Below are 111,006 nucleotides of genomic sequence, written 5' to 3' on the forward strand. Positions count from 1 at the left end.
GTAGCCCGGGATCAGCGTCGGCAAGCCGATGCCGAGGTTGACGTATTCGCCGTCGACCATCTCGGCCGCCACACGCTCGGCCATCCGGTCTCGGGTCCATCCTGCGGTCATGCTCGAACTCCTGAACTGACGGTGCGCTTTTCGATGCGCTTGTCCTGTGGACCGGTATGTACGACACGTTGGACGAACACTCCGGGAAGATGCACCTGGGCCGGGTCGATTTCGCCCGGCTCGACGAGCTTCTCCACCTGAGCGATGGTGATCCTGCCGGCCATCGCTGCCAGCGGATTGAAGTTCATCGCTGTCTTGTCGAACACGAGATTGCCTGCGGTGTCGCCGATCTTGGCGTGCACGAGAGCGAAGTCGGCGTTGATCGCCTCCTCGAGCACGTAGCGTTTGTTGCCGAACACCCGTGTTTCCTTGGGCGGTGACTCGATCGAGACGGAACCGTCGGCGTTGTAGCGCCACGGCATTCCGCCGTCGGCGATGGGGCTGCCGACCCCGGCGGGGGTGAAGAAAGCGGGAATGCCGGTGCCGCCGGCGCGGAGACGTTCGGCGAGCGTGCCCTGCGGTGTCAGTTCCACTTCGAGTTCGCCGGCGAGGTACTGCCGGGCGAACTCTTTGTTCTCGCCGACGTACGACGCAGTGACGCGGCGAATACGTCCGGCTGCCAACAGAATTCCCAATCCGTAGCCGTCGACGCCGCAGTTGTTGGAGAACACCTCCAATTCGTCCGCGTCGGTGTCGGCGATGGCCTCGATGAGGGCATCGGGGATGCCGCACAGGCCGAAGCCGCCGACCGCGATGGTCGCTCCTCTACCGATGTCCGCCACCGCGTCGGCTGCGGAGTCGTAGGTCTTTCCTGTCACGTGAACTCCTGATGTGTTCGTTGAGCAAACGATGGGTCCAGTGAACTCGACCAGCGCGCATCGTGGCTGTTTTAGGAAATTCTGCTCGAATGTCGAACATGAAGTGCGTCGGCGTTCACTCAGTGGACGTACAGTGGTGCGGTGACTGTGCTCGATGCCAACGCAGGCGTCATCGCCAAAGTGTGTGCTCTGCTGCGTGCCGCCAGTGCGGCGGAGGCGACCGGTACCTCGACCACCGAGTTGGCGAGGTCCGCTGGAGTTGCGCGCCCGACGGCGCATCGGCTGTTGACGGAACTGGCCGACGAGGGCTTCGTCGACCGCGATACGGGGACCGGACGGTGGGCACTGGGACCGGAAATCTATCTCCTCGGTTCCATGGCCGCATTGCGCTACGACGTCACCGATCAGGCCCGAGATATCGTGCAGGACTTGGCAATGCGGAGCGGCGAGAGCGCGTTCCTGTCCGCGTGTCGAGGTGGCGAGACGGTGTGTCTGCTTCGGGTGGAGGGCAGCTTCCCGCTACGGTCGCATGTGCTGTACGAGGGCATCCGATTACCGCTGGGTGTGGCCTCCGCAGGCTTGGCCGTTCTCGCTCATCTCCCGGACCGCGAGGTCGACGACTACCTCGACGGAGTCGATCTGGTGCCCGAGTGGGGAGCCGATCATTCGGAGTCGGCGATTCGCCACCGAATCGAGCTGACGCGGTCCTCGGGCTACGCCGTCAACCCGGCGTTGCTCGTGGAAGGCAGCTGGGGACTGGGCGCAGCGGTGTTCGACCGAGGACGCAGGCCGGCATGGGCGTTGAGTCTGACCGGTGTGGAAACGAGGTTTCGAGAGGACAGACGTCGGGAGTTGGGAAAGATGCTGCTCGACGCGGCGCACCGGCTCACCCTGCAGGTGGGCACCCGTCCCGATCCGATCTAGCCGTCCAGTTCTTCGAGAATGTCTGCGGCATCCTGACTTCCGCCGGCTGCCAGTCGCTGCAGTTCGTCGCGGTCCTCGCGCTCTCCGGCGCGTTCGACGAGCATGTCGACGGCGTCGCTGTTGCCGGCTGCGGCAAGTGAACGCAGGTCGTCGACGGTGCCCTGCTCCACCAATTCGTCGATCGCGTCCTGGTCACCGCCCGCAGCCCGTGCACGTAGTGCGGTCAGGTCGGATGGCGTGGGTTCGGTCATGTTCGGAGTCTAGGTCGCCGGTGCGAGGCGAGGAACGATCCTGACGTACGCGATCATGCCGATCAGCTCCACCAACGTCTGCGTCACCACGACCACTGCGGCGAGGGAAAGAGCCGGCGGCAGCGCGAGCGCGAGAGGCAGCACCACCAGCGAGTTCCGGGTCGCCCCGGAGAAGATCAAAGCCCGGGTCGCGGGCACGTCCTGGCGGGTGACCCGAGCCGTCGCGAGTCCGACGACGGCCATGACGACCAGAAACGCGACGAAGATCGGCACTGCTGCGATCAGCTGAGATGCCTCGCTGCGGACTGCGTCGACCTGAGATGCGACGACGACTGCGAGGGTCGCCATCATGATCGGCACCATTGCCGCTGCCATGGCGTCCATGATGCGAGTGCCGAGGCGTGTGCGTCGTGCCAACCACTGCGTTGCCGCAGCCGATGTCAGTGGCAGCGCGATCAGTAGGACGAACGCCTCGACGAACGGTGCGACGTCGATGATCTTCACCAGGTCGGGTCCGACGAACAACCAGAGATACAGCGGCAAGAACGCGATCTGCAGCAGCATCAGCAACGGAGCAGCGGCGAGAAGTCGTTCCGATGCCGCCCCGGCCAATCCGCTGAAAACGATGACGTAGTCGATGCACGGAGCCAACAGCACCAGAAGTATCCCGACGAGCACCGCTTCGTTACTCGCAACGAACCGGGTCAGTGCGAACACGACGATCGGAACGAGCACAAAATTGAGCACCACGACGCTGAGCAAGAAATTCGTGTCGCGCAGCGATACACCGATGGCGGAGAACGGAACTGCGAGGAACGTCGCGTAGAGCAAGACGATCAGCACCGGATTGATGGCGATCTCGAATGCGGGAGCCGATGCCGGTGCCGCCGACCCGACAACAACTCCGACGGCCAACGCCAATAGGTACAGCGGGATCTGGAACTTCTCCAGCCACGCCACTGCCGAACCGGTCACGTGGTACTCGTCGGTGAAGTGCAGAGGGTGGGCACGTACCGAGGATAGGCGTTGTCGAGTATTCGGGGGATGTGGCTCGGGTACGCGATCATCGCCGCGTCGGTCCGACGACCTGGGGTTCGACGGGTTCGGCGTTCTTGTCGGTGGGTCGGGATACTCTTCTTGCAGTTCGAACATGCGTTCTTGTTTCGATTCACTGGGGGGTGAAGAGATGGCGATACCGACGGTCTCGTTGGATGCGTTGACCGCCGCTGCGCGAGAAGAGAATCGGCTGGCGGCCCGCAAGATTTCCGCGTGCTACGACGTCCATCGGAGCTGGATCACTCTCGACACCAAGCACAAACACTACAGCCGGTATGGGCGCACCGAGATGGCGGTGGCGTTGGGGTGTTCGGCGACGGTCGCCGAGGCGTATGTCTCGGTCGGGGTCGCCCTGCACACTCGACTGCCGCTGGTGAAGAAGGCATTCGAGGCTGGGGAGATCGACCTTCCGCGAGTGAGGGTGGTGTGCCGGATCCTCGACAACCTCTCCGACGACATCGTGAGGTCGGTCGAGGGCGAGATCGTCGAGGCGGCCCGACGGTCGCCACCGGGGCCGCTGGAGAAGGAGATCTGGGACATTCTTCTGCGGGTCGCGCCGGAGGAAGCAGCTGCACTACGCGAGTTCGCGAAGAGGTTCCGCAATGTTTCCTACGCCCCGGCTGGGGAGTTGGCGCGGATCCGAGCAGAATTGACCGCCCCCGAAGCCGCGGCCGCATGGCAGCTCCTGGAGGAAATGGCCGACACGCTCTGCCCGAAAGACCCACGCGGCAAACAAGATCGGCTGTGTGACGCCTTCATGGCGCGGATGCACGGAGAACCCCGGCTGGTATGCCTGTGTCAACGAGCGGACTGCCCGAAGAAAGACGCAGAGCTGCCGGATCGTCGGGTGCCGTTGACGATGGTCACTGTCGATATCGCGACGCTGATCGGACTGTTGGCGAATCCTGCGTACCTGGCCGGGCACGGATCCATCGATCCCGACCTCGTGCGGGAGTTGGCGCGCAACAGTCACTGGCAGGTCCTGCTCACCGAGGCGGTGACGTTGGCAGAGAAACTCGGACTGGCAGTGCAGAACCCGGAAACCGGGGAATGGGAACAACGCTCGGCAGAAACCACAGCCGAGCCGAGTGCGACAGAGCCCGAGCCGGCAGAGCCCGATACGGCAGAGCCTGACGCGGCAGAGCCTGACGCGACACAAACCGACGCGGAACCGGATACGCGAGTAACGCGGACGGATACAGGCACTGGCACCGCAACGAACACCGCAGCGCCAGTACCGTCGATACCGCCACCTTCGGTACCGCCACCGTCGGTACCGCCACCGTCGCTACCGGACCCAGGACCGCATCCCGGCGCGGGGCCGGGCCGGGGTTCGGGTTCGGGTTCGGTTGCAGCAGAATCGCATTCGAAGCCAGCCCCGACATCGCCTGAGTCGATCGACTACGACGAGACCCAGCACCGGCAACGACGTCGGAATGCCTTGGCGTCCTCTGCAGCCCTGTTCTGTACTCACACACCCGTCGGCAGGGGCACACGGCACAGCTCTGCCCTCGACCTATCCTCGGAGGTCCGCCCCGACAACCCGACGATCCGCCCCATAGGCCGCACCGCACAGCGCACTTCCTCAGGCATCTATATCGGTAACGCATCCCTGGCCGCAGCGCTCGAAGCCGCCATCGCCGCCGACCCCACTCTCGGCAAGTCCGTCGGGCGCGACCCCCTCACCGACCGAGCCCTGATCTACCGGCCCGACGCCCTCACCACCGCGGCAGTCCGGCTACGCGACCGCCATTGCCGTTTCCCCGGCTGCCACCGACCTGCGGAACGCTGCCAACTCGACCACGTCGCTCCGTTCGATCACGCCAATCCACTCGGCGGCGGCTGGACGACAGTCAACAACCTCCAATGCCTTTGCGAATACCACCACAGCGTCAAGACCGCCGGCTACTGGAAAGCGGTCATGCTCCCCGGTGGCGCGGTTCTGTGGACCTCCACCTCGAGGACCACCCGAATCACCCTGCCCGCCAACGGAACAGCCGTACCGATCACCGACAACGATCTCAGACCCCACATACCCACCAAGCCGAGGCGATCGGGAATCATCGCCTACCCCGACCCACCCGACGACGAACAGCCCAAGACAGACGACACGGCAGCACCGCCCTTCTAGAGGCCGCGTTCTTGGATGCAGCGTTCAGTAGTCGAACGCCTCGAACCTGACGTCCTCACCAGCCAACCACCCCAGAACTGCTGCGTGTAGAGGAGGCACAGCGCACACATAGAACTGCCTTCGCCCGACGTGGCCTACGGCTTTGACGTCGGACTCGGTCATTCGTCGTATGTAGGTCCGGGCTCGGAGCTGTTCGAGAGTGCATGCCTTGGCATGCCCGTCGGTGTCCAACTGTCCGGTGATGAACACCGTGATCGCCATCCCCAAGTGGCCGACCTGCTCGATGACGTCGACGGCGAGAGCCAGGTCCTCTGCGCGGATGCTCCACAGCAGGGTCAGCGCGAGTCCGGATTCGTGGGCAGCATGCGCCTGCGCCATGAATGGCGTGATCCCGATCCCCGATGCCACGACCACTACGTCGTCGGTATCGGGCTGCGTATCGGCGTATCTGGTGTCGTCCTCGCCGCCGAAGCCCATGACAGGGACGGCCAGGTCCGACCCTGGAGTCCACCGCGACAGCAGGCGGCTGACCGGTCCGTGCTCCCGAACGGTTATCTCGAATACATTGCTGCCCAGAGTGTTCGGTTCGCTGGACACCGTGAACGTTCTGATGAAGTCGTCGTTGAGGGAGCTCGGGTCATGATCGCGCATGTGCGACCAGCCACGATCGAGTCGATCCGAGAAGTCGAGGGTGACGTGTTGCCCTGCACGCCATCGCACCGGCGTCGACGACTCGCCTGGAGAAAGCCGGAATGTGTAGCGCGATATCGTCGGTGTGATCGGCAGCTTGTGGATCAGCGAGGCAAGCATTCTGTCCGCTGATCTGGGCCGCAGGCCCGAACCTCCGACCTCGCGGTCCAATCTTCGAACCGGCGGGTTGTACGGCGACGGGTCGAGCAGCGTGCCTCGGAATGCAAGGCCCTCTCTTACGAAGCGCACTGCCTCGATATCGATCCGTACAGCCATACTGCTATGTGGCAGCACGCTTTCAGCGGCATCTCCGATCAGTACCTCTGCGCGTCCCGTCAGGTAGAGGATGTCGCCGGTGTCGAAATCGGGAAAGGTGAGTCCCACTGCCCGGTCGGAAGTGATGTTTCCCAACGTCTGGTAGAGGCGGTTCCCCGAGTACTCCGGGTACACCAGGGTCACGCCCTCCGTGTCGGAGTTGCTGAATACCCGGACGAATCCTGGTGCCCCACCGCGGATGTTGGTGTCCATGCTGTGGGCGCCGTGGCGGCTGGAGATGAGGAACGTGTCGGATCTGCCGATGAGGGCGAGGGCGTCGGCTGGTAGCGGGAGTGAATCGGTGATCAACTGCGGAGATGATGCGTAGGGTGTTATCGCCCGCTTGTTCAGATATTTGGGGCAGTTTCCGAGGGTTTCGTCGACTGCGACATTCACCTGTACGTCGATAGGTTCGCTGGTCTCCGAAGGCGTTGTGTTCGTTCGCCTTTCCATCACCATCCCGTCGTGTAGCCGTCCTGCGATCTTGACCCGGCCCCTGTGCTCGAGATCGATGACGAGGCCCGAGACCAGCCTTCCACGTCCGTTCGTGGCTTCGTCGCCCACGAGACCCTCGAGCACTGGGTCGGTACCCGTCCAGTGAGCGCCCGGATCTGCGGGGCGAGGTTCGAACCGGGTCCGAAACCTCACTCGGAGAACACTGTCCGCGGCCACGGTTGCTGTTCCCGGAGCGCCTCCGAGCAGCGTTGTCCACACTCGGCCGTCGACGCCGATCGTCCCCAGCGCCACGAGTGGGCTCCGGCTCATCCAGGGTCCGTATGCGGCGGGCAGCCCTGGGACAGTGGGGTTGTCCTCGTACGGCACCTGCAGAAGACGGTGCATCGTCTCCTCCCCTGGATGCCACTGGCTCGGCATGTGGTCGTCATCTGCTCGCACGACGTCTGGCCTTTCTCGGAGGCTGTTGGCATACATGGCTATTGGGAACAACTGTTGCGGAATCGAGAACAAGTTCTCTATCAGGCTGCGTGTCGCGCCCCGGAAGATCGGTGCAGGAAGGTGGTGATCAGGGTGGCGACGTCGTCGAGGTGGCTTTCGAGGAGGAAGTGGCCCCCGTCCAGTAGATGAATTTCCGCGTCGGGGAGATCGCGCAGGAACGCGCGCGCACCGTCGGGTCCGAAGATCTCGTCGTTCTTGCCCCAGACAGCAAGGAGCGGGGGACGACAATCGCGAAAGTAGCGCTGCACCGCGGGATACAGGCGGACGTTGGTCGGATAGTCGGCGAACAGCCGCAGTTGGATCTCGTCGATGCCGGGGCGGGTGAGTAGCGTGTGGTCGTGGATCCAAGCGTCGGGACTCAGGAGCGTCGAATCGGAGACACCGTGGACGTACTGCCATCGGACCGCGTCCAGTTCGAGTGCTTCGCGCAGCGGAGCCGCGGTTTCCGGTGTGCGGTTATTCGCGTAGGTCCATAGAGGAGCCCAGAACGAGTCGACGAACCCTTCCTCGTAGGCATTTCCGTTTTGAGTGACGATGGCGGTGATGCGATCGGGATGGCTGAGGGCGAGACGCCATCCGACGGGTGCGCCGTAGTCCTGGGTGTAGATCGCGTACCGGTCGAGACCCAGCTGCTCGAGGAGGTGATCGGTCACCGCGGTGAGCGTGTCGAAGGTGTAGTCGAAGTTGTCGACGGATGGAGCTGACGAGTATCCGAAGCCGATGAGGTCGGGTGCGATCACGTGAAAATGCTTGCCCAACAACGGGATGAGGTGGCGGAACATGAAAGAGCTCGAGGGTGTTCCGTGCAGCAGCACGATGGTGGGATCGGCGGGATTGCCGGCCTCGCGGTAGAAGACTTCGAGTCCGTCGACGGTGGTGGTGTGGTGATGAACGGCGACCATGAATAACCCCTATAGGTAGTTGATGTGGTTACTCCCATGACGGAACCACACTGGCCGTAACCTGTCAAGCGGTCTATGATGGTTACATGGACACCGCGGAAGCACGGGCGATCGACGAAGCGCTGCTGATCGACCTGCTCAACACCACACCGGTCGTGGATGATCAGCCGATCGATCTCTTGGCGGGCGACGCCGACGGCCGAGACTGGCTGAGTGCACGCGGCGGGACCGGAAGCGCCGAGGAGCTTCAGGTGTGTCGCGCTGTGCGTGACGACCTTCAGCGGGTGGTGCGGGGTGAGGCGTCACCGTCGTCGCTGAGAACGTACTTGGATGGCCTCTCGCGGGTGCCGGTGCTGACCGATGACGCGCTGGACTGGAATCTGCAGGTGGCCGAGGATCGCCGACTGGCTGCGCGAATAGTGCTGGCCTGGGCGGAGATTCGTGAGACTATTCCCGGCGCACTGCGTCCGTGTGCGAATGACGAGTGCCGCCTGTTTCTCCTGGATCGCTCCCGTGCGGGCACCGCGCGGTGGTGTTCGATGGCCACGTGTGGCAACAAGATGAAGGCCCGACGGCACCGTGCTCGGGCAGCGGGCGACTGATTGTCGCGCGCCGCAGCGGGCGCAGGGCGATCGCCCTCGTCGCGAACATTCTGCTGGCCGGCGCGGGGTGTGCCGTCTCCTGCTCGGGCGCAAACACGCGAGCCCACGACCGACCGATCGTGGGCTCGTCGTACAGGAGGTGAGAGTCGCTCTCGGGCGCTAGGACCCGAGGGCGACCAGGGCTGGGGGCGTCAGACCAGGTTCCGAATGTGGTCGCGCGTGAATTCGATGCGCTCGTCGACGCGGCCGTCGCCGACCTTGTTCACCCACTCCGGATCGGAGAGCAGCGCTCGTCCGACGGCCACCAGATCGAACTCGCCGTCGTGGAACTGACCGGCCAGCGCGTCCAATCCCGTCACACCGGAGGCCGCGTCCTCCGACCATGCCGAGGTGAACACCGAATCGAGGCCCACGGAGCCGACGGTGATGGTCGGAACGCCGGTGAGCTTGCGCGTCCAACCGGCCAGACCGAGCTTGCCGTCCACTCCGTCCAGTTCGGGGAATGCCGGATCCCAGTGCCGACGAGTCGAAGCATGCAGTACGTCCACGCCTGCGTCGACCAGCGGCGTGAGGACGCGATCGAGTTCGGCCGGGTTCTCTGCGAGTCGAGCGTCGAAGTGGTTGCTCTTCCACTGCGAGAAGCGGTACACGATGGCAAAGTCCTCACCCACCGCGGCGCGGATCGCGGCGACAACCTGTGCGGGGAAGCGGGTCCGGGCCTCGAGAGATCCGCCGAATTCATCGTCACGCACATTGGTTGTTGCCCAGAGGAACTCGTCGAGGAGATAGCCGTGAGCGCCGTGCAATTCCAGGCCGTCGAAGCCGGTGTTCTTCGCGTTGACGGCAGCCTGAACCCAGTGCGAGGTCAGTTCGTCGAGATCGGCGTCGGTGAAGGCGCGCCCGACCGAGGAGCCGTCGAGAGCGATGCCGGACGGGCTGACGGTGGTGACGTCGGGGAACAGGCGTGGCTCGGTGCCGCGCTCGACCCCCAGGTGCCACAGCTGGGGGATGATCGCGCTGCCCTCGGCGTGGACCGCATCGACGACGCCCTTCCATCCTTCGAGGCTGGCGTCGCCGTAGATCCTCGGTACGCGGGTGTGCGGTCCTGCGGCGGGGTCGGGGATGTACGTACCCTCGGTGATGATGAGGCCGGTGCCGCCTGCTGCACGTTTGCGGTAATACTCCGCCACGTCCGGGCCGGGGATGCCGTCGGGCGAGAACGCCCTCGTCATCGGGGCCATGGCGAAGCGGTTACGCAGCTTCAGCGACTTGACCTCGAACGGCTCGAAGAGCCCGGCGGTGGACAGGTGCGGTGTTGTCGTTGCAGTTTCGGTCACGCCTGCGCACAACCTGGTCGGACTCCGAGCTATTCCCCCTCCCGGACTGTTAGCGTCGAAACACTATGAGCCAGTCGCCGCTGATATCAGCTTCCGAATTGCACGGTCTGTTCGAGATGGGTCGCGGCCCAGTGGTCCTGGACATTCGGTGGACCCTTCAAAATGGTAGCGACAGAGCAGGTTACGAGGCGGGGCACATCCCGACCGCGCAATTCGTCGATCTCGGTACGGAACTGGCGGCACCGCCGGACGACGGGAGTGGAGCCAGCAGGAACGACCCGGATGATCGTGGCCGCCATCCGCTGCCCGATGCGGACACGTTCGTCGCGGCGATGCGGGGAGCCGGAGTCGGCGACGATTCCGCGGTGGTGGTCTACGACGCGGGCCCGGCAACTGCGGCTGCGCGGGCCTGGTGGTTGCTCCGCTACTTCGGCCACCGGGATGTGCGCGTACTCGACGGCGGGTTCGCGCGATGGGTCGACGAGGGCTATTCAGTCGGCACCGAGCCCTCGATCGTGGCGGCCGGATCGTTCACGGCGCGGCCGCCGCTGGCCCGGGTCCTCGAAGTCGGGGACGTGCTGGCCTTCGCCCGCGAGAACGTCCTGCTCGACGCCCGCGCACCCGAGCGATTCCGCGGCGAGGTCGAGCCAGTCGATCCCGTGGCCGGCCACATCCCCGGGGCGGTCAACAGGCCGACGACCGACAATGTCGATTCCGACGGGCGCTTCCTGCCCCCGGAGGTACTCGACGGCGCATTCGGTGGACTCGTACCGAAGGGAAAGGACGTCGCCGTCTACTGCGGCTCGGGCGTGACCGCTGCACATCAGGTTCTCGCACTGGAGTTGGCAGGCATCGATGCCGCGTTGTATCCCGGCTCGTGGTCGGGTTGGATCACCGATCCGACGCGGCCGAGGGCATGACACACCGGCGCTGACCTGGCAGTTCATCCAACCAGGGTTGAACTTGAATCTGACTTCAACTATACCTGGGGAATGAAGGTTGCAGGCAAGGTCGCCATCGTCACCGGAGGTGGTGGCGGAATCGGCGGAGCCATCGCCGCCAGACTCACCGAACACGGAGCCCGCGTCGTCGTCTCCGATGTGGACGAGTCCACGGCCCGATCCGTCGTCGACGCCATCGAGCGGGACCGGCCGGGCACAGCCGTCGCTGCCGCGGCCGACGCGTCGGACATCGGAGATATCGAGCGGCTGATCGCGTTCGCCGACGAGTCGTTCGGTCCGGTCGATCTGTATTTCGCCAACGCCGGCATCAGCGGCGCCCCCGGGCTCGACGCCAGCGAACAGGACTGGGACCTGTCTTTCGACGTCAACGTGCGCGCACACATCCGCGCTGCGCAGCTGTTGGTGCCGGGTTGGCTCGATCGTGGTGAGGGCTACTTCGTCAGTACGGCCTCCGCAGCCGGCTTGCTCACCCAGATCGGTTCCGCCACATACGCGACGACCAAGCATGCCGCGGTGGGGTTCGCCGAATGGCTCAACGTCACCTACGGCAATCGGGGCATTCGCGTCAGCTGCCTGTGCCCGATGGGCGTCAATACCAAATTGCTCTACGAAGGCCGCGAATCGGGAGATGCGTTGGGAGCGGCCGCAACTGCCGCGGTGCTGAGCGCGGGCGCTGTGCTGGAGCCCCTCGACGTTGCCGACGTGGTGCTCGACGCGATGGACCGGGAGCAGTTCCTGATCCTGCCCCACGAGAACGTACTGGACATGTACCGCAACAAAGGTGCCGATTACGACCGGTGGTTGCGCGGCATGCGCCGCTACCAGGACAGCTTGCTCGACAACCAACAGGGGAACTGAACGTGGCATTTTTCGAGACCAGCGACCGCGCAAAGAAGTACGAGTCGGATCTGTTGGAGTTCATGGACTCTCACGTCTATCCGGCGGAGGCGGTGTACGAGCAACAGATGCTCGAAGCCGGGGACCCGCACTTCCATCCCCCGATTCTCGAGGACCTGAAGAAGGAAGCGCGCTCGCGTGGACTGTGGAATCTGTTCCACCCGCACCCCGAGTGGGGCCCCGGCCTGACCAACCTCGAATACGCTCCGCTGGCCGAGATCATGGGCCGCAGCCTGCTCGCCCCCGAGGCATGCAACTGCAACGCACCCGATACCGGCAACATGGAGGTGTTCACCCTCTTCGGTACCGACGAGCACAAAGAGAAGTACCTGAAGCCGTTGCTGGACGGTAAGATTCGTTCGGCCTTCGCGATGACCGAGCCCGACGTCGCCAGTTCCGATGCCACCAACATCGCAATGAAGATGGACCGCGACGGCGACGACTTCATCCTGAACGGGCGCAAATGGTGGACGTCGAACGCGATGCACAAGAACTGCAAGGTCCTGATCGTCATGGGCAAGACCGACCCCGAGGCAGCAACGCACCGGCAGCAGTCGATGCTCGTCGTGCCCATCGATGCGCCCGGCGTCACCGTGCTGCGCAACCTGCCCGTCTTCGGCTACGTCGACCGAGAGGGCCACGCCGAGGTTCTCTTCGAGGACGTGCGGGTGCCGGCGAAGGACGTGCTGAAGGGGCCGGGTGAGGGATTCGCCATCAGTCAGGCTCGACTGGGGCCCGGCCGCATCCACCACGCGATGCGGACCATCGGTGTTGCGGAGCGAGCGCTCGAATTGCTCTGTCGCCGTGCGGTTTCACGGGTGACCTTCGGCAAGCCGGTCGCCATGCGTGCGAACATCCAGGACTGGATCGCCGAGGCGCGCATCGAGATCGAGAAGACGCGGCTGCTGACGTTCAAGGCCGCCTACCTGATGGACACCGTCGGAAACAAGGAAGCGCGCACCGAGATCGCAGCGATCAAGGTCGCTGCACCCGAGATGGCGCTGAAGATCATCGACCGCGCCATTCAGGTGCACGGCGGCGGCGGAGTCAGCAACGACTTCCCGCTGGCGATGATGTACGCACACGTGCGGACGCTGCGGCTCGCCGACGGTCCCGACGAGGTGCACAAGATGTCCATCGCGAAGATGGAGCTGCGCAAGTACATGTGAACGTAGCTCACCTCAGGAAGGCAAGGCTGTGCTAATTTCTGCCGATGACAAGGACCTTCCTGGGGTGCGCCTTTGCCGTCGCCACGGCCCTGACGCTGGCATCGTGCAGCAGCAACACCGCTGACGACGCCGGCTCCGACACCCGCAGCGTCACCGTCGACACACTCGTCGGACCCACGCAGATCACGGGAACGCCACAGCGCATCGTCGCATTCGGGCAGCAGTGGGTGGACGCGCTGCTCGAATTTGACGTGCAACCCGTCGGGTATGTCTCCGCCGGATCGAACGGCGACGAACGCGGGCTCTACCCCTGGCAGTCCGCAGTGGATACGGATGCCCAGATGCTCGACTCGGCCGCCGTCGATCAGATGGGGGCTTCGGTGCCGACCGAGCAGATCGCGGCGCTACAGCCCGACCTGATCCTGCTGTCGGGGATACCGTCGATAGAGCCGTACAAGAGCTTGTCCGACGTCGCGCCCACGATATTTCCGAAGGCGGAGAAGGTCGAGACGTGGGAATCGCAGATCGAGACGCTCGGGCGGGTGCTCGATCGCGAGGACGATGCACAGAGCATCATCGACGAGGGGCATGCCGTAACCGATGGCATCCGTCAGCAGTACCCGGCGCTCGACGGTAAGTCGGCTGTGTTGTCGCAGTTCGTTTTCGACAGTCAGCAGCTTGCGGTCGTCGCCGACCCGGAGGACGGTGCCGCGAAGGTCTTCGACAGCATCGGACTCGACGTCCCGCAGGATTTGGTGAACTCGCCCGATATCTCTCACGGCCGGATCGTGCTGAGCCCCGAACGGCTGGACGTTCTCACCGCAGACCTCGTGGTCATTCTCCCCAACGGCGGCACGCGCGAAGACCTCGAACAACTTCCGGGGTTCACCAGCCTGCCCGCGGCGACCGGCGGCGGAGTTGCCGTCGTCGACTACGCGACGGTGGTGGGATTCAATACACCATCGAAAGCGTCGGTCGAGTTCTCGCTGAACAAGATTCGTCCGCAGCTCGAGGCTGTGGGTAGCTAGTTGTCGGGTGACCAGGACGGGTCGCGTCCGATGAAGGCCATCAACCTGTCCTGGGCGGACGCGTTGTCGTCGACGTCGACGGCGGGGCCGAACTGCCCGCTCTCGCGGAGCACACGATCCATCGGCTTCATGGCGATCAGCGCTGCGGCGCAACGCTCTTCGTCGAGACCGGGTTCGCGTCCCAGGGCTTTGGCCAGGTCCCAGGTGTGCATCCACACATCGGCGGTGTAGAACCGGTCGATCGCGTCTTCGACCGGCATGTCGCCGATGTGCGGATTGCTCAGGATGCGGCCTGCGGGGGCGTCGAGGATGGCTTGGATGTCGGCGACGTGTTGCGCCCACGCGGCGGCAGGGTCGCGCGTCACGTCGAGTTCGGTGAGCTCGACACCCTCGACACCGCCGAGGAAACCACGTGACCAACCGACGAGATGTTCGACGACACCCAGCGCGTTCCACTCCGGTACCGGACTGGGCCGAGACCACGCGTCCCCGGAAACGGAATCGACCAACGCCGTGAACGCGGCAGCGTCCCGTGCATGCTGTGCAGCCGGTCCCGTCAACAGTGCATCGAGTTTCTCGTAACCCTCCCTGACTCCCACATCCATTCCGCTGGAGAGCATCCCGTCTCGGGTTGCGAAGTCGGACAGGACGCTCAACACCCTCAATCGCGTACCGCCGTCGTCGCGGGCCCCGAAAGCCATGGTCTCGAGGGCGACCGAATCCGGATCGCCTTCGTAGGTGAAGGTCCACACGATCCGCTCGTTCGCGCGAACCTCGTGGAAGCTGCCGAAGAACGACGCGATCTCTTCGCCGTCGCGGTCGTTCGCGAACGACCATGCGCCGCCGGTTCGTGCGTCCCACGCGATGATTCGCGTCGTCACCGACCGTGGGCCTACCCACTGCCGATACAGATCGGGGTCGACGTGTGCGCGGAACACCTGCTCGGGCGACGCGTCGAACTGCCTGATGATCTCGATGGTGGGTACTTTGTCGTCCGCTACTATCTCGGTTTCGTGCTCGTTCATGACACGTCCTTCTGAGAGTCGTCTTGTGTTACAACGTGATCCAGCAGGTCGTCGAGACGTCGGTAGCGCTGCTCGGCCTCCTGGCGGTAACGCTCGATCCACTTCGCCATCAGTCCGAACACCTCTGCATCCAAATGCACCGGTCTGCGCTGGGCGTCTTTGCTGCGCGTCACCAGCCCGGCGTCCTCGAGCACCTTCACGTGCTTGGAGACTGCCTGCAGGCTCATGTCGTACGGCTCGGCCAGTTCGCTGACGTTGGCGTCGGCACCCGCAAGCCGAGCAACCATGTCACGCCGAGTGGGGTCCGCCAACGCTGCAAAGGTTCGATTGAGCTGCTCGATACGGTCGTCCATGGTCACCCACCTCCTCGAATACAGGCAAGATATGCCCCTCGAGCTGCGTAGTCAACCAATTGGTTTATAAGATTCGTGGAAGGGTTGACAGCCTGCTGTCTTGCGCGCAGCATTGACAGCATCCTGTCAATCGATGTGAGGACCGTTCCATGATCACCGTTGCGCTGTATGCCACCGACACCATGGCCGATTGGGAGTACGGCTACCTCATCGCCGGGCTCACGATGGCCCGCGAGCAGAATCCCGACGCCAACCGGTTGCTCGTCGCATCGGAGTCGGGGGAGGCGGTGACGACCATGGGCGGCCTGAGGATTACCCCCGACGTTGCGTTGGCCGATCTTCCGCCCGTCGACGCGCTGATCCTGCCCGGTGCCGGCACGTGGGAATCCGCCAACGAGGCAGCGTTGAAGTTGGCCGCCGAACTCGTGGCAGCGGGCACCCCGGTCGCAGCAATCTGCGGGGCAACCTACGGGCTGGCTCGGACCGGCCTGCTCGACGACCGGCCACATACCTCGAATGCCGCCGAATTCCTCACTCAGGCTGCGAAATACCGCGGAGCGGAGCATTACCGTGAGGAGAAGGCAGTGTCCGACGGCACCGTCATCACCGCGGGAGCGACGGCACCGATCGAGTTCGCCAAGCTGGTGTTCGAGCGCCTCGACGTGTTCCCGCAGCCCATCATCGACGCATGGTACGGGCTCTACACAACGGGGGAGCGCAGATTCTACGACCAGCTGACGGGCGCATGAGCCGACGAACGCCGGAGGGGGACGCGCTCACCGAGGTGGTCCTGCCGGTCTTCGAGCTCAACGGCGAATTCCTCGCTGCCGCACAGGACATCACCGAACCGACAGGATTGACGCCGGCCTGGTGGCAGGTTCTCGGGGCCACTCTCGACGAGCCGCTCTCGGTGGCCGATATAGCGCGACGCGTCGGTCTGGGTTTGGCGCGGCAAAGTGTGCAACGAACCGCAAACCTGTTGGTGGACAAGGGCTGGGCCGTCTACAGCGAAAACCCGAACCACAAGCGAGCGAAGCTCCTCGAGCCCACCCCGAAGGGACGCGAGACCGTAGCCGCTCTGCGAGATGCTCAACACGCGTGGTCGGACGCGGTGGGCGCCGCGGTGGGTGAGGACGAATTGCGTGCATTTGCACAGACTTTGGAGAAGATTATTGCGGCATCCCGCACCTACCGTGGTGGCCGTGCATAATTCGGGGATGTCATCGCTCGCGATCGTTCTTTCCGGCCTCCTGGCCGGTTTGCTCTCGCAATCCGACGGGGTCGATATCTTCGGCGACACCAGCGTCGGGGGTGTGGTGTTCTCCAGCGGCGGAGGGGGAGTCGCCGTAGCAGTGATTCTGGCGTCGGGTCTGGCTATGCTCGTCCGTCGGCGCAGTATTCTGGCGGGCCTGTCCATCGCTGCGGCCATTTGCGCCGGGGTGACGGCCCTGATGATGCCCTCCGACCTCGCCGAGGTGGTGGCAGGCGGAGTTCTGTTGGGATGCACTGCAGTACGGGCGAGCGGTGTACGAGTTCGACAAGCGTTGTCGATCGGGTCGCTCCTCGTCGGACTACTCAGTGCAGGCGCGGTCGAGGCCTTGCAGCATCCGAGTATCCCGCGTCGCTACGCCGACTACCTCACCGAATCCGATATCGGCCCGCCGGTGGTCGTTCCGGTGCTGTGCGTACTGGTCGTAACTGCAGTGGCCTGGGCAGCTCTTGTCGACCGCAGCGACGACCATGCGCCACCGGAACGGAGCATCCGACCGATCGGGGCGATACTACTGATCTCGATCGGTGGCTTGCTGCTCAATATGTTGTTCGTGCAGATGCTGTTTCGAGCTGAAGACGGCTTCGGTGGAAGCTGGTACTTCGGCCTCGTCGTCGTACCAGTGCTGTTCGCTGCTGCCGCTCTGCTACCGGGTCGCGGAGGCATTCTTGTGCTCGCCGGGACAGCCGTGTTGCTCACCTCGACCACCACCGCTGGGGTGGGCGTCGATGTGTCGGACGGTATCTGGGTGCTCGGGCTCGTGGCAATCACGGCAGTTGCGGTGACAGTGGGCGCGGCACTCGGGCTGCGCTGGGGTCGACCGATCGTCGGATTCGCGACCCTGGCAGTGGTGTGTACGACCGCGCTGTTCGAGCGGTCCCCATGGGACAACGTGCACTACGCGGCGAGTCTGGTGATCTTCCCGGCCGCTGCGGCCTACCTGTACGTGGCGTGCACGCCGGCTACTACCACTCCCTCGACCCCCACGCCCTTGACCATCGGCCTCGCGGTACCGGTGGCGATCACGGTGCCGATGGTCGTCACCTACGGTTGGACTGCGTACACGCCGCTCACATCCGCCCTGCACAACTCCACGTGGCCCAGCATGGAACTGTGGCTCTCGACGGGCGCGGCAGTGGCGACGGTGGTCCTCGCAGGCGTCGGGACGCGGTTCCTCGGTCGTCGGCCACTTGTGAATTGAACACCGGAGTACCGTTTTCTTACATGGCTTACAGATACCTCGGAAACAGTGGACTGAAGATTTCGGAGATCACCTACGGCAATTGGTTGACCCATGGTTCGCAGGTGGAGAACGACATCGCGACCCAGTGCGTGCGTGCGGCTCTCGATGCAGGCATCACCACATTCGATACCGCCGATGTCTACGCCAACGGGGCTGCGGAAACGGTCCTCGGTGACGCGTTGAAGGGCGAGCGCCGCGAATCGCTGGAGATCTTCACCAAGGTCTACTTCCCCGTCGGACCCAAGGGTCCCAACGACACCGGACTCTCACGCAAACACATCTTCGAAGGCATCGATGCCTCGCTGCGTCGGCTCGGTACCGACTACGTCGATCTCTACCAGGCCCACCGCTACGACGTCGAGACCCCGCTCGAAGAGACCATCGCCGCGTTCGGCGACGTCGTCCGTCAGGGCAAGGCCCTCTACATCGGCGTCTCGGAGTGGACGGCCGATCAGCTCCGCGCCGGCCAGGAACTGGCACGGCAGAACGGGTTCTCGATCATCTCGAACCAGCCGCAGTACTCTGCCCTGTGGCGCGTCATCGAGGATCAGGTGATCCCGACGTCCAAGGAACTGGGCATCTCGCAGATCGTCTGGTCACCCATCGCTCAGGGCGTGCTCACCGGCAAGTACCTACCCGGACAACCGCTGCCCGACGGTTCGCGCGCCAAGGACGACAAGGGCGGCGACAAGATGATCGCGCGCTACCTCGACGATCAGACGCTCACCCGGGTGCAGGCACTCAAGCCGATCGCCGACGATCTCGGAATCACCATGGCGCAGTTGGCTGTTGCCTGGGTTCTGGCCAACGACAACATTTCCGCCGCGCTGGTCGGGGCATCGCGTCCCGAGCAGATCGCCGAGAACATCAAGGCGTCCGAGGTCACCCTGGACGCGGATGTACTCGCCAAGATCGACGAAGCCCTCGGCGATTCGGTCGAGCGTGATGCGGGCAAGACCGGCTCCCCGGAAGCCCGGTTGGTCTAGAAATTCGTCGCCCGGTCCACGTTTGACGGGGCGGAGCTGCGGTACTCGGCGTTAATGTGGACCATGCGCTCACCACTCCGTAATCGCAGCACCGCCCCGGCTCCCGCATCCCCAGCCCGGGTGGTGGTGGTCGGCGGCGGGTTCGGCGGCTTCTACGCACTGCGCAAGATGCAGAAGCTGTTGGGCCCGGACCGCGCCTCGTTCACCCTGGTTGCGCCCAACGACTACCTGCTCTACAGCCCGTTGCTGCCCGAGGTGGCGACCGGCGTGCTGGATCCGCGGGACATCGCGGTGTCGACGCGGCAGACGTTGCGGCGCACCAAGTTGGTGCTGGGACACGTCACGTCCGTCGACTTCGAGAATCGACGCGTTCGCGTCGCCGGTCCCGACGGTGATTCGGAACTGGCCTGGGACAAGCTGATTCTGGCCCCGGGTTCGGTGACGAGGCAGTTCGACATCCCCGGTGTCGCCGAGCACGCACACGGTCTCAAGACCCTGAGCGAAGCGGTGTTCATTCGCAACCACGTGTTGAAGCAGTTGGATGCAGCCGACGAACTGCCCGACACGCCGGAGGGCCGCGCCGAACGCAAGGAACGGCTCACCGTCGTCGCTGTAGGAGCCGGTTATACGGGCACCGAATTCGTTGCGCAGATGCAGAATTGGATTCGCGGTATCGCTACCCGGTGGGCGACGGTCGACCCGTCGGACATCCGGTGGTTGCTCATCGACCTCGCGCCGGCGGTGCTGCCGGAACTGGGCGAGCGACTCGGCAAGGAAGCAATGGAAGTCCTCGCCGCTCGCGGCGTCGAGGTGCGTCTCGGGGTGTCGGTGGAATCGGCCACGGCGAACGCGGTGACGCTGACGGACGGCGACGTCGTACCGACACGCACCCTGGTGTGGGGAGCGGGCGTGGCTGCGAGCCCCCTCATCGCGCAACTCGACCTGCCGACCGAAAAGGGCCGGCTTGTGGTCAACCCCGACCTCACGGTCCCCGGCGTGGACGACGTCTGGGCCATCGGTGACGCGGCCGCGGTGCCCGATATCGCCGCCGACCCGTCGAAGCCGACGCCGCCCACCGCGCAGCACGCGCAGCGGCAGGGCACAGCGGTGGCCAAGAACGTCGCCGCGTCCCTCGGTGTCGGTACTGCTCGACCGTACCGACACAAGGATCTGGGACTGGTCGCCGACCTGGGCGGATTCGACGGTGTGGCAAAGCCTTTGGGTGTGCCCCTCACCGGAGCCGTCGCGAAGTTCGTCGCCCGCGGTTATCACCTCTATGCCCTGCCCACCGCCTCCACCCGGGTGCGCGTGGCCACCGATTGGCTGTACTCGACGGTGCTGTCCACCCGCGTGGTCAACCTCGATCAGGTGCGCTCCGAGGATGCGTTGATCGCCAAGGCGCAGGGGACCGGCGTGTACGACTAGGCAGCCATGTGCGCGGAAACTCGTAGCCCACTACGAGTTTCCGCGCACGACCGTCACCGAAGGTGATGCACCTCCTGCAGCCCGTAGACCGGGGTGTCGATGCCCTCGTAACGCGCCTTGATCTGCAGCGCCAGGTACAGCGAATAGTGGCGTGACTGATGCAGATTGCCGCCGTGGAACCAGAAGTTCTCCTGCTGCGTCGGCTTCCACATGTTCCGCTGTTCGCCCTCCCACGGACCGGGATCCTTGGTGGTGTCCGAGCCCAGGCCCCAGCACTTGCCCACCTTGTCGGCGGTCTCCTGGTCGATGAGATCGGCGACCCAGCCGTTCATCGACCCGTAGCCGGTGGCGTAGACGATGAGGTCCGCCGGTAGTTCGGTCCCGTCCTCGAGTACGACGCCGGTCTTGCTGATCCGCTCCACCTGCCCGGCAACGAGTTTGATCTTGCCGTCCGCGACGAGCTCGGATGCGCCGACGTCGATGTAGTAGCCTGAGCCGCGGCGCAGGTACTTCATGAACAGGCCGGAACCGTCGTCACCGAAGTCGTGCTGGAAGCCTGCCTTCTCGAGGCGATCGTAGAAATCCTTGTCCTGCTCCGCGATCTGCTGATACACCGGGATCTGGAACTCGTGCATGATCCGGTACGGCAGCGACGCGAACGTGAGATCGGCTTTGGCCGTGGTCATTCCGGATTCCACTGCGCGCTCGGAGTACAGATCGCCGAGAGCGATCTCGCACAACGAATCCGACTTGACTATGTGTGTGGACGAGCGCTGCAGCATCGTGACGTCGACGCCCGTCTCGTACAGCGCCTTGCAGATGTCGTGCGCCGAGTTGTTGGAACCGACGACCACCACGCGCTTGCCGACATAGGCGTCGGGACCGGGGTGTTCGCTGGAATGGTGCTGCTCGCCCTCGAACTCGTCCATGCCGGGGAAGTTCGGCACGTTCTTCTTGCCCGACATTCCGGTGGCCATCACCAACTGCTTGGGCCGCAGGATCACTTCCTCGCCGTCGCGGTCGACGACGACGGTCCACTCCTTCGCGGCCTCGTCGTAGGTCGCGGACTTCGCGGTCGTCTTGCTCCAGTACGGAACCTCCATGACCTTGGTGTACATCTCGAGCCAGTCGCCGATCTTGTCCTTCGGCGCGAACACCGGCCAGTTCGGTGGGAACGGCAGGTAGGGGAGATGGTCGTACCAGACCGGGTCGTGCAGGCACAGTGACTTGTATCGGCCACGCCATTGATCTCCGGGGCGCTCGGCGCGGTCGACGACGATCGCCGGGACGCCGAGTTGACGGAACCGAGCACCGAGAGCGATGCCGCCCTGCCCGCCGCCGACGACGAGGACGTACGGCTGCACGCTGTAGCCGAGCTCCTTCTCCTCCATCTCCTTCTTCTCGGCCCAGTTCTGGGTATCGGCATTCGAGCCGTGCACGGCACCCTTGATGCGGGACTTGCCCTGCCGCTCCTCGTATCCCTTGAGCTCCTGCATCGTCGTCAGCAGCGTCCACGCCACGTCGTCACCGGTCTCGGCGTCCGTCGTCAAACGCAGATGTCCCTTGCCGCGGCTCGTCGCCGTCTCGAATGCGATCCACGCCGAGACGACGCCGTCTGCTTCGTCGGGGGTCTCGGTAGTGTGAAATCCCGTCGGGTCGGTATCGGCGAGCCTCTCGCCCAGCATGTCGGCGACGCCGTCCCGGCCCTCGACCGTCTTGAGGTTCCAGGTGAACGTGACGAGATCGCGCCAGAAGCTGCTGACGGCGAACATGCCGCCAACACGAGGAATGTCCCGGGCGACCAGGGCGTCCTCGAACTTCGACAACCAGGCGTCGACCCGTTCCTGCGGGGTGTGCGTGCGGGTGATCGAGTCGGGCTCGATGGTCTGGGTCATGAAAACTCCTTGCGATGAAGAGGTGCCGTGTATGTGACCCAGCACACTCTCTTCGGATAGCCGGGTCGAGAGTTGCAATGCGTTGCAGCGGCTCATGCCGGTGACAGCTTCTTCAACCCCAACGACTGGAATCCGACGACGTAGATCAACGTCCACAGCACCAGCCAGTCGACGAAGCCCAGTGCGTTGCCGGAGATGCCGGCCGCGACGACGGGTTCGTGGAGCACGTGCTCGGCAAGAACGTAGTAGTAGGCCAGGAACGTGCCGATGGCCAGCGCGAAGGTCAGTACTGCGCGTCCCGCCGCGGGGAAGCGATTGCCGAAGCCGTTCGCCCAAAAGATCATCCAGAATGCCCAGCAGACTCCGATCTGTGCCGGGAACTGGTTGATCACCGTGCCGAGTTCTGCGGTGGCTTCCGAGCCGACGAGTAGCTTCGCGAGCGGAACCATCAGGAAGTAGATCGCGGTGCCGAGCACCGCGTTGCCGACGGTGGCCGCCAGTGCGGTCCGTCCGCCGCCGCCGGCCAATTTCCAGGGCCAGTTGTCGAGGGTCTGGCCGGTCAGGATCACCGAGACGACGATCGAGTAGAACCAGCCGAGTGTGGTGTCGACGAACATTTACTGTTGTCGGTTGTCGATCCAAGGGCTCTGTGCTGCGAATTCGGCGTGTCATCGTCAGTTTTGGCGGCCCTCGTTCTAGTGTGAAACGTACCGCTGGCTGTGGGCCGGGTTGCTCTCTAAGCGCACTCGACCCCCGGTCGCCGTCGACACATTCTGACTGCTGGCCTCGGGCCGGGTCGTTCTCACGCGAACCCCGGAAGGTCAGCAACATGGCTGCAGCGCTCGACTACCTCTTTCCCATCGCCTTGTTCGCCCTCGGCCCGGTCTACGGGCACTACGTCGCCCGGTGGCTCGGTAACGACGACACGGACACCGAGCCCTGATACCGTTTGGTCCGCTTCATAAAGCAACGGCACGGGGGTATGCAATGCGGACGATATGGATTGCCGGCGCGACACTGGCGCTGCTGGCCATAGCGGGTTGCTCCGACTCGGGTGACACTGCGGCACCGACGCCGGAAACCACGGTCCGCGCTGCACCGATCACGTCGACCACCCCACCAGTAGTAGCGGCACCGACCACGGCAGAGCCGACTGCGCGCAACCAGCCTGCAGGATTAGTCTCGGAGTCCACATGGACCGGCGACTGGCCGTTCACAGTGCCGCAGGGTGTCCTGATGTGCGGCGCGCCGGATCGAGTGACTTTCTCTGCCGACGGGACTATGTACGCGGTGAACGGGTCTGCGAAGTCGACGGGCGAATTCGAGGACCTGGCCGCGATATGGAAAGACTCGGACTTCCCTGGCGTCAAAGTCGACATCGGCCCGATGATCCAACAGGGTCTCGCGCTCTGCTGAGTTCGCACCGTACCGCCACGCGGTGTGCTCTGCAGGCGCATGATCGAACGACGGTCGGGACGAACTACCGGAGGACTAAGAATGAACGATCGTGAGCTACTCGAAACCTTGACCAATGAGCAACTACAGGACCTAGTTGCAATCTGGAGCGAAGTCCCCGCGGCGCTCAGGCATCGACCCGAACCCGGCGACGACGAAGTGCTTGCGCGAGTCGATCGTTGGCGGCTCGCGACGATTGAAGTAGCGCTTGACAGAGGCGTCACTCGCTCCATGTCGGAGGGACAGATACAGATCGACCAAGACCTACTTAAGGCCCTTCGCGAGAATCGCTGCAACGTGCTGGGTGTTCAAACGTCTGCCTGAGTCCGAACGCACGAAAGCCCCGACTACCGGATGCACGGCGGTCGGGGCTTTCGTTTGCGCTGAGCGGGCGCATGGTGTTCGTCAACAGAGAATCGAGCAGTGCGGGCGAGCTTCCGTTTCTCCCGCGACGGCCAGTGTAATGCGTTGCGCGCGTTCGTGCTCGCGAGGTTCGACGGGCCGGAAAAGTATGCAAAAATCATGCATGAAATGTAACCGTACGTCTGTACTGCAAGGCTCGATCGGGGTACAATTTTGACACTTTTCCCAAAAAATGAAATCGTACCCCTAAAACGGACACCCCTAAGCCTCTGACCAGGCGTTATGTAGGACATTTTCATCAGAGAGAGGGGCTGGGCTGCGTGCGGGGTCAGCCGGGACCCCCTGTGCCCGTGGGCAATACGCCCCCCCACCCACCTACGCCATGCATAGCCATGCATGATCATTCATTGCCGTCTCGGCCTACGTTGCTAGACAACGACTTACAGCTGTGTCACTCTCGAGCTATGGGGACCTGAGCAGTTCTCATTCATCGACACAGAATCGCAGGGCAACCATGTACGCAGACATCGCCTTCGGAGGCAGTCCACTTCTCCCAGCGCCAGCACCGACCGACACCACGACCATCGACACTGTCGATCAAGACACAACGATCGAAACATCAAGCAATAGAACATCAATCAGAACAACGATTACGAATACAGTTGTGCAAGTGTGGAACACAGGAATCGTGCAACGCACATCACGTTGGGCACTACGACTACTGGTCGTCTGGCTCGTGGCAGGCATGGCGTGCGCTGCTGCTGTGATGGTGCATGGGTTGCCAAGGACTGTGCAGTTGATGGTCAACACAGTGAGTATCAGTTGGTGGTTGGCACAGTTGGCAATGTTGGTCACTGTGCAGATGTGGGTAGCGTGTGGCGCACCGATGTCGTACTCGTGCAAGCGTCGACCACGGCTCGTCCACGTCCACCCGACCACGCCATGGTTCAACACCAACAACCTGCGGGCTTTGTGGACCCGCACCGCGTGGATGGTTTAGCCCTCTCCGACCGAAGCTGCTGCCCTGCCGAACTACCTCGGACACAGAACAACCCCGGCTCGATCTCGGAGCGCCGGCGCACGGTGGGATGCGATTGCGCTGCAACGATGATCGAGCCGGGGCTGTCGCTCCCATCGGTGAGATCCGCGAAGATATCCGATGGGATGTATGTAGCTCGACAGGCGAATTCACGCCCACCACAGACGTTTCGCTTGCGCGGTCGGGTGAATGAAGTCACAAGCCCCTGTGCGCACTTCGGACTGTCGAGCCATCGAGCGCCACGCGGACACTCGACCTCAGAGCCCTGCAATTGAGCCCTGAGAAACTTGGGAACCTGCACCACCGAATCGACCCGATGCCGCCACGTCGAACCAGACGAAATTCTCTGTGCGCCGGTCTGACTCGGTGGTGCAGGTAATTCTCTACTTGGGCGGCAGGTCTCCGAGTCGCCATGGGCGCATTTCCGGCTCGATGCCAGGTCCGACATACGTTCGGACGTAGACGATCGAGTCCGGCGAATTGGGCAGGCAGCGCCACAACTGAATCGGAATGCCCTCTCGCGTCGGACGTTCGGTGAAGAACTCGGCCTCGGCAACTCTTGCGTTGTACAGACCGATACCGATCAGGTCACCGAGGCCGCCATTCATCAGTTGACGCCGGTATCGACTACGAATGCCTTCGGCTGCAGCACCGCCACGTCAGCGCGCAGGTGGGCAATGAACGCAACCTGCCCGTTGTCGGCGTAGCGCTCGCGCAAGAACTCGATCTCGAATCCCTGCCGGATGCCGAACACCAACGCGTTCCATTGGCCCGTGTACACCTCGGTTGACGTGGTCGACGTGCCGGTCGTCAGGTTGGTCGGGATCTGGTTGGTGGCGAGCAGCGGGAGCAACGATGCAGGCGGTGCCAGGTATGCGCCCGTGGTCGACTCCTTCGACTTCGCCAGCGCTGTGACTCCGCGTGATGCGAGAATGTGCGCCGTCGGGACGTAGTTGTTCGCAAGGACCACGCCAGCGGAGTCGAGCAGGAAGTCGTAGCTCAGTGCGCCGCCGTTGGTGCCGTGGGTCGATACCGTGACACCGGACGTGTTCAGGATGCCCCGAGGTTCCGGTCCGGTACCCGATCCCCGCAAAGCCACTCGATCCAGCTCGGTAGCGAACGAACCCGCGAATGCCTGAGCGATGATATCCGAAATGTCTGTGTCGTAGAACAATTCGCGTGACAGGATGATCTGTCGACTGAGCGACCGGGCCGACAAGGTCACGGCGTCGAACGTGAGATCGTTCGTGGCCACGGCTCCGTTCTCTGCGCGCCATGCGGGTCCGGGGTCGCCGGTCAGTCGCGGGAGTTTGAGCGTCGAGGACTCCATCGGCACCGTCTGAGCGCCCGCTTCGATCACGCGAGACTGGTTGCGCGCCAGGTCGATCACGGATGCCGCAACGGGCGTCGGGACCAACACGCCGCCAGCGGTCGAGCTGCCCTCGGACAGAGCCCGTTCCAGTTCCGCGCCGCGCCATTCTCCGGTCACGAGTCCGCGCATGTACTTGTCGAACGACGGTGCGCGCTCCTCGGCCTTGACGATGCCGTTCACTCGGTTGTAGTCGACCAGCGACTGTCCGCGCGTCAACGTCAGTGCGCCCTTGAGCGGATCGGGCTTGTTCGCGGTCACGGTACGTACGATCGGGTCGTCGAGATGGTCCTCGCTGGACCCGAGATCCTTGATCAGTGCCATTCGGGCGTCGATCGATTCGAGCCGTTCCTTGGCCTCACGGTACTCAGCTTCGAGAGTGTCGAATCGCTGTTCCCCGGCGCTGTCGAGATCTTCTCCGCGCGTAACCAACTGGGTGAGTTCAGCCTTTGCCTCGGCAAGAAACTTGGTAACCGCCTCGCGGTTCATGTCTTTTACGTTCATTGTGGTTCCTTCGGAATTAGAGATCGAGTAGTCGCAGGCGGCGCTGTGCCGTTGCTGCGGAGAGTGTTCGGGTCTCGGACCGCGAGGCCAGGATCTTGGCGTCGGCCAGTGCTCCGAGATTGACGATCGAGAGTTCACGCCAGGCAACTTCCTGCCGGAGTACGCGCCGGTTGTGGTCGGACCACGTCGACTTCACGTCCCTGAATCCGATACTCACGTCGGTCAGTGCGCCGTCGGCGATCAGCGTTGCGGTATCTCGACCTTGGGTCGTGTCGCTCAGTCGAGCCGTGACGTGAACACCGACGTTGTCGGTCCAGGCGTCTGTGAGCACACCGACCGGATTGGATCTCATGTCGTGATGCGCCAGTAGACGGATCTTCGCGGGACCGTTGCGCCGGAGTGTCTCGTCGAAGCTGTGCCGGTCGAAAGTCTCGTAGAAACCGTAACCATCAGCAACAGAGCCGATCTCGTCGGCCACATCGAACTTGACTGCGAGAATGTCGAGAGTGCGCCCGTCGCCGGACTGGGAACGGATCTCGGTATAGGCAAACCCGTGCCGCTGGATGTCAGAACTCATGGATTATCCTTGATATGCGGAGGATAGACCTCGGGCGTATATTGCCGGGCCTGCTTGTCCTGCTACGCATTTCGTCGCGGAACGGACCCCCGAGGGCCGGAACTGCGGACTACTGCTCGCGAGGTTCGAACACCCACTGACCGGAGCACCGATCGAACCTTGCTGGCTGCCAGTCTAATCGGTGTTCGAGCCTCGCGATAGTGCGACAGATCAGTCGGTGTGCGCGTCCACGAATTCGATCCACTCGACCTCGGTGTCGAAGAACTCGCGGTCGACGCTCGCGTACGTGATCCCTGCCGCTCGGAACTCGATCCGGTAGCCGACGTGATGCGCAGTGGTGCCAGGATCGAGCCGGATCTGCTCGCGTTGCTCGGGCTGCAGGGCATCGAGCGCAGCGCTCAGGTGGTCGTAGAGCTTGCGGGTGACGGTCATGGCGTTCCTGTCTGGGTCGGCGGTTTCTGGCGTGCTGCTGCTCGTTTCATACGGCCGGCGACATTGGCCGGCTCCCAGTGGCCCGAGTTCCATTTGCGTGCTTGCTTGGATGCGCCCTGCTCGTGAACGTGGTCGATCCGTCGCTTACCGTCGATCCACACGAACTCCACCCGTTGACCGGCGACGATCGGTTCCGAGCACACCGAGCAAGGGTCGCCATGGCCGTCGTAGCGCGCGTTCCATGCCACTACCGGGTCTCCAGATTGTCGGTGTCGGTCCAGATGTATCGGATGCGCCCTGAGCTTGTCTCTGCCAGTCGGCCAGTCTCGATCAGCTCGACTATCAACCGGATCGGAAACCCTGCCGTCACGAGCGATTGAGCGCTGCATCCGTGGACGTGGGCGCGAACGTGCGCCAGTAATTGGCCCTCGGTGGTCATCGGTCGCGCCAGACTCGGGCGAACACCAGTCGGCCACGATCGTCCAATTCGGGCGGCTCGACTACCTCGAAGCGGATGCGCGGTTTGGCTTCTGGAAACGTCGCTCGTTCTTCAATGTCGTTGTTGCTCACGGGTATTCACTTTCGTCGGTTGGTTTTTGATAATGATTGTCGGGTATACTCGGGCAGGTCACCGCGCAGACAACCCGGAGGTTTCACATGTCCGCACCAGTTCTCGATCGACCCACCACCCGCGCTCGGACGATCCGGCACAACCCGTTCCTGACCGAATTCGTCCCGGCACCCGGCACGATGTTCGACACCGACGGCAGCGAGATCGTCGCCGTGTTTTCGGTCGATTCGTAGACCGTCCCGCCCTGAATGCCCCAGATTCGAGCACTTGATCCTGTGTTCGATTTTGGGGCATTTTTGTACCCTGGGGGTCACTCGGGTGCCAGATCGTCGGCGTCGTCGCTGTCCGTAACGCTCAGGGGGTCAGGACGCGGGACGTACGGCGTTTCGTACTGCTCGATCGTGTCGACAAGCGCTCTCTTGATCTCCGACAATGCCTGGTGCTCATCGTCGGCGGCAACTTTGAAGAACGCGGTAACTCTCGGCGGTCCGTCCATGTCTTCTTCGGGTAAAAACCAGTCCGGTGCAGCGATCATCGAACTCGCAATTCCGTTTCTTCGCATGAATTGTTGCGCCTTTTTATGTGCTTGCGGGATGATCGCCGCATACTTGCGCCATTGAACCGTATGCGCTTCCGTCCATTGGCTCAATTCAATTTGAGCGTTCCACGAAAGGTGCAAAACGATGTTCTCGTCTTCGACAACCTTGCGCGTGAGGATGATGTTTTGCATGCGCCCTATTCCTTCAATGCGTCTAGTCGGTTGAGCGCGTCCGTCAATTCCGGATCATCGGAGAAATCAATGACACTTGTCGCAGATGCGCTTTTCGTTGGTGCGCTCGGCGGTGCGCTTGTCTCTTGTTCTTCGACCGCAGCGACGGAGGAGGGAGTGGAGGGAGGAGGGAGCCCCAGCGACCGATCCGACCGACCGACCGACGTAGGAGCGGAGGTAATCTTTGGTACTACCTCTCCCTCCCTTCCTCTCTCACTTCGTGTCGAGTCAGGTCGAGTCGAGTCAGGTCGAGTCGAGTCAGGTCGAGTCGAGCTTCCGAGAGGATCACCTGGTTGGTCACCGTCTCGGTCGCCATCTAGGTCACCTAGATGATTTGGGTGATCTGCCAGCCACTTCTTGTAGTCGCCGTTCTTGTGGCAGTTGTAGTTGGGATATGCAGCGCACGTGCTGTGGTTCTTGTTCTGGTGCCGGTTCCAGGCGGCTTTGTCGGCGCGTTGCTTCGAGATGGTCGCGGCGTCGATCTGGCTCGACCAGTCCAGTTGCCAGCCCGGTTCACCCTTACCGTTCTCGGCAGGAACGAGCGCACCGACAACGATCAGCATCTCGAGCGCACTATCGGGATCTGGGTGGCCGGTAGCCGAACGAACTCCGTATGCCGGAACGAACCCGTCGGACAGTGTCTCGAAACACCGAGCGCGCAATTCCAGCAGTAACAGAATTGCCGACCTACCTTCGATTGTTTGCTGCAGTTTCAGAATTGCGTCCTGCTGGAAGAATCCCGGTTCTATTCTCGGGCCGTAATTACTCATTTTCCTATTCCTTCCCGACGGCGCAATTGCTGGTAATGGTTTTGGCACCGGCTACGGCTGCGCGCTTCTTTCTCGCAATCGGGGTGGACGCACAATGGTTTACCGTTCTCGGAATACTGCTCGACGGCTGCCAGGTCAACCGGATCGGCTGCGGCATAAGCGAATTCGTTGGAATAGCGCTTGCCCTGGCATTGTCCGATCGACTTCACTGCGGGGTCACCAGCAATGCCGCGATGCGGGAACGCTGTTCGGCGCTCAGGGGCGGCGCACTGGCCACGATCTCTTTGACGCGGTCGGAGATCTTCGAGGTGGCCAGCTCGGTTTCGATCTCGGTGGTGTCGCGCTCAGGGTGCCATTGGCGGGTACGGGCCAGGGTGCCACCGAGCGAGCGGGTACGAGTTGAAACGGACATAGTATTGCCTCACAAGGGATTTCGAGTTCCTTGCGGGGCACCGTAGGAGTAGCGCCGACTCCGCTACCTACGCGTTCCGCTCTTGAGCCATCAGCAGACGTTGGGCAATTCTTCCCGGCAGGTCGGTCACTGCCGTTGTTCTATCTGTCACCAACAATACAGGTACCTAATACGTGCTCCCGAGACACGAATAATGTGTCGGTCAAGCACGCGTTAGCACGGTTCCCGTGAGTCTTTTGACTCAGCGGAGCAGTAGCACCGTCGCGGGTCCGCGGGTGGAGATATCGGTGAATCGAATTGCATCGGCGTCGAACTCACGGACACCGCGACGGGTCGGCAGAATCTCCACCTTGAGCGCGGCACGGATGAATGCACGAATTTGGTCGATATCGGCGTCGTCCAAGGTGCCCTCGGGGTCAAGGGGCAGCGCATAGAGAATCGGGTCGATTGCGCTGGAATCGACTATCGCCCTCTGCGCTTCGATCCGCGGCATGATGCCCTCTCGGAATGCTATGTACTCGGCCCGTGTGCGCTCTCCTGCGCCCTCTTCGCGTGCTGCCTGCAGTAGTTGCTGGTTAAGCGCGTCGAGTTCCACACGGGCCTGTGCAGCGGCCGAATCGTCGGTCTCCTCGGGCTGCGCCAACAGCTCCTCCATTCGCCATCGTTCGATCAGGAATTTCATCGCTTCGACGGTGCGTTCGTCGACCTTGTCCGCACGTCGAGAGACGTGGTTGAGCGGGCACCGGTACTGGGGCAGTCTCGGACGGGTGATGTTCGGTGTCACGTTCTGATTGGCCCAGCGCACGGGGCGACCACACGCAACTCCGTCGGCCAATTCTTTCCCGCACAGTGCTATTCCGGTGAGTAGTCGGGTCGGTGCCGGCCCGTGCGCGATGTGTCGGTCAGGGTCGGTCAGAATGGACTTGAGGCGTAGGTGTTCGTCTCTGGTGATGATCGCGGGCCAGTCTCCCGGCGTGTCTGTCACCTGGCCGCGGTAGATGCGAATTCCCGCCAGTGACTCGCGCAGTAGCGTCTGCTTGACCACGATGTGCTGCCACTCGTGAGCGCTGTTTGTCTTGCTCGGACGCGGGACGCCGGAACTGTTCCACTCCTTGACAATTCGAGTGATCGACTTGCCGGCGGTGAGTATGTCCGACACTGCTTTTCGGATCAGGTCAGCCTGCGGTTCGTCGAGCACATACCGTTTCGATCCGTCGGAGTCGAACACTCTGCGAAACCCGAAACCCAAGTCTCCGTGTGGTTTTCCGGACTCGGCTCGGGCTTTGGCGTTGCGAGCGACCCGCTTGCTCGTCCGACCGGACTCCAGGGCGCTCGCCGCCGCGGACAGGGTGGTCTGATATTCGTGCTCGGGATTGTCGGGGTCGATCACAGCGGTACCGTCGTAGAGCTTGACGCGTCGTTCCCGGCACAGTTTGAGCAGGTCCGCTATCTCGCCTACCTGGCGGCTCAGTCGGGACTGCTCCCACACCATCAGCACGTCATCGGTCTGCAGGATCTCCTGCAGTTGGGCGTAGCCGGGCCGGGCTTTGCCGGAGTATCGGGACGCGCCAACTCCGTCGTCGCGGATCACCGGACCCAACGGCCAGCCCTCGGAGTCTGCCACTCGTTTGAGCGCGGCAATCTGTTCGTCCGGAGATCGGCCGCTGCCGTCGCGGTTCTGCGAGACTCGAGCGTAGATGACAGCGCGCATTGCGCCAGGCTAGGCCGGTTCGGCGGTAAACGCTAGTTGTCGATATCCGTCTCCACGGACATCAGGGGATCGGTGGCCGAGAGCGAGACCGACGGCAGTCCGAACACGAAGTACAACGCGAGGGTCGGGACGGCGACGAATGCGATCTCGCACAGCCCGATCAGCGGTTGCTTCATGCGCAGCACGGTCCACGGCCAGTGCTGCCAGTTGAGGACCACCATGACCCAGGTGCCGAATCCGAACAGCACGAACAGCGCTCCGGCGAAGTAGCCGAGCCCGCCGTCGCGAGAACCGGCGAAATCCGGGTACAACGCCCCGAGGCCGCTGCCGAGGATCCAGGTGACGGCAACGGCGAACACCGCCGTCGTAGTCAGGATCGCGAGCCCGCGCATCGGTTGTTTCAAAGAGTCGAATCCGGCGAATTCACAATCGAATCCGATGAACACGATGAAGAGAATGGCCCAGAACAGCGCGGCGTTGAACGGCAGCGGATAGAAGTTCCAGGGACTGGTGGTGGGATCGGCGAGCACATACCAGGTCGCCAGCGACACGGCCGTGACCACGGCGAGGTTGGCCAGTCCGAATACGAGCCAGTTGCCCTGTGCTGACGCCGTTTTCGGCTCGTCGAGGGGTCGGTCTGCGGTTGCGGTCATGGGGGTCTCTTCTCGGTGGGTCGACAGGGTCGCCGTCACTATGAGCTGAATCACAGCCCACCGTCAGGGTTGCGGGAGGTTGCAGTGCGACCGATTCGATGCAACGCACTGCAACCCTGTCGGAAGTGGTCGTCGTCACATAAACCTGTGTGCATCCAATTCAGTCAGGAGTGAGAACCGATGCGTGCAGCTGTGTATTACGGCCCGAACAAGGTGGAGATCACCGACGTACCCGAGCCGAATCCCGGTGCGGGGCAGGTCAAGGTCAAGGTCGGGTTCAACGGAATCTGCGGAACCGACCTGCACGAGTACTACGCCGGCCCCATCTTCATCCCCACCTCGCCGCATCCGCTGACCGGCCAGGAGATGCCCCTGGTGCTCGGACACGAGTTCTCGGGCACGGTCACCGAGCTCGGCACGGGTGTCACCGGCATCTCGGTCGGCGATCGCGTTGCCATCGAACCGCTCTACCGCTGTGGACACTGCGGACCCTGCCGGGCAGGAAACTACAACATCTGCGCGCAGATCGGCTTCCACGGACTGATGTCCGACGGCGGAATGGCCGAATACACCGTGGTCCCCACGGACATGATTCACGCCCTACCCGACAACGTCTCTCTCGAACTCGGTGCCCTCGTCGAACCGATGTCGGTTGCCTATCACGCTGCGACACTGGGGGATCCGAAGCCCGAGGACACCGCGATGGTGTTCGGAGCCGGCCCCATCGGCATCGGCCTGTGGTTCGCGTTGCGCGGTAAGGGACTCGACAACGTCTACGTCGTCGAACCGTCGCCGACGCGTCGCGCCTCGATCGAAGCGCTCGGTGCCAAGACCCTCGACCCGACGTCAGTGGACGTGCCCGCCTTCATCGCCGATCTGACCGACGGCAACGGGGCCGACGCCATCTACGACGCGGCCGGTGTGCAACCGGCCGTCGAGACCGCGCTGGGCTGCATCGGTGCTCGCAAACCGCTCGTCAGCGTCGCGATCTACGAAAAGCCGCTCACCACACCGCTGCAGAAGCTCGTCATGAACGAATCCCGCATCCAGGGATCGCTCTGCTACACCTCCGCCGACTACGAGGCCGTCATCGATCTGATGAGCCAGGGCCACTACGACACGACGGGCTGGGTGGACAAGATCACGCTCGACGGCGTCATCGACGACGGATTCGAGGCGCTGCACGCAGGCACCAAGATGAAAGTTCTGGTCGACCCCTCGACGGGTGTACCCGCATGAGCGCGGTGCTGGTGACAGGGGCCGGTCAGGGCATCGGACGGGCGATCGCGTTGCGGTTGGCCAACGACGGGCACGACATCGCGTTGGTCGACCTGGCCGAGGACAAGATCGCCGGCGTGGCCGACGAGGTGCGTCGAACAGGCTCGAAGGCAACGACATTCGTCGCCGACGTCAGTGATCGCGATCAAGTGTTCGCGGCCGTCGAACATACCCATCAAGCGCTCGGCGGCTTCGACGTCATCGTCAACAATGCCGGAATCGCACAGGTCGCGCCGCTCGACGACGTCCGCCCGGAAGACACGAAGAAGATCTGGGCCGTCAACGTCGACGGTGTGCTCTGGGGAATTCAAGCTGCGGCAGCCACATTCAAGGCGCTCGGCCAGAAGGGCAAGATCATCAACGCTTCCTCGATCGCAGGCCACGACGGGTTCGCGATGCTCGGGGTCTACAGCGCAACGAAATTCGCGGTCCGGGCATTGACCCAGGCTGCGGCCAAGGAGTACGCCTCGGACGGCATCACCGTCAACGCGTACTGCCCCGGCGTTGTCGGCACCGACATGTGGGTGACCATCGACAAGCGCTTCGCCGAGCTGACCGGTGCCGCCGAGGGGGAGACCTACGACAAGTTCGTCGGCGGTATCGCTCTCGGTCGGGCGCAGACTCCCGAGGACGTCGCCGCGTTCGTCTCGTATCTCGCCGGACCCGACTCGGACTACATGACCGGACAGGCACCGCTGATCGATGGTGGTTTGGTCTACCGGTGACCCCGCATGAACCCGCTTTGTGAGCTGGAGCACAATTGACAGCGATGACGCAGTCGACAGGCCCTGAACCTGCGCTGGCGGCCGGCGAAGACCCGCGCCGCTACGCGCAGATTCTCACTGCCGTGTACGACGCGACCATGACCGGCGGGAAGTCTCCCGCGCGTCCCCGCGAGGTCATCGGTGACTCCTGGCGGCGGTTGCAGACCCTCGGTATCGACCCGGAACTGGGCAATCCTGCCGAGAGACAGATGGACGCCTCCGATCTCGAGTTCAGTCGACGGGAATCGGGGTTGTTCGACATTCTGGACGACCTCGCCCGTGGCTTGGAATCGGTGGTGCAGGACGGCGACAACATTCTCGTCGTCGCCGATCGGAACGGTCGAGTGCTGTGGCGCAGCGGATCGACGTCGGTGCTCGACCGCGCCGACGGCCTCGGATTCGTCGAAGGGGCCAACTGGGCCGAGGACTCGGTGGGCACCAATGCCATCGGGACAGCCTTGGTCTCACGCCGCGCTGTGCAGATCTTCTCGGCCGAACACTATGTGCGCAGCCATCATTCGTGGACCTGCGCCGGAGCGCCCATTCGCGATCCGCGTACCGGCCAGGTGCTCGGCGCCATCGACGTCAGCGGGCCGGCCAAGACGGTGCACCCCACCACCATCGCCCTGGTGGACGCCGTGGCGAGGTTGGCGGAATCGCAGTTGCGCGAGATTCACCGAACCACCCTGGATCGACTGCGTTCGGTGGCCGCACCGATGCTGGCGCGCCTGCAGTCCCCGGCGCTGGCCGTCGACGCGAACGGGTGGGTCGCGGCCGTCGAATCGGTGGCACTGCGCAATCGCATCCTGCTGCCCGAGGACCTCGCGACGGGACGCTTCTGGCTGCCGAGCCTCGGCGTGTGCGACTTCGAACCCCTGCCCGGTGGATGGCTGGTGCGCCCCACTTCTCATGGGCGTTGCGCCGGCTCCACTCCTGGCGACTCGGCGGACTCGTTCGTCGCGGAGTCCGGCAATACGACGACGATTCGCATCGACCTGCGCGATTCGCAGAAGCCTCGTATCGAGGTGCGCAGCGAGGTGGGGAAGTGGACCCACGAGCCGACGCCCCGGCACGCCGAGATTCTGTACCTGCTGGCCATCCACCGGCAGGGACGCACCGCGTCCCAGATGGCTGCCGACCTCTTCGGCGACGACGGCCGCGCGATCACCGTCCGGGCCGAGATGTCGCGCCTGCGCAAGCACCTCGCCGGCATCATCTCCACCCAGCCCTACCGGCTGGACGAGTCGGCGACGGTCGACGTGATCACGCCGGCGGACATGAACAGGCTGCTACCGCATTCGTCGGCCCCCGCTATCCGGGCCGCACGGGGTTGAGCCGTAGCGCAGAATCGGGGAATGAACCGCCTCGCCCGCATCCTCGACGCGTCGGATCCCGGGCAGTTACGGCTGCGCGGTGCCTCGGCGACGACGCTGACGGTGTTGCTCGCGATGGTGGTCCTGCTGCTCGGTACTCGCGCCATCGGCCAGCCGGTCACCGTGGCGATGCTCGGCACCGTGGTGGCGATGCAGGCGTCGGCGTCGGTCAAGGACAAAGACCAGCACAGCCGGCTCGTCACCACCGCCCTGATGGTGCTGCCCGCCTCGGCGGCAGTGACGGTCGCGGCGCTGCTCTCGCGGCTCGGCGCGGTGGCCGACGTCGGGTTCATCGCGGTGTTGTTCGCGGCCGTATGGGTGCGCAGATTCGGACCCCGTGGCACCGCGCTCGGCATGGTCGCGTTCATCTCGTACTTCTTCGCGTTGTTCCTTCAGGCGACCCCGGGGCAAGTGCCGATGCTGATCGCGGCGATCGTCGGCGGAGTGCTCATCGCTCTGTTCGTACGGGCGGTGGTCTTTCCGGATCGGCCGATCGTGGAGGTGCGGCGGCTGCTGTATGCCATGCGAGCGGTATCGGAATCGGTGCTCGCGGCGGCATCGGCGCGTGAGGACCGTGATCTGGAACTGTTGCGGCGCAGGCTCGATCGGCTCGGAAACACCGCCCTGATGATCGACGACTGGCTCGACCGTCACGACGCGGGACAACTGCTCAGCGTGACGAGTACCGATCTGTCGCTTCGTGTGTTCGACGCCCAGATCGCCACCGAACAACTCGTCAGCTCACTGTGGGCTCTCGATCCGGCCAAGCCGTGGCCGACCGCACTGGGGCAAGCGACTACCGCACTGGGATCGTGCTTGCAGAACGCCCCGTCCGCCGAGCAACTCAAGGCCGCCCGACGGTTGGCCGCCACGGCGGCCGAGCGCGCCGACCCGTCGACCCCCGCCGGTATCGCGACGGTGTCCGCGCAACGAGCGGTGCAGGCACACATCGCCATTCATCACATCACCACCAATGCGGTGGCTGTCACGTCGAGCCCTCGACAGGCTGCTGCCGAGCCGTCGGACAAGGACGAGCCTGCCGGCCTGAACCCCAGCACGAAGGCGGCAATCCAGGTTGCTGTCGCGACCAGCGCGGCAACGGTATTGGGGGAGTTGGTTTCGCCGGACCGCTGGTACTGGGCCGTGCTGACGGCGTTCCTGGTGTTCACCGGGGCGTCGACGCGCGGCGAGATTCTGACCAGAGCCGGCCAACGCATCCTCGGCACAATGGCGGGAGTGCTTGCGGGAGTGGTGATCGCGGCACTCGTCGGCAATCACCAATCCGTTCAATTGGTGCTCATCGTCGTCTGTGTGTTCTTTGCGTTCTACCTGGTGACCGTCGCCTATGCGCTGCTGTCGTTCTTCGTGACCATTCTGCTCGCGATGCTCTACGGGCTGCTCGGCACGTTCAGTATCGAGGTTCTGGAACTACGGATCATCGAGACTGCAGTCGGCGGAGCCGTCGGTATTGCGACCGCCTACTTCATCTTCTCGACCGCGACGCGAAAGACATTGGTGGACAAAGTCGATACGTATCTCGATCAACTGGACGCCCTGATCGACACCAGCGTCGAATCGGTGATCACTCCGGGAAATGCCACCGACCTGGTGGCGTCGACGCGCACGCTCGACAATGCGCTGAAGGAGGTCGTGACGGCGGGGAAGCCGCTCGTGCTCGGGCCGACGACCCGCAGCCGGCGAGGGGCGAAGCGACTACTGCGGGTGCTGACCGTCAGCGGCCGATCCGCCCACGCACTCGCGCGAGCCGGAGTGCTGGCGTCGCGTGCCGAACCGGAGTCGGCACCCTCGGCCGATACGGCCCACGCCCTTCGCGACGCCGCGGCGCTGGTGCGGGGCACCGCTCGGCAGGTCGAGGCAGCGATTGCGGGAAAGCGGGTGGTTCAGCCCGAGAAGGTCACCGACACAACGGTGTTGGATGTGTTGCTCACCAGCGCGAACTCGCCCGGACCGGTGCGGGTCGCGGTGCGGGCGCTGAACATCATGAACCGGACGCTCGCGGACGTCCTGACCCGGGCTTGACCTTCACACGGTGACAAGGTCTTGGCTGACGGCCATGATCGACTCACTTCGGCACCAGAACTCTTCCGTGCGGCTTCGGGCCGCGCTCGACATCGGAATATCGAAGAACCCAGAACTCCTCGACGCACTGCTCGAGCGCTGCGCCGTCGAACCGGATTTCCAGGTGCGAGAGATGTTGACGTGGGCGTTGATTCGTCTCCCCGCTGCATCGACGGTGCCCAGGCTGATGCATGAAGTGCGTACCGGCGGCGCGCAGGCTCGCAGCCAGGCGTTGCACACGTTGTCCAAGGTCAAGGACCGGGCGGCCTGGCCGGTGATCACCGAGCCGCTCATCTCCGACTCCGACGACGAGGTGGCCCGGAGCGCGTGGCGGGCGGCGGTCGTCCTGGTCCCCGAGGGCAGCGAGCAGTGGTTGGCGACGACGCTGTCCACTCAGCTGGGACGAGGCGGACGGGAAATGCAGCGCAGCCTCAGCCGCGCACTGGTGGAACTCGGGTCGGTGATCGAGCCGATGGTGCGCGAAGCCGCGTCGAGCAAGGATGCTGCTGTTCGCGCGCACGCGCTGGCGACGGAGTCGCTGCTCCGCGACCCCGACAGCGGATGTGCACTGTTCGAGGCCCAGCGCGTCGATGCACTTGGCGCAGCCGACCCGACGGGGTGAGATAGGCAGATGTTGATCGGTGAGGTGGCGCGGCGGTCCGGGGTCAGCGCGCGCATGCTTCGGCACTACGACCGGCTCGGGCTCGTGCAGCCGACCTCGCGGACTGGCACCGGCTACCGCGAATACTCCCCGGCCGACGTTCGTCGCTTGTTCCACGTCGAATCGCTCCGGTCGCTCGGGTTGTCCCTGCACGACGTCGGACGCGCGCTGGACGATCCGAGTTTCGCGGCCACGGAACTCGTCGACGATTTGGCTACCCGAGCCGAAGAGCGCATCGCGCGAGATACCGAGCTACTGACACGGTTGCGCCGCATCGGGAACGCCCGACCGGAGGACTGGGAGGACGTCCTCGGTGTCATCGGCATGCTCGGAGACCTGGACTCGGTGAGCGCGGGGAAGCGGCAGTCTGCGGCGTTGGCATCCGTCGGAGATCGCCCCATCCCGGCCGAGGCTCTGGCCGAGGCGGTGTTGCGCGAGCCCGCGACCAACGTCGCCGGCGCGCTGCGATGGGCACTCGCGCAGACCGGGAGCGACGCCGTCTCGGCGCTGCGGCAGGGCCTCGACTCACCGGATCCCGAGGTGCGTCGCCGCGCCGTCGATACCGTCGTCGAGATTCCGCATCCCGACGCCACCGAGGTGCTGCGGGAGGCGCTGGGCCACGAGGACGGGCAGATCAGACGACTCGCGGCGCTGGAACTGGGTGCCCGAGGAATCGTCGACGCGATTGCGGTGCTGATCGAGATGGTCCACGAGGGTACGAACGATGTGGACGCGGCGGACGTGCTCGGTGAGCTCGGGGCTGCAGACTCCACGGTCGCGGCCCTCATGGACGGCCCGATAGAGATTCCGGCGCGCCTACGGGTGACCCAGGCGCTGGCCAGCATTCCGGGTCCGGCCGCGACGCAGGCTCTGCGTGACCTGGCTCAGGACCAGGACCGTTCGATCGCGCTGACGGCGACGTACCTCCTGGACCGGAGAGAACGAGCCGCTTCGGTACCGTCGAGGTCATGAAGGCACTCGGACTGCTCGCGGCACTGTCGATCACATTGGCCGCGACTGCCTGCTCCACCTCGACCACCCCGGCCGCACCCGCCGAGCCCGCTGCCGAGAACCAGGTGACCGTCGCCGACCGGATGTTCACGCCGCAGTCTCTGACGATCACTGCGGGCGAGACCGTGACCTGGGTGTTCGCCGACCGCGCGATGGCGCACAACGTCGTCGCCGACGACAAGTCGTTCCGCAGCGAACTGATGCAGTCGGGGCAGTTCACCCACACCTTCGACACCGCGGGCACCTACACCTACCACTGCACCCCGCACCCCGACATGACCGCGACGATCATCGTCGAACCGTGATGGACCGATAGTCATGGCAACCCGGACGCGCGGCATCGCCGCACCTCTCGGCGTCGGCCTGGCCGCAATCGGCGGTGCTGTGCTGCTGCACGTCCGCGATCCCCGCACCTCGACGTACCTGCCGTGCCCGTTCCACGCCCTGACCGGACTGTGGTGTCCGGGTTGCGGTGCGACCAGGGCTTTCGGCGACCTCACTCGCGGAGACATCGCGGCTGCCGCGTCGAGCAACGTCGTGGCGGTGCTGCTCGGTGTCGTCGCGATCGGTGTCTGGGCCGCGTGGCTGCGAGCACGATGGACGCAGACGCCTCTGTCGTTGCCTCGACCCACTCGCCCGACCGCTTTCCTCGGGTTTGCTCTACTGGCCGTGTTCACCGTTCTGCGCAACATTGCGTGGGGCACCGCGCTCGCCCCGACCTGACACTCCCTAGGAGCCCCGCTGTGCTGCTGGAAATCTTCTCGATCATCGTGCTGGTGGGCGTGCTCATCGCGCTCATCCCCACGGCCCGACGCGTCTTCAAGAAGGGTGACGACGAATGAGCGACTCACTGAGAGACCGAGTGCGGGCGAAACTGCTCGCCCAGATCGCCGATGATGGAGGCACGCCCGCCGAGCAGGCCGAGGGCGACGACCCCCGCCTGAACGCCCTGCGCGACGACCTCGAAGCACTCGACGCGGCACAGGACGGCGATCCGGTGATCGACGACATCGCCGCCAGGCACTGGGTGCCCTGACCGCTGTCTCCCCCTCTGGACTCCCCTCGGGGAGTCAATGTGACATGTGGTGGCCTTTTCGACGGTCAATGTCACGTTGAGTGGACCGTCGGGATAGGTCGAGTTGGGTGGACTCGTGAGGCGCATCTAGTATCTATGTTGTGTCCGAGACGAGATCCGCCGCCGATACGGCGTACCTGACTGTCAAGGAGCTCATCATTTCGGGGGAACTTCCTGGTGGTGAGCTCGTCAGTGAAGGGGAGATCGCGACGCGGCTCGACATCAGTCGCACACCGGTCCGCGAGGCGTTCCTTCGCCTCCAGGTCGAGGGGTGGATGCGCCTCTATCCCAAGCGGGGGGCGCTGGTCGTCCCCATCGCGGTGGGTGAGGCGGAGAGCGTCGTCGACGCGAGGCGATTGGTCGAGGCCGGCAGTGTTCGCGCCTTCGTCGGCGATGCGGATGCCCGCGCACGAGTGGTGGAGGCCCTACGCGACAACCTGCGAATCCAGGACAAGCTCGCAGTCGACGGCACCGCAGCGGAGTTCAGTGCCGCCGACGCAGATTTCCATCGCACCGTCGTCCGCGCCGGCAACAACCCGTTGCTCGGCGCGTTCTACGACGGACTTCGCGAGCGACAGCGACGGATGACCGCGGCATCCCTGACCCGTGATCCGGGTCAGATCTCGCGCATCGTCGACGACCATCGCAGACTCGCCGACCTGATCGAAGCCGGGGACGCAGACGAATTCGAGCGAGCCGTCGAACAACACATGCTCAGGGTGCACGGCTTGCGCACAGACAGAGGGGGAACACGATGACCGAGGCCATGATCGACGACGACGTCCGAGAGACGACGGCCAAACGCTGGCTGTTGGTTGCCGTCGGCATGTTCGCCGTCGCCTGGGGCGGCAACGAATTCACACCGCTTTTGGTGATGTATCGACTCGACCACGGCTTCTCTGCCGTGGTGGTCGATACGTTCCTGTTCGCGTACGTTCTGGGCATCATTCCGGCGATGCTGATCTGTGGTCCGTTGTCCGATCGACTTGGCCGACGCCCGATCATGTTGCCCGCGCCCGCAATTGCCGCTGCCGGTTCCATTCTGATCGCCCTCGGACCCGACAACGCTTTCATGCTCTTCGGTGGACGTGTGCTCAGCGGCATCGCGCTCGGAATCGGTATGGCCGTCGGCGGTAGCTGGGTCAAGGAACTTTCCAGTCGCGACGCCACCGCCAAGCCCGGGTCCGGAGCACGCCGCGCCGCGATGTCGTTGACGGCGGGCTTCGCCCTGGGAGCCGGCGTCGCCGGTGTGCTGGCGCAGTGGGCACCCTGGCCGACGCACCTCGCGTACAGCGTGCATGTGCTGATCTGCATCGCCGCGTTCGTCGGCATGCTGTCGGTTCCCGAGACACGCAGCGCCGCAGCATCTTCGGGAAGGAAGAGCCTCGTCGACGATCTCAAAATCCCGTCGGCGTCGCATCGACGCTTCCTGTTCGTCGTGTTGCCGTTGGCCCCATGGGTTTTCGGCGCGGCAAGCGTCGCCTATGCGGTGCTGCCGTCGCTGATGGCCGACGCGTTGGCCGACGAGCCCGGTGGCGGTTACCCCGTCGCCCTGTCCGCTGCGATGGCGGTGATCGCCCTCGGCTCCGGATTCGCGATCCAGGCTGTCGGGCGTCGGATCGACACACCCGCCAATGCGCGCGGCGCTCTCGTCGCACTGTCTCTGTTGGTGGTCGGTATGGCTGTCGCGGCGTGGGCGGCGTCGGTGCTCACCATCGCCGCGGCACTGATCGCGGCAGCGGTGCTCGGTTGCGGATACGGCATGGCGCTGGTTTCGGGTCTGCAAGAGGTGCAACGCATTGCGGGCCCCGATGATCTCGCCGGCCTCACCGCTGTGTTCTATTCGCTGACGTATCTCGGCTTTGCGGTGCCCGCTGTGCTGTCGGCGCTGACCGAGACCTGGCCAGGGGTGGTCACGTATCCGATCATCTTCGGATTCGGCGCGGTGATGGCGGCACTGTGTGGCCTGGTGGTGCGATCGAAGACGTCCGCTCACCTGCCCTAGGGGTCGTGCGCGTTGTGCGTACCTGGAGGGACGCACAACGCGCACGAGGGAGGCTAGGATCAGCGCCATCATGGTGCAGTCCTCGCGCACGGTCCCGCCGTATCGGGTGCCCCCGACAGCTTTGGTAGCTGCTGCCACGGTCTGGAATCGACGCGAAGCCTATTGGTTTCTCGTCGCGGTGATCGTGCCTGCCGCATGCTGGTCGAGGTATCCCGCGCTGGTGCCGTACATGTTCGCGATCGTTCTGGTCGGGGCTCTGGTGTTTCGCTACCGACGGATCGCGTCGTGGGTGTCGATGCTGCGCTGGGGAGTGATCGCACACGTCGAGACCGTGGACACGGCACTACGCGGCGATCGCAACCTCCGACTCGCACACGCCACCGGGTGGAACGTCCAACGGCGTTGGTACACAGGACCGTTGACGGAATCCACGGTGCGCTATCGGGCGGGGGATGTGCGCGGGCACCTGTTCGTTCGGGGACTGCCGTTCACCACCGGGGTGGTGCTCGCGCACTCCAAGCGGCCGTCGTCTGCCATGGCCGTCAGCGACTTCCCCTGCGATCTGCAACTGGACGGCACGGGACGCTGGGCGGCGTCGTTCCCGACGGGCTTCTGGCGACAGGCATCGGCGACGGTCGCGCTGTACGGCTACGCCGTGGCAGGCCTCGCGGTCTCGCTCGCGTATCGCTGACGACAATCGGCTCCCCAGACTCGGAAATATGCCTCTGATCGGAGGCACATTTCCGAAACCGGGGAGCCGATTGCCCGCGGGACCTACGGCAACGACGGCAATTGCGTATCCACAAGCCATGCGTCCCACAGGGTTCGGGGGCAACCGAAGCGAGAGGCGAGGTCGGTGAAGTCGGCGGTCGCCACGGTGGAGTAGCGGTACTTGGAGGTCCATTCCTGGATCAGGCCGAAGAATCGTTCGTCGCCGATGGTGCGTCGCAGTGCGTGCAAGGCCAGCGCGCCCCGCTTGTAGACGCGGTCGTCGAAGATGCGGGCGGGCCCGGGATCGGTGAGCTGCAGATCCATCGCGAGCCCTCGCTGAATGGTGTGAGCTCGCTTGGCCTTGTCGTGAGCCGTTGCGCCGCCGGAGTTCTCGGCCCAGATCCATTCCGAGTAGCAGGCGAATCCTTCGTGCAGCCAGATGTCTGCCCACTTGCCGAGGGTGAGGGAATTGCCGAACCACTGGTGCGCCAATTCGTGTGCAACCAGACGCTCGTAGTACCGGGAACCCGAACAGTGGTTGGCACCGAAGATGGACAGGCCCTGCGCCTCGACCGGGATTTCGAGATCGTCGTCGGTCACCACCACGGTGTACGCCGCGAAAGGGTAAGGGCCGTAGAGCCGTACGAAGGTGTCCATCATCTGGGGTTGACGGCCGAAGTCGTGGTCGAACTGAGCTCGTAGCCGCGGGGGCGTGATCGCGTTCATGGGCACCGGTCCCGGGCTCACGACGCGATGCTCGTACGGCCCGATCTGAATGGTCGCGAGATAGCTGGCCATCGGCTCGGGCTGCTCGTACACCCACGTGGTCCGGCTGGCCCGAGTCTGCCTGCGTACCAACGTGCCGTTGGCCACCGCGTAGTACGGCGAGTCGGTGGTGATGGTGATGCCGTAGCTGGCCTTGGACACCGGGTGGTCGTCACACGGAAACCACGACGCGGCACCGTTCGGCTGACTCGCGACGATCGATCCCTCGGTGAGCTCTTCCCAGCCGACCTCACCCCAGAAACCGTTGATGGGCTTGGGTGTTCCGCCGTACGCCACCGTGACCACCAGTGCCGCTCCGGACGCGATGGGCTTGGCGGGAGTGATCTTCAGCTTGCCCCGCTGGTGGCTGAACTTCACCGAACGTGACCCGTTGACCGACACCTTCGACACGTTCATCGCCGGACCGAGATCCAACGCGAACTTCGACACGGTCGCCGTGGTGACCGCGGTGATCTTCGCCTTGCCCGTCAACCGGTTGCTCTCGACCTTGTACTCGAGGTCGAGTTCGTAGCGCGAGACGCGATAGCCGCGATTGCCGTTCTGCGGAAGATACGTATCGATCGGATTGTCACTGGAGTCGACGTCGAACACCGGTGCCACGAGCCTGTCCGGCACGGTAGATCACCCCTCGTTTCGGTCGTCGCGAATCCGCGGAAAGGGGTCACCCTTGGCCCACGGCGCGATCGGATTGCCCTGCCAACGAGTATGCGCGGGAACCGTATCGCCGCGCATCACCAGGGAGGCAGGACCCACCGTCGCACCATCACCTATACCCGATGCAGGCAAAGCGACACAGTGCGGTCCCAGGGTTGCGCCTCTGCCGAGATCGACGGTGTCCATGGACATGATCCGATCATGGAACAGGTGCGTCTGCACAACGCACCCTCGGTTCACCGCCGCACCGTCGGCCAACGTCACGAGGTCGGCTTCGGGGAGCCAGTACGTCTCACACCACACGCCGCGGCCGATGTCCGCCCCGAGCCACCGCAGCCACATGTTGAGCACCGCAGTGCCCTCGGCGGCGCGCGCGAACCACGGTGCGGCGACGGTCTCGACGAACGTGTCGGCCACCTCGTTGCGCCAGACGAACGAACTCCACAGCGGATGGTCGGTCTTGCCGATCCGGCCGACCCACAGCCACTTCGCGGCCGCCGACACCGCTGCAGCCACGAAGCCGGCGACGAGCAACACGACACCGCTGAGCAGCGCGGCCAACCAGTACCCGACGCCGTCGGCCAACGCGGTCAGTCCGAACAACACGCCGAGGCCGATGCCGAACGTCACGACGACGGGAATCAGCCGGCACGTCTCGACGAGTGAACGGGCGATCTTCAACTTCCGAGGCGGGTCGAACGTCCGCGACGAGTCGGCGCTGCCGGCCGCGCGGCGCAACCGGACCGGCGGACTACCGAGCCACGACGAGCCCGACTTCGCCTTGTCCGGCGTTGCCGACAGCACCGCAACGAGACCGTTCTTCGGCACGGTTCGCCCCGGACCCGTCATGCCGGAGTTTCCGAGGAACGCCCGCTTGCCCACCTTGGCGTCGCCGAGGTGCATCCAGCCGCCGCCGAGTTCGTAGCTCGCGACCATGGTGTCGTCGGCGAGGAACGCGCCGTCGGCCACGGTGGTGAACTTGGGAATCATCAGCACTGTCGACGCCTCTACGTCCTTGCCGATCTTCGCGCCCAGCAACCGGAGCCAATGCGGTGTCAGCAGCGACGCGTAGAGCGGGAACAGGAAGGTGCGCGCCGAGTCCATCAGGCGTTCGGTAGCCCACACCTGCCAGCCGATCCGGCTGCGCACGGGGTGATAGCCGCCGACGAGCCCGATGCCGAGCAACCGCACCGCGACGAGGGTGATCAGCGCGAACACCGCCAACGACACCAGCGTTGCGACGGGCAGCATCACCAAGCCGCGCTCGAAGGCCCCCAGCACGGAGTCTGCAGTGTGAATCCACCAGCCCATCAACACCAAGCTGACGCCGATGGAGAACAAGGCCATACCGGAGAGGAACAGCGACGCGACGCCGTAGGCGAACACCCACTTGGTGGCGCGCGGCGGGGTCTCCGCCGGCCACGGATGATCGGCCTTGCCCACTTTCTGCGCGGGCGAGCCGGACCACATCTGGCCGGCCTTGACTCGTCCGACGACGGCGGAGCCGGCCGTCACGACCGCGTTCTTGCCGACCTTGGTGCCGGGCAGCAGCGTGGAGCGGGCACCGACAGTGGCACCCGCACCGATCTCGATACCGCCGATGTAGACGAGGTCGCCGTCGATCCAATGACCGGACAGGTCGACTTCGGGTTCGATGGAGCAACCGTCGCCGAGTTCGAGCATGCCGGTGACGGGCGGCAGGGTGTGCAGGTCGACGCCCTTACCGATCTTCGAGCCGAGAGCGCGCGCGTAGTAGACCATCCACGGTGCACCCGAGAGGTTGGACGCGCCACTGGCATCGGTCAATCTCGTTGCTGCCCAAAGCCTTATGTGCATGCTGCCGCCGCGTCGATACGCGCCCGGTTTCAACCCCGCCAGCAGTATTCGCGAGCCGATCACCGAGATGGCCATGCGTCCGACCGGGGTGATGAACAGGACGAACGCAAGAAGAATCCACCACCACGACAGCGTCGGAGCCCACGGCACGTCGTCGAACCACGCCATGACGTTGAACAGCAGGCCGAGCCAGGTGACCCACTGCAACCCGGTCAGCGTCGTCAACGGCACGGTCGCCAGAATCTGTGCCCACTGCGCGGTGCGGGACGTCGGTGCCACGTCGCGGGGGATAGCCTCCACGACAGGCTTCAGGTCGTCCAGATACTGTGCCAGAGAACCCAACCGCGGGTGATCGTAGAGCTGCGCGACGGTGATTTCGGGGAACCGTTCGCGCAGTGCCGTCACCAGCTGAGCGGCCGACAGTGATCCGCCACCGTTGGCGAAGAAGTCGGCGTTCTCGTCGTTGACCTGAGCGCCGAGGATGTTGGTCCACAACTCGGCCACCCACCCTGCGGTACCTCCGAGCGCCGACGCGCCCGCCATGCCGGGCAGCGGCCACGGGAGCGCATTGCGGTCGACCTTGCCCGAGGTACGTGTGGGCATCTCGTCGACCAGCGCGAGCCGCGGTACGAGCGCCGACGGCAACTGCTCGGCCAACAAGGCGCGCGCGGCCTCCAGGTCGAAGTCGGGATTGGTACTGGCGAGATATCCCACCAGAACCGAGTTGCCCGCAGCGGTCTTGCGGACTGCCGCGGCCGCGCCGCCGACCCCCGGAAGTGCTTGCAGCGCATTGTCTATCTCGCCCAGCTCGATGCGTCGGCCGCCCAGCTTGACCTGGTCGTCGGCGCGGCCCTGGAACAGCAGTCCTTCGAGCTCGAGCTTCACCAGATCGCCGCTGCGATACGCCCGGTCCCACCCGAGAGAGGGCATGGGCGCGTATTTCTCGGCGTCCTTGGCCGGATCGAGGTACCGGGCGAGGCCGACGCCGCCGATGACGAGCTCGCCCACTTCGCCGACTGCCACCGGAGTGCCCGAGGCGTCGACGACCGCCAGATCCCAACCGTCCAGCGGTAATCCGATGCGGACCGGACCTTTACCGTCCATTATGGACGCGCACGCGACGACCGTCGCCTCGGTGGGGCCGTAGGTGTTCCAGACTTCCCGGCCTTCGACGGCGAGCCGCTCGGCCAGCTCTGGTGGGCATGCTTCGCCGCCGAAGATCAACAGCCGCACCGCTTCCAATGCCACGGCGGGCCACAGTGACGCCAGCGTGGGGACCGTCGAGACGACGCTGATGTCTCGGGAGACGAGCCACGGACCGAGGTCGAAGCCGGATCGCACCAGAGAGCGCGGGGCGGGTACCAGGCAGGCACCGTGCCGCCACGCCAGCCACATCTCCTCGCAGGAGGCGTCGAACGCGACCGACAAGCCGGCGAGCACTCGGTCGCCTGGTCCCAGCGGATCCTTCTGCAGGAACATCCGGGCCTCGGCGTCGACGAATGCCGCGGCGTTACGGTGGCTGACTGCAACACCTTTGGGGGTTCCGGTCGAACCCGAGGTGAAGATCACCCACGCGTCGTCCTCGGGTGTGGGCAGCTCGGGCACCGGAGTACCGGCACCCAGTTCGGGCACATCCTGTTTCGGCGCGGTGCCGGCGGCGATTCCGCCCGCAGTGACGATGGCCGTCACCTGCGCCTCGCCGAAGACCAATTCCGCGCGCTCTTCCGGATCGTCGGCGTCGACGGGTACGTACGCAGCCCCGACGTCGAGGATCGACAGAATCGCGACATAGAGCGAGAAGGACCCCGACGGCATCCTGATGCCGACGCGGTCGCCGCGCCGGACACCGGCGTCGGCGAGCCACTGGGCACCCTCGGCGATGTCGTCCAGCAGTTCGGCGTAGCTGACCGACACCGTCCCGTCGTCGATCGCGGGTGCATCCGGGAAGCGATCGGCGGTCTCCTGCAGTACGTCGATCAGTGTGCGGGCCGGCGGGGCAAGGGGCGAGCGGAGAAACGCGGCCGGAGCAGGTGCGATATCCGTGCTCGAACCCGGCAGATCGTTCTCTTGGTGCACAGGCAACCGGGTGTCCTTCTCGTTCGTTGGCAGATGACTCTTGTGGTGCTGGGGAAAGCAGCGCCGTTGGTTATCTCACGTTCTGTTTGCCAGCAGGTGAACGAGCCCGCCTTCCCACCGCGGAAATCCTACTGCTGTGTCGGAGCGATCCCCGGCTTGACAAAACCGTGGCGGGTTTGCCAGTGTCTTGACCACGGTCACGAGTACCAGCATCGAGCCCCGGCTTGCTGGTCGGCAACCCTCCTTCGCGGTGGGGTGCTCCGGGTGACGACCAGGCTGACACCGAAAAATCGGTGCGGCAAGCGCGGACTCGTTCACGAATATCTTCCGTTGCGGGTCCCTCGAACGTGAGGGCTTGATCTGTCATGACGTCTGTACTTTCCCGTCCCTGCACTCCTTTTGCCCCTGTTTCGGCACGGAGTTGCAGGTTCCGTTGGTTCACGGCGGCACGTGCACCTACGCCAATTTCGATTACGCGGCCAGCGCGCCTGCGCTGTCCGCAGTGACCGATCGAATCGCGGAGTTGCTGCCGTTCTACTCGAGCGTGCACCGCGGGGCCGGCTACGCGTCTCGGGTGTGCACCGCGGCGTACGAGAAGGCGCGCGAGACCGTGGCTGGATTCGTTGGTGCACAGACGAATTCAGTGGTCGTGTTCACACGCAACACCACCGATTCGCTCAATCTGTTGGCCGCGTGCGTGCCAGGAGATACCGTGGTGCTCGATATCGAACACCACGCCAACCTCCTGCCGTGGCGTAATCGCCGAGTGGTGGTCGCAGCATCGACGTTGGCCGAGACGCTCGCCCGGCTCGACGCCGAACTGGCTGCGAAACCTGCTGCGCTACTGGCCATCACGGGTGCATCGAACGTCACCGGCGAAGTGCTCCCCATCGAGCAACTGGCCGATCTCGCGCATCGCCACGGTGCCCGGATCGTCGTCGACGGCGCACAGCTCGTTCCGCACCGTCGAGTGGACATCGCCGCACTCGGTGTGGACTATCTGGCGTTCTCCGGTCACAAGCTCTACGCCCCGTTCGGCGCGGGTGTGCTTGTGGGAAGCCGTGATTGGCTCGACGCGGGCGAGCCCCACCTGGCCGGCGGCGGTGCCGTGCGCAGTGTGACGATCGAGCACACCGACTGGGCTCCCGCACCGCAGCGTCACGAGGCGGGAACGCCCAACGTGCTCGGTGTCGTCGCGCTGGCGGCGGCGTGCGAGGCCATCGCGTCGTTCGACGAGGATGCCGCGACGACGCACGAGCGGGAATTGTCCACCCGATTGCGGGACGGGTTGGCCGCACTGAAGGGTGTCGAACTGCTGCAGGTGTGGGCCGACGCGCCCGACGTCGTCGGCATCGTCACGTTCACTGTCGCCGGCCACGACCCCGGTGAAGTGGCGGCGTACCTGTCGGCCGAACACGGCATCGGAGTGCGCGACGGAAAGTTCTGCGCCCACCCGCTGCTGCGCCGGCTCGGTCATGCCGACGGTGCCGTGCGGGCCAGTATCGGTCTCGGCAGTTCCTCGGCCGACGTGGACCGACTCGTCGACGCGTTGGCAGCGTTCGTCGAGTCCGGGCCGACGTGGGATTACGCCGAAGAAGCCGGGTGGTGGAACCCCGTACCGGACCCTCGGCCGTTCCCCGCCCTGGCCGACGGGGCCGCCGGGGTTGGATCCCCGTGCAGCCCCACAGGCAGTTAGCATGGCGTCATGACCGTGAGTGTCGTGTCGCGTGGCAATCGCCACTGGTGCAACAGGTATGTCGATCTGTGCCGCACTGCGTCCGGGTCGTGTTCGAGTTCGGCTCCGCTCCGTCCGCATGCGCATCCCGACCGACGAATCAGGACCACCACTCATGTCGCACAATCACACCCGCATAGCCATCGAATCCGCTGACGTCTGGACCGAGCTGACCGTCGGGCCCGAGGTGAACACCGTCAGAATCGTTGCCTCGGACCTGCGGGAAGCTCAGCAGCAACGCGCCCGGTTGCACGCGGAAGCCGTCGACCGCGGTGAATCGGCCGACAATCTCGCGGTCTTCCTCGATCTCGAGATCTACATCGCTGCCGACGCCAGGACGGCCCGTCGGGAATTCGCCGCACTCGACGCGCCGGCAAGCCCGTCGTCCATCCGCTACGTCGGTACCCCGTCGGGACTGGCAAGTTTGATCTCCGACGTGACCGCGGCCGACGTCGCCGACGGCGTGACGCTGCAGGTGCACGGCGAGATCGAGCGGCAGTCGACGTTCCTGGCCGCGGGAGTGTTGCCGCTCCTCGAATCGCGCGGCACCCGCCTCGACACCGACGTCGTCGACGCGATCCTCAGCGCACCCCGAATTGCCCCGACCCTCGCGTCCTAGGTCGTTCGAGCTCAGGTGACGTCGATCGCCAGACCTGCGGTGATGCGCAGCAACTCGGAGTACGACGAGCGGAAGATCGTGTCGATGTGCCCGGCCGCGGCCCACAGTTCGGGGTGGGCCGCAAGGTCCTGATCGACGAACGTATCCAAATTCGTCGGATGGCCCACCGGAGCGATTCCCCCGATCGGCTGGCCGGTGGCGTGCTTGGCGGTACGCAGATCGGCCCGGGCGAGCGTGCCGCCGAGACGCTCACCGGTGTGCTCGAGATGAACATTGTGAGCCCCGGACACCAGGAGCAACACCGGCTCGTCGTCGAGCAGAAACACCATCGACTTCACGATCGCACCCACCTCGACGCCCAACGCAGCTGCGGCGTCGGCGGCGGTGTGGGTGCCCTCGGGACTGTTCACCACCACCCCGTGATGACCACGAGAAATCAGGGTGTCGGCAACGTGGGCTGCATTCGGATGAAGTAGCCGGGACATGCCCCAACCCTATTGCCACACGACCGTTTACGCAGACAGGTCGAGATCACCGAACAGTCTCAATCGCGCCATTCCCCCGTCGGGGAAGATGTCCATTCGCACCTCCGACACCGGAGTGTCGTGGTCGAGAACGAAGCGATGCCGAGTGTCGGGCTGCAGTGTCGTTCGCGGCAAGAGTTCGATCCAGTCGCCGTCGCCCAGTCGCCCTTGCAGGGATGCCGCGCCGGGGGCGTTGCCCAGGAAGCAACTGGTGTCCAGCTCGGCCAGCCGGATTCGGCCCGTGCCGGCGAGCTGCACCTGCACCCAGTCGTTGGCGTCGTTGCGTCGACGCGAGGTCTCCCAGCCTTCGCCCATCGAGCGCGGCGGGCCGGGGAACAGCAGATTGTTGGGGGAGCTGTAGAACATGTTGGAGCAGGCCGACACGTATGCGCCGTTCTCGAGCGCGGCCAGGTCGACGGGCCCGACGGCGAGGAACTTCGGGTCCGGGACGCCGCGGCCCAGTACTCGCAGCCGAGCGACGCCGCCGTCCGGGTAGATGGACAGCTTGACGTGCGTCCACCGGGCGTCGGACGCGACTTCGAATCGGTTCTCGCTGTCGCCATCGACGGCACTACGGGCGACGATGGTCGTCCATTCCGTCTCGTACAGCTCGGTCGGTGACGGGAATCCGGTCACCTCGGCGGCCTCGATCGAAACTTCCGGCGGATAGTTGCCGGTGAACCAGGACGTATCGACGATGACGGCCGACACGATGCCGGCAGCTCCGAGTCGCACGATCGCCTCGTCGTAGCCGGCCTCGCGTCGGCGCCGCGTCTCCCACCCGTCGTAGATCTGCCCCTTGTGCCCGAACGTCGCGGTCGAGTAGTCGGCTTTGCCCGGTGTGATCAGATTTTCCTTCTCGGCGAACGTCTCGTCGTTCGCCCACACCACTGCGCCACCGAGTGTGCGGACAGCGAGATCGGGCATCGGCAGAGGGAATGTGGCAGTCATGGGATGCCACTTTACTGGCTCGGCATCGATTCACCGGCGCTGCGACGACGGCGCAGAACCGCTGCCGCAGCCATCAGCAGCACGCCGATCAGGATGTAGAGACCCAGTCCGAGTGCCGGCTGCCCGACCCCCGCACCCGAGAAGTACACGATGCTGCGCACTCCTTCGGTGCCGATGCCCGGGGTGATCCACCGGCCGATCGACGCGTACACATGCGGCAGTACGTTGGCCCCGAAAGCGCCTCCAGCGCTGGGATTTCCGAGGATGACGAACAGCACGATCGCCGCCGGTACCGCAGCCACTCCGATCAGGGCTCGCAGGCCCATCGTGAACAGTCCGGTGGCGAAGACGACCCCGGTGCCCAGCACGGTGAGCGGAAACCAGTGTCCGGCAAAGGTTCCGAGTACGTGGGTGGTCAGCAGTGCTCCCAGTGCGCCCGAGGCAATCGAGTACGCGGCGAGAATGCCGACGTGGACACAGGTTTCGCGTCGGGTCGTCGGTGCCCCGATGAGCAGACCGAAGGCGGCCGCGAGGAGGTAGCCGCCGACGACCCAGCCCACCGACAGGTAGAAGCCGGACAATCCACGGTTGTCATGCACGCCGACCGGGATCTCGTCACGCACCACGAATTGGCGTCCCTGAGCGGCATCGACCTCGGTGAAGATCGATTCGAGGGCGGTCGCCACCGAGCTGCCGGCAGCGCTCGCGGTGATCAGTGTGTCGGTGCCGCTCGAGCCGACGACGTAGGCACCGAGGATGTCCCGATCGCGGAGCAGAGTGCGAACCTCGGCGGTGTCCACTGCCGTACGCGCGTCGAGCGGCGCACCGTCGATGGCGTCGAGGCGGTCGGCGGTCTGCTGGTCCAGGCCGGCGGGAAGCCCGGCCTCGGTCACCACGGCGATCGGAATCGCGTGGGGAGTCGGCTGATGGAACGCCGACACGTAGCTGAGGATGAAGCCGAGTTGCAGCACCAGCACTGCGGCGGCGAGTAGTGACATCTTGCGCATGAAAAGTGCTCCTGAACATGTCGAGACTCGAAGACCTTGTCGATACCCGAGGTATTCAATACTCTAGGTATCGTGAATGCCGAGCAGCAAGAAGAGTGGCGATCGACACAGCCACAGCGCAGGCCGCAGCGCACCGATGTGCGAGAACGACTGCTCGCCGCAGCGGCCGACGAGTTCACCGAGCGCGGATACGCGGCGGCCAAGCTCACCGACATTGCCGATCGGGCCGGGTTCACGAAGGGGGCCGTGTATTCCAACTTCGATTCCAAGCAAGGGCTGTTCGCCGAACTGCTGGCACAGCGATCACTCGACCTCGCCGCCCGAGTACTCGCTCACGTGTCCGACCTGGACCCGCAGGCGGCTGCGGGAGCCGGCGGCGGCGAAATCGCGTCCTGGGTGGTCGCCGAGCCGCGGTGGCCACTACTGACCGTCGAATTCGGGATTCTCGCGGGCCGTGACCCGGTGATTGCCGAGCGCTACCGCACCGACCGTCGTGCCCTCCGCTCCGAGCTCGAACGACTCATCGCCGATCGAGCGGTGCAGTGGGGTGTGGGGGAGGCGTTCGATGCTCGACGCCTCGCGATGTCCTTGGCTGCGTTGATCTCCGGATTGGCCGTGGAACATTCGGTGGATCCGGAGGAGATCGACCGGTCCGTCATCGCCGATGCCGTGTCGGAACTGTTCGCCGGAGCGATAGCCAGAGCACAGCTCGATTGAGGGCTGCGCTACCGGGTACTCCGGGTTCATGACTGCTCAGAATCCAGAACCCGATGAGACTGCCGGCCTCGAAGCGGGCGGTAGCGTGACGCCGGGCGATACTCCTCCAGCCGAGACAGCAGTCGGTGGGCCCAACCACGAACCGCCGCAGCGCAGTCGCGTGATGCCGATCGTCGTCATCGTTCTGGTGGCATTGTTGGCGATCGTGATCGCCGGTGGCCTGATCGGTCGAGTTGTCGGCCTGTTCGGCTGATTTCGCGGTGTCAGTACGGCGGCCAGCCGCCTTCGGGACCCAACAGTCGGCCGAGGCGACGGTGATCGATCTCGACCAACTCCCTGCGCATGACCAGCCGTTCGGTCGGTTCGTCGTTGTCGAGTCGATGGCCGAGCTCCATCAGCACGTCCCTGGGTTCGAAACCGTCGGGAGCCATCATCAGGTTCGAGACGTACCGCCAGCCGAATTTCGATTCGTACGCGCGCGCTGCGGTGCCCAGGGCGCTACGTGATTCTGCGTCCATGGTCGTGCACATCTTGTTCGGCTCGGGCAGCGTCGCGGCCAAGGCGTCGATGACGTTGTCGGACAACTCGTTCAGCTCGGCGGCCGCCGCGGTGAACAACTCGTCCCGCGACCGGTACGGGCGGCCGTCGGCGAGACGTGAGGCCCAGGCAACCGAGCAACAGCACTCGTAGAGCGCGTGGACCGCCTTGCGACGCGGCAGATCGTTGAATGTCTCGAGACCCAACCCCTGATGCATCAACATGCATGAATGATGGAAGACCGGAGTCGGTCATTGCCATAGCTGAGCAGGCTCTTAGCGCAGACGTTACTCGGCGTAACACGCCCTGTAGGTACTGCTGCATCTGCCGCTAGGCTTGCAGCATGACCGAACGGAACTGGACCGCATTCTCTGTGGAGATCGCAGACCACATCGCGCACGTGACACTTCTCGGGCCGAACAAGGGCAACGCCATGGGCCCTGATTTCTGGAGCGAATGCCCAGAACTGTTCGACCGACTCGATGCCGATCCAGAGGTACGGGCCGTGGTTCTCGCGGGCTCCGGAAGGAACTTCACCTACGGTCTCGACCTGCCGGCCATGGCCGGAACGTTCGGACCGCTGATGGCCGACCAAGCACTCGCCGGACCCAGGACCACGTTCCACGACACCATCAAGACGATGCAGAAGGCCGTCAACGCCGTGGCGGACTGCCGCAAGCCCGTCGTCGCCGCAGTGCAGGGCTGGTGCATCGGTGGCGGCGTCGACCTCATCACCGCCGCCGACGTGCGATATGCCAGCGCCGACGCGAAGTTCAGCGTCCGCGAGGTGCGTGTCGCGATCGTCGCCGACATGGGATCTCTCGCTCGACTCCCCGCGATCATCGGCGACGGCCACATGCGTGAGCTCGCGTTGACCGGCAAGGACATCGACGCGGCGCGCGCCGAGAAGATCGGCCTGGTCAACGACGTGTTCGAGGACCACGATGCCGTCCTCGCGGCCGCCCGCGAGTGCGCCGCGGCCATTGCTGCGAACCCGCCCCTGGTGGTGCAGGGCATCAAGACCGTCCTCGACCATTCCCGGTCGGCGAGCGTCGACGACTCGCTGAGATTCGTCGCGGCCTGGAACGCGGCTTTCCTCGCCTCGCACGATCTCACCGAGGCCATCACCTCGGTGTTCGAGAAGCGTCCGGCCCAATTCACCGGTAGCTGACGTGGTCGAATACGCCGAAGAGCTGGGTACACAGCTGGTTCGGCTGCAGCGGATTCGGGAGCGCAACATCGCGCAGATCTCGTCCTCGGGCGGCGTCGACGGTGCCGCCTACGTATGCCTGTTCCGCCTGCTGCGCGACGGACCGATGCGGTCCAGCGAGCTCGCCGCGATGGTCAACTCGGACCCGTCCACGGTCAGCAGGCAGGTAGGCCAGCTGGTCGAGCGAGGACACGTCGCTCGGGTACCCGACGAACGTGACGGGCGGGCATTCGTTCTGGCCGTCACCCCGTCCGGTGAGGAAGCTGCAGCCGCCATCCAGCAACGCCGCACCGAGAACCTCGGACGAGTCATCGAAGGATGGGCCGAGGAGGATCGGGCGACGCTGGTCGGACTGCTGGATCGATTCTTGACCGATTACGAGACCATCAGACCGGACCTGCCCACTCAACGCCCGGGTAACGTCTGAGCCTCGGACTCCGAGAACTCGGTGACGACGGTCGAGTCGTTTCGTACGCTCGAGCCCTGCCTCGACGGCCGGGGCGCGACGCCGTCGTACCCGGATGCTCGGACTGCTCGAAACGGACGGAGGGGACGCGATGCCAACCGATCACGACCTACCCTCCCCGTCGTCCGAGATCGGACCCCGATCGGGCTCGATCCGGCTCGAGCGTCGCGTGGCCAGGGGTATCGCAGTGCTCGTCCCGTCGTTCGGAGTGATCGGCGCGATCATCATGCTGTCGGACGACGGTCCGGTGGGCACGACGGCCGTGCTGATCTGCACGATCGTGCTGCTCTCCACCCTGCCGGTGGGAGCGTGGTGGTGGTTACGGTCGGTGGACGCCTCGCACATGCCCGGATGGTTCGTGATCTATGCGGACGTGGGGGTGTCGGGGCTACTGCTGACCTTTGCGGACCGGGACCTGGCTCTGTACGGGGCTGCCCTGTTCTCGGTGATCGGCACCTACATCGCGTACTTCTCCCGCCGCAACGTACTGAAATTTCACACGGCGTTCGTCAACGCAGTCATTCTGCTGCTCGCGGTTCTGGCCGTCCTCGAACGCCCGGACGACCCGGCCTCGATCATCGCGCGCGCTCTCGTCACGGTGCTCGTGGTCAACTCGGTGCTCGCCTTTCGCGCCGTCATCCAACGCCAGCTCGACCTCGCCAACACCGACTCTCTGACGGGCCTGCTCAATCGGCGCGGTCTGGAACTGCGGCTCGAGCGGATGCTGGGCAGATTGGCCGACACTGAATCCGTGGCGTTGATGGTGGTCGATCTGGACCAGTTCAAGCGGGTCAACGACACATTCGGCCATGCGATGGGTGACCGGGTTCTTCGCCGGACAGCGCGACGGCTGAGCGCTGTCACCGGTAGACGTCCGTGCGTGGCGCGGACCGGAGGTGAAGAGTTCACGATTGCCGTTCCGGTCGACGCCGACTCCGCCAAACACCTGGCCGACGACATTCGCGAGGCGGTGCACGATCCAGGCGACGACGTGCCGGTGACGGTCAGCATCGGGGTCGCGATACTCGATGCCGGCCAGTGGCGGTCGGCCGATTCGTCCTACGAGTCGGCCGAGTTGATGCACAACGGACTGCTCGACGCCGACGCAGCGATGTACGAGTCGAAACACGCGGGTGGAAACAAAGCAACGGTGTACACCGGCACCTGACATGCCGATGTACACCGTTGGTCGTTCCCGGGAAACGTTCTGGGGAGAACGATTCGAACCGTCAGCGCAGAGCGCTCTTCGGGTCGTTCCACAGCTGGTCGGTGAAATCCTCCAACGCGACGAGCACGATAGTGTCCTCGGTGCGCCTGAGAATCGACTTGCTGGCCCGCACCTGAACGATGTCGCCGGTCTTGTCGGTCATCCGCCACAGGGAGTCCGCACGGGTGGCGACGGTGGTCAGGAACATCTCCGCGACGTTCACGCCCTCCGGAGCTCGATCCGGGAAGATGTCGTGCAGGTGGAAGTCCTCTCGTTCTGTCCGGTCGAGTCCGAACAGATCGTCGAAGGCCTCGTTCGCGAACACGATGGCACCGGTGGGATCGACAGCCAGAATCGGTACCGGGATCCGGTCGAGAACGACGGTCACCGGCAGATCGGGGAACTGGGTCGGGTCCGATATCGGCCGCGACTCCAGATTGCGCCGATCACCGGCGGTGCCGTTGGAAGTGCTGTCGGTCATACGTCTCCCCAAACTGTGGTTCGTCGGCACACGGCCGAAACGAGGTGTTGTGATGCCGAAAGGATCAGTGACCCGGATTGTCCGTCAAACGCTTGAAGGACGCAGCGATTTCGGCCTCGGCTTCTGCGCGACCCACCCAGTCTGCACCGGTGACGTGCTTGTTGGGTTCGAGATCCTTGTAATGGACGAAGAAATGCTTGATCGCGTCGAGCTCGAAGGTCGAGACGTCGCTCAGATCCTGGATGTGATCCCAGCGGGTGTCGCCGGCCGGCACACACAGCACCTTGTCGTCGCCGCCTGCTTCGTCGACCATCTTGAACATGGCCACCGGGCGGGCCTCGACGATGACACCGGGGTACACCGACTCGGGCAGCAGCACCAGCGCGTCGAGCGGATCGCCGTCCTCGCCCAGGGTGTTCTCGATGAAGCCGTAGTCGGCCGGATACGCCATCGCGGTGTAGAGGTAGCGGTCGAGGCGAACACGTCCGGTGACGTGGTCGACCTCGTACTTGTTGCGCTGCCCCTTGGGGATCTCGATGGTGACGTCGAACGACACGTGCAGTCCTCACTGTCTTGGTTCGAGCCCGACCGGGCTCGAGTGGTTTGCGAATGTCTCTATGGTGGCGGCGCAAGGCTACCGGACCCGAGGATACTGTTGACTCGATGATCATGGGTACGACCACGGCAATGACGGAGGAACGGTGGCGGGGCTGACACGGCGATTCCTCGGTCCCATGGCGGGGCGTAGACGCAGGAAGAAGCGGTTGATCCTCACGCTGTGCGCGGTGTTCGTCGTGGTCCTTGCCGTTACGACCGCCGCTCTGGTGCTGCCCAGGGTCTCCGAGAGTGCCGACGCCGCGATCGCACCCCCACCCGAGACGGTGCTGCCGAACCCGTCGATCACCGCGTTCCCCGACTCCGCCCCGGTGCCGAGCGCAGCCGGTCTCGCAGGCGCGCTCGCACCCGTCGTTGACGACGCCGCGCTCGGCACCTTCACCGGAACCGTGGCCGACGCGCAGACCGGCCAGATCCTGTGGTCGCAGAATCCCGACACGCCCATGACTCCCGCATCGACGACCAAGGTGCTCACGGCAGCGGCCGCGATGCTCGCGCTTCCGTCCGACCACCGCGTCGCGACCCGGGTGGTCCAGGGCAGCGGTGAGGGCAACATCGTGCTGATCGCCGGCGGCGACCCCACGCTCACCGCCCTGCCGGTGGGTACGACCGGGTTCTATCCGGGAGCGGCACGCATCGACGACCTGGTGGAGCAGATCCGTCGCAGCGGAACCGCAGTGCGCAGCATCAGCGTCGACACGTCCATCTACTCCGGCGACACAATGGCCCAGGGCTGGTTCCCGGCCGACATCGCCGCCGGATCGATCACCCCGATCGAACCGATCATGCTCGACGGCGGCCGCTCGAACCCCCTCGTCGACGAATCGCCGCGCAGCACCACGCCTGCCCTCGATGCCGGCCGCGCCCTCGCCGCGGGACTCGGCGTCGACCCCGCTGCGGTGACGACGGGCAAGGCGGCGGAGGGTGCCGATCAGATCGCATCGGTGCAGTCGGCCCCGTTGCGAGATCGGCTGCAGCAGATGATCTATCGGTCCGACAACGTGCTGGCCGAAGCGGTGGGCCGAGAACTCTCGCTCGAGATGAACACGGCGGCAAGCTTTTCCGGGGCGGTGGCGTCCATCGGCCAGACCCTGTTCTCGGCCGGCTTCGACATGGCCGGTCTGGCGTTGCAGGACGCGAGCGGACTGTCGGTCGACGGCAGGATTCCCGCGCGCCTGCTCGATCAGGTGCTGACGTCGGCAGCCGGGAGCGGCCAACCGGCACTGCGGCCCATGCTCGACTACCTACCGGTCGCCGGTGCCACCGGAACGCTGTCCGATCGGTACGCCTCGGGTGATCGTACCGGTGCCGGCTGGGTTCGCGCGAAGACCGGAACCCTCTCCGCTGCAAGCGCTCTGGCGGGATACGTCGTCGACGTCGACGGTCGGATCCTGACGTTCGCCCTGATGTCCAACGACCGGCCACCCGATGTCAGTCGACCCGCCCTCGATGCCGTCGCATCGACCCTGAGAATGTGTGGTTGCCGATGAGCACCGAAACAGCAACCGCCGACGACAACGGCGCCACGTCCGGGTTCGCCGGCGCAGTCGACTGGGCGGTGGCCGCGAAGGCCGGAGCGAGATTGGCCCGCCCGGGACCGGCCACCTCGCGATACACCGCCGCCGCAGCCGTGGAAGAGCTTGCCGCAGCATCGATTCGGGCCGAGGGGCCGGTGCGGGAGACGACCGGTCTGGCCGACGGTCTGCCGGTGCCCGACGCCCAGGTGGTCGATCGAGCAGGATGGATCGCTGCAGCGGCTGCGTCGATGAAGCACCTCACCGGGGACGAGAACGAGGCACCCCCGACCGGTCTGCTCGGTGGCAAGCCCGCCGGGTTGCAGGCCGGTGCCATGCTCGCGTTCCTGTCCAGTGCCATTCTGGGACAGTACGATCCGTTCACCGGTGAGAGCGGCACCCTGCTGCTGGTCGCACCCAACGTGATCGCCGTCGAACGTGCACTTCGCGTCTCGCCCAGTGATTTTCGACTCTGGGTATGCCTGCACGAGGTGACCCACCGAGTGCAGTTCTCCTCCGCGCCGTGGCTCGGGCAGTACATGCGGGACAACGTCGGATTGCTCTCCGACGGCACCGACGAGCCGATGTCCGATGTCCTCACTCGGCTGAGCGGCGCTCTGAAGGCCAGGAAGAATCCCGGCGGATCCGCCGAGGACGCCGGCATCATCGGTCTGCTCCGCGCGACCCAGCCCGAGCCGCAGCGGCAGGCGATCGACCGGCTTCTCGTTCTCGGAACACTGCTCGAAGGTCACGCCGACCACGTCATGGACGCCGTCGGACCGGCCGTCGTGCCGTCGGTGGTGCAGATCCGCCGCGCATTCGATCGGCGACGCCAACGCAAGGTCAACCCCGTGCAACGCGTCGTCCGCACACTGCTCGGGATGGACGCAAAGATGGCGCAATACGTACGCGGCAAGGCATTCGTCGATCACGTCGTCGGCTCGGTGGGAATGGAACGCTTCAACACGGTGTGGACCGGACCGGACACCCTGCCGTTGCTGTCTGAGATCGAGGACCCGGATGCGTGGGTCGCGCGAGTCCTTGGCTGAGCCTGCGGAACGACCCAAGCTGCCCGAGTCTCCGGCGTTGCTGGAAGTTCGGCGTGCGGTGCGGGGTTGGTTGGCGGCGCATCCCGGCCCGGTAGCGGTGGCGTTGTCCGGTGGTGCGGATTCACTGGCGCTCACTGCGGCGACGGCAGCCGAGGCTTCGAACGTGGCGGCGCTGATCGTCGATCATGGACTTCAGGCGGGATCGGCCGAGGTGGCTGCCGTCGCCGCCGAGCGTGCCCGGTTGCTGGGCGTCGCCGATGCGCGGGTGCTGACGGTGACCGTGGCGGGTACGGGTGGGGTGGAAGCCGCCGCTCGCCGAGCCCGATACGACGCATTGGACGCCGCGCGCGGTGATGCCTCGGTGCTGGTGGCGCACACTCTCGACGATCAGGCCGAGACGGTGCTGTTAGGCCTCGGTCGGGGCTCGGGGCCTCGGTCTATCGCCGGAATGGCAGCGTTCGACGACCCGTGGGGTCGGCCGCTCCTCGGGGTCCGCCGCGCCGTGACGCGGGCCGCGTGCGCAGAGCTGGGACTCGAACCGTTCGAGGATCCGCACAATTCCGATCCGGACTTCACTCGGGTGCGACTACGCCACGAGGTGTTGCCGTTGCTCGAGGACGTGCTGGGTGGGGGCGTCGCTCCGGCTCTGGCCCGCACGGCCGAGCAGCTGCAGGACGACGGCCGGGCGCTCGACGCCATCGCCGCGTCCGTCGTCGATACGAACACCCGCGAGTTGGACGTCTCGGCGATCGAGTCGTCCGATCCTGCGATCCGCCGCCGAGTGGTGCGGCGCTGGCTCCTCGGCCGGGGTGTGACGTCGTTGTCGGACCGTCAGATCCGCGCTGTCGATGCGCTCGTCGTGCGCTGGACCGGGCAGGGCGGAGTTGCGCTGCCTGGGGGAACGCCGGAGGCGAGGTTGGTGTGCTCGCGTCGGCATGGCAGGCTGAGCGTCGGCCTGGAGAACGAATGAAGGGAAACCCCGTGTACGAGGGCGACATCGAATCGGTTCTCATTTCCGAGGAACAGATCAAAACACGGACCGCGGAACTCGCAGAGGAAATTGCCAAGCGGTATCCCGAGGGTGCTCCCGAAGGCGACTTGCTGCTGGTCGGCGTTCTCAAGGGCGCGATCATGTTCATGACCGACTTCGCGCGGGCCCTGCCCATCCCGGCGCAGCTCGAGTTCATGGCGGTGAGCTCCTACGGCTCGTCGACGTCGTCCTCCGGCGTCGTCCGGATTCTCAAGGACCTCGACCGCGACATCACCGGACGCCACGTGCTGATCGTCGAAGACATCATCGACTCCGGTCTGACGCTGAGCTGGCTCAAGCGCAACCTGGCGACCAGGTCTCCTGCGTCGCTGTCCGTGGTGACGTTGCTGCGCAAGCCCGACGCGATCAAGGTCGACGTGGAGGTCGCCAACGTAGGCTTCGACATCCCCAACGAATTCGTCGTCGGCTACGGCCTCGATTACAACGAGCGATACCGCGATCTGCCCTACATCGGGCTGCTGGACCCGAAGGTCTACAGCTGATCCGAGTCGTTCGGCTCCTCCTGCGTCGTCGGGCCGGCCGTGAATGGACCATTGCCGCGCCGAGACGTATGCAATGGTCCATCGATGCCGATAGTGTGCGGCTAGATACGGGGAACTGCCGGGGGAGCGCAGTCGTTGGAGGGGAAGAAGCGTCGACGCCGACAGGCGCGTGGACGCAGAGCGCCAGGTAAGAGCGAGTCCGATGTCCGAGTCTCGCGGTAGCCTGGAGCATCCGGCGGGCAGGGAGCAGCCAGCGCGCGGGAGCGGACTGAAAGGACACGGCCGAGTCGGCTGAAGCTGTATGAATCGGAAGACAGTAATACGAAATCTCGCCATCGTTTTCGGCATTCTGTTGGTGATCTATGCCTTCAGCTACTTCGGTAACGACACGCGGAACTGGAAGTCGGTCGACACCTCGGTGGCGATCGCCCAACTCGACGACCGCAATGTCGAGTCCGCGCAGATCGACGACCGTGAGCAGCAGATTCGGCTGACCCTCAAAGAGGCCTCGGACGCCACGGACAACGAGAAGCAGATCATCGCGAAGTACCCGGACTCGGCGTCCGAGCAGATCTTCGACAAGGTCGACTCGCAGGGCTTGAACAGCTACAACACCACCGTCACCCAGGAGAGCTGGTTCAGCTCGTTCCTGCTGCTCATCCTCCCGATGGTGTTGATCCTCGGCGTGATCATCTTCGTGATGAGCCGTATGCAGGGCGGCGGCCGCGGCGGTGTCATGGGCTTCGGCAAATCCAAGGCCAAGCAGCTGACGAAAGATATGCCGAAGACCACGTTCGCCGATGTCGCGGGCGCGGACGAGGCTGTCGAAGAGCTCTACGAAATCAAGGACTTCCTGCAGAACCCGGCGCGCTACCAGGCCCTCGGTGCCAAGATTCCGCGCGGTGTCCTGCTGTACGGCCCTCCCGGAACCGGCAAGACGCTGCTGGCGCGCGCCGTCGCAGGCGAGGCGGGCGTCCCGTTCTTCACCATCTCCGGCTCCGACTTCGTCGAGATGTTCGTCGGCGTCGGTGCATCCCGCGTGCGCGATCTGTTCGAGCAGGCCAAGCAGAACAGCCCCTGCATCATCTTCGTCGACGAGATCGACGCCGTCGGCCGCCAGCGCGGCGCAGGCATGGGCGGCGGACACGACGAGCGCGAGCAGACGCTCAACCAGCTGCTCGTCGAAATGGACGGCTTCGGTGAGCGCACCGGCGTCATCCTCATCGCCGCCACCAACCGGCCCGACATCCTCGACCCGGCCCTGCTGCGTCCGGGCCGCTTCGACCGTCAGATCCCGGTCGGCGCCCCCGACCTGGCCGGCCGTCGAGCGATCCTGAAGGTGCACTCGGCCGGCAAGCCCGTCGCGCAGGATGCCGACCTCGAAGGTCTGGCCAAGCGAACCGTCGGAATGTCGGGTGCAGACCTGGCCAACGTCATCAACGAAGCGGCACTGCTCACCGCTCGTGAGAACGGCACCGTCATCACCGAGGCGTCGCTCGAAGAATCCGTCGACCGCGTCGTCGGTGGTCCGCGCCGCAAGAGCCGCATCATCAGCGAGCACGAGCGCAAGATCACCGCGTACCACGAGGGTGGCCACACTCTCGCGGCATGGGCGATGCCCGACATCGAGCCCGTGTACAAGGTGACCATCCTCGCGCGCGGTCGCACCGGCGGTCACGCGATGACGGTCCCGGAGGACGACAAGGGCCTGATGACGCGGTCGGAAATGATCGCGCGCCTGGTGATGGCCATGGGTGGACGCGCAGCGGAAGAGCTCGTGTTCCACGAGCCGACCACCGGAGCGTCCTCGGACATCGACCAGGCCACCAAGATCGCCCGCGCTATGGTCACCGAGTACGGCATGAGCAGCAAGCTCGGTGCCGTTCGCTACGGACAGGAACAGGGCGACCCGTTCCTCGGTCGTTCGATGGGACAGCAGTCCGACTTCTCGCACGAGGTCGCCCGCGAAATCGACGAGGAGGTGCGCAAGCTCATCGAAGCCGCGCACACCGAGGCGTGGGCCATCCTCAACGAGTACCGCGACCTGCTCGACACCCTTGCCTCCGAGCTGCTCGAACGTGAGACGCTGACCCGCAAGGACCTCGAGAAGATCTTCCACAGCGTCACCAAGCGCCCGCGCATCACGCTGTTCAACGATTTCGGTGACCGTAAGCCGTCGGACAAGCCGCCGGTCAAGACTCCTCGCGAGCTCGCAGCCGAGCGCGGCGAGCCGTGGCCTCCGGTGCCACCGGCACCGAAACAGCTTCCACCGCAACAGTTTCCGCAGCCCAGCTACGCCGGGTCGCCGCAGCTGACCAAGGGTGGGCAGCAGAACGGCAGCAACGGTTACAACGGCGCACCCACCAACGGCGCCCCCAGCAACGGCGCACCGGGCACCGGCGAGCTCGGACCGAACACGGGTTCCGGTCGACGTAGCGCGCCAGCCCCCGGCGACTACAACGGCGGTAGCAACAACGGTGGCGGCTACAACGGGGCTACCAACGGTGGCGGCTACAACGGCGCTACCAACGGCGGTCCTGCCAACGGAAGCTACGGCGGGCCGGCCACGGGCAGCGGATACTCCGAGGGCTATCGCCGGCCCGAGCCCCGATCGGGTCCCAATGGTTCGGGCCCCGATTACGGCGCTCCCGCCGGCTGGTCGGCACCCGGCTGGCCGCCGCGCGATCAGCCACAGGTGCCGCGCTACCAAGGCCCGTCCACGCCGCCGGCTCAGTACCAGCCTCCGCGTGAGCAGGACTCGGATCAGGGCTACCGTCAGCATCCGACGTATCAGCAGCCGCAGTCCTACCAGCCGCCCCAGCCGCAGCAGTCGTACGACCCGCAGCAGCCGCAGCAGTCGTATCAGCCGCCGCAGTACCAGCCGGATCCGTTCCGGCCGGACGCCGGGGAGCACGGTCGCACGTCCCGGCACGAGCCTCCCTACGGCGAGAATTCCGAGGGCGCGCCGGAGTCGACTCCCACGTGGGAGGTTCCGGAAAGCTCGCACAACTACCCGCTGCCCGGAGACGATCGACCCGCTCATGGTTCGTCGGAGGAGTCGCAACAGGGTGAGCACGGCGACGGTCACGGAAACGACGACGGCGACGCCGGCCCACGCACCCAACGGTGGGAAGGACCGGGCGGCTCACACCGCTAGTCCGATCATTAGGCTGACTGGGTCGACCGTGACGGTCGACCCAGTGCGTCGTTTCGAACCCGTGCTGTTGTTCGTCGGCGAGCCGTTCACACCGAGCAGCACGCCCGCCCAGCTGCCACATTCGCGGAGCCCAACCGGAGGTACGTTCTCGTGTCAGTCAACAGGACCGACGAGTCGACAGGCGACTCGGCAGAAGTCCCAGCAGCCGTGCAATCCGCCGCCCCGCAGCAGGGAATCGTGGAGACGGTGGCCTTTGCCACGGGCGCGGTGTTCGACCAGCCCCGCGCGGAGGCCGCGGTACGCGAGTTGCTCATTGCCGTCGGTGAGGATCCCGACCGCCAGGGCCTGCTCGATACCCCGGCTCGTGTCGCCCGGTCCTACCGAGAGATCTTCGCCGGCCTCTACACCGATCCGGACACCGCGCTGAACACGACCTTCGACGAAGGCCATCAAGAACTGGTTCTGGTTCGAGACATCCCCATGTACTCCACGTGCGAGCACCACCTGGTCTCGTTCCACGGCGTCGCCCACGTGGGATACATCCCCGGCAAGAGCGGCAAGGTGACCGGTCTGTCGAAGCTGGCCCGCGTGGTGGACATGTACGCCAAGCGTCCCCAGGTGCAGGAGCGGTTGACCAGCCAAATCGCCGACGCGTTGATGCGCAAGCTCGACCCACGCGGCGCAATCGTCGTGATCGAGGCCGAGCACTTGTGCATGGCGATGCGCGGTATCCGCAAGCCCGGTGCCAGCACCACCACCTCTGCGGTCCGGGGTCTGCTGCAGTCCAGCGCGGCATCGCGTTCGGAAGCCTTGGACCTGATCCTCCGGAAATGACGGTTCCGGTCCGATCACGATGATTCTCGCGCGCTCCGTTCCCGCTGCGCCCATCGTCATGGGCGTTCTCAACGTGACGGCCGATTCGTTCTCCGACGGCGGTCGCTACCTCGACGTCGACGCGGCCGTCGAACACGGTCTGGCAATGCATCGGCTGGGAGTCGACATCGTCGACGTCGGCGGGGAGTCCACGCGCCCCGGGGCGGACCGCGTCGACCCGTCGGTCGAGGCGCAGCGCGTCGTACCGGTCATCTCGGCGTTGGCCGCCGAAGGCGTGAGCACCAGCGTCGACACGATGCGCGCACACGTCGCCGCTGCGGCGATCGAGGCCGGGGTGTCGATCGTCAACGACGTCTCGGGCGGTCGAGCCGACCCCGCAATGGCCGGCGTGGTCGCGCGAGGCGGACTGCCGTGGATCCTGATGCACTGGCGGGCCGCCGACTCGACGTTCCGGCACACCGGTCCGGCCGATCACTACGACGACGTGGTCGCCGACGTCCGCCGCGAACTGCTCGAGCAGGTCGACCACGCAGTGAGCGCCGGGGTCGACGCGTCGCGGATCGTGCTGGACCCGGGCCTCGGATTCGCCAAGAACGCGGAGCACAACTGGCAGCTGCTGCGCGGACTGCCCATCCTGGTGGAATCCGGTTTCCCGGTTCTGGTGGGTGCGTCCCGCAAACGTTTTCTGGGCTCGCTTCTCGCCGAACCCGACGGTTCACCGCGTCCACCGGACGGCCGGGAGATCGCGACGGCCGTCGTCTCGGCCCTCGCCGTCGCCGGCGGCGCGTGGGGAGTGCGGGTGCACGACGTCCGGTCGTCACTCGACGCGGTGGCCGTCGTGCGGGCATGGCAGGGTGGTCGCGCATGAGCGAGATCAACAGTGCCGCTGCAGGGACTCGTCGCGGCGACCGCATCGAATTGCGCGGGCTGACCGTCCGCGGCAATCACGGTGTCTTCGACTTCGAGAAGCGAGACGGCCAGGACTTCGTCGTCGACATCACCGTCTGGATGGATCTCTCGCCCGCGGCCGAGACCGACGATCTGACTCGGACGTTGCACTACGGCGAGCTGGCCGAACATGCCGCGGCGGTCGTAGCGGGCCCGTCCCGGGATCTGATCGAGACGGTCTCCGCCGAGATCGCCGAGGTGGTGCTCGGTTACGACTCCCGAGTCGACGCGGTGGAGGTGGTGCTGCACAAGCCGTCGGCTCCCATTCCCCTGACGTTCGGCGACGTTGCCGTGGTGGCCTATCGGGAGCGAAAGTGAGCCGTGCAGTGCTGTCGATCGGCAGCAACATCGGCGACTCGATGAGCCACTTGCGTTCTGTCACAACGGAATTGGGTTCGCGCGTGGTGGCGTGCTCGGCCGTGCATCGATCTGCTCCGTGGGGTGGCGTCGAGCAACAGGACTTCCTCAACGCGATCGTGGTGGCCGAGGACGATGCCTACGGCCCGTGGGACTGGTTGCGTCTGGGGCAGCAACTCGAGGAGGCAGCGGACCGCGTTCGAGTGCAGCGTTGGGGACCCCGCAGCCTCGACGTCGACGTGATCGTGTGCGACGACGTCATCAGTGACGACCCGCGCCTGATTCTTCCCCATCCCCGTGCACACGAGCGCGCGTTCGTGCTGATGCCGTGGCTGGACGTCGAGCCCGACGCCACGCTTCGGGTCGACGGGGCGGACGTGCCGATATCCGAGCTGCTCGAGCGTCTGAGTACGGACGAGCGAGCGGGAGTCGTCCGTCTCGACGGCGACGGTGATCGACTGTGGTGACCAATCCCACCAAGATCTGGGATGTCTTGGGTTTGTTTCTGATCGCCGCAGTGGGCACGTGGCTGCTGGTGCGGGTTTTCTACGGTTCGTTTCCGCCGATCCCGGTGTACGCCGGAGCGTCGCTGTATCTGGTCGCGGTGGTGGAAGTGGTGACCGCGGTGATCGTCCGCAATCGCATCGCCGAGCATCGAGTGGGTACCGGTCTGCACGACCTGCATCCGTTGACGGTCTTCCGGGCGCTGGTGTTGGCGAAGGCGTCGCTGCTGGTGGGAACCGCTCTGGTGGGGGTGTGCGTCGGCTTCCTGGTGTACGTATTGCCACGTGCGGCAACGGTGCGAGCGGCGTCCGCTGACCGAGCCGGAGCGATCGTGGCCCTCGTCGCGGGCCTTGCTGTCGTCGCCGCCGCGGTGTGGCTGGAGCAGTGCTGCCGCACCCCGGAAGATCGGGACGACGAGCGCTCCCGATAACGTATCCGTCCCTCGATCGTTACCTTCGTTGTGTACGTGATCGGTCGGGGATGACCAGATGCGACCGACAGGCCGGTTACCCTTGAGAACATGACAGATCAGACTCGCGCCAAGAAGGGACGCCGAAAGCGGCGTAGTGCGAGCCAGCTGTTCCTCGCGGCGCTCGTCGTGTTCGGCATCGTCGCCAGTGTGCTGTTGTTGTTCAGCGAAAGCGTTCAGTGGATGCGCGTCGGGGTGCTCTCGGCGCTGTGGGCCGCGGTGATCGGTGCGTTCGCGATGACGAAGTACCGCAGGGAAGCGGCCGCGGATCAGACCAAGGCCAAGGACTTACAGACCGTCTACGAACTGCAGCTCGCCCGCGAGATCTCGGCCCGACGCGAGTACGAGATGAGCGTCGAAGCCCGGGTGCGCAACGAGACGCGGTTGGAATCGGACGAGGTCGCTGCGCTGCGTAACGAACTGGCCGCGCTGCGCCAGAACCTGCAGGTGCTCTTCGAGGGCAATCTACCGACCGAACGGGTCGCACTGCGCGCCGAGGCGATGCGGATGCAGGAACTCGGTGGCCGTGGCTACGACAGCTATCAGCCCGCCCCGTCCGGGTTGTACGTACGGGGTGGCGGCAACGGCAACGGACCTGCAGGCCCCGGCTTCAACGGCGTAGGTACGCCCTACGACGAGCCGGTCACCGCCGAGACGTCGGTGGTCTACCCCGAGGATCCGGACGAAATGCCCCGCGCGACCGCGGCACCGGACACCGATTCCCGGTACGCACAGGACGCGTCTGCCGAGCAGGGTTCTGCACCGGAGGGTTCCGACGACGTCACCGACGCCGGGCAGAACGACCGCACCGAGCCGCCGGCCGCGCAGTCCCGCCCCTACGGGGCACCGAGGCCGGCCGGTCGGGTGAGCCCGCCCACCTCGCCGTTCACCGCATACAACTTCGAGCAGACGCGTCGACCCGCGGCCGAATCAGAACCTGTCGAGGACGCCGAACCTGTCGAGGAGGCCCAGCCCCAGCAGGCCACCGAGTCCGAATCGGCCGAAGAAGAGGCCACGTACCCGGAGTCTCGCCGATCGCTGCGCGATTCGGCCGATGCGTTCTTCGCAGCCGACCGCGTCGACGACACGCCTGCCGAGGAGACGGCGGATGCACCGCGACGCGGACGCAGGCGCGCCGAATCCACCGAGGAGGCGTCCGGCGCGCACTCCAACGGCCGTTCCGTCGCCGAGATCATGGCCGGGCTGGCAGGCGGCGATTCGGCCGACACGACGACCACCGACGCCGGCACGCGTCGCCGTCGCCGTCGCGCAGACTGAGAACCAGATCACACCGGTTTCCCATGGCACGTTCGGTGCCGCTGTCGCTATTGTTCCCTGCAGGACGTCTGGTACCCGCCGAGCGGGACTGGAACGAACGAGAGGAAAATTTCGGTGACCTCATCAGGGTTCACTGGTGGTCTGTCTCCGGCTCGCTTGACCGTGGGTGTCGTCTCCGCCGGTCGGGTCGGTACGGCATTCGGTGAGGCGCTCGAACGCGTCGGACACGTTGTCGTCGGTGCCGCCGCGGTATCGGACGCATCCATCGCGCGAGTACGTGATCGATTGCCCGAGTCGCAGATTCTGCCTGTCGACGAGGTTGCCCGTCGCGCCGAACTGCTGATTCTGGCGGTACCGGATTACGAACTGGCCTCGATCGTCGCCGGTCTCGCCGCGACCGGGGCGGTCGCGCCGGGCAAGTTGGTGGCGCACACCTCCGGCGCGAACGGCGTCGCGGTACTGGAGCCGCTGGCTGCCCTTGGCGCGGTTCCGTTGGCAATACATCCGGCCATGACATTCAGCGGCGGACCCGAGGACACCGACCGGATGACGGCCGCGTGCTTCGGCATCACCGCGGGCGACGAGATCGGTTATGCGGTAGCCCAAGCCCTCGTCCTCGAGATCGGTGGCGAGCCGGTGCACGTGCCCGAGAGCAACCGGGCGCTCTACCACGCGGCGTTGGCTCACGGCAGCAATCACCTCGTGACGTTGGTCGTCGACGCGGTCGAGGCACTGCGAGTTGCGTTGGCCGGTCCGGGTTTTCCTGGATCCGATGCCGAACGTGGTGTGCCCGAGCGCGTTCTGGCTCCGCTGCTCGAAACTGCACTGGACAATGCGCTGCGCAACGGACAATCCGCACTGACCGGCCCGGTGGCCCGAGGCGATACCGCGGCTGTGGGCAAACACCTCGAAGTGCTCGAGGCCGTCGATCCACGGATCGCCGCCGGTTACCGTGCGCTGTCGCTGCGGTCCGCCCAACGTATCGGTGCCGCAGCCGATCTGATCGAGATTCTGGAAGGGAAGCGATGACCCTCGCGGGCAGCTACACGAAGGGACAGTTGACGGTTCACCACGATCCCGCGGTGATCACGTCGGTGTCCAAGGCCCTACGTGGCGTCGGCAAGCAGGTCGCTCTGGTGCCGACCATGGGCGCATTGCATGCCGGCCACCTGCAGTTGGTGCGCCAGGCGAAGCTCACCGGCGCGGTCGTGATCGCGTCGATTTTCGTCAATCCACTGCAGTTCGGCGTGGGGGAGGACCTCGACGCCTATCCGCGGACCCTCGACGCCGATGTCGAACTGCTCCGCGGCGAGGGCGTGGAATTGGTATTCGCGCCGTCCGCGTCCGACATGTACCCGTCCGGGCCGCGCACCACGGTCCATCCCGGTCCGCTCGGTAGTGAACTCGACGGTGTCAGCAGACCAACGCATTTCGCGGGAATGCTCACCGTCGTGGCGAAGCTGCTGCAGATAGCCGCTCCGCATCGGGCGTACTTCGGGGAGAAGGACTACCAGCAGCTGACGTTGATCCGGCAGATGGTGCGAGACCTGAACTTCGACGTCGCGGTCATCGGAGTCCCGACGGTTCGCGAGCAGGACGGTCTGGCGCTGTCCTCGCGCAACAGGTATCTCGATGCAGAACAGCGTGACGCTGCAATGGCGTTGTCCGCTGCACTCGTGGCCGGGGCGCACGCCGCTGCCGGTGGTCCGGAGGCGATCATCGCCACCGCGCGTGCCGTACTCGACCAGGTGCCGTTGGTCCAGGTCGACTACCTCGAAGTGCGCGACCCGCATCTCGGCCCGGCTCCCGAACGTGGGGACGGCAGACTGCTCGTGGCGGCCAAGGTGGGTACCACGAGATTGATCGACAACGTCGGTGTCGCCGTCGGCACCGGTTTCTTGGAGTACCCGGACGATCCGAAAAGTGGAGAGTGACACGATGTTTCGTACCATGATGAAGTCCAAGATCCATCGCGCCACCGTCACGCACGCGGACCTGCACTACGTGGGCTCGGTGACCGTCGATCAGGAACTGATGGAAGCAGCCGATCTGCTCGAAGGCGAGCAGGTCACCATCGTCGACATCGACAACGGTGCGCGGCTGGAGACCTACGTGATCACCGGTGAGCGGGGCAGTGGTGTGATCGGAATCAATGGGGCCGCAGCGCATCTGGTGAACCCGGGTGACCTGGTCATCCTGATCGCCTACGGGGTCATGAACGAGCAGGAGGTTGCCGACTACGCACCCCGGGTGGTGTTCGTCGACGACAAGAACCGGCCGGTCGAGCTCGGCAGCGACCCGGCTCATGCGCCCGCCGGTTCGGGTCTGATCACGCCGCGCGATCTGCGGGCCGACTCCGTGCTGGTCTGACTCGATGCTTCTCGCAATCGATGTACGCAACACCAGCACGGTGGTCGGGCTCTTCACCGGCACCGGGGATCACTCGAAACTGCTGCGCGATTGGCGTATTCGCACCGATCCCCATGTGACGGCCGACGAGCTGGCGTTCATGTTGCGGGGGTTGTTGGGCGAACAGGCCGAGCAGATCACCGGGGTGACGGCTCTGTCCACGGTGCCGTCCGTGCTGCGCGAGATGCGGACGATGCTCGTGCGCTACTGGGATCACGTGGTGCACGTGGTGGTCGAACCCGGTGTGCGGACCGGGGTTCCGCTGCTGGTCGACAATCCCAAAGAGGTCGGGGCCGATCGCATCGTCAATACCCTTGCCGCACATGATCTGTACGACTCGGCGTGCATCGTGGTGGATTTCGGCACCACCACGTGTGTCGACGTCGTCTCGGCCAAGGGCGAGTTCCTCGGCGGAGCGATCGCGCCCGGTCTCGAAATTTCGGCCTCGGCCATGTCGACTCGCACCGCGACGCTGCGTGAGGTCGAGATGGTGCGGCCGCGATCGGTGCTGGGAAAGAACACCGTCGAGTGCATCCAGGCGGGCACCATCTTCGGTTTCGCCGGCCTGGTGGACGGGCTCGTCGGACGCATCAGACGTGAGGTGCCGGAGGTCAAAGGCACCGACGTCGCGGTCATCGGTACCGGAGACATCGCTGCGCTGATCCTGCCCGAGTCGACGACCATCGAGCATCACGAACCCGACCTGACGCTGGAGGGTCTGCGACTGGTCTACGAACGAAACATGGCAAAGCGACGGCCACGCTGAATGTTTCGGTGAAGCGGGGTAGCGCGTCGGGCGTTCGTGTGTCAGAATCGTCGGCGTGATGACGTGCATGGCCACCCAGGAGTGTTGTCGAGGCTGACCGCTGCCTCGTTCGTTACACACCCCTGGAGTAGAGCTTCATGCTTTCCACACCTGTATTTTCTGCACCCACCCGACCCCGTTCGACCTCGCGGTCGGTCTCGACATCGCCGACTCGGCTGCGTCCTCCCGACCTGCTTCGGATCACCGATCAGGGCGCATCGGACGTCCTCGAGGGTCGCTTCGACCACCTGCTTCCCGGCGGTGGACAGTGGCCTACCGACGAGCGTTGGGCCACTCGCCTGCACTCCGACGACGATCTCGACGTCTGGTTGATCAGCTGGGTTCCCGAGCGATCCACCGAACTGCACGATCACGCCGGATCGCTCGGTGCATTGACCGTCCTGAGTGGTTCTTTGCTCGAATACCGTTGGGCGGGAACCGAATTGAAGCAGCGTCGGCTCGAGGCGGGTGACCAGGCGTCGTTCCCTCTGGGTTGGGTGCACGACGTGATGCGCAGTCCGTCCTCCGCCACGCCCGGTCCCACCCTCAGCGTGCACGCCTACTCGCCGCCGTTGACGGCGATGTCGTACTACGAAGTGACCGAACGGGCCACGCTGCGTCGCACCCGTAGCGAGCTCACCGACGAACCCGAGAAGGCGACTCGATGACCATCGTCGAAATGCTCGAATCCGCACGCGAGACCATCGACCGCATGACAGTCTTCGAGCTCCGTGACGCCGTCGACCGCGGCGCGGTCGTTGTCGACATTCGGCCGCAGGCGCAGCGAGCCGTCGAAGGAACTCTGCCGGGCGCGCTGGCCATCGAACGCAACGTTCTCGAATGGCGTCTCGATCCCACCAGCGATGCGCGGCTGGCGATCGCCACCGACCACGACGTCGAGTGGATCGTCATCTGCTCCGAGGGGTACACCTCCTCGCTCGCGGCCGCGTCGCTCAAGCTGCTGGGTCTGCACAAGGCCACCGATCTGGTCGGCGGCTATCAGGCCCTCAAATCGGCCGGGCTGCTCGGAGTATTGACGCAGGCCAAGCACTGCGTTCGTGAAGCAGAGGCCGTCGCAGCGCACTGATCGTCCTGACAGTCCTGGACTGTAAAGTGTCTGCGCGTGAGTGATACAGCTTCTACCCAGCCGGCCGACGACACCCCGGAGCAGCTACGGATTCGTCGCGCCAAGCGCGCTTCGTTGCTCGAGCGCGGGGTCGAGGCGTACCCGGTGTCGGTTCCGCGGACCCATTCGCTGCTCGAGATCCGCACCCAGTTCCCCGAGCTCGACGCCGACACGACAACCGGCCTGATCGTCGGGGTCGTCGGGCGCGTCATCTTCGTCCGCAACACCGGCAAGCTGTGCTTCGCCACGCTGCAGGAGGGCGACGGTACCCAACTCCAAGCCATGATCAGCTTGGCAGGCGTCGGGGAGGACGCCCTCGCAGCCTGGAAGTCCGATGTCGATCTCGGTGACTTCGTGTTCGTGCACGGCGAGGTCATCAGTTCTCGTCGCGGTGAGCTCTCGGTGATGGCAGATGCGTGGCAGATCGCGTCGAAGTCGTTGCGGCCGTTGCCCGTCGCGCACAAGGAACTCAGCGAAGAGACGCGTATCAGGCAGCGGTACCTGGATCTGATCACGCGTCCGGAGGCCCGAGAGACCGCCCGCAAGCGCATCGCCGTCGTTCGTGAACTTCGTAACGCACTCGAGCGACGCGGCTTCCTCGAAGTCGAGACCCCGATGCTGCAGACGCTGCACGGCGGTGCGGCGGCCCGTCCGTTCGTCACCCACTCCAATGCGATGGACACCGATCTGTTCCTGCGTATCGCGCCGGAGCTGTTCCTCAAGCGCTGCGTCGTCGGCGGCATCGAGAAGGTCTTCGAGATCAACCGCAACTTCCGTAACGAAGGTGCGGACTCCTCGCACTCGCCGGAGTTCGCGATGCTCGAGACCTACGAGGCCTACGGCACGTACGACGATTCGGCGAAGATGACGCGGGAACTCGTCCAGGAAGTGGCCATGGCCGCGCTGGGATCCACCGTCGTCACGCTTCCCGACGGCACCACCTACGACCTCGGCGGCGAATGGACGACGCTCGAGATGTACCCGTCGTTGTCGGAGTCGCTCGGATTCGACGTCACCCCCGATACCACCGTCGACGAGCTGCTCGCGATCGCCGACAAGGTGGGCGTCGAGGTGCCGCGCAAGGACGGCGTCCCGATCTACGGCCACGGCAAGCTCGTCGAGGAACTGTGGGAACACCAGGTGGGCGACGCGTTGACCGAACCGACGTTCGTTCGTGATTTCCCCGTCGAGACGTCGCCGCTGACGCGTCAGCACCGCAGCAAGCCGGGCGTCACCGAGAAGTGGGACCTGTACGTTCGCGGATTCGAGCTGGCGACCGGCTACTCGGAGCTGGTCGACCCGATCATCCAACGCGAGCGTTTCGAGGACCAGGCGCGTCAGGCCGCAGCAGGCGACGACGAGGCGATGGTGCTCGACGAGGACTTCCTGGCCGCCATGGAACAGGGCATGCCGCCGACCACCGGAACCGGCATGGGAATCGACCGTCTGCTGATGGCGTTGACCGGGCTCGGCATCCGCGAAACGATCCTGTTTCCGATCGTCAAGCCCTCCCAGGCCTGATCGGGAGGTAAAGCGCTGTTCGCCAGCAGCGGACATCGAATGGGAAACGTTTTGCATAGTGCCTGCGTTATGAACAGTAAGCAGGCACGGCAGTCCGAATCAGTGGGCGGTTGCGCAGCATTTCAGGGGTGGAGGGTCGGCGTTCGTAACGTCGGCCAACTACAGTGAGAACCAGTCTTACCTTCAAATGCACAAGCGACCTCAGCGTATGGACACTGCGGCGCTAGAAGAACTGGTGGGCGAGCTACCACCCACCAAGAAGTGAGGGAGAGCGATGTTCGAGAGGTTCACCGATCGCGCGCGGCGTGTTGTCGTCCTGGCTCAAGAAGAAGCCCGGATGCTCAACCACAACTACATCGGCACGGAGCACATTCTGCTCGGCCTCATTCACGAGGGCGAAGGCGTCGCCGCCAAGTCTCTCGAGTCGCTGGGCATCTCCCTCGAAGGAGTACGCAGCCAGGTCGAGGAGATCATCGGCCAGGGCCAGCAGGCTCCGTCCGGTCACATCCCGTTCACCCCGCGCGCCAAGAAAGTACTCGAGCTCAGTCTGCGTGAAGCACTGCAGCTCGGCCACAACTACATCGGCACCGAGCACATCCTGCTCGGCCTGATCCGCGAAGGCGAAGGCGTCGCAGCTCAGGTTCTGGTCAAGCTCGGAGCCGACCTCAACCGGGTACGCCAGCAGGTCATCCAGCTGCTGTCCGGATACCAGGGCAAGGAGCCGTCCGAGAGCGGCAGTGGCCGCGGCGAGGCGGGTACCCCGTCCACGTCACTGGTCCTCGATCAGTTCGGTCGCAACCTCACCCAGGCCGCGCTCGAAGGCAAGCTCGACCCGGTCATCGGTCGCGCGAAGGAAATCGAGCGCGTCATGCAGGTGCTGTCGCGTCGTACCAAGAACAACCCTGTTCTCATCGGTGAGCCCGGTGTCGGTAAGACCGCAGTCGTCGAAGGCCTGGCTCAGGCCATCGTCAACGGCGAGGTTCCCGAGACACTCAAGGACAAGCAGCTCTACACCCTCGACCTCGGCTCGCTCGTGGCCGGCAGCCGTTACCGCGGTGACTTCGAGGAGCGCCTGAAGAAGGTGCTCAAAGAGATCAACACCCGCGGCGACATCATCCTGTTCATCGACGAGCTGCACACACTCGTCGGCGCAGGTGCAGCCGAAGGTGCCATCGACGCAGCGTCGATCCTCAAGCCGAAGTTGGCTCGTGGCGAACTGCAGACCATCGGTGCCACCACTCTCGACGAGTACCGCAAGTACATCGAGAAGGACGCCGCACTCGAGCGTCGTTTCCAGCCCGTCCAGGTCGGCGAGCCGACCGTCGAGCACACCATCGAGATCCTCAAGGGTCTGCGCGATCGCTACGAGGCACACCACCGCGTCTCGATCACCGACGGTGCACTCGTCGCTGCCGCCACTCTGGCCGACCGGTACATCAACGATCGGTTCTTGCCCGACAAGGCAATCGACCTCATCGACGAGGCGGGCGCGCGGATGCGCATCCGTCGGATGACCGCGCCGCCAGACCTGCGTGAGTTCGACGACAAGATCGCCGACGCACGCCGGGAGAAGGAATCGGCCATCGACGCACAGGACTTCGAGAAGGCTGCGAACCTGCGCGACAAGGAGAAGACCCTCGTCGGCCAGCGCGCCGAGCGGGAGAAGCAGTGGCGCTCCGGTGACCTCGACGTCATCGCCGAGGTCGACGACGAGCAGATCGCCGAGGTCCTCGGAAACTGGACCGGCATCCCCGTCTTCAAGCTCACCGAGGAAGAGACCACTCGTCTGCTCCGCATGGAGGACGAGCTGCACAAGCGGATCATCGGTCAGGTCGAGGCAGTCAAGGCCGTCTCGAAGGCGATTCGTCGTACCCGTGCAGGTCTGAAGGATCCCAAGCGCCCGTCGGGCTCGTTCATCTTCGCCGGCCCGTCCGGTGTCGGTAAGACCGAGCTGTCGAAGGCTCTCGCGAACTTCCTGTTCGGCGAGGACGACGCGCTGATCCAGATCGACATGGGCGAGTTCCACGACCGCTTCACCGCGTCGCGTCTGTTCGGTGCTCCTCCCGGATACGTCGGCTACGAAGAGGGTGGCCAGCTCACCGAGAAGGTCCGCCGCAAGCCGTTCTCCGTCGTCCTTTTCGACGAGATCGAGAAGGCCCACTCGGAGATCTACAACACGCTGCTTCAGGTCCTGGAAGACGGTCGCCTGACCGACGGACAGGGACGCACGGTCGACTTCAAGAACACCGTGCTCATCTTCACCTCGAACCTCGGTACCGCAGACATCTCGAAGGCTGTCGGTCTCGGCTTCTCCTCGGGTGAAGGAACCGGCTCGAACTACGAGCGCATGAAGCTCAAGGTCAACGACGAGCTGAAGAAGCATTTCCGCCCCGAGTTCCTGAACCGTATCGACGACATCGTCGTGTTCCACCAGCTCACCCGAGACGAGATCATCCAGATGGTCGATCTCATGCTCAACCGAGTCGAAGGTGCGCTCAAGAACAAGGACATGGCGATCGAGGTCACCGAGAAGGCCAAGTCGTTGCTGGCCAAGCGCGGATTCGACCCCGTACTGGGTGCACGGCCACTGCGTCGCACCATCCAGCGCGAGATCGAGGACGCGTTGTCGGAGAAGATCCTCTTCGGCGAGATCGAAGCCGGCCAGATCATCCTGGTCGACGTCGAGAACTGGGACGGCGAAGGAGCAGGCGAGGACGCGAAGTTCACGTTCCGCGGTGAGAAGAAAGCCATCATCGTCCCCGACGAGGTTCCGGTCGACCTGGCCAAGGCCGCCGGAGACAGCGACAGCGAGTAAGTTTCACAGCTCCACACAACGGGCGATCCTCTTCGGAGGGTCGCCCGTTGTCGTATGCCCACCCCGCCCGCCAGGCCCGCCACCCCCACCCCCGTTCGCGTCAATGGACCCCTGCAGCGCTCAGACGCATGCAATGGTTCATTCACGCAGATCAGCTCCGCGGGTGAATGGGCCGTTGCACCGTTCAGACGTGTGCAGGGGTCCATTGACGGAGGGTGCGAACAGCGAGAGCAACGGCGATGACAACAAGTTCCGACAGCACGAGCCAGAACAGCACTGTCACGTCGGGAGCCCAGCGGCCCAGGGTTGAGATGGGTACACCGGTGAGCGTCGGTGTCGCGAAGTACAGCACTCCTCCGGCAGCGACGGCGATGAGGACGTGCGCAGGTGCCCACCGGCCGGGCGCGGTTTGCAGGCGAAGCAGAATGCGGATCGCGCACACGGCGAGCGGCACGGCGACAGCGGTCGAGCCGATCAACAGCATCGCGTACAGGCCCGGGCCGGTGCTGCGGGGCTCGTCGAATCCGAGTCGAGTGAGAACCAGTGCGCGGGCCGCCGAGGCCAACTGTTCGGCTTCGAGTTCGCCGTATCGGTTGGTCGCGAACACTACGGCCATGTGGCGGTCCGGGATGAGCGCGACGTGGGTGAAGTAGCCGGGAACGGCCCCCGAGTGCCAGCGCATCTCGGTACCGTCGGGCAGGGTTTCGACGTACCAGCCGAATCCATAGGACAGTCCCGACCCCGTGGGCACCGCATCTCGACCGGTCGACGCCACAGTGGTGAGTTGGCTCGATGCGTAGCGTGAGAGTTCGTCGATGGATCCGGCGAGGTAGCCGTAGCCCAACCCGGCGTTGTCGATTCCGGTTTCGATGCGTCGAGGGAAGGTGAAGAACGGGACGTGACCGGGTGGCACTGCTTCGCTGGTGTGCACACCGGTTTCACGGGCGACGACGTCGGCGAACGGTTCGTCGGTGATTCTCTCGACGATTGCTTGCAGCAGTAGATAGTCGAGGCTGGAGTAGCGGAACGAACCCGGGTCGTCGGGTGTGAGCCGCAGGGTGGGCACCACGTCGAGGGCTCGTTCTGTTCTTCCCCACACGTCCAACGCGGTGACGTCGTGGGGTAGCCCGCCGGTGTGGTGGATCAGGTCTGCAACGGTGACGTCGGCCGAGATGATCGAATTCGATTCGGGCAGAACGTCTTCGACGAGATCGGTCAGGTCGAGACGGTGCTGGGCCACGAGCGCCTGCACCGTTGCTGCCGTCACCGATTTCGATACCGAACCCCACACGAAGGGTGTGCCGTCGTCGATCGGGGAACCGTTTCCGTCCATCCCGACCGCCACGTCCTCGGTGACCTCGCCTTCGGAGACGACGCGAAGCGCCACTCCGGGCAGACCCAACACGTCGGCGACGCGCTCGACGTCCGACCGGGCGTCGGTGTCGGGTGGAACAGGAGAGATCGAGGTAAGGATGGCTGCCACGGTCAACAGGGTGTGCACGATGCGCATGAATGGGCGTCCCTCGGTCGGCGAACTGCGTTGCCGCACGAGTGAATCAAGGAACTCCCCGCGATCGCCTCGGTGAAGACCCTGATTTCGGTGCTGAGATCAGGCGTCGCTTTCGTGAACGAGGTCCGCGATCCAGGGCAATATGTCGGCGTATGCGGCCAGGGCTCCGGGTGCATGGTTCGCGCCGGTCATCGGGACGACCGGAAAGTCGTATTCGCGGTAGGTGACGTCGGCACCGAGTTCCCGCCAGCGTTCGAGCAGAGTGCGGGACTGCTCGATCGGCACGACGTCGTCCGCGATGCCGTGCGACAGATAGACCGGCATGCTCGGTGCGATTCGGCCGACGGTGTTCGCGTCGATCACGTCGAAGATTCCGGGGTCGTTCAGGTGTGCGGTGAGTGGGCGTCCGTCGCGGGTCAGAGTCCTTGTGTCGATAGCGTCGTTCGCTGCACGGTCGGTGCTGCACCAGTTCTGCGCGGCGTCGAGCACCGCGGTGCCGTCGGCGTCGAACACGCTTCGGATCTCGTCGGCACGTTCGGGGTAGGCGTTGATCATGCCGTCGACCGCGAACAGCACGGCGCTGCCGAGTGTGGTGCCGTCGAGGGGCTCGATGTTGAGCGTCGGATCTGCCGGTGGCGCACCGACATAGGCGCCGACGATGTTGAGCTCGGGGGCATACCCATTGGCGAGTTCGGCCGCCGAGGCCGAGGCGAACCCACCCTCCGAGTACCCGTACAGCACCACCGGCGCGTCATCGTCGGCGGTTCTCGCTACGTCGAGCAACGCATGTGCCGAGGCCAGGCGGTTCAGATACGTGTGCCCGCCCGGAGTGCCGAGTCCCTGGTAGTCGGTCGCTACGACGCGATAGCCGGCCAGCAGTAGCGGCAGGATGGCGGGGGACGAGCCGATTGTGCCGAGAACCGCCGATCCGGCGCAGCGATCGGCCATCCCGGATGTGCCGGGCGCGTAGGCGATCACCGGTCGCGGTCCGGGACCGGGCCACGGCGCGGTGGGGGTCATCGTGTACCCGGAGACGGTCATGGGTTCGCCGTGCGTATCTGTGGAGGTGTACAGGATTCGTTCGATGTCGAAGCCGAGTCCGAAACCTTTGGGCGAGTTCATCGGTCGTACTCGCACCACATCGCCGGGCGAATGTCCCGTCGATTCCACCGGCAGGTCGTAGAAGTCCGACAGGGGATCGGCGACGACGGGTGCCGACAGCGTGACACCCCAGACGAGCGCCGCCGCCACGATCATCGCTGTTCGCCGCAGGCAACTGGTGGCTCGCTCGTTCGTCATCTCGAGATCTCCGCACTCGATGGCCCGGTCACCCCGCCGACGTTAGCCTGAGTATCGGCCCTATGAAGGGTCGACGACGAAAGGACTCGGTTCGATGCCAACACGTACCTCACGCACCGCATGGAATGGAACTCTCGAAGAAGGTTCCGGGCAAGTGGAGCTGTCCAGTTCGGGTGCAGCGACGTTCGACGTGTCGTTTCCCAAGCGTGCCGCCGAGAACGCCGACGGCACCACCAGCCCGGAGGAACTGATCGCAGCGGCTCATTCGAGCTGTTACGCGATGCAATTGTCGGCGCTGATCGCCGAAGCAGGCGGTACTCCGCAGAGTCTCGAAGTCACCGCTGATGTCTCGCTCGGTCCGGATCAGCCCGGTTTCAAGCTCACCGGTATCAAATTGACCGTCCGCGGCGAGGTGGACGGTCTCGACGCCGACGGGTTTGCGAAGGCGGCGCAGGCAGCGAAAGAGACCTGCCCGGTCAGCAAGGCTCTCACCGGTGTCGAGATCACGCTGGACGCCGCGCTCGAAGGCTGATCGAACGGATCACCCGATGTGAGACTGGCGAACAGTCGTCAGGTTTGAAATAGTTCGTGAATCGACCCATCCACGGATGGTTCGGTGCCGAATCGAGGTCAAGCATCGGGTTAGATCGGCTGTTGCATACCTTCGGGGAATGTAACGACCAGCCTAGGAAGGATGTGCCCACCATGTTGTGGACGCGCTTCCTAGGCCTGGGTGCCCTCGCAATCGCGGCCTACGTTGCAGCCCCGCTTGGATTACCCCGCGACATCGTCTACTCAATCGTGGTCCTGGCCACAGTGTCGGCATTCGTGTATCGGTTGCTGCGCGAGAACGGACCGGACCGCCGAACGTGGAAGTACATGGCCCTCGGCGTCGCCTGCTGGGGTGTGGGCGACGGGCTGGTCGCCCTGATGCAATACGGGGGCGGCCGGGTCTCGACCTTCTCTGCTTCGGACGTGCTGTATCTGGCCGGGTACCTGATCATTGCTGTCGGATTCGCGCGTGCGGCCGACGAGAACGGGCTCGTCTTCGGTCTGGAAGAGCTGCTCGAATGTCTGGTGGTCGCGGTGGGTGTCGGTCTGGCCGCGTGGATGTTCGTCGTTCCCGGCGACTGGACGGGATCGCTGGGCTCGATGCTCTCGCTCTTGCCTGCGACCGTGTACCTGACCATCGACGCGTTTCTGCTGACTCTCATCGGCAGTCTCTATCTGTTGACGCGATCGACCGGTGTCTCGGTCGTGGCTGCCACCATCGGCACAGTGCTCCTGGCCGTGTCCGACTTCGCCACCTACTCTCGGCTCGACGATGTCGAGCCCTATCGCTCGCTGCTTCCGAACACGCTGTGGCTGGCCGCCTACGTGTGCTTCGGCGTCGTTGCGCTGTTCGTTCCGGAGCGGCCGGTCACACGCATCGAGCGTCCCAGTCCGTTCAGATTCGGGCGGGCACGATTCGTCGGTCTGGGCCTCGCGGTTGCCGTCACCCCGGTGGCCATGGCCGTGCAACTGGCTCGCGGAGTGCCCGTCGCGCAGTGGGGTTGGGTGATCGTGCTGTCCTCTGCTCTGGTCATCTCCTTGGTCGGCGGCAGGATGGCCTGCTTCCTCGGAACGCTGCGCAGCCAGGCTTCGGTGCTCGAGAACGTGGCACGAACGGACGCCGTCACCGGACTCGGCAATCGTCGCCTGCTCCGGGAGCGGCTCGACACGATGCTTGCCACGCGCGGCGAATCGGACGTCTTCACGCTCGTGGTCGACATCGACCGTTTCGCTCAGATCAACGAGACGTTCGGGTACAGCGTGGGCGACAGCGTGCTTCGCGAGATCGGCCATCGCCTCGTCGCCTCGGTGCGGTCCGACGATCTGGTGGGGCGGCTGGGAGGCGATCAGTTCGTCGTCGCGATGCGCCGGCTGCCGGGTAGAACCGACATTTTCGACATGGCTCATAGGCTCCAATTCGCCGTCAGCAGAACGATGTTCGTGCACGACATCAACGTCGCCCTGGACGCGGCGGTAGGGATAGCGGCGTTCGAGGAGTGTTCGGGGGCGTCCGAGACGAACGGCGTCGACGGCGAGGCGATGTTGCAGCGTGCTCATGTGGCCTTGACGTCAGCGAAGGCGGGCCATGCTCGCATCGGTCTGTACGAGCCCGACATGGACCGAAACCGACACGATCAGATGCGACTGCTGGGCGAGCTCGACACGGCTATTCGCGATCATCAGCTCCGCGTGTTCTTCCAGCCGTGCCTCGATCTCGAGTCGGGCAGTGTCGACCGGGTCGAGGCTCTGCTGCGGTGGCTGCACCCACGCGAGGGATTGATCGGGCCGTCGACGTTTCTTCCCGATGCCGAGCGCACCGGCATGTTGCCCGCCATCACCGCCCTGGTGCTCGACGAGGCACTCGCGCAGTGCAGCGCACTGAGGCGACGAGGTATCACTCTGTCCGTCTCGGTGAACCTTTCGGTTCGGAATCTTCTCGACGAGACACTCACCGAACAGGTCGCCGCGGCACTGGCGAAACACTCGGTACCGGCACACGCCCTGGAGTTCGAGGTCACCGAAACCACAGCCATGACCGACCCGGTGCGATCGGTGGCTGCGTTGACCTCGTTGCGCAGTCTGGGGGTGACTCTGGCCATCGACGATTACGGGACCGGATACAGCTCGCTGGCGTACCTGCAGACCCTGCCGGTGCAGACCCTCAAGATCGACCGTTCGTTCGTCTCGAAGATGAACTCCGACGACACCGACGCGTCCATCGTTCGCTCGACCATCGACCTGGCTCGCAGCCTGGGCGTGCGAATCATGGCCGAGGGCGTCGAGGATGCAGGCACCCTCGACGCCCTGCGTCGGCTGGGTTGCGATGCGGCACAGGGGTTCTACCTCGGGCGGCCGATGCCTGCCGAGCTGTTGTTCGACGCCGTGCACAAACTCGATTCCGAAACGCCCACCAGACTCGAGTGGGAGCTCGCCCGTCAGCCCATCTGACGGGCGAACTGCGCCGTCACGAGGTGGCGGGCACGTCCAGCACGACCTCGAACTCCAGCAGTGACGCACCCGACGCGACCGGCTTGCTCTCGCCGGAACCGGCATGCGCCTGCCGTGACGGTCCCCCGGACCAGGCCTGGAACGACTCCTCGTCCTCCCACTGGGTGACGACGAAATAGCGCGTCTCGCCCTTGACCGGGCGGAGCAATTGGAACCCGAGGAAACCGGGCGAACCGTCGACCGTTCCGGCACGCGCGGCGAAGCGCTTCTCGAGCTCGGGGCCTGCGCCCTCGGGTACGTCGATCGCGTTGATCTTCACAATGGCCATTCTCGGGAGACTACCCCGCCGATATGCTCGGCGGTGATGCTCTACGACGAGGGTGGATCCGGCCGTTCGATACTGCTGCTGCACGGGCTGATGGGTAGCGCGGCGACGTGGCGACGCCAGATTCCGTGGCTCCGAGAACTCGGGCGGGTGCACACCTACGACGCCCCGGGCCACCGTCGGCCTCCGCCGCCAGAACTGACGACCGAGGCGTTCGTGGACGACCTGATCGAGCACCTCGAAACGGTGGGTCCCAGTGTGCTGGTCGGTCATTCGATGGGAGCGCTGCACGGCTGGTGTGCGGCTGCGCGGCGACCCGATCTGGTCACCGCGCTCGTCGTCGAAGACATCGCGCCGGACTTTCGCGGTCGAACGGCGGACGGCTGGGCGGCGATGATCCGGGCGTGGCCGCAACCGTTCCCGGACGCCGACGCGGTACGCGCCTTCTTCGGAGATGTTGCCGGACAGTACTTTTTGGATTCGTTCGAGCTCAGCGACGACGGCTGGCGACTGCACGGTGACGTCGATACGTTCGAGGCCATTTCGCAGGAGTGGGGAACGCGGCACTTCTGGAACGAATGGGATGCCGTCCGTGCTCCGGTTCTGTTGATCGAAGGTGAGCGCACCGTCACGCCGGCCGGCCAGATGAGCCGAATGCACTCGGCCAAGCCCGGATCGGTGTACGTCCGAGTCGAGGGTGCGGCGCATCTCGTTCACGACGAAGCCCCGGAGCGGTATCGCGACGCCGTCGAGGGGTTCCTGCGCACACTAGGATCATCCGAATGCCGCTCGCACAGCTCAACGGAATCGACCTGAACTACGACGTCACCGGTGACGGACCGCTCGTGGTTCTGGTGATGGGAACGGGAAGCCCGGGCCGCGTCTGGCGAACCCATCAGGTTCCCGCGCTGGTGAAGAGCGGATATCGCGTGGTCACATTCGACAATCGCGGTATCGCACCGTCGTCCGAGTGTGCGCATGGAATGACGCTCGACGACCTGGTCGCAGACACCGCCGCCTTGATCGAACATCTCGGCGGCGGAAAGGTGCGCGTCGTCGGCACGTCGATGGGCGCACGCGTCACCCAGGAATTGGCGTTGGCGCGGCCGGATCTGGTGTCGCACGCAGTGATGATGGCCACCTACGGCAAAAACACCACGATGCGTCAGCAGTTGACGAAGGGCGAGAAAGATCTGTTCGACGCCGGAGTCGAACTTCCGGCCTCGTACCGGGCGGCGATGACTGCGATGCAGAACTTCTCGCCCAAGACTTTGGCCGACGAGGCAGCGATCGGCGACTGGCTGGCGGTGCTCGAATACTCCGGTGGCAAGAAGACGGCCGGCATGCGGGCGCAGATCGGCCTCGAAATGCGCGCCGGCACAGACAGATTGACAGCGTATCGCCGAATTTCGGCCAAGTCGCTCGTCGTCGGATTCGCCGACGACCGGCTCATCCCGGTTCAGCAGTGTCGTGAAGTGGCGTCGGCGATACCGGGCGCGCGCTACGTCGAAATCGCCGATACGGGCCACTTCGGCTACATCGAACGACCCGATGCGGTCAATGCGGCTCTGGTGGAGTTTCTGGCGTCCTAGCCGTCCGAACCCTCACCGGCCAGCGCGAACAAGCCCGATTCGGTCTGCTCGATCAAGCCGTCGGTCAACAGTGAGTCCAACGCGCGGTCACGCTGGGTGGGGTCGGTGGGCCAGACGATGTCGAGCTGAGCCCGCTCCACCGGGCCGGTGCTCTCCCGCAACACCGACATCAGTTTGCCGCGTACCTGTCGATCGGTTCCGGCGAACTTCTGCACCTTCTTCGCCGGGCCGGTGTGCGCAGGCCGCCCGGCCTCGATCCAGGCGCACTCGGGAAGTGGGCACAGCAGACATGCCGGATTCTTGGCGGTACAGATGAGCGCACCGAGCTCCATCAACGCCGCCGAGTATCGGGCTGCGCGGGGCACGCTCTTTGGAAGCATTTTTTCAACATCGGCCAAATCCCTTGTCGTCGAAGGATTTCCAGGCTCGGCGTTGCCGTGCAACGCACGCGCGACGACGCGTCGAACATTGGTGTCCACCACCGGAACTCGCTGACCGTAGGCGAAAGTCGCCACCGCCCTGGCCGTGTAGGCCCCGATGCCGGGCAGGCCGAGCAGGGTGTCGACGTCATGCGGAACCTCGTCACCGTAGTCCTCGGCGAGCACCCGAGAACACTCGTGCAGACGCAATGCGCGACGCGGGTATCCCAGCTTCCCCCACGCCCGCAGCACCTCGGCCTGCGACGACGCGGCCATCGCCGAGGGGACCGGCCACCGCTGCACCCACTGCTCCCAGATGGGAGCCACCCGCACGACGGGCGTCTGCTGCAGCATGATCTCGCTCATCAGGATCTGCCATGCGGTCACTCCCGGACGACGCCACGGCAGGTCGCGTCCGTCGGTATCGAACCATCCGAGCAGGGCCTCGGGATCGATCGGCAACTGTGCGCCCCTCTTCTCGTGTCTGTGACGGGTACCAACAGTAGTGAACCCGACTCGCCGGTAGCCCGCTGCGCGTGCACCCGACTCGCCGGTAACCCGCTGCGCGTGCACAATGAGAGCTATGCCTGCTTCGAATCCGATCGCTGCCTGGAAGTCACTCAAGGAAGGCAACCAACGGTTCGTCTCCGGAGAGGTCCTGCATCCGTCGCAGGGGATCGAGGACCGCGCCCGGCTCGAGAGCGCTCAGCACCCCGGGGCCATCCTGTTCGGCTGCGCCGACTCACGCGTTGCCGCCGAGATCATCTTCGATCAGGGCCTCGGCGACATGTTCGTCGTTCGCACCGCCGGCCACGTCGTCGATTCCGCCGTGCTGGGCTCCATCGAGTACGGCGTCGCGGTGCTCAATGCTCCGCTGATCGTCGTGCTCGGACACGACCACTGCGGTGCCGTCCAGGCGACCGTCGACGCACTCGAGAGCGGTGACGTGCCCGGCGGCTACATCCGCGACGTCGTCGAGCGCGTCACCCCGTCGGTGCTCTCGGCCCGACGCGACGGCCACGAAGCCGTCGACGAGTTCGAGGCGCGCCACGTCCAGGAAACCGGCAACCTGCTGATGCAGCGTTCGCGCATCGTCGCCGAGAAGGTCGAAGCCGGCGAGCTGGCGATCGTCGGACTCACGTACCAGCTGTCCAAGGGGCGTGCGCAGCTTCGCGAGGTCATCGGCGACATCGGCGAGCAGCCGGCCTGAACGGTCGAACAGCCCGAAAGCCCGTTCGCCGGTGCGACACGCCGCGTGGGCTCAGGGATAGCGTGGCTTCGGCCGCATACGGTTGATTCGTGTTGGAACCGACCGGGCCATTGCCTCCCGAAATCTACTGGCGACGCCGCGCACTCGCCATCGGTGCGGCCGTTGTCGTCCTCGGCTTGATCGTGTGGTTCATCGCCTCGCTCAGCGGTCGTTCCGACGACCCCGAGGCCGCTCCGGCCGGGGTCGCAGCTCCGGCGACCACGTCCGCCCTGCCGTCGCCCAGCTCGTCTGCCACGCCCGGTGGTTCGGGTGGCTCCGGTGGTTCGGGTGAGGGATCGGGCGGTTCCGGTGGGTCCGGTGGTTCGGGCGGCGGTACCGACTCCGCGGCCGGCGGTGGCACGACAGCAGCAACGACCAGTGGTGCGCCCGCTCCGGCGATCGCCAACCAGTGCCCGGATCAGTCCCTCGCGATCAAGGTGACGCCCGAGAAGGCCACCTATCGCCTCGGCGAAGAGCCCGTGTTCACCGTCGTGATCACCAACATCGGGTCAGCGGAGTGCCAGCGCGACGTCGGTGCCGGGTTGCAGCAGGCACTCGTCTACACGCTCGACAATCAGCGCATCTGGTCCAACATCGACTGCTTCCCGAACGCTGCGTCGGATCTGCGAACCTTCAAGCCCGGTGAGCAGGCCGGCTTCACGGTGAAGTGGTCGGGCACCAACTCGGTTCCCGGTTGCGGTGAAGAGCGCGTCCCGGTCGGCGTCGGTGCATACCAGGCCATCGCACAGCTCGGCGAGCTCAAGAGCGTGCCGGAACCGTTCAACATCACCGGCTGAGTACGGTCGAATCTCATGACCACCCCGACAGCGCTTGCCCGAGCGGCCTACACGACGCTCGAACCCTTCCATGTGATCGCGTACTTCAATCCCGAACTCGGATCTGCGTACGAGGACACCGGACTCGACGGTCATGCCTGGTACGCGGGCGCACGGGCCGCGCCGATGGGTCCGTGCGCGCCCAGCGTCGTCGCGGCTGCGTTCTACAACTTCAACCCGGTGTTGATCGAGCAGGTGTGGCCGGCCGCTGTGGCCGTCGGTCTGGATGCAGTGTCCGATCGTCGGTGGGCACTGCTCGACTCCGTCCTCGGCGCAGCATTGGGTTCCTTGGCCTCCGAGCCCGATCTCGCGACCATCGCGGAGCGATTGCGCAGCATCGGCGACGCGGCGTCCTTCGCCGGCCGTCCTCTCGCAGCAGCATGGCATTCCACCGAACGACCCGACGTGCCTCATCTCGCCCTGTGGCATTCGATCACCGTGCTGCGTGAATGGCGGGGCGACGGCCACCTCGCCGCGTTGATCGACGCGGAACTCGACCCCGCGGAAGCAGCGGTGTTCCACGAAGCCGTCCGCCCGACACCGCAGCCCGGACGCCGAGCACTCGGCAAGCGCATCACACAGCTGACGCGACAGTGGTCCGAGACCGAATGGGATTCGGCTGCAGAACGACTCGCCGTCCGGGGACTGCTCACCACTTCTGCCGAGGGGGAGACGTTGACCGAGGCCGGCACCGCTCTCGATCGGCACATCGAGGAGCGCACCGACGCCATGGCTTCGGCAGTGTGGAAGACCGTTCCGGATGCGGAGCAGCTGATCACGAGCGCACGGCCCTACGTGAAAGCCGTGATCGACGCTGGTTTCCTCCCGGGGACCAAGAAGCGGTAGGGGTTACCGGTTCTCCCAGGGGTCCCGGGTCTCGGTCGTAGCGCTTCCTAGTCGTAGGGCCCGGAGATCGAGGCCTCTGCCAAGCGCGACAGCCCCTCTCGAATGTGCCTGGCCCACAGGCCGCCGATGCCGTCGACCGACTGCAGATCGGCTGCGGTTGCGGCCAGCAGGCCCTGCAAAGTGCCGAATGCGCCCACGAGTCGGTGAATCTGGCTGAACTGCAACCGCGGCACTCGCGTCAGTACGCGATAACCGCGCGGACTCATCGGGGTGTCCAACGCTTCGATGGTCGCGGGATAACCGAATGCCCGGGACAGAGTCGTCAGGTCCAACAGGTCGACATCGGTCAGCTTGTCCAGAGCCGCGAGCGCTTTCTCCACGCCGGTGGTGCTCGACGGTTCGTTGCCGGCGAGATAGTCGCGCACGATCAGTTGACGGTCGATGTCGTTGTCGCCCAACAACTCTTCGAGCTGGAGAGCGAGCTGACGGCCGTCGGTGCCGAGTTCGAGGACGTTCTGCTCGATTTCCACCGACACCCGTCGCACCATCTCGAGGCGCTGGGCGACGGTCAACGCGTCGCGCAGGGTCACGAAATCTTCGATCTCCACGACCGAGAGCTGACGCGTGTTCTCGTCGAGCCGGGCCTTGTATCGCTCAAGCGTGGCGACGGCCTGATTGGCGCGCGAGAGGATGGTGGCTGAGCCCTCGACGACGTGCCTGATGCCGCTGATGTAGACACTGACGATGCTCATCGACTGGCTCACGGAGACAACGGGATACCCGGTCTGCATCGCTGTTCGCTCGGCCGCGCGGTGTCGGGTGCCGGATTCGACGGTAGGAATCTTGTGGTCGGGGACGAGCTGAACATTGGCCCGAACGATGCGCTGCCCGTCGGTCGAAAGCACCACTGCGCCATCCATTTTCGACAGCTCGCGCAGTCGTGTCGGCGCGAACTCGACATCGAGCTCGAACCCGCCGTCGCAGATGGCCTCGACCTCTTCGTCGTAGCCCAGGACGATCAATCCGCCGGTGCGGCCGCGCAGGATTCGTTCGAGACCGTCCCGCAGGGCGGTGCCCGGTGCCAGTCGAGCGATGGTCTCGCGTAACGCCGGGGACTGCGCGGCGCCTTCCATGGCCAACCCCCTCGTGTCGTAACGGCATGCGGCAGATCTGGAGCTCGTGCCCAACAAAGACTAACGCGCCGCCGAATGCGGGCCACGCCGTTGCACACGGGCAGCGCCGTAAAGGGTACCGCCCGGTGTCATACCGGCCGCATACGCGTGTACGTCAGGGCCTCGCCGACGTTGGTGACGGTTTTGACCTTGATGCCGGGCGGGATGGGGCCCGCGTCCTCGGGGACGATGGCGTAGTTGAACCCCAGTCTGGCTGCCTCGGCGAGGCGGCGCCCGAGCCCGGCGACGCGTCGTACCTCGCCGGCGAGCCCTACTTCCCCCAGAATCACCATTCCTGCGGGCAACGGTTGATCACGCACCGCCGACGCCACCGCAGCCGCCAGAGCCAAATCTGCGGACGGCTCACTCGTGCGCATCCCGCCGACCGTCGCGGCATAGACCTCGGCCTTGGACACCTTCACCCCGCACCGGCGTTCCAGGACGGCCAGAATCATCGCGACACGGGCGTGATCGAGTCCGCTGACCGCACGTCGCGGTGACGGCATGGCGGTGTCGACGATCAGTGCCTGCAGCTCGGCCAGCAGCGGTCGCTTGCCGTCCATCGTGACGGTGACGGCGGTCCCGGGGACGGCGTCGTTGCGGTGATGCAGGAACAGCCCGGACGGGTCACTGATGCCGACGATTCCGGTCTCCCGCAACTCGAAGCAGCCCACCTCGTCCGAGGCACCGAACCGGTTCTTGACGCCGCGAATCATGCGCAGCGTGGAGTGCTTGTCGCCCTCGAAGTTGAGGACCACGTCGACGAGGTGTTCGAGCGAGCGTGGGCCTGCCACCGCGCCTTCCTTCGTCACGTGCCCCACGAGCAGAACGGCGACTCCGGTGGTCTTGGCCAGAGTGGTCAACGCACTGGTGATGGCGCGGACCTGAGTGACACCGCCGATGACGCCGTCGACGTCGGCGGCGAGCATCGTCTGCACCGAATCGACGATCAGCATGCTGGGCTTGACCTGTTCGACGTGTCCGAACACGGTTGCCAGATCGGACTCGGCGGCGAGAAAGACGCGCTCGTGCACCGCGCCGGTACGGTCGGCTCGCAGCCGAACCTGCCCTGCGGATTCCTCGCCGGTGACATAGAGCGCGCGGCGATCGGGAGCCGAACGAGCCCACCGATGCACCACCTCGAGCAGCAGCGTCGACTTGCCGACGCCCGGCTCGCCGGCCAGCAGAACGACCGAACCGGGGACCAGACCGCCGCCGAGGACACGATCGAACTCGTCGATGCCGGTGGTGTTCGCCTGCGAGGTTGCGCTGCTGATGGTCGTCAGTGCAGCTGCGGGCGTCGTCGGGATCATGGCGCCGCCGCCCGAGCGGAGCGCCGATGCACCTGCGCGCGACGTGAGTGGTGCCGCGGTGGCCTGGACCTCGTCCATCGAGCCCCAGTCGCCGCATTCGGGACACCGACCGACCCACTTGGAGACCGAATGATGACACGCGGAGCAGCGGTAGCTCGACTTCAGTTTGACCACGTCGGAAGCCTAACGATCGGCACCGACAGGTCCGGTGACCTCGTACGGAGGGGTCAGTGCCCGCCGCTGTGCTCGGAGACTGCCTCTTCGGAGCGCTCGAGTTCGTGACCGGCGTCGACGGGGACGTTGACGACAACATCGCCCGCATTCGCGAACTCGAAGGTGACCGGCAGCGTCAGGCCCGGGCGCACGTTCTCGCTGATGTCGGCCATTTCGACCTTGATGAGCTGGATCGGAAGCAGAGGATCGTCCAGCTGCGTGTCGGCGGGTGATCCGGCACCGAGCGCGGTCAGCGGAGCGATCTCGGTGCTGCCCGGTTCTGCCTCGTCGACGATGGTGACCTGAGCCTCGGGAGAGGAGATCCCGGTCAGCTCGTCCGCCACGGCGGGGTTGGCGTTGATGGCCGTGAAGCCGAGCTCGACGGTGCCGCCGGGCTCGATGCTGTACTCCTCGGAGGAGGGGTACACGACGTGCACGTTGCGAAGCTGAATGTCTCCGACGTCGACGGAATTGCCGTTGACCGCCGCGACCTGAGTGGCCGTCTGCGAGATCTGACCTGCGCCGCAGGCGGTGAGTACGAGGGTGCCACCAGCGAGAAGCGCGAGGGCGGCGGCCGTTCTGCGATGGCGGCCAAGCGGTGTCGCAGCGTCGATTGCAGTCACTTCGGTCGTCCTCCATGTGGTGCCGGGCCGGCTCGGTCCATCTCGTCCACTAGGCAGAGTAGTAGTTCTCGTCCACCGACCGCTCGTGGGGTCCGCCACTGCTCACGATGCGCCAGGTAGGGCAGCCTTCCGCACGGAACGGGGGTGTTACGACCGCGGCCGAAATGTGGCATCGGATACACGTCGAACGGTCTGTGTCAACCCCTGATTCGGCAGCACTGTGCCCCTGACCTGCGCCGTTGATATTGGGCGTGGTATTCTGGATAAATCGAAAGGGGCACTTGTCACATGATTTTCAAGGTCGGAGACACCGTCGTTTACCCCCATCACGGAGCGGCGCTGATCGAAGCGATAGAGACACGCACCATCAAGGGTGAACCGAGAGAGTACTTGGTTCTCAAGGTCGCGCAAGGCGACCTCACCGTTCGAGTCCCCGCGGACAATGCCGAGTACGTCGGCGTTCGCGATGTCGTCGGGCAAGAAGGCCTCGACAAAGTCTTTCAGGTGCTGCGCGCACCGCACACCGAAGAGCCCACCAACTGGTCGCGTCGCTACAAGGCCAACTTGGAGAAGCTGGCTTCCGGTGACGTGAACAAGGTGGCAGAGGTCGTTCGTGATCTCTGGCGTCGCGAACAGGATCGTGGATTGTCGGCAGGCGAGAAGCGGATGCTCGCCAAGGCGCGTCAGATCCTCGTCGGCGAGTTGGCATTGGCCGAGGGAACCGACCAGGCCAAGGCCGACACCATGCTCGACGAAGTTCTCGCCACCGCTTCGTAGAGTGTGCAGCTTCGCAGAATGAGCAGCTTCGTAGCGTGAACGGTACCGCCGGCGACGTTGTCGCCCTGGTACCCGCAGCAGGTAAAGGCCTTCGGCTCGGACACGACGAGCCGAAGGCTTTCGTCTGTCTGGGTACCGACTCTCTTCTCACGCGGTCCGTGGACGGACTGCGTGCCTCGGGTGCCGTCGACCGCATCGTCGTCATCGTGCCCGTCGACTTGCTCGACGCGGCCCGCGGGCTCGTCGGCGACGACGTCATCGTCGTGGCAGGCGGCCGCGAACGCACCGATTCGGTGCGCGCCGGTCTCGCCGTCGTCGGAGACGCTTCGGTCGTGCTCGTCCACGACGCCGCTCGCGCTCTCACCCCGCCCGCGTTGATCGCCCGCGTCGTCGCCGAGGTCCGAGCCGGACGCCCAGCGGTCATCCCGGTGCTGCCCGTCGTCGACACCGTCAAGGAAGTCGACCTCATGGGCGCTGTGGTCGGCACGCCCGATCGCGCGAGTCTGCGTGCGGTCCAGACTCCGCAGGGCTTCGACGCCGACGTCCTGCGTCGCGCCTATGCCGCCGCTACCGACATCTCCACCGACGATGCGGGACTGGTCGAGCGCATCGGCGAGACGGTGCACACCATCGTCGGCGACGCGCTCGCATTCAAGATCACCACTCCGCACGACCTACTACTGGCAGAGGCGCTCCTATGAGAGTCGGCATCGGCACCGACGTCCACCCCATCGCGCCCGGCCGACCCTGCTGGCTGGCCGGACTGCTCTTCGAGGACGCGGACGGTCTCGAGGGCCACTCCGACGGCGACGTCGCCGCGCACGCGCTGTGTGACGCCCTGCTGTCCGCTGCGGGCCTGGGCGATTTGGGGTCGGTCTTCGGCACCGGGCGTCCGGAGTGGGACGGGGTCAGTGGAGCCGCGATGCTGACCGAGGTACGACGGTTGCTCGACGCCGACGGGTTTGCGATAGGCAACGCTGCGGTGCAGATCATCGGTAATAGGCCCAAGATCGGACCGCGTCGCGTCGAGGCGCAGGACGTTCTCTCGGGTGTGCTCGGTGCCCCGGTGTCGGTGTCCGCGACCACCACCGATGGGCTCGGGCTGACCGGTCGCGGCGAAGGAATCGCGGCCGTCGCGACCGCACTTGTCATGACGAGGTAAAACCACCGGTAGCATTGCTGGTCGTGACCCTTCACCTACACGACACCGAGACGAGGGCCCTGCGGGAATTCACCCCCTTGGTCCCTGGCCATGTATCGGTGTACCTGTGTGGGGCAACGGTGCAGGGTGAGCCTCACATCGGCCACGTACGCAGCGGAGTGGCGTTCGACGTCCTGCGCCGCTGGCTGTTGGCACACGACTACGACGTCGCTTTCGTTCGCAACGTGACGGACATCGACGACAAGATCCTGAACAAGGCGCGCGACGCCGGTCGTCCGTGGTGGGAGTGGGCGGCAACGTACGAGCGTTCGTTCACCTGGGCCTACGACCGACTCGGTGTGCTGCCGCCGTCCGCCGAGCCGCGTGCGACGGGCCACATCACTCAGATGGTCCAGATGATCGAGCGGCTGATCGAGCGTGGGCACGCGTATGCCGATTCGTGCGGAGACGTGTACTTCGACGTGCAGAGTTTCCCGAGTTACGGCGCGTTGTCCGGTCACAAGCTCGACGACGTACACCAGGGCGAGAGCGTTGCCGAGGGCAAGCGCGATCCTCGCGACTTCACACTGTGGAAGGGTGCCAAGCCCGGCGAGCCCTCGTGGCCGACGCCGTGGGGCCCAGGCCGTCCCGGCTGGCATCTCGAGTGCTCGGCGATGGCGGAGACGTACCTCGGCGCGGACTTCGACATCCATTGCGGTGGTCTCGATCTCGTGTTCCCGCATCACGAGAACGAGCGAGCCCAATCGATGGCGGCCGGCGACGGCTTCTCGCGCTACTGGCTGCACAACGGTTGGGTGACGATGGGCGGAGAGAAGATGTCCAAGTCTCTCGGCAACGTCCTCTCGGTGCCCAACGTGCTCAAAAAGGTTCGGCCGCAAGAACTTCGGTTCTATCTCGGTGGCGCGCACTATCGCTCGATGCTGGAATACTCCGACACTGCGCTCGAGACCGCGGCGGTGACGTACCGGGGCATCGAAGGGTTCGTCCGGCGAGCCGTCGAACGTGCCGGTGACGTACCGATGGGCAAGTGGACCGCCGGGTTTGCCGCGGCTCTGGACGACGATCTCGGTGTGCCCAAAGCGTTGGCCGAGATTCACGCCACCGTCACCCTCGGCAACACCGCCCTCGAGTCCGGTGATCTACCGGCAGCCGTGGAGCATGCGGGCAGCGTGCGGGCGATGCTCGACATCCTCGGTGTCGACCCCCTCGATCCGCACTGGTCGAGCGACAGTGGTTCGGACGCAGCAGCTCTCGGTGCACTCGGCGTTCTCGTCGAGGCCGAGCTGGAGCGTCGAGCAACGGCGAAGGCGACCAAGGACTGGGCCGTCGCCGACGAGATACGCGATCGACTGGCGCAGGCCGGAGTCGATGTGACAGATACACCCAACGGGCCCGAATGGTCGCTGGGTACGAGCAAGACCGACGAAGCAGGTTTGTGATGGCAGGCAATTCGAGTAGGCGCGGCGCAATCCGCAAGGACGGCACCAAGAAGGGTCAGGTCGCCGGATCCGGAGGCAAGCGTCGTAAGGGCCTCGAGGGCCGCGGCGCAACGCCCCCCGCCTCCGAGCGCACCAAGCATCCGGCAGCGCGTCGGGCCAAGCTCGCCGAGAAGTCCGCGCAGAACCGCGGCGGTACAACCGGAGGACGCGCGGGTGGACGTCCGGCCGGACGCAAGGCCGAAGACGGTCCCGAGGTGGTACTCGGGCGCAACCCGGTCGTCGAGTGCCTGCGTGCAGGCGTGCCCGCCACCGCCCTGTGGGTTGCCGTCGGCACCGACAGCGACGATCGACTCAAGGAAGCCGTGCAGCGCGCAGGCGACGCACGGATCTCCATCCTCGAAGTTCCCCGCTCCGATCTGGACAAGCTCAGCGCCAACGGACTGCACCAGGGCCTGGCCCTGCAGGTGCCGCCGTACCGCTACGCGCACCCCGACGATCTGATCTCGAACGCGCGCACGCACCAGGAACCCGCACTGCTCGTGGCGCTCGACAACATCACCGACCCGCGCAACCTCGGTGCCGTCGTGCGTTCGGTGGCCGCGTTCGGTGGTCACGGCGTCGTGATTCCGCAGCGTCGCAGCGCCAGCGTGTCCGCGGTGGCATGGCGCACCAGCGCCGGTGCCGCAGCCCGACTGCCCATCGCGCGGGCGGTCAATCTGACTCGCACACTGAAGGATTGGCAGTCCAAGGGCGTCACCGTCGTCGGCCTCGACGCAGGCGGCGACACCGACCTCGACACCTTCGATGGTAAGGGACCGGTCGTTATCGTCGTCGGATCCGAGGGCAAGGGCCTCTCGCGTCTGGTCAGCGAGACCTGCGACCACATCCTGTCGATCCCGATGGCCGGGCCGGTGGAATCGCTCAACGCCTCCGTCGCTGCCGGCGTCGTGCTGGCCGACATCGCGCGTCAGCGTCGAGGCTGAACCGCACAGCCCTGCTATCGCTCGAATGGGTGTGTGAGGTCGAGAAAACGGGTGTGAGGTCGTGTGCGGCCGGGATCAACCGATAGCGCGGAACCGTATCTGCGTTCCGGGGGTCAGCTGCGCAGCGGCGGACACATCGGCCGCAGTCACGACGGCGATAACCGGATAACCGCCCGTGACGGGATGGTCGGCGAGAAACAACACCGGCTGTCCCGACGGTGGCACCTGTAGCGCCCCGAGAACCATTCCCTCGCTGGGCAATTCGTCGTCGACCGCGCGGGTCAAGGGCTCCGCGCCGTCGAGCCTGATGCCGACGCGATCCGAATCCTGCGTGACCGTCCACGGCTGCTCCAGCAGAATGGATCGAGCATGCTCGGTGAACCAGTCCTCGCGTGGGCCGAACGTGATGTGCAGTGTCTGCTCGAGCGGGGTCGGTACTACGAAATCCGTTGCAGGCCAATGGTCTGTGGCGTCGCCGACCGGGAGCACCGTCCCGGGGGAGAGCCGAGCGGGCCCGAGGCCCGACATCGTGTCCGTCGATCTGCTGCCGAGAACCGACGGGACGTCGATGCCTCCCCGGACGGCGAGGTAGCTGCGCAGAGCCGATGAGGGCGGCGACAGAGTCAACTCCTGCCCGGCTCGGACCACGAGCGTCGAATGCAGTCCCTGCACGGTGCCGTCCACGCGGCAGATCACGTGCGCTCCGGTGACGGCCATGACGGCGTCGAACTCGGTTCGGACCTGCAGGCCACCGAACGTCACTTCCAGGGTGGCGGCACCGGAGTCGTTGCCCACCAGACGGTTTGCCGCATCGTGTGAACGAAGGTCCGCTGCACCGGATCGTCCGACGCCCACCGCCGCGTGGCCACGTCGTCCACGATCCTGGACGGTGCACAGCGGACCCGTCTGCAGGACGGTCAGGGCCTTCATGTCGACTCGAATCGGACGGTGGTGCCGGGGCTCAGCAGTGCGGGTGGATCGCGGTCGAGGTTCCACAATTGCGCGTCCGTGCGCCCGATGAGCTGCCATCCCCCGGGCGAGGACCGCGGGTAGATGCCGGAGAACTTACCGGCCAGACCCACTGCGCCTGCCGGGACGCTGGTGCGCGGTGAATCCCGCCGCGGCACGTGCAGTCGGGTGTCGGTGCCGACGAGGTAGCCGAAGCCGGGCGCGAAGCCGCCGAACGCGACTGTCCAGGTCTGTTCCGTATGCGCTGCAACCACTTCGGCGACGGACAGGCCCGTCAGGCGGGCGACGTCGTCGAGGTCTGCGCCGTCGTAGGAGACGGGAATCGTGACCGCCTCGGATGCGGCAGTGGGGTCGTCGGCAGCGGGTGTCAGCGCCGCGACCCACTCGAGTATCGGTGCCGGTGCCCCGTCGAAGATCACCAGGACGGTGCGGGCGGCAGGAACCAGATCGACGACCGCGTCCGGCCGTTGGCGGACCATGGAGCGGTGGTACGACATGGTCTCGGGCAGGTCGGAGAACTCGACCAGCAGCGCGTTCTCGCCTGCGGGGAGGAGGCGCATCAGACGAAGGGACTGATGTCGATATCGTTGACGCGCAACAGGTCCCGCACGGCATTCGCCATCGCCACCGCGCCGGGGGAGTCGCCGTGCAAGCAGATCGATTCGGCGCGGACTTCGACCGTCGTGCCGTCCACCGCTTCGACCGTACCGTCGGTGATCATCGTCGATACCCGCTGGGCGACCACCTCGGGATCGCCGAGCACGGCTCCGGGTTCCGTGCGCGAGACCAGTGTTCCCTGTGGGGTGTAGGCGCGATCGGCGAAAGCCTCTGCGACCGTGCGTAACCCGACGCGTTCGGCTTCTTCGAGGAATGCCGAACCGGGGAGCCCGAGAACCGGCAGACGCGGGTCGTAGGCGGCCACTGCCTCGGCGACCGCTTTCGCCTGCTCGCGATGATGCACGATCGCGTTGTACAGCGCCCCGTGTGGTTTGACGTACGCGACGGCCGAACCGGCCACTCGGGCAAGGCCGTCGAGTGCGCCGATCTGATAGACGACGTCGGCGGTGAGATCTGCGGGGGCGACGTCGAGAAAGCGTCGGCCGAATCCGGCGAGGTCGTGATAGCCGACCTGAGCCCCGATCCGCACGCCCGCGTTCGCAGCCGAGCGGCACGTGCGCAGCAGCGTGGTCGGATCACCGGCGTGAAAGCCGCACGCGACGTTGGCACTGGACACCACCGCGAGCATGGCGTCGTCGTCGCCCAGAGTCCACGCACCGTAGCTTTCGCCGAGATCGGCGTTGAGATCGATGGCCGTCACCCTGGACAGTCTAGGCGGCGACGAGCCGTCCGGAATTGGCCTTGCGAGTAGCTCCCACAGCTCGGCAGAGAAGATAGATGACGAACGAGATGGTCGTGACGAAGGTCGAGACCGGGAGGCCCGGGGCGAGCGAGAGCAAGATGCCACCGACAGCGGCGATCTCGGCGAACAGGATGGACAGCAGCGTCGCCTTGAGCGGGCTGGCCGTCACTCGCGCAGCCGCCGCGGCCGGGGTGATGAGCAGCGAGAGCACCAGCAGCGCACCGACGATCTGCACGCCCAGCGCACAGGCAACACCGACGAGTACGGCGAACACGACCGAGAGTGCACGGACGGGCACGCCGCGGGCCAGTGCCACCTCGGGGTCGGTGCTGGCGAACAGCAGTGGACGGTAGACCACGGTGAGCACGATCAGCACCAGAACGGCGCACACCAGTAGAAGCTGGATTCCGCTCTGTCCGACGCCGACGATCTGGCCGATGAGCAACGAGAAGCTGGTTCCGGTTCGGCCCGGGTACAGCCAGATGAACAGCACCGACAGGCCGAGGCCGAACGACATGATGACGCCGATGACCGAGTCGCGGTCGCGGGCCTTGTTGCCGAGCAGGGCGAACATCACCGCGGCGACGACGGATCCGACGATGGCACCGAGCCCGACGGTGATGCCGACGAGCAGCGCAGCGGATGCACCGGTGAGGGAGAGTTCACTCGATCCGTGCACCGCGAAGGCCCACTGTCTGCTGACGATGAGCGGTCCGAGCGCGCCGGCGAGCAATCCGAGAATGGCAGCGGCGATCAACGCCTGCTGAACGAAGTCGTAGCTCAGCAGATTCGCCGTGGTGTCGAAGTCGAGCATCTTCGAGAATGCGTCGAGAACCTTCTCGTTCATGCCTTGTCTTCTCCGTCGTGCGGTACGGGTGGGTGGTGGGCGCCGGCCGAGCCGAGCGCATCGATCGAGTCGCCGGTTCCGACGACGACGAGCCGGCCGCGAACCTTCAGCACCTCGACCTCGGTGCCGTACAGCTCGGACAACACCTCGGTGGTCATGACGTCCTCGGGAGTCCCGATCCGGAACCGGCCGTCGACGATGTAGACGACGCGGTCGACGAGCGGAAGGATCGGGTTGATCTCGTGCGTCACGAACAGCACGGCTGTGTCGTGCTCCCGCCGTCGGCGATCGATAAGGCCGGAGACCAACGATTGGTTGGCGAGGTCGAGGCTGAGCAGGGGCTCGTCGCACAGCAGTACCGACGGATCGCCGACGAGTGCCTGGGCGATCCGCAGTCGCTGTTGTTCACCACCGGACATCGAGCCGACCGGTGCGCCGGCGAAGGAATTGGCGTCGACCTGATCGATGGCGCGCTGCACCGTCTCCTTGCGCTGCCGCATGCCGCGCAGTCCCATGCCCCATTTGTGGCCGTCCCAGCCGAGACCGACGAGATCGCGTCCGCGCAGCGGCAGATCGTCGTCGATGTTGCGTTGCTGGGGGACGTACCCCACGCCCGACTGGCCGCGGCGAACGGGACTGCCGCCGATCGACGCGGTGCCGGACGTGAGGTGGTTCTGACCGAGCAGCACCTTGAGCAACGACGTCTTGCCCGACCCGTTGGGGCCGAGGACGGCGACGAACTCGCCCGCCGCGACGGACAGATCCAGGTTCTGCCAGAGTGTGCGGTCGCCGAAGGCCAGTCCGGCATCGCGCAGTTCTACAGCAGGCATGCGTTACAGCTTTCCATCAGCTGCCCACCGATCGGGAGGCGGATCGGCTCACGGGTTGGTGCTGAGCGCGGCCTGCAGGTCCGTCGCGGCCTTGGTCTGCCACTCGATGAACGTCATCCCGGCGGGCAGAGTTTCGGTGACCTCGACGACGGGGATGCCCGCAGCCTCGCTGGTGGTGCGAATGTCCTGTGTGACAGCGTCTTCGGTCTGAGTGTTGTAGACCAGCGCGCGGACGGACTTGGACGTGAACAGATCCCGCGTCGCGGCGATCGATGCGGGCGACGGGTCGTTGCCCTCCTCGATGGCGTCCTTGAAGTCCTCGGGGGTGCGGTCGTCGAGACCGGACTCCTCGAGGAGGTAGTGCGCGATCGGTTCGGTCTGGGCCACCGGTGCGTTCGGGAACTCGGCGGCGATCCGGTCCGTCACGTCGGTGATGGCGTGGATCTGCTCATGGAACGTTTCGGCGTTGGCGGTGTACTGCGCGGCGTTGTCCGGGTCGAGTTGACCGAGCTTGTCGGCGATCTCCTCGGCGGTGTGCGCTGCGACCTCGGCGTTGTACCAGACGTGTTCGTTGACCTCACCGTGCGAGTGGCCGTCTTCGGTCGCGGGCTCGGTTGCGGACTCGGTTGCTGCCTCGGACGTCGTCTCGGAGTCGTGATCGTGGTCCGCGTCGAGCAACGTGAAGGCATCGACGGACGGCACGTCCTTGCCCTCGGAGCCGAGGATGTCCTCGATGAACTGGTCGTAGCCGCCGCCGTTGTAGACCACCAAGGACGCCTCGGCAACCGCGGCAGCGTCACCGGGGCTCGCCTCGTACGAGTGCGGATCTGCCGACGGGTCGGCGATGATCGACTTCACGGTGGCCAGGTCGCCCGCAACGGCCTCGGCAACGCTGCCCCACACGTTCGTGGACGCGACGATCGTGATCGGACCGTCGACGGGGTTGGCCGGAGCGGACTCGGTGCTCGTCGGCTCGTTCGAGCTGCACGCGGTCAGTGCCAGCGCGGCAGCGCAGGTCAGGCCGATGAGGGCCGAGCTCTTGACCCGAGACGGGCGGTGGAAGGACGACATCGATGTACTCCTGAAGGCAGGGCTTGACGCTAATGGAAACCGTTACCGTTGTACTCTAGCTCTCGGGCGGGCTCGGTATCGAATCGGACGAGCCCAACCTCGATTTTCACTGCAGCGTGGTGTGGGACTAACGTCCCGGTTATGGCCAGGTCAAGCGAACCCCGACGTCAAGCGACGTTGGCGTCGATCGCAGCCGAGCTGAAGGTATCGCGAACCACCGTCTCGAATGCCTACAACCGACCTGATCAACTTTCGCCCGAACTGCGCGAACGCGTTCTCCAGGCAGCCAAACGACGCGGTTACGCAGGCCCGGACCCGGTCGCGCGATCGCTGCGCACCCGCAAAGCCGGAGCCATCGGACTCCTGCTCACAGAAGCCCTCAGCTACTCCTTCCGCGACCCCGCCGCCATGAGCTTCCTCGCCGGTCTCGCCGAATCCTGCGAGGCCGCAGGACAAGGGCTGCTGCTCATCCCCGCCGGAGCCGAACGCGACGACGTCCAAGCCGCAGCCGTCGTCCAACAAGCAGGAGTCGACGGATTCGTCGTCTACTCCGTCGCCGACGACGACCCCTACCTGGCCGCAGTGCGCGAACGACACCTACCGATCGTCGTGTGCGACCAACCCCGCAACATCCCCGAGGCCGCCCTCGTCGCAATCGACGACCGCGTCGCCATGAAAATGCTCGCCGCACATCTGATCTCGCTGGGACACGAACATCTTGCAGTGCTGTGCATGCGGCTCGGACGCGACCGCCGCGATGGCGTCGTACCCCCCGGGCGGCTGGCCGACAGTCACTTCCACGTCCAACGTGAACGGATCGCCGGCGTCCAGGCCGCGATGATCGACGCCGGACTCGACCCCGACACCCTCACCGTCGTCGAACGATTCGACCACACCGTGCGCTCCGGCCACTCCGCCGCAGCCCAGGCACTACAGGCCAACCGCGAGACCACCGCACTGCTCTGCACCACCGACGTCATCGCCATCGGTGCACTCAACTTCGCCAGAGTCTCGGGAATCGATGTGCCGAGCCAACTCTCGGTCACCGGATTCGACGGCATCTCCGACGCCATTCGCGAGAACCTGACCACCGTGCGCCAGGACGCCGAGGAAAAAGGCCGCCGCGCAGGCAAACTGGTGCTCTCGTCCTCGCACTCGGGCATCGTCGCCGCCGAAACCCTCCCGACCGAACTCTTCCGCGGCCGCACCGCAGCACCGCCGCCGGCTCAACCGCCCGCAATCGCCTGACCAGCTGCCCTCGCGCGCTCACTCCAGATTTGCGCCCCATTTGGGATCAATGTGGGTTTCAGTCACTCAGAGTGCAACAAAGCCACATTCATTCAGTGTCGGTTGGAACCCCGTTCGGGATGAATGTGGATTTCAGTCAGTCTGACTGCAACAAAGGCGCATTGATCCCAACTGGGGAGGAGTGAACCGGGGGTGGGGGTCAGACGGGCTGAGCGCTGAGCAATCTCGCGCAACGCAGCAGACCCAGGTGACTGTAGGCCTGGGGGTGGTTGCCGAGCGACCGTTCGGCGATCGGGTCGTATTCCTCACTGAGCAGTCCGGTCGGTCCGGCGGCGCTGACGAGTTGAGCGAACAGAGCCTCGGCCTCGGCGCGTTGGCCCACCAACAGGTATGCCTCGACGAGCCACGCTGCGCACAGGTGGAATCCGCCTTCGCCGCCGGGCAGACCGTCGTCGTGGCGGTAGCGGTAGACCGTCGATCCGCTGCGCAGTTCGGCTTCGGTTGCAGTGACGGTGGCTGCGAAACGCGGGTCCGACGGCTCGATCAGTCCGGACAGGCCGATGTACAGCGTCGCGGCGTCGAGGTCGGTGCCGTCGTATGCGGCGGTGAAGGACTGTACTTCGTCGTTCCAGCCGTTGGCGAGCACTTCTTCTCGGATGGTGTCACGAAGCTCGGTCCAGCTCGATTCTGCTGTGCGACCGAAGGTTTCGGCCAGACCGATGGCGCGGTCCACCGTCGTCCAGCCCATCACCTTCGAGTAGACGTGGTGGCGGGGATTGTCTCGGATTTCCCAGATGCCGTGATCGGGTTCGAACCAGCGTCGCTCGACGGCTTCGACCATCGCGCGGACGAGGTCCCAGTCGTCGTCGGACAGGCCGTTCTCCGACCCCGCGGCTTTGCGGGCGTGTGCGAGGGCGGACACCAATTCGACGATGGGGCCGAAGACGTCGAGCTGAACCTGTTGGTTGGCAGCGTTTCCCACGCGGACCGGACGTGAACCCGCGTAGCCGGGCAGCTCGTCGATGACGGCCTCGGGCGGCAGGCCCAGGCCCCAGATGGTGTAGAGCGGGTGCAGGCGTTCGGGTCCCGACACCGATTCGAGTACCCCGTGAATCCACGAGAGGTAGTTCTCGGCCTCGGCTGTCGATCCGACGTCGACCAGTGCGGTCGCGGTCAATGCTGCGTCGCGCAGCCAGCAGTATCGGTAATCCCAGTTGCGCACTCCACCAATGTCTTCGGGCAGTGACGTGGTGGCGGCGGCCATGATCGAACCGGACTCGGCGTGCACGAGGCCGCGCAAGGTCAGAGCCGATCGCTTCATCAGGTCGCGCTTGAGCGGCGGCAGATTCAGGCCGTCTGCCCAGTCCTTCCAGTACGATTCCGATGCTCGACGCCGTTCGACCTCGGGCCACGGGTGCTCGCTCAGATCGTCTGTGCCGAGCCGCAATTCGAGAACTATCGGCCCGTTCGACGGGTCGACCTCGGCGTGGGCGGACTGCTGGGATCCGTCGGAGACGATGTTCCAGGTGACGCCGGGGCTCCGCAGGACCATCGGGTCCGCGGTGCCGAGGATGCGCAGTCCGTCGACGTCGGGTTCCAGTGATGCCCACGCCTTTCCGAACTCCGGACGCGGCGCGAACGTGACGATGGCCGGTGCCTTGCCGGTGATGACGCGGGTCAGCGCGGTCTGGCCCTGGCCGATGTCGTGCGGGAGGTAGTCGGTGACCTGCAGGCTGGCCCACTTGGTCTGCACGGTCATCGTGCCGTCCACGTACTGCTGGCTCAACGGAAGCGATGCGCGGACGGGTCCGATGCTGAAGTGTCCGGCCTGATCGCCGCCGAGCAGGTGTGCGAACACCGCTGCCGAATCGGGCTCGGGGTGACAGAGCCAGGTGACGTCGGCATCGGGAGTGAGCAGCGCGACGGCGTTGGGGCTGGCCAACATCGTCAGTCGTTCGATGCGCGGGGCGTCGGCTCCGGAGAGCCACTGCCGACGCTCCTCGAGCAGGAACGCCAAGGCCAGTGCCACGTGCTCGGTGCTGTCGATGCGGAACTCGGCGAGAGTATCGCCCGGTCCGATCTTGACCCCGATGTCGGGTCCGTGCAGGTGGCCGAATGCCTTCTCGTCGGTGACGTCGTCGCCGAAAAAGACTGCGGCAGTGGAGGCTTCCTGATGTCTGAGGATATCGAGGGCGACGCCCTTGTCGGTGATGATGACGGCCAGCTCGATGACGGACTTGCCCTCGGTCACTTGGACGCCGTCGCGTGCGGCAGCACCGGAACGCACGGCGGCCAGGGCTTCTTCGCCCGCAGCAGTCTCGGCGTTGCGCACGTGCAGTGCGACGCTGGCCGGCTTGGTTTCGATACTCACGCCCGGATGGGCGTCGGCGATGGCTTGGAGCTCGCCGGTGATGACGGTGAGGAGCTTCTTGGCGTCGTCGTCGATGGCGTTGACGAACCCGGCGTCGAACTCGCTGCCGTGGCTGCCCACGAGCTGCACCTCGGACGGCAATCGCGAGAGGATCGCGAGATCGCGAAGAGCGCGGCCGGAGATGACCGCAGCATTGGTGCCGGCGAGGGAGGCGAGCCCGCGCATGGCGCTGACGGACTCGGGGTGCGGAAAGGCCTTCTGCGGGTCGGAGACGATCGGAGCCATGGTTCCGTCGTAATCGGACGCGACGAGCAAACGCGGAGTCCGAGCGACTCCGACGAGTGCGCGGCGAAGTTCGAGCGGCAATTCGAGAGCAGTCACGCGTCGAATCTAGGCGATGAACCTCGTCTCGGCGTACCTGGCTTCGTGCGCCCGGTGTATCACTGCTGGTCGGGAACCAGACCGGGCGATGGCGTCACACCGGAAGCAGCCGACATCGACCTCGCGGACTTGGTGACGATGGCCAACATCGCTCGCTGGGCGGCGTCGGCGTCACCGGACTGGATGGAGGACGCGACCACTCCGTGCAACCGGATGGCCTCGGGGTCTGCTTGCCGCGACATCAAGGCATGGCGGGTGCGTCCGGCGAGTACCTCGACGACGATGTCCGACATCGACCGCAACATGGGATTGCCCGACGCCTCCAACAGCGTGCGGTGAAAGTTGCAGTCGTGTTCGAGGTAGGCCTCCGAGTCCGCGGAACGCGACGTCGACGACATACCGATAACCGCCGCGGTCAGCGCCCCGCAGTGCTCGGGGGTGGCTCGGTGGGCAGCGAGTTTGGCCGCCAGAGGCTCGATACCCGAGCGCAGTTCGCTGAGCAGCAGAAGCTGCTCGGCGCGGGCAGGACCGGCCAGTTGCCAGCGGATGACCACCGGGTCGAGGGAGTTCCAGTTCTGCGAACCCAGGACCGTGATGCCGACGCGTCGCCGAACGGTGAGCAGGCCCAGTGACTCGAGAACACGAACGACTTCTCGCACCACGGTTCGCGATACGGCGAACCGCACGGCGACGTCGTCGGCCGAGATTCGGGTGCCACTCGGGATCGCGCCACTCACGATGTCGCGCCCGAGCTCGTCGAGCACCGAATCGTGGAGTTGGCGAAAATCATTGGTCTCGGTCATGTCCGATCGATCGTCCCACGGGTTGCCCGGTTTCTCGCGTCTGTCCGATCCCGATGCACCGGATGGAGCAGTATCGAGGCATGGCAGCAGAGAAGACAGGCAGAGCGCACCATCCGGTTCTCGTGGTGATGGGGGTATCCGGATCGGGCAAATCAACCGTGGCAGGCATCCTCGCCGGAGCCTTGAAATGGGACCTCCAAGAGGGCGACGACCTGCACCCGGACGCCAACGTCGCGAAGATGGCGTCGGGTCAGCCCCTGACCGACGAGGACCGATGGCCGTGGCTCGACATCATCGCCGAGTGGATCACCGACCACACCAGCACGGGACGATCGGGAATCGTGACGTGCTCGGCACTCAAACGGTCGTATCGGGACGTACTGAGCGCAGGAGCCAGGGACGGGGCGCCGGTGATCTTCGTGCACCTGGCCGGAACCAAGGACCGAATCAGCGGGCGTCTGAATGCACGGATGGACCACTTCATGCCGTCCTCGCTGCTGGACACCCAGATCTCGACACTGGAACCCCTCGGCGACGACGAGAACGCCATCGTCGTCGACATCGGCCCGCCGCCCACCAAAATCGCCGAACACGTCCTCGTCGAACTCGAAAAACGCGCAGGAATGTCCGAAAGCCACTGAGTGCTGCCTGCCTCTGCCCTCTTGCTCCCCACCCGGGTTCGGATCAATGCGGGATTCAGTCGCTCAGAGTGCGGCAATGGGACATTGATCCACACCCGGGGGCCGAAACAGGGCAGAGGTCCGGGGCGGAGTGTCCGGTAAGTGCATATTCCAAGCAAGCGCGCTTGATTTTAAGTACTACGAATGACCGAAAGGACTTGTAAAAGTACGACGAATGAGAGAAGGTGAGCTTGTTCACTTTTCAGTGAGGAGACAGCTCATGGTGCGAGGCGCACCCGCCAGGCCGGTCCAACTTCCCGTTCCCAATGCAGATGTCTGGGACTGGCAACTCGACGGTCTGTGTCGTGGTCTCGACTCGTCCGTGTTCTTCCATCCCGAGGGGGAGCGAGGCCGTGCCCGCGCCACGCGAGAAAAGACCGCCAAGCAGGTCTGCGGCCGATGCCCGGTGCTCGAGCAATGCCGTCAGCACGCACTCGAAGCGAACGAGCCGTACGGCGTGTGGGGCGGAATGTCTGCACACGATCGCGCAGACTTCTACCGCGGAGCCGTTCGTACCGCTTGATCTTGCTGTACCGGTGCTGCGGAGACTTCGTAGACGATCTCGAGGCCGTCCTCGTCATCCCATTGCTCACCCACTTCGATGAACGCGAAGCTCTCGATGAGGGCCAGCGAGGGCGTGTTGCCCGGGCTGACTGTGGCGCGAACACTACGCACTTCCTTGTGTTGCCGTGCAACGGCGAGAAGGGTTTCTACCGAACGTCTGGCATGGCCTCGTCGACGAAACTCAGGATCGACTCGGTACCCGATCTCCACCATCCCCGTCTCGTCGGGAGCTCCGTGGAAGCCGGCCACGCCGACTGGCATGGCGACGTTTGGGTCGACCATCAGCCGCGTGATCCACGCTGCATCACCGGGGATGTCGATGATCTGCTTGCTTCTCCTCCGCCACAGGCTGCGGCATTCGACCCCGGCGAGATAGGGCGAAACGCGGTGGTGTGATGCGGGAATCGACTGTCCCGTTGCCAAGGCGTGCAGCATCTCCGCGGGAATTGCGTCCAGGCGAAGTCGTGACAGCTGGGGCTGGGGATGACGCCACGGGGCATTGGTCATAGTCATTGACGAGACCTTTCCACTCTTTCCCGCCGATCAGCCTTCTATTCTCGGGTCCACGATGAGGTCGAGCACAACGCCGCTCGAGTCGAAGCCGAAACGGGAGTTGAGCGGCAAGCGATGTGCTTCAGGTTTCAAACTTTCGATACCTTGGCGAACTATTTTGGCTCAGACCCTTGTCTCTTACGTCTGTGCCGTTTTATGTTCGAAGCGTCCAGAAGCACGAAACAACTCATGCTTTTCGAGGAGTAGACATGCAGGTCAGACGAGCTATCGGGGGAGTATTCATCGGGGTTGCCGTTCCCGCGCTGGCCATGGCGGCAGTGCAAATGAGCCTGGGCTGAACCTAGACAGCCGCAACCACAAACGCCCGCTTCCGTCGCCAGGAGCATTCGCCTTCCATTCCACGAAACCGGTTGTGTGGTGGGCAATGACAACGGCGGATGTGTTGGCGGCGGGGTATACAAGCGAGAGGATGCGAGATGGCAGCACCACTGATCAATTCTTCGCAAATTCCTGCCCCGATCAAGGTCGGGTCGCGGATACCCCGGGGCACCTCGATCGATCGCATCATTGCTGCTTTGGAGCCGCTAGGGGGCAAAGTGACGCGTGTGAGCGAGACGTCAGCCCGGATTGACGCCGGCAACATAGCCATTTACCGAATGTTGGGAACATCGCTAGCGCGCGGGCGGCGAAACTTGCCAATTGCCGTCTCGATCGATGTCAGGGACCAAAAGCCCTCAGTTTCAGTGACATTGAGAGACACGATTGCCGTGGTACTCCGTGTGCGGAGTGAGGGTGATGCGGAATGAACGCGTCGCGGAGATCAACGAGCTTCTCAAAGTTGTATGACTTCCGATTCCGCGGTACTGCGAGCTACTGATCTCACAATATCGGCGGCGAATCGCGCACTAGGTGTTCTTCTCGGGGACGTTGTGGACGGTCAGTCGCTCGATGGGTGACTTGCCGCCGATGCCTGTGTGGGGTCGGTGGTGATTGTAGTGATGGATC

At 65.1% G+C, this 111,006-nt stretch carries 112 protein-coding genes, 1 pseudogene and 1 riboswitch (1 of these 114 running past the window's edge); of the genes and pseudogenes, 68 read left to right on the forward strand and 45 right to left on the reverse strand.

What is annotated here, in order from left to right; translation table 11 throughout:
• Both AB0O58_RS06885 and AB0O58_RS06890 read right to left on the reverse strand, forming a co-directional pair.
• Window positions 1-111: the start of a 3-oxoacid CoA-transferase subunit B gene (locus tag AB0O58_RS06885; protein WP_366238038.1), read on the reverse strand. The gene continues 528 nt to the left of window position 1, outside the view; 111 of the gene's 639 nt are visible here — the first part of the coding sequence; the start codon lies at window positions 109-111; its stop codon lies off the left edge, out of view.
• Window positions 108-869, reverse strand: a complete 762-nt coding sequence (locus AB0O58_RS06890) for a CoA transferase subunit A (protein WP_283550640.1) — start codon at window positions 867-869, stop codon at window positions 108-110. The genes AB0O58_RS06885 and AB0O58_RS06890 overlap by 4 nt, the downstream gene beginning before the upstream one ends.
• A 141-nt stretch (window positions 870-1,010) precedes the next feature.
• On the opposite strand from AB0O58_RS06890, the gene AB0O58_RS06895 reads away from it, so the two are divergent.
• The gene (locus AB0O58_RS06895; RefSeq protein ID WP_179274489.1) at window positions 1,011-1,793 is read left to right on the forward strand and encodes an IclR family transcriptional regulator; all 783 of its coding nucleotides are present in this window, start codon (window positions 1,011-1,013) and stop codon (window positions 1,791-1,793) included.
• Here AB0O58_RS06895 and AB0O58_RS06900 read toward each other — a convergent pair.
• Both AB0O58_RS06900 and AB0O58_RS06905 read right to left on the reverse strand, forming a co-directional pair.
• Window positions 1,790-2,044 carry a hypothetical protein gene (locus tag AB0O58_RS06900; protein ID WP_032364511.1) on the reverse strand — a complete coding sequence of 85 codons (255 nt, stop codon included), beginning with the start codon at window positions 2,042-2,044 and terminating at the stop codon, window positions 1,790-1,792. The two genes, AB0O58_RS06895 and AB0O58_RS06900, sit on opposite strands and share 4 nt — an antisense overlap.
• Window positions 2,045-2,053: 9 nt before the next feature.
• Window positions 2,054-3,019, reverse strand: a complete 966-nt coding sequence (locus AB0O58_RS06905; protein WP_179274490.1) for a bile acid:sodium symporter — start codon at window positions 3,017-3,019, stop codon at window positions 2,054-2,056.
• Window positions 3,020-3,230: 211 nt separating this feature from the next.
• On the opposite strand from AB0O58_RS06905, the gene AB0O58_RS06910 reads away from it, so the two are divergent.
• Window positions 3,231-5,231 carry a DUF222 domain-containing protein gene (locus AB0O58_RS06910; RefSeq protein WP_366238039.1) on the forward strand — a complete coding sequence of 667 codons (2,001 nt, stop codon included), beginning with the start codon at window positions 3,231-3,233 and terminating at the stop codon, window positions 5,229-5,231.
• A gap of 24 nt (window positions 5,232-5,255) precedes the next feature.
• Here AB0O58_RS06910 and AB0O58_RS06915 read toward each other — a convergent pair whose 3' ends face one another.
• The gene (locus AB0O58_RS06915) at window positions 5,256-7,076 is read right to left on the reverse strand and encodes a pyridoxamine 5'-phosphate oxidase family protein (protein WP_287454973.1); all 1,821 of its coding nucleotides are present in this window, start codon (window positions 7,074-7,076) and stop codon (window positions 5,256-5,258) included.
• 134 nt (window positions 7,077-7,210) lie between these two features.
• Window positions 7,211-8,092 carry an alpha/beta hydrolase gene (locus AB0O58_RS06920; protein ID WP_094664850.1) on the reverse strand — a complete coding sequence of 294 codons (882 nt, stop codon included), beginning with the start codon at window positions 8,090-8,092 and terminating at the stop codon, window positions 7,211-7,213.
• An 86-nt stretch (window positions 8,093-8,178) separates the two neighbouring features.
• Here AB0O58_RS06920 and AB0O58_RS06925 point away from each other — a divergent pair, with 86 nt between their 5' ends.
• Entirely contained in the window at window positions 8,179-8,694 is a 516-nt protein-coding gene (locus AB0O58_RS06925) for a CGNR zinc finger domain-containing protein (RefSeq protein ID WP_094664848.1), read from the forward strand.
• Window positions 8,695-8,885: 191 nt separating this feature from the next.
• Here AB0O58_RS06925 and AB0O58_RS06930 read toward each other — a convergent pair whose 3' ends face one another.
• Window positions 8,886-10,031, reverse strand: a complete 1,146-nt coding sequence (locus AB0O58_RS06930; protein WP_366238040.1) for an NADH:flavin oxidoreductase — start codon at window positions 10,029-10,031, stop codon at window positions 8,886-8,888.
• 65 nt (window positions 10,032-10,096) lie between these two features.
• On the opposite strand from AB0O58_RS06930, the gene AB0O58_RS06935 reads away from it, so the two are divergent.
• From AB0O58_RS06935 to AB0O58_RS06950, 4 genes are all read left to right on the forward strand, one after another.
• Window positions 10,097-10,951 (forward strand): sulfurtransferase, encoded by an 855-nt coding sequence (locus tag AB0O58_RS06935; RefSeq protein WP_287452761.1) that lies wholly within the window; start codon window positions 10,097-10,099, stop codon window positions 10,949-10,951.
• A 72-nt stretch (window positions 10,952-11,023) separates the two neighbouring features.
• Complete coding sequence (locus AB0O58_RS06940) at window positions 11,024-11,851, forward strand: SDR family oxidoreductase (RefSeq protein ID WP_287452763.1); 828 nt, start codon at window positions 11,024-11,026, stop codon at window positions 11,849-11,851.
• 2 nt (window positions 11,852-11,853) lie between these two features.
• Window positions 11,854-13,059 carry an acyl-CoA dehydrogenase family protein gene (locus AB0O58_RS06945; RefSeq protein WP_027494412.1) on the forward strand — a complete coding sequence of 402 codons (1,206 nt, stop codon included), beginning with the start codon at window positions 11,854-11,856 and terminating at the stop codon, window positions 13,057-13,059.
• A gap of 44 nt (window positions 13,060-13,103) precedes the next feature.
• Window positions 13,104-14,087 carry an ABC transporter substrate-binding protein gene (locus AB0O58_RS06950; RefSeq protein WP_366238041.1) on the forward strand — a complete coding sequence of 328 codons (984 nt, stop codon included), beginning with the start codon at window positions 13,104-13,106 and terminating at the stop codon, window positions 14,085-14,087.
• Here the strand turns inward: AB0O58_RS06950 and AB0O58_RS06955 are convergent.
• Both AB0O58_RS06955 and AB0O58_RS06960 read right to left on the reverse strand, forming a co-directional pair.
• Entirely contained in the window at window positions 14,084-15,112 is a 1,029-nt protein-coding gene (locus AB0O58_RS06955; RefSeq protein ID WP_366238042.1) for a TIGR03086 family metal-binding protein, read from the reverse strand. The genes AB0O58_RS06950 and AB0O58_RS06955 overlap by 4 nt on opposite strands.
• Window positions 15,109-15,465 carry a metalloregulator ArsR/SmtB family transcription factor gene (locus tag AB0O58_RS06960; RefSeq protein ID WP_032364507.1) on the reverse strand — a complete coding sequence of 119 codons (357 nt, stop codon included), beginning with the start codon at window positions 15,463-15,465 and terminating at the stop codon, window positions 15,109-15,111. Before AB0O58_RS06960 ends, AB0O58_RS06955 begins: the two co-directional genes overlap by 4 nt.
• Before the next feature lie 149 nt (window positions 15,466-15,614).
• On the opposite strand from AB0O58_RS06960, the gene AB0O58_RS06965 reads away from it, so the two are divergent.
• From AB0O58_RS06965 to AB0O58_RS06985, 5 genes are all read left to right on the forward strand, one after another.
• On the forward strand, window positions 15,615-16,214 hold the full coding sequence (locus tag AB0O58_RS06965; protein WP_366238043.1) for a DJ-1/PfpI family protein: 600 nt from the start codon (window positions 15,615-15,617) through the stop codon (window positions 16,212-16,214).
• Window positions 16,211-16,675 carry a MarR family transcriptional regulator gene (locus AB0O58_RS06970; RefSeq protein WP_366238044.1) on the forward strand — a complete coding sequence of 155 codons (465 nt, stop codon included), beginning with the start codon at window positions 16,211-16,213 and terminating at the stop codon, window positions 16,673-16,675. The genes AB0O58_RS06965 and AB0O58_RS06970 overlap by 4 nt, the downstream gene beginning before the upstream one ends.
• A 7-nt stretch (window positions 16,676-16,682) precedes the next feature.
• Window positions 16,683-17,936 carry a hypothetical protein gene (locus AB0O58_RS06975; RefSeq protein WP_366238045.1) on the forward strand — a complete coding sequence of 418 codons (1,254 nt, stop codon included), beginning with the start codon at window positions 16,683-16,685 and terminating at the stop codon, window positions 17,934-17,936.
• 23 nt (window positions 17,937-17,959) lie between these two features.
• On the forward strand, window positions 17,960-18,964 hold the full coding sequence (locus AB0O58_RS06980) for an aldo/keto reductase family protein (RefSeq protein WP_032369362.1): 1,005 nt from the start codon (window positions 17,960-17,962) through the stop codon (window positions 18,962-18,964).
• Window positions 18,965-19,027: 63 nt separating this feature from the next.
• On the forward strand, window positions 19,028-20,389 hold the full coding sequence (locus AB0O58_RS06985; RefSeq protein WP_366238046.1) for an NAD(P)/FAD-dependent oxidoreductase: 1,362 nt from the start codon (window positions 19,028-19,030) through the stop codon (window positions 20,387-20,389).
• 53 nt (window positions 20,390-20,442) lie between these two features.
• Here the strand turns inward: AB0O58_RS06985 and AB0O58_RS06990 are convergent, their stop codons facing one another.
• Together AB0O58_RS06990 and AB0O58_RS06995 are read right to left on the reverse strand one after the other, a co-directional pair.
• Window positions 20,443-22,284, reverse strand: coding sequence for an NAD(P)/FAD-dependent oxidoreductase (locus AB0O58_RS06990; RefSeq protein WP_366238047.1), 1,842 nt, complete (start codon window positions 22,282-22,284; stop codon window positions 20,443-20,445).
• A gap of 92 nt (window positions 22,285-22,376) precedes the next feature.
• On the reverse strand, window positions 22,377-22,901 hold the full coding sequence (locus tag AB0O58_RS06995) for a hypothetical protein (protein ID WP_366238048.1): 525 nt from the start codon (window positions 22,899-22,901) through the stop codon (window positions 22,377-22,379).
• 370 nt (window positions 22,902-23,271) lie between these two features.
• On the opposite strand from AB0O58_RS06995, the gene AB0O58_RS07000 reads away from it, so the two are divergent.
• Window positions 23,272-23,700, forward strand: a complete 429-nt coding sequence (locus AB0O58_RS07000) for a DUF2511 domain-containing protein (protein ID WP_366238049.1) — start codon at window positions 23,272-23,274, stop codon at window positions 23,698-23,700.
• A 1,072-nt stretch (window positions 23,701-24,772) separates the two neighbouring features.
• On the forward strand, window positions 24,773-25,102 hold the full coding sequence (locus AB0O58_RS07005) for a hypothetical protein (protein ID WP_366238050.1): 330 nt from the start codon (window positions 24,773-24,775) through the stop codon (window positions 25,100-25,102).
• Between the two features lie 422 nt (window positions 25,103-25,524).
• Here the strand turns inward: AB0O58_RS07005 and AB0O58_RS07010 are convergent, their stop codons facing one another.
• From AB0O58_RS07010 to AB0O58_RS07030, 5 genes are all read right to left on the reverse strand, one after another.
• Window positions 25,525-25,749 (reverse strand): hypothetical protein, encoded by a 225-nt coding sequence (locus AB0O58_RS07010; protein WP_366238051.1) that lies wholly within the window; start codon window positions 25,747-25,749, stop codon window positions 25,525-25,527.
• Window positions 25,749-27,014, reverse strand: a complete 1,266-nt coding sequence (locus AB0O58_RS07015) for a phage major capsid protein (protein ID WP_366238052.1) — start codon at window positions 27,012-27,014, stop codon at window positions 25,749-25,751. Before AB0O58_RS07015 ends, AB0O58_RS07010 begins: the two co-directional genes overlap by 1 nt.
• A 16-nt stretch (window positions 27,015-27,030) precedes the next feature.
• Window positions 27,031-27,591 carry an HK97 family phage prohead protease gene (locus AB0O58_RS07020; RefSeq protein ID WP_366238053.1) on the reverse strand — a complete coding sequence of 187 codons (561 nt, stop codon included), beginning with the start codon at window positions 27,589-27,591 and terminating at the stop codon, window positions 27,031-27,033.
• Between the two features lie 210 nt (window positions 27,592-27,801).
• On the reverse strand, window positions 27,802-28,023 hold the full coding sequence (locus tag AB0O58_RS07025) for a hypothetical protein (RefSeq protein WP_366238054.1): 222 nt from the start codon (window positions 28,021-28,023) through the stop codon (window positions 27,802-27,804).
• On the reverse strand, window positions 28,020-28,271 hold the full coding sequence (locus AB0O58_RS07030; RefSeq protein WP_366238055.1) for a hypothetical protein: 252 nt from the start codon (window positions 28,269-28,271) through the stop codon (window positions 28,020-28,022). The genes AB0O58_RS07025 and AB0O58_RS07030 overlap by 4 nt, the downstream gene beginning before the upstream one ends.
• A gap of 409 nt (window positions 28,272-28,680) precedes the next feature.
• Here AB0O58_RS07030 and AB0O58_RS07035 point away from each other — a divergent pair, with 409 nt between their 5' ends.
• Window positions 28,681-28,827, forward strand: a complete 147-nt coding sequence (locus tag AB0O58_RS07035) for a hypothetical protein (protein ID WP_155291167.1) — start codon at window positions 28,681-28,683, stop codon at window positions 28,825-28,827.
• A gap of 77 nt (window positions 28,828-28,904) precedes the next feature.
• Here the strand turns inward: AB0O58_RS07035 and AB0O58_RS07040 are convergent, their stop codons facing one another.
• From AB0O58_RS07040 to AB0O58_RS07060, 5 genes and pseudogenes are all read right to left on the reverse strand, one after another.
• Window positions 28,905-29,324, reverse strand: a complete 420-nt coding sequence (locus tag AB0O58_RS07040; RefSeq protein WP_366238056.1) for a hypothetical protein — start codon at window positions 29,322-29,324, stop codon at window positions 28,905-28,907.
• A gap of 805 nt (window positions 29,325-30,129) precedes the next feature.
• Window positions 30,130-30,342 carry a hypothetical protein gene (locus AB0O58_RS07045; protein ID WP_366238057.1) on the reverse strand — a complete coding sequence of 71 codons (213 nt, stop codon included), beginning with the start codon at window positions 30,340-30,342 and terminating at the stop codon, window positions 30,130-30,132.
• A complete protein-coding gene (locus AB0O58_RS07050; RefSeq protein ID WP_366238058.1) occupies window positions 30,339-30,545 on the reverse strand; it encodes a hypothetical protein in 207 nt (68 codons plus the stop codon). Before AB0O58_RS07050 ends, AB0O58_RS07045 begins: the two co-directional genes overlap by 4 nt.
• A gap of 241 nt (window positions 30,546-30,786) precedes the next feature.
• On the reverse strand, window positions 30,787-32,256 hold the full coding sequence (locus tag AB0O58_RS07055) for a recombinase family protein (RefSeq protein ID WP_366238059.1): 1,470 nt from the start codon (window positions 32,254-32,256) through the stop codon (window positions 30,787-30,789).
• Between the two features lie 47 nt (window positions 32,257-32,303).
• Window positions 32,304-32,909 (reverse strand): annotated as a pseudogene (locus tag AB0O58_RS07060) (hypothetical protein); the annotation flags it as partial.
• A 180-nt stretch (window positions 32,910-33,089) separates the two neighbouring features.
• Here AB0O58_RS07060 and AB0O58_RS07065 point away from each other — a divergent pair.
• From AB0O58_RS07065 to AB0O58_RS07120, 12 genes are all read left to right on the forward strand, one after another.
• Window positions 33,090-34,148 carry a 2,3-butanediol dehydrogenase gene (locus tag AB0O58_RS07065; RefSeq protein ID WP_032373843.1) on the forward strand — a complete coding sequence of 353 codons (1,059 nt, stop codon included), beginning with the start codon at window positions 33,090-33,092 and terminating at the stop codon, window positions 34,146-34,148.
• Entirely contained in the window at window positions 34,145-34,912 is a 768-nt protein-coding gene (locus AB0O58_RS07070; RefSeq protein ID WP_045841415.1) for an acetoin reductase, read from the forward strand. The genes AB0O58_RS07065 and AB0O58_RS07070 overlap by 4 nt, the downstream gene beginning before the upstream one ends.
• A 44-nt stretch (window positions 34,913-34,956) precedes the next feature.
• A complete protein-coding gene (locus tag AB0O58_RS07075; RefSeq protein ID WP_366238060.1) occupies window positions 34,957-36,285 on the forward strand; it encodes a GAF domain-containing protein in 1,329 nt (442 codons plus the stop codon).
• A gap of 21 nt (window positions 36,286-36,306) precedes the next feature.
• Window positions 36,307-38,364: an FUSC family protein gene (locus tag AB0O58_RS07080; RefSeq protein WP_366238061.1), complete on the forward strand. Its 2,058-nt coding sequence runs from the start codon at window positions 36,307-36,309 to the stop codon at window positions 38,362-38,364.
• A 34-nt stretch (window positions 38,365-38,398) separates the two neighbouring features.
• Window positions 38,399-39,025, forward strand: coding sequence for a HEAT repeat domain-containing protein (locus AB0O58_RS07085; protein WP_366238062.1), 627 nt, complete (start codon window positions 38,399-38,401; stop codon window positions 39,023-39,025).
• 9 nt (window positions 39,026-39,034) lie between these two features.
• On the forward strand, window positions 39,035-40,036 hold the full coding sequence (locus AB0O58_RS07090) for a HEAT repeat domain-containing protein (protein WP_366238063.1): 1,002 nt from the start codon (window positions 39,035-39,037) through the stop codon (window positions 40,034-40,036).
• Window positions 40,033-40,380: a plastocyanin/azurin family copper-binding protein gene (locus AB0O58_RS07095; protein ID WP_032369371.1), complete on the forward strand. Its 348-nt coding sequence runs from the start codon at window positions 40,033-40,035 to the stop codon at window positions 40,378-40,380. The genes AB0O58_RS07090 and AB0O58_RS07095 overlap by 4 nt, the downstream gene beginning before the upstream one ends.
• A 13-nt stretch (window positions 40,381-40,393) precedes the next feature.
• Window positions 40,394-40,798 carry a DUF2752 domain-containing protein gene (locus AB0O58_RS07100; protein WP_283550625.1) on the forward strand — a complete coding sequence of 135 codons (405 nt, stop codon included), beginning with the start codon at window positions 40,394-40,396 and terminating at the stop codon, window positions 40,796-40,798.
• Window positions 40,799-40,913: 115 nt separating this feature from the next.
• The gene (locus AB0O58_RS07105; RefSeq protein WP_366238064.1) at window positions 40,914-41,111 is read left to right on the forward strand and encodes a hypothetical protein; all 198 of its coding nucleotides are present in this window, start codon (window positions 40,914-40,916) and stop codon (window positions 41,109-41,111) included.
• A gap of 140 nt (window positions 41,112-41,251) precedes the next feature.
• A complete protein-coding gene (locus AB0O58_RS07110) occupies window positions 41,252-41,908 on the forward strand; it encodes a GntR family transcriptional regulator (protein ID WP_366238065.1) in 657 nt (218 codons plus the stop codon).
• The gene (locus AB0O58_RS07115) at window positions 41,905-43,155 is read left to right on the forward strand and encodes an MFS transporter (protein ID WP_366238066.1); all 1,251 of its coding nucleotides are present in this window, start codon (window positions 41,905-41,907) and stop codon (window positions 43,153-43,155) included. The genes AB0O58_RS07110 and AB0O58_RS07115 overlap by 4 nt, the downstream gene beginning before the upstream one ends.
• A gap of 70 nt (window positions 43,156-43,225) precedes the next feature.
• Window positions 43,226-43,846, forward strand: a complete 621-nt coding sequence (locus AB0O58_RS07120) for a hypothetical protein (protein ID WP_366238067.1) — start codon at window positions 43,226-43,228, stop codon at window positions 43,844-43,846.
• A gap of 83 nt (window positions 43,847-43,929) precedes the next feature.
• On the opposite strand, the gene AB0O58_RS07125 is transcribed toward AB0O58_RS07120, so the two are convergent.
• Together AB0O58_RS07125 and AB0O58_RS07130 are read right to left on the reverse strand one after the other, a co-directional pair.
• A complete protein-coding gene (locus AB0O58_RS07125; protein ID WP_366238068.1) occupies window positions 43,930-45,267 on the reverse strand; it encodes a M1 family metallopeptidase in 1,338 nt (445 codons plus the stop codon).
• A gap of 6 nt (window positions 45,268-45,273) precedes the next feature.
• Entirely contained in the window at window positions 45,274-49,218 is a 3,945-nt protein-coding gene (locus AB0O58_RS07130; RefSeq protein WP_366238079.1) for a Pls/PosA family non-ribosomal peptide synthetase, read from the reverse strand.
• Between the two features lie 195 nt (window positions 49,219-49,413).
• Window positions 49,414-49,529: riboswitch (SAM riboswitch) on the forward strand.
• Window positions 49,530-49,606: 77 nt separating this feature from the next.
• Between AB0O58_RS07130 and AB0O58_RS07135 the strand changes: the two genes are divergently transcribed.
• Entirely contained in the window at window positions 49,607-50,914 is a 1,308-nt protein-coding gene (locus AB0O58_RS07135) for an aminotransferase class V-fold PLP-dependent enzyme (RefSeq protein ID WP_366238080.1), read from the forward strand.
• A gap of 154 nt (window positions 50,915-51,068) precedes the next feature.
• A complete protein-coding gene (locus AB0O58_RS07140) occupies window positions 51,069-51,572 on the forward strand; it encodes a hypothetical protein (protein ID WP_032373886.1) in 504 nt (167 codons plus the stop codon).
• A gap of 11 nt (window positions 51,573-51,583) precedes the next feature.
• Here AB0O58_RS07140 and AB0O58_RS07145 read toward each other — a convergent pair whose 3' ends face one another.
• From AB0O58_RS07145 to AB0O58_RS07155, 3 genes are read right to left on the reverse strand one after another with little or no spacing between them, the layout of a single operon-like run.
• Window positions 51,584-52,057 carry a YbaK/EbsC family protein gene (locus AB0O58_RS07145; protein WP_027494387.1) on the reverse strand — a complete coding sequence of 158 codons (474 nt, stop codon included), beginning with the start codon at window positions 52,055-52,057 and terminating at the stop codon, window positions 51,584-51,586.
• A gap of 27 nt (window positions 52,058-52,084) precedes the next feature.
• Entirely contained in the window at window positions 52,085-53,047 is a 963-nt protein-coding gene (gene alc / locus AB0O58_RS07150; protein ID WP_032364485.1) for an allantoicase, read from the reverse strand.
• A gap of 11 nt (window positions 53,048-53,058) precedes the next feature.
• A complete protein-coding gene (locus AB0O58_RS07155) occupies window positions 53,059-54,054 on the reverse strand; it encodes a hypothetical protein (protein ID WP_032373856.1) in 996 nt (331 codons plus the stop codon).
• Window positions 54,055-54,192: 138 nt separating this feature from the next.
• Here AB0O58_RS07155 and AB0O58_RS07160 point away from each other — a divergent pair, with 138 nt between their 5' ends.
• Together AB0O58_RS07160 and AB0O58_RS07165 are read left to right on the forward strand one after the other, a co-directional pair.
• Window positions 54,193-54,771: a TetR/AcrR family transcriptional regulator gene (locus AB0O58_RS07160; RefSeq protein ID WP_032373887.1), complete on the forward strand. Its 579-nt coding sequence runs from the start codon at window positions 54,193-54,195 to the stop codon at window positions 54,769-54,771.
• Between the two features lie 28 nt (window positions 54,772-54,799).
• Complete coding sequence (locus tag AB0O58_RS07165) at window positions 54,800-55,024, forward strand: DUF6480 family protein (RefSeq protein ID WP_027494384.1); 225 nt, start codon at window positions 54,800-54,802, stop codon at window positions 55,022-55,024.
• 10 nt (window positions 55,025-55,034) lie between these two features.
• Here the strand turns inward: AB0O58_RS07165 and AB0O58_RS07170 are convergent, their stop codons facing one another.
• A complete protein-coding gene (locus tag AB0O58_RS07170; RefSeq protein ID WP_032369380.1) occupies window positions 55,035-55,532 on the reverse strand; it encodes a 2-oxo-4-hydroxy-4-carboxy-5-ureidoimidazoline decarboxylase in 498 nt (165 codons plus the stop codon).
• 119 nt (window positions 55,533-55,651) lie between these two features.
• Here AB0O58_RS07170 and AB0O58_RS07175 point away from each other — a divergent pair, with 119 nt between their 5' ends.
• The 3 genes from AB0O58_RS07175 (at window position 55,652) to AB0O58_RS07185 (ending at window position 58,152) form a co-directional block, all read left to right on the forward strand.
• Complete coding sequence (locus AB0O58_RS07175; RefSeq protein WP_032373857.1) at window positions 55,652-56,479, forward strand: crotonase/enoyl-CoA hydratase family protein; 828 nt, start codon at window positions 55,652-55,654, stop codon at window positions 56,477-56,479.
• 1 nt (window position 56,480) lies between these two features.
• A complete protein-coding gene (locus AB0O58_RS07180) occupies window positions 56,481-56,945 on the forward strand; it encodes a MarR family transcriptional regulator (RefSeq protein ID WP_032369382.1) in 465 nt (154 codons plus the stop codon).
• A gap of 130 nt (window positions 56,946-57,075) precedes the next feature.
• Entirely contained in the window at window positions 57,076-58,152 is a 1,077-nt protein-coding gene (locus tag AB0O58_RS07185; protein ID WP_032373888.1) for a GGDEF domain-containing protein, read from the forward strand.
• Between the two features lie 61 nt (window positions 58,153-58,213).
• Here AB0O58_RS07185 and AB0O58_RS07190 read toward each other — a convergent pair whose 3' ends face one another.
• The gene (locus tag AB0O58_RS07190; RefSeq protein WP_027494379.1) at window positions 58,214-58,672 is read right to left on the reverse strand and encodes a PAS domain-containing protein; all 459 of its coding nucleotides are present in this window, start codon (window positions 58,670-58,672) and stop codon (window positions 58,214-58,216) included.
• 64 nt (window positions 58,673-58,736) lie between these two features.
• Entirely contained in the window at window positions 58,737-59,228 is a 492-nt protein-coding gene (locus tag AB0O58_RS07195) for an inorganic diphosphatase (RefSeq protein ID WP_027494378.1), read from the reverse strand.
• A 178-nt stretch (window positions 59,229-59,406) separates the two neighbouring features.
• On the opposite strand from AB0O58_RS07195, the gene dacB reads away from it, so the two are divergent.
• The 19 genes from dacB (at window position 59,407) to AB0O58_RS07290 (ending at window position 79,606) form a co-directional block, all read left to right on the forward strand.
• Window positions 59,407-60,777 (forward strand): D-alanyl-D-alanine carboxypeptidase/D-alanyl-D-alanine-endopeptidase, encoded by a 1,371-nt coding sequence (dacB, locus tag AB0O58_RS07200; RefSeq protein ID WP_052053284.1) that lies wholly within the window; start codon window positions 59,407-59,409, stop codon window positions 60,775-60,777.
• The gene (locus AB0O58_RS07205; RefSeq protein ID WP_052061339.1) at window positions 60,774-61,850 is read left to right on the forward strand and encodes a zinc-dependent metalloprotease; all 1,077 of its coding nucleotides are present in this window, start codon (window positions 60,774-60,776) and stop codon (window positions 61,848-61,850) included. The genes dacB and AB0O58_RS07205 overlap by 4 nt, the downstream gene beginning before the upstream one ends.
• Window positions 61,822-62,820: a tRNA lysidine(34) synthetase TilS gene (gene tilS / locus AB0O58_RS07210; RefSeq protein WP_283550557.1), complete on the forward strand. Its 999-nt coding sequence runs from the start codon at window positions 61,822-61,824 to the stop codon at window positions 62,818-62,820. Before AB0O58_RS07205 ends, tilS begins: the two co-directional genes overlap by 29 nt.
• A gap of 11 nt (window positions 62,821-62,831) precedes the next feature.
• Window positions 62,832-63,383, forward strand: a complete 552-nt coding sequence (gene hpt, locus AB0O58_RS07215) for a hypoxanthine phosphoribosyltransferase (protein ID WP_027494374.1) — start codon at window positions 62,832-62,834, stop codon at window positions 63,381-63,383.
• A 301-nt stretch (window positions 63,384-63,684) separates the two neighbouring features.
• Window positions 63,685-66,540, forward strand: coding sequence for an ATP-dependent zinc metalloprotease FtsH (ftsH, locus tag AB0O58_RS07220; RefSeq protein ID WP_366238069.1), 2,856 nt, complete (start codon window positions 63,685-63,687; stop codon window positions 66,538-66,540).
• Between the two features lie 267 nt (window positions 66,541-66,807).
• Entirely contained in the window at window positions 66,808-67,374 is a 567-nt protein-coding gene (gene folE / locus AB0O58_RS07225) for a GTP cyclohydrolase I FolE (protein WP_048317281.1), read from the forward strand.
• Window positions 67,375-67,393: 19 nt separating this feature from the next.
• Window positions 67,394-68,242, forward strand: coding sequence for a dihydropteroate synthase (gene folP / locus AB0O58_RS07230; RefSeq protein ID WP_230593387.1), 849 nt, complete (start codon window positions 67,394-67,396; stop codon window positions 68,240-68,242).
• Window positions 68,239-68,640, forward strand: a complete 402-nt coding sequence (folB, locus tag AB0O58_RS07235; protein ID WP_045841635.1) for a dihydroneopterin aldolase — start codon at window positions 68,239-68,241, stop codon at window positions 68,638-68,640. Before folP ends, folB begins: the two co-directional genes overlap by 4 nt.
• Window positions 68,637-69,146, forward strand: coding sequence for a 2-amino-4-hydroxy-6-hydroxymethyldihydropteridine diphosphokinase (folK, locus tag AB0O58_RS07240; RefSeq protein WP_032373862.1), 510 nt, complete (start codon window positions 68,637-68,639; stop codon window positions 69,144-69,146). The genes folB and folK overlap by 4 nt, the downstream gene beginning before the upstream one ends.
• Entirely contained in the window at window positions 69,143-69,613 is a 471-nt protein-coding gene (locus AB0O58_RS07245) for a DUF3180 domain-containing protein (protein WP_032369421.1), read from the forward strand. Before folK ends, AB0O58_RS07245 begins: the two co-directional genes overlap by 4 nt.
• A 90-nt stretch (window positions 69,614-69,703) precedes the next feature.
• Complete coding sequence (locus AB0O58_RS07250; protein WP_045841407.1) at window positions 69,704-70,930, forward strand: DUF6779 domain-containing protein; 1,227 nt, start codon at window positions 69,704-69,706, stop codon at window positions 70,928-70,930.
• Between the two features lie 114 nt (window positions 70,931-71,044).
• The gene (locus AB0O58_RS07255) at window positions 71,045-71,959 is read left to right on the forward strand and encodes a DUF2520 domain-containing protein (RefSeq protein WP_032373863.1); all 915 of its coding nucleotides are present in this window, start codon (window positions 71,045-71,047) and stop codon (window positions 71,957-71,959) included.
• Window positions 71,956-72,864, forward strand: a complete 909-nt coding sequence (gene panC / locus AB0O58_RS07260; protein ID WP_032373864.1) for a pantoate--beta-alanine ligase — start codon at window positions 71,956-71,958, stop codon at window positions 72,862-72,864. The genes AB0O58_RS07255 and panC overlap by 4 nt, the downstream gene beginning before the upstream one ends.
• A gap of 4 nt (window positions 72,865-72,868) precedes the next feature.
• A complete protein-coding gene (gene panD, locus AB0O58_RS07265) occupies window positions 72,869-73,300 on the forward strand; it encodes an aspartate 1-decarboxylase (protein WP_027494364.1) in 432 nt (143 codons plus the stop codon).
• A gap of 4 nt (window positions 73,301-73,304) precedes the next feature.
• The gene (locus AB0O58_RS07270; RefSeq protein WP_032373865.1) at window positions 73,305-74,105 is read left to right on the forward strand and encodes a type III pantothenate kinase; all 801 of its coding nucleotides are present in this window, start codon (window positions 73,305-73,307) and stop codon (window positions 74,103-74,105) included.
• Window positions 74,106-74,242: 137 nt separating this feature from the next.
• On the forward strand, window positions 74,243-74,812 hold the full coding sequence (locus AB0O58_RS07275) for a cysteine dioxygenase family protein (protein ID WP_366238070.1): 570 nt from the start codon (window positions 74,243-74,245) through the stop codon (window positions 74,810-74,812).
• On the forward strand, window positions 74,809-75,231 hold the full coding sequence (locus AB0O58_RS07280; RefSeq protein ID WP_032364474.1) for a rhodanese-like domain-containing protein: 423 nt from the start codon (window positions 74,809-74,811) through the stop codon (window positions 75,229-75,231). Before AB0O58_RS07275 ends, AB0O58_RS07280 begins: the two co-directional genes overlap by 4 nt.
• A gap of 36 nt (window positions 75,232-75,267) precedes the next feature.
• Window positions 75,268-76,791, forward strand: coding sequence for a lysine--tRNA ligase (gene lysS, locus AB0O58_RS07285; protein WP_283316410.1), 1,524 nt, complete (start codon window positions 75,268-75,270; stop codon window positions 76,789-76,791).
• Window positions 76,792-77,065: 274 nt separating this feature from the next.
• Window positions 77,066-79,606 (forward strand): ATP-dependent Clp protease ATP-binding subunit, encoded by a 2,541-nt coding sequence (locus AB0O58_RS07290; RefSeq protein ID WP_032364473.1) that lies wholly within the window; start codon window positions 77,066-77,068, stop codon window positions 79,604-79,606.
• A 184-nt stretch (window positions 79,607-79,790) separates the two neighbouring features.
• Here AB0O58_RS07290 and AB0O58_RS07295 read toward each other — a convergent pair whose 3' ends face one another.
• Window positions 79,791-81,116: a serine hydrolase domain-containing protein gene (locus AB0O58_RS07295; protein WP_366238071.1), complete on the reverse strand. Its 1,326-nt coding sequence runs from the start codon at window positions 81,114-81,116 to the stop codon at window positions 79,791-79,793.
• Window positions 81,117-81,215: 99 nt separating this feature from the next.
• A complete protein-coding gene (locus AB0O58_RS07300) occupies window positions 81,216-82,415 on the reverse strand; it encodes a lipase family protein (protein ID WP_366238072.1) in 1,200 nt (399 codons plus the stop codon).
• 94 nt (window positions 82,416-82,509) lie between these two features.
• Here AB0O58_RS07300 and AB0O58_RS07305 point away from each other — a divergent pair, with 94 nt between their 5' ends.
• Window positions 82,510-82,947, forward strand: coding sequence for an OsmC family protein (locus tag AB0O58_RS07305; protein WP_032364911.1), 438 nt, complete (start codon window positions 82,510-82,512; stop codon window positions 82,945-82,947).
• Window positions 82,948-83,120: 173 nt separating this feature from the next.
• Window positions 83,121-85,415, forward strand: coding sequence for a bifunctional diguanylate cyclase/phosphodiesterase (locus tag AB0O58_RS07310; protein ID WP_155288676.1), 2,295 nt, complete (start codon window positions 83,121-83,123; stop codon window positions 85,413-85,415).
• 16 nt (window positions 85,416-85,431) lie between these two features.
• Here AB0O58_RS07310 and AB0O58_RS07315 read toward each other — a convergent pair whose 3' ends face one another.
• Window positions 85,432-85,743, reverse strand: coding sequence for an antibiotic biosynthesis monooxygenase (locus AB0O58_RS07315; RefSeq protein ID WP_027494354.1), 312 nt, complete (start codon window positions 85,741-85,743; stop codon window positions 85,432-85,434).
• Window positions 85,744-85,779: 36 nt separating this feature from the next.
• On the opposite strand from AB0O58_RS07315, the gene AB0O58_RS07320 reads away from it, so the two are divergent.
• A complete protein-coding gene (locus AB0O58_RS07320) occupies window positions 85,780-86,556 on the forward strand; it encodes an alpha/beta hydrolase (protein ID WP_366238073.1) in 777 nt (258 codons plus the stop codon).
• Window positions 86,523-87,332 carry an alpha/beta hydrolase gene (locus AB0O58_RS07325; RefSeq protein WP_032400277.1) on the forward strand — a complete coding sequence of 270 codons (810 nt, stop codon included), beginning with the start codon at window positions 86,523-86,525 and terminating at the stop codon, window positions 87,330-87,332. Before AB0O58_RS07320 ends, AB0O58_RS07325 begins: the two co-directional genes overlap by 34 nt.
• On the opposite strand, the gene AB0O58_RS07330 is transcribed toward AB0O58_RS07325, so the two are convergent.
• Complete coding sequence (locus AB0O58_RS07330) at window positions 87,329-88,213, reverse strand: A/G-specific adenine glycosylase (protein WP_032400297.1); 885 nt, start codon at window positions 88,211-88,213, stop codon at window positions 87,329-87,331. The two genes, AB0O58_RS07325 and AB0O58_RS07330, sit on opposite strands and share 4 nt — an antisense overlap.
• Before the next feature lie 121 nt (window positions 88,214-88,334).
• Between AB0O58_RS07330 and AB0O58_RS07335 the strand changes: the two genes are divergently transcribed.
• The 3 genes from AB0O58_RS07335 (at window position 88,335) to AB0O58_RS07345 (ending at window position 90,682) form a co-directional block, all read left to right on the forward strand.
• Window positions 88,335-88,961, forward strand: coding sequence for a carbonic anhydrase (locus AB0O58_RS07335; RefSeq protein ID WP_027494350.1), 627 nt, complete (start codon window positions 88,335-88,337; stop codon window positions 88,959-88,961).
• Window positions 88,962-89,050: 89 nt separating this feature from the next.
• Complete coding sequence (locus tag AB0O58_RS07340; protein WP_027494349.1) at window positions 89,051-89,797, forward strand: hypothetical protein; 747 nt, start codon at window positions 89,051-89,053, stop codon at window positions 89,795-89,797.
• A gap of 15 nt (window positions 89,798-89,812) precedes the next feature.
• Window positions 89,813-90,682, forward strand: a complete 870-nt coding sequence (locus AB0O58_RS07345; protein WP_366238074.1) for a hypothetical protein — start codon at window positions 89,813-89,815, stop codon at window positions 90,680-90,682.
• A gap of 47 nt (window positions 90,683-90,729) precedes the next feature.
• On the opposite strand, the gene disA is transcribed toward AB0O58_RS07345, so the two are convergent.
• From disA to AB0O58_RS07360, 3 genes are all read right to left on the reverse strand, one after another.
• Window positions 90,730-91,815: a DNA integrity scanning diadenylate cyclase DisA gene (gene disA / locus AB0O58_RS07350; protein WP_027494347.1), complete on the reverse strand. Its 1,086-nt coding sequence runs from the start codon at window positions 91,813-91,815 to the stop codon at window positions 90,730-90,732.
• 128 nt (window positions 91,816-91,943) lie between these two features.
• Entirely contained in the window at window positions 91,944-93,341 is a 1,398-nt protein-coding gene (gene radA / locus AB0O58_RS07355; RefSeq protein WP_366238075.1) for a DNA repair protein RadA, read from the reverse strand.
• 53 nt (window positions 93,342-93,394) lie between these two features.
• Window positions 93,395-94,003 (reverse strand): hypothetical protein, encoded by a 609-nt coding sequence (locus tag AB0O58_RS07360; protein WP_027494345.1) that lies wholly within the window; start codon window positions 94,001-94,003, stop codon window positions 93,395-93,397.
• A 288-nt stretch (window positions 94,004-94,291) separates the two neighbouring features.
• Here AB0O58_RS07360 and AB0O58_RS07365 point away from each other — a divergent pair, with 288 nt between their 5' ends.
• Genes AB0O58_RS07365 through rlmB form a run of 5 tightly spaced genes read left to right on the forward strand, consistent with a single transcriptional unit; the run spans window position 94,292 to window position 98,364 of the window.
• Window positions 94,292-94,780 carry a CarD family transcriptional regulator gene (locus AB0O58_RS07365; protein ID WP_027494344.1) on the forward strand — a complete coding sequence of 163 codons (489 nt, stop codon included), beginning with the start codon at window positions 94,292-94,294 and terminating at the stop codon, window positions 94,778-94,780.
• A gap of 35 nt (window positions 94,781-94,815) precedes the next feature.
• Complete coding sequence (gene ispD, locus AB0O58_RS07370; RefSeq protein WP_032388290.1) at window positions 94,816-95,481, forward strand: 2-C-methyl-D-erythritol 4-phosphate cytidylyltransferase; 666 nt, start codon at window positions 94,816-94,818, stop codon at window positions 95,479-95,481.
• Window positions 95,478-95,942, forward strand: a complete 465-nt coding sequence (gene ispF / locus AB0O58_RS07375; protein WP_032400278.1) for a 2-C-methyl-D-erythritol 2,4-cyclodiphosphate synthase — start codon at window positions 95,478-95,480, stop codon at window positions 95,940-95,942. The genes ispD and ispF overlap by 4 nt, the downstream gene beginning before the upstream one ends.
• A gap of 23 nt (window positions 95,943-95,965) precedes the next feature.
• Window positions 95,966-97,381 carry a cysteine--tRNA ligase gene (cysS, locus tag AB0O58_RS07380; protein WP_027494341.1) on the forward strand — a complete coding sequence of 472 codons (1,416 nt, stop codon included), beginning with the start codon at window positions 95,966-95,968 and terminating at the stop codon, window positions 97,379-97,381.
• Entirely contained in the window at window positions 97,381-98,364 is a 984-nt protein-coding gene (gene rlmB / locus AB0O58_RS07385) for a 23S rRNA (guanosine(2251)-2'-O)-methyltransferase RlmB (RefSeq protein WP_032373657.1), read from the forward strand. The genes cysS and rlmB overlap by 1 nt, the downstream gene beginning before the upstream one ends.
• 75 nt (window positions 98,365-98,439) lie before the next feature.
• Here rlmB and AB0O58_RS07390 read toward each other — a convergent pair whose 3' ends face one another.
• Genes AB0O58_RS07390 through AB0O58_RS07415 form a run of 6 tightly spaced genes read right to left on the reverse strand, consistent with a single transcriptional unit; the run spans window position 98,440 to window position 103,441 of the window.
• Entirely contained in the window at window positions 98,440-99,294 is an 855-nt protein-coding gene (locus AB0O58_RS07390; RefSeq protein ID WP_032373658.1) for a biotin-dependent carboxyltransferase family protein, read from the reverse strand.
• Window positions 99,291-99,893 carry an allophanate hydrolase subunit 1 gene (locus tag AB0O58_RS07395; protein WP_032373659.1) on the reverse strand — a complete coding sequence of 201 codons (603 nt, stop codon included), beginning with the start codon at window positions 99,891-99,893 and terminating at the stop codon, window positions 99,291-99,293. The genes AB0O58_RS07390 and AB0O58_RS07395 overlap by 4 nt, the downstream gene beginning before the upstream one ends.
• On the reverse strand, window positions 99,893-100,651 hold the full coding sequence (locus tag AB0O58_RS07400) for a 5-oxoprolinase subunit PxpA (RefSeq protein WP_032373660.1): 759 nt from the start codon (window positions 100,649-100,651) through the stop codon (window positions 99,893-99,895). The genes AB0O58_RS07395 and AB0O58_RS07400 overlap by 1 nt, the downstream gene beginning before the upstream one ends.
• 10 nt (window positions 100,652-100,661) lie before the next feature.
• Window positions 100,662-101,540: a metal ABC transporter permease gene (locus AB0O58_RS07405; RefSeq protein WP_032373661.1), complete on the reverse strand. Its 879-nt coding sequence runs from the start codon at window positions 101,538-101,540 to the stop codon at window positions 100,662-100,664.
• Window positions 101,537-102,370: a metal ABC transporter ATP-binding protein gene (locus AB0O58_RS07410; protein WP_027494335.1), complete on the reverse strand. Its 834-nt coding sequence runs from the start codon at window positions 102,368-102,370 to the stop codon at window positions 101,537-101,539. Before AB0O58_RS07410 ends, AB0O58_RS07405 begins: the two co-directional genes overlap by 4 nt.
• Before the next feature lie 48 nt (window positions 102,371-102,418).
• Window positions 102,419-103,441, reverse strand: coding sequence for a zinc ABC transporter substrate-binding protein (locus AB0O58_RS07415; protein WP_366238076.1), 1,023 nt, complete (start codon window positions 103,439-103,441; stop codon window positions 102,419-102,421).
• A 141-nt stretch (window positions 103,442-103,582) separates the two neighbouring features.
• Between AB0O58_RS07415 and AB0O58_RS07420 the strand changes: the two genes are divergently transcribed.
• Window positions 103,583-104,689, forward strand: coding sequence for a LacI family DNA-binding transcriptional regulator (locus tag AB0O58_RS07420; RefSeq protein ID WP_032400282.1), 1,107 nt, complete (start codon window positions 103,583-103,585; stop codon window positions 104,687-104,689).
• A gap of 199 nt (window positions 104,690-104,888) precedes the next feature.
• Here the strand turns inward: AB0O58_RS07420 and otsB are convergent, their stop codons facing one another.
• A complete protein-coding gene (gene otsB / locus AB0O58_RS07425) occupies window positions 104,889-107,441 on the reverse strand; it encodes a trehalose-phosphatase (RefSeq protein WP_205024920.1) in 2,553 nt (850 codons plus the stop codon).
• Between the two features lie 59 nt (window positions 107,442-107,500).
• Window positions 107,501-108,244, reverse strand: coding sequence for an FCD domain-containing protein (locus tag AB0O58_RS07430; protein WP_027494331.1), 744 nt, complete (start codon window positions 108,242-108,244; stop codon window positions 107,501-107,503).
• 80 nt (window positions 108,245-108,324) lie between these two features.
• Here AB0O58_RS07430 and AB0O58_RS07435 point away from each other — a divergent pair, with 80 nt between their 5' ends.
• Complete coding sequence (locus tag AB0O58_RS07435; RefSeq protein WP_032364969.1) at window positions 108,325-108,885, forward strand: gluconokinase; 561 nt, start codon at window positions 108,325-108,327, stop codon at window positions 108,883-108,885.
• A 259-nt stretch (window positions 108,886-109,144) separates the two neighbouring features.
• The gene (locus tag AB0O58_RS07440; protein ID WP_032364923.1) at window positions 109,145-109,447 is read left to right on the forward strand and encodes a WhiB family transcriptional regulator; all 303 of its coding nucleotides are present in this window, start codon (window positions 109,145-109,147) and stop codon (window positions 109,445-109,447) included.
• On the opposite strand, the gene AB0O58_RS07445 is transcribed toward AB0O58_RS07440, so the two are convergent.
• Window positions 109,420-110,001: a GNAT family protein gene (locus AB0O58_RS07445; protein WP_052061477.1), complete on the reverse strand. Its 582-nt coding sequence runs from the start codon at window positions 109,999-110,001 to the stop codon at window positions 109,420-109,422. The genes AB0O58_RS07440 and AB0O58_RS07445 overlap by 28 nt on opposite strands.
• Between the last annotated feature and the right edge of the window lie 1,005 nt (window positions 110,002-111,006).

Source organism: Rhodococcus sp. NPDC080181, from assembly GCF_040702225.1.
In the GTDB taxonomy this organism is placed as follows: Bacteria; Actinomycetota; Actinomycetes; order Mycobacteriales; family Mycobacteriaceae; genus Rhodococcoides; species Rhodococcoides fascians.

Excerpts from the sequence above, each read along its gene's own strand:
- AB0O58_RS07080 (WP_366238061.1), top strand. The coding sequence starts at position 36,307 with ATGAACCGCCTCGCCCGCATCCTCGACGCGTCGGATCCCGGGCAGTTA.
- AB0O58_RS07055 (WP_366238059.1), bottom strand. The coding sequence starts at position 32,256 with ATGCGCGCTGTCATCTACGCTCGAGTCTCGCAGAACCGCGACGGCAGC.
- AB0O58_RS07040 (WP_366238056.1), bottom strand. The coding sequence starts at position 29,324 with ATGCAAAACATCATCCTCACGCGCAAGGTTGTCGAAGACGAGAACATC.
- AB0O58_RS07325 (WP_032400277.1), top strand. The coding sequence starts at position 86,523 with ATGCCGCTCGCACAGCTCAACGGAATCGACCTGAACTACGACGTCACC.
- AB0O58_RS07185 (WP_032373888.1), top strand. The coding sequence starts at position 57,076 with ATGCCAACCGATCACGACCTACCCTCCCCGTCGTCCGAGATCGGACCC.
- AB0O58_RS07140 (WP_032373886.1), top strand. The coding sequence starts at position 51,069 with ATGTCGCACAATCACACCCGCATAGCCATCGAATCCGCTGACGTCTGG.
- disA (WP_027494347.1), bottom strand. The coding sequence starts at position 91,815 with ATGGAAGGCGCCGCGCAGTCCCCGGCGTTACGCGAGACCATCGCTCGA.
- tilS (WP_283550557.1), top strand. The coding sequence starts at position 61,822 with ATGCGTGGGTCGCGCGAGTCCTTGGCTGAGCCTGCGGAACGACCCAAG.
- AB0O58_RS07085 (WP_366238062.1), top strand. The coding sequence starts at position 38,399 with ATGATCGACTCACTTCGGCACCAGAACTCTTCCGTGCGGCTTCGGGCC.
- AB0O58_RS07000 (WP_366238049.1), top strand. The coding sequence starts at position 23,272 with ATGCGGACGATATGGATTGCCGGCGCGACACTGGCGCTGCTGGCCATA.
- AB0O58_RS07155 (WP_032373856.1), bottom strand. The coding sequence starts at position 54,054 with ATGCGCAAGATGTCACTACTCGCCGCCGCAGTGCTGGTGCTGCAACTC.
- panD (WP_027494364.1), top strand. The coding sequence starts at position 72,869 with ATGTTTCGTACCATGATGAAGTCCAAGATCCATCGCGCCACCGTCACG.
- AB0O58_RS07170 (WP_032369380.1), bottom strand. The coding sequence starts at position 55,532 with ATGTTGATGCATCAGGGGTTGGGTCTCGAGACATTCAACGATCTGCCG.
- AB0O58_RS07320 (WP_366238073.1), top strand. The coding sequence starts at position 85,780 with ATGCTCTACGACGAGGGTGGATCCGGCCGTTCGATACTGCTGCTGCAC.
- AB0O58_RS07145 (WP_027494387.1), bottom strand. The coding sequence starts at position 52,057 with ATGTCCCGGCTACTTCATCCGAATGCAGCCCACGTTGCCGACACCCTG.
- AB0O58_RS07310 (WP_155288676.1), top strand. The coding sequence starts at position 83,121 with ATGTTGTGGACGCGCTTCCTAGGCCTGGGTGCCCTCGCAATCGCGGCC.
- rlmB (WP_032373657.1), top strand. The coding sequence starts at position 97,381 with ATGGCAGGCAATTCGAGTAGGCGCGGCGCAATCCGCAAGGACGGCACC.
- panC (WP_032373864.1), top strand. The coding sequence starts at position 71,956 with ATGACCCTCGCGGGCAGCTACACGAAGGGACAGTTGACGGTTCACCAC.
- AB0O58_RS07345 (WP_366238074.1), top strand. The coding sequence starts at position 89,813 with ATGACCACCCCGACAGCGCTTGCCCGAGCGGCCTACACGACGCTCGAA.
- AB0O58_RS06990 (WP_366238047.1), bottom strand. The coding sequence starts at position 22,284 with ATGACCCAGACCATCGAGCCCGACTCGATCACCCGCACGCACACCCCG.
- AB0O58_RS07175 (WP_032373857.1), top strand. The coding sequence starts at position 55,652 with ATGACCGAACGGAACTGGACCGCATTCTCTGTGGAGATCGCAGACCAC.
- AB0O58_RS07335 (WP_027494350.1), top strand. The coding sequence starts at position 88,335 with ATGCCTGCTTCGAATCCGATCGCTGCCTGGAAGTCACTCAAGGAAGGC.
- AB0O58_RS07065 (WP_032373843.1), top strand. The coding sequence starts at position 33,090 with ATGCGTGCAGCTGTGTATTACGGCCCGAACAAGGTGGAGATCACCGAC.
- AB0O58_RS07275 (WP_366238070.1), top strand. The coding sequence starts at position 74,243 with ATGCTTTCCACACCTGTATTTTCTGCACCCACCCGACCCCGTTCGACC.
- AB0O58_RS07120 (WP_366238067.1), top strand. The coding sequence starts at position 43,226 with ATGGTGCAGTCCTCGCGCACGGTCCCGCCGTATCGGGTGCCCCCGACA.
- AB0O58_RS06980 (WP_032369362.1), top strand. The coding sequence starts at position 17,960 with ATGGCTTACAGATACCTCGGAAACAGTGGACTGAAGATTTCGGAGATC.
- AB0O58_RS07190 (WP_027494379.1), bottom strand. The coding sequence starts at position 58,672 with ATGACCGACAGCACTTCCAACGGCACCGCCGGTGATCGGCGCAATCTG.
- AB0O58_RS07390 (WP_032373658.1), bottom strand. The coding sequence starts at position 99,294 with ATGAAGGCCCTGACCGTCCTGCAGACGGGTCCGCTGTGCACCGTCCAG.
- AB0O58_RS06965 (WP_366238043.1), top strand. The coding sequence starts at position 15,615 with ATGATCACCGTTGCGCTGTATGCCACCGACACCATGGCCGATTGGGAG.
- AB0O58_RS07115 (WP_366238066.1), top strand. The coding sequence starts at position 41,905 with ATGACCGAGGCCATGATCGACGACGACGTCCGAGAGACGACGGCCAAA.
- AB0O58_RS06910 (WP_366238039.1), top strand. The coding sequence starts at position 3,231 with ATGGCGATACCGACGGTCTCGTTGGATGCGTTGACCGCCGCTGCGCGA.
- AB0O58_RS07410 (WP_027494335.1), bottom strand. The coding sequence starts at position 102,370 with ATGCCTGCTGTAGAACTGCGCGATGCCGGACTGGCCTTCGGCGACCGC.
- ftsH (WP_366238069.1), top strand. The coding sequence starts at position 63,685 with ATGAATCGGAAGACAGTAATACGAAATCTCGCCATCGTTTTCGGCATT.
- AB0O58_RS07250 (WP_045841407.1), top strand. The coding sequence starts at position 69,704 with ATGACAGATCAGACTCGCGCCAAGAAGGGACGCCGAAAGCGGCGTAGT.
- AB0O58_RS07420 (WP_032400282.1), top strand. The coding sequence starts at position 103,583 with ATGGCCAGGTCAAGCGAACCCCGACGTCAAGCGACGTTGGCGTCGATC.
- AB0O58_RS06975 (WP_366238045.1), top strand. The coding sequence starts at position 16,683 with ATGTCATCGCTCGCGATCGTTCTTTCCGGCCTCCTGGCCGGTTTGCTC.
- AB0O58_RS07315 (WP_027494354.1), bottom strand. The coding sequence starts at position 85,743 with ATGGCCATTGTGAAGATCAACGCGATCGACGTACCCGAGGGCGCAGGC.
- AB0O58_RS07095 (WP_032369371.1), top strand. The coding sequence starts at position 40,033 with ATGAAGGCACTCGGACTGCTCGCGGCACTGTCGATCACATTGGCCGCG.
- AB0O58_RS06940 (WP_287452763.1), top strand. The coding sequence starts at position 11,024 with ATGAAGGTTGCAGGCAAGGTCGCCATCGTCACCGGAGGTGGTGGCGGA.
- AB0O58_RS07020 (WP_366238053.1), bottom strand. The coding sequence starts at position 27,591 with ATGAGTTCTGACATCCAGCGGCACGGGTTTGCCTATACCGAGATCCGT.
- AB0O58_RS07445 (WP_052061477.1), bottom strand. The coding sequence starts at position 110,001 with ATGACTATGACCAATGCCCCGTGGCGTCATCCCCAGCCCCAGCTGTCA.
- AB0O58_RS07430 (WP_027494331.1), bottom strand. The coding sequence starts at position 108,244 with ATGACCGAGACCAATGATTTTCGCCAACTCCACGATTCGGTGCTCGAC.
- AB0O58_RS06955 (WP_366238042.1), bottom strand. The coding sequence starts at position 15,112 with ATGAACGAGCACGAAACCGAGATAGTAGCGGACGACAAAGTACCCACC.
- AB0O58_RS06995 (WP_366238048.1), bottom strand. The coding sequence starts at position 22,901 with ATGTTCGTCGACACCACACTCGGCTGGTTCTACTCGATCGTCGTCTCG.
- AB0O58_RS06960 (WP_032364507.1), bottom strand. The coding sequence starts at position 15,465 with ATGGACGACCGTATCGAGCAGCTCAATCGAACCTTTGCAGCGTTGGCG.
- AB0O58_RS07305 (WP_032364911.1), top strand. The coding sequence starts at position 82,510 with ATGCCAACACGTACCTCACGCACCGCATGGAATGGAACTCTCGAAGAA.
- AB0O58_RS06925 (WP_094664848.1), top strand. The coding sequence starts at position 8,179 with ATGGACACCGCGGAAGCACGGGCGATCGACGAAGCGCTGCTGATCGAC.
- AB0O58_RS07015 (WP_366238052.1), bottom strand. The coding sequence starts at position 27,014 with ATGAACGTAAAAGACATGAACCGCGAGGCGGTTACCAAGTTTCTTGCC.
- AB0O58_RS07205 (WP_052061339.1), top strand. The coding sequence starts at position 60,774 with ATGAGCACCGAAACAGCAACCGCCGACGACAACGGCGCCACGTCCGGG.
- dacB (WP_052053284.1), top strand. The coding sequence starts at position 59,407 with ATGGCGGGGCGTAGACGCAGGAAGAAGCGGTTGATCCTCACGCTGTGC.
- AB0O58_RS07270 (WP_032373865.1), top strand. The coding sequence starts at position 73,305 with ATGCTTCTCGCAATCGATGTACGCAACACCAGCACGGTGGTCGGGCTC.
- AB0O58_RS07100 (WP_283550625.1), top strand. The coding sequence starts at position 40,394 with ATGGCAACCCGGACGCGCGGCATCGCCGCACCTCTCGGCGTCGGCCTG.
- AB0O58_RS07010 (WP_366238051.1), bottom strand. The coding sequence starts at position 25,749 with ATGAATGGCGGCCTCGGTGACCTGATCGGTATCGGTCTGTACAACGCA.
- AB0O58_RS06920 (WP_094664850.1), bottom strand. The coding sequence starts at position 8,092 with ATGGTCGCCGTTCATCACCACACCACCACCGTCGACGGACTCGAAGTC.
- AB0O58_RS07035 (WP_155291167.1), top strand. The coding sequence starts at position 28,681 with ATGTCCGCACCAGTTCTCGATCGACCCACCACCCGCGCTCGGACGATC.
- AB0O58_RS07090 (WP_366238063.1), top strand. The coding sequence starts at position 39,035 with ATGTTGATCGGTGAGGTGGCGCGGCGGTCCGGGGTCAGCGCGCGCATG.
- AB0O58_RS07300 (WP_366238072.1), bottom strand. The coding sequence starts at position 82,415 with ATGACGAACGAGCGAGCCACCAGTTGCCTGCGGCGAACAGCGATGATC.
- AB0O58_RS06915 (WP_287454973.1), bottom strand. The coding sequence starts at position 7,076 with ATGCACCGTCTTCTGCAGGTGCCGTACGAGGACAACCCCACTGTCCCA.
- folP (WP_230593387.1), top strand. The coding sequence starts at position 67,394 with ATGATTCTCGCGCGCTCCGTTCCCGCTGCGCCCATCGTCATGGGCGTT.
- AB0O58_RS07395 (WP_032373659.1), bottom strand. The coding sequence starts at position 99,893 with ATGCGCCTCCTCCCCGCAGGCGAGAACGCGCTGCTGGTCGAGTTCTCC.
- AB0O58_RS07435 (WP_032364969.1), top strand. The coding sequence starts at position 108,325 with ATGGCAGCAGAGAAGACAGGCAGAGCGCACCATCCGGTTCTCGTGGTG.
- AB0O58_RS07070 (WP_045841415.1), top strand. The coding sequence starts at position 34,145 with ATGAGCGCGGTGCTGGTGACAGGGGCCGGTCAGGGCATCGGACGGGCG.
- AB0O58_RS07405 (WP_032373661.1), bottom strand. The coding sequence starts at position 101,540 with ATGAACGAGAAGGTTCTCGACGCATTCTCGAAGATGCTCGACTTCGAC.
- folB (WP_045841635.1), top strand. The coding sequence starts at position 68,239 with ATGAGCGAGATCAACAGTGCCGCTGCAGGGACTCGTCGCGGCGACCGC.
- AB0O58_RS07075 (WP_366238060.1), top strand. The coding sequence starts at position 34,957 with ATGACGCAGTCGACAGGCCCTGAACCTGCGCTGGCGGCCGGCGAAGAC.
- AB0O58_RS07295 (WP_366238071.1), bottom strand. The coding sequence starts at position 81,116 with ATGCGCATCGTGCACACCCTGTTGACCGTGGCAGCCATCCTTACCTCG.
- AB0O58_RS07290 (WP_032364473.1), top strand. The coding sequence starts at position 77,066 with ATGTTCGAGAGGTTCACCGATCGCGCGCGGCGTGTTGTCGTCCTGGCT.
- AB0O58_RS07165 (WP_027494384.1), top strand. The coding sequence starts at position 54,800 with ATGACTGCTCAGAATCCAGAACCCGATGAGACTGCCGGCCTCGAAGCG.
- AB0O58_RS06900 (WP_032364511.1), bottom strand. The coding sequence starts at position 2,044 with ATGACCGAACCCACGCCATCCGACCTGACCGCACTACGTGCACGGGCT.
- AB0O58_RS07415 (WP_366238076.1), bottom strand. The coding sequence starts at position 103,441 with ATGTCGTCCTTCCACCGCCCGTCTCGGGTCAAGAGCTCGGCCCTCATC.
- AB0O58_RS07440 (WP_032364923.1), top strand. The coding sequence starts at position 109,145 with ATGGTGCGAGGCGCACCCGCCAGGCCGGTCCAACTTCCCGTTCCCAAT.
- AB0O58_RS06985 (WP_366238046.1), top strand. The coding sequence starts at position 19,028 with ATGCGCTCACCACTCCGTAATCGCAGCACCGCCCCGGCTCCCGCATCC.
- AB0O58_RS07050 (WP_366238058.1), bottom strand. The coding sequence starts at position 30,545 with ATGTCCGTTTCAACTCGTACCCGCTCGCTCGGTGGCACCCTGGCCCGT.
- AB0O58_RS06950 (WP_366238041.1), top strand. The coding sequence starts at position 13,104 with ATGACAAGGACCTTCCTGGGGTGCGCCTTTGCCGTCGCCACGGCCCTG.
- ispF (WP_032400278.1), top strand. The coding sequence starts at position 95,478 with ATGAGAGTCGGCATCGGCACCGACGTCCACCCCATCGCGCCCGGCCGA.
- AB0O58_RS07280 (WP_032364474.1), top strand. The coding sequence starts at position 74,809 with ATGACCATCGTCGAAATGCTCGAATCCGCACGCGAGACCATCGACCGC.
- AB0O58_RS06935 (WP_287452761.1), top strand. The coding sequence starts at position 10,097 with ATGAGCCAGTCGCCGCTGATATCAGCTTCCGAATTGCACGGTCTGTTC.
- AB0O58_RS06970 (WP_366238044.1), top strand. The coding sequence starts at position 16,211 with ATGAGCCGACGAACGCCGGAGGGGGACGCGCTCACCGAGGTGGTCCTG.
- AB0O58_RS07025 (WP_366238054.1), bottom strand. The coding sequence starts at position 28,023 with ATGACCGTCACCCGCAAGCTCTACGACCACCTGAGCGCTGCGCTCGAT.
- AB0O58_RS07365 (WP_027494344.1), top strand. The coding sequence starts at position 94,292 with ATGATTTTCAAGGTCGGAGACACCGTCGTTTACCCCCATCACGGAGCG.
- alc (WP_032364485.1), bottom strand. The coding sequence starts at position 53,047 with ATGACTGCCACATTCCCTCTGCCGATGCCCGATCTCGCTGTCCGCACA.
- AB0O58_RS07105 (WP_366238064.1), top strand. The coding sequence starts at position 40,914 with ATGAGCGACTCACTGAGAGACCGAGTGCGGGCGAAACTGCTCGCCCAG.